This is a genomic window from Loktanella sp. F6476L (assembly GCF_023015725.1).
Lineage (GTDB): Bacteria > Pseudomonadota > Alphaproteobacteria > Rhodobacterales > Rhodobacteraceae > Yoonia.
Window position 1 is genome coordinate 1 of record NZ_JALKAR010000011.1, and the last position, 115,343, is coordinate 115,343.

A 115,343-nucleotide genomic window follows, 5' to 3' on the forward strand; every position below is an offset into this window, starting at 1 on the left:
ACGCAACACCGCGCAAGTGCCTCGGCTATCAAACGCCTTCAGAAGTGTTCCGCGCAAAACTGATGGAAGGAGAGCCATGATCCAGATAAACTGAACAGAGAGAAATCGCGCTTCAGCGTGAGTTCACCCGGGGCGCACACGATCGCTCGGGCAGGTCTGAAAGTGCGCAGACCTGCACCTTAACCTTATGTCAGGAATTGATCGACAACCTGCGCCTGTTGCTTGAGGCCGTCTGGGTCAAGGCTTGTCTTAAGCTTGGTGAAGGTTTCAGCCCATTCGGATGTACGGACGCGGATTGGTGGCTGCTGTGCGTCCATCACTTGCATAACGACCGCGGCGACTTCATCGGCGGTTTGATAGATGCCTGTGTCCTGACGGTTTTGCGCACCTGCGACGTATTTCTGAAGGATTGGAAGATATTCGTCCTCTAACATGCCGCCAGTCTGCGCCATCTGTTCCATCACGGAATTGGCGAATTCCGAAGTGATACCGCCCGGTTCGACAGCCGTGAAATGGATGCCGAAGGACGGCGTGATATAGCTGGCCATCGATTCCGTTAGGCCTTCAACTGCAAATTTCGCGCCGCAATAGATTTCGTTAAACGGTTGGCCGACCAATCCGCCGACAGAACTGATGTTGATGACATGACCGGCACGGGCCTTGCGCATAAAGGGCATGACGGCCTTCGTGCAGCGTGCAACGCCCATATAGTTGACGTCCAAGATCTTTTGAATGTCGGCTTCTTCGGCCTGTTCCAGGCTGCGGGCGTAACCCATGCCTGCGTTGTTAATCAGCACATCAATGCGGCCCTGTTCTGCAATGACCGTTTCGACTGCAGCGTTGATCGAGGAGGTGTCTAGTACATCCAGTTGTAATACGCGGAGCGACACGCCAGCCGCTTCCGCCGATGTATCAAGAGCAGTGCGTTTTCCGGTGTTGCGCATCGTCGCATAGACTGTGTGGCCTGCTTGCGCGGCCTGAACAGCGGTGGCAATGCCAAGCCCCGTAGAGGTGCCCGTAATAAGAACAATTTTTGACATGACTTGATCCTTTCGATCAGTTTTTCGCGATAGATAGCCAGACCCGATCAAAGGTCTGGACAATCAGATTTTCAGGGATGGGTTCGCCCGACAGGACCGCGCGTCGCGCAAGCTGCATGGCCGGTGCCACCAGCAAAAGCGAAAGCAGGCCGGTATCAAGATCGACCAAAGTGCCGTCGTCGACCCCGCGTTTGAGACGTGCGGCGATATCTTTGGCAAAACCGTCAACGGTGGCTTGTTCATCGGGCGATAGAATTTTGGCGGCGTTGGCGTATTCGAGGAACAAGAAATCTTGTGGACGTTCACGTACAAAACGGAACATAGCGAACCACATGTTCCGCACGCGTTGTGTGCTATCTGTTGCGTTTCCGTCTTCTGTAATGGCGCTGTGAAACTCCGCCTTAAGTTCCATATAGACTTGGCGCAGCATGTCGTCCTTGTTTTCAAAATGAACGTAAACAGTACCTGCGGAAATTTTGGCACGCTTGACGATGCCTGCGACGTTCACCGCAGCGATCCCTTTTTCAACCACTTCCGCGACAAGTGCGTCGCGAATTTTTGTTCTGGTTACTGGCTTGGTAGGTTTTGGCATGGATCACCCTTTCATGCCTTCAATTAAGATAATGAATATTCATTATCAAGTGGGGTGAACGATTTTTACGGCTTTCTTTTGGTTGAGAAGGACAGCGTGTCGGTTCCCATCAAACGTCACCGGCAACTGCCAATATCTTTTTGCAAAGGCCCTGACCGGACAAAATTATGCCAATATTTATGGATATACGGCGCACAGCGTAAATTGTTGCGCACTGCGTCGTTATTCAGAGTTGAGCAAGGGTTAATAGAAATGAAGAAGATCTCGGCATTCGCCATCCTACCGTTTTTATTGATCAATTCCGGCGCCCAAGCCGATCAGAACGTCCCCACCCCAGAACTACATCGCTTAGGCATGACCCTTTACACCGAAAATTGTGCGATCTGTCATGGTGCAACGGGCGCTGGCGATGGTGTTATTTCTGCCCAATTTGCGCCTGCTCCGCGTGATTTCACAGGCGGTGTTTTCAAATTTGGCACGACCGGCTTAGGTGAATTTCCGGCACGCGCAGACATAACAAAAATCATTGAAACGGGGATCGAAGGGTCATTCGGTCGGACTATGCCGGCCTTTACCGATTTCACACTCAGTGAACGGCTGGCTCTGGCCGAAGTTATCCGTCAATTCGCTGACATAACAGCATATGGCGAACCGCTAGAAGACATCGTCGTCCCTGCTAGTTTTGATATCGATCGCGGTATGGAACTGTACGAAAGTCTTGATTGTTCAAGTTGCCATGGCGCTGCGGGTCAAGGCGACGGCGTTCTTTCCGCACCGCTAAAGGACATGAGCGGCGCAAGCATTTCACCTGCAGACCTGACGGTGGGTACGTTCAAAGGGGGGCGTGATCCAAAAGACGTGTTTATGCGCCTTTACCGCGGGATTCCGGGCACACCCATGCCATCATTCGGTCAGAATGTTAACGTAGACGATCTCTGGAACCTAACAGGTGCTGTCATTGCCCTGAGTGAAAATTAATAACTATTTTTGAGGTTAGTGTGATGGAAATGAATAGACGATCGCTCATCAAGGGCGGCGCTTCTACACTTTTTGCAGCCGGTCTTGGCACGGGAATCTATGCCGCTACCCCCGCATACAATGAAACTGGTACACCGCAATCTGCGGGTCGGGTCTCTGGTCAGCTGAAATATGCAGGCAACGGCGAATTTGTCCCGAGTTTTCCTGTGATCAAAGATCACGATATTTGCGGCGTCGATGATCGCGAACCGAAAGCTTTGCGTGTTTCGGATGACGGCGAGCTTGGCGATTGTGTTGTCGAAATCAAAGGCGTCACCGCAGGCAAAAACTGGGACCCGATTTTCAATCACGGAAAGATCTACCAGATTGACTGTAGCTTCCAGCCGTATGTGCAGATTATCCGCAGCAGCGCCTACGTCGATGTCCACAACTTCGATCCGATCCTGCACAACATCCACGCATACGAAGTGTTCAACGGGACACGTCGGTCCATGTTCAACTTCGCGCAGCCAGAGGCCGGTTTGGTGGATCGCGTCGATCTGAACCTGCGGCGTGGTAATCTGATGATGATCGATTGCAACGCACACAACTGGATGGCGGCGTGGGTCTACACATCGACCAGCCCGTATTTGTCTGTGACCAGTGTCGATGGTCGGTTCGATATTCCTGATATCCCGCCGGGCCAATACGTCCTGTCAATTTGGCACCCTCTGTTGGGTGAAAAGACTGCGAACCTGAGCGTCGCCGCGAATGCGGATTTGAAGCTCGATCTCGTTCTCACTTAAGTGGAGTAAAGTAGATGTTAACACGTATCCTGACATTAGTAGCGCTGACCGCAGCATCTTCCGCAGCTGCCGAAGCAGACCGCATCCTGAAACTGCCGCCGTTGCCAGTCAGTGCAACACCGGAAAAAGACGAGGCCATGGTTGAACTTGGCCGCTTGTTGTTCTTCGATCCACGCCTGTCCGGCGACAGTTCGACGTCCTGCGCAAGCTGTCACGCCCCGGAATACGGTTACGGCGATGGTGCCGAACTTAGCCGTGGCTATCCGGGCACGAAACATTGGCGCAACGCCCAAACATTGGTGAATTCGGCTTATCTGACGAACGGCCTGCATTGGGACGGTTCAGTTGGGTCGTTGTTGCACCAAGTTCCGGGCGCGATGGGAACGGCTTTTGCCGCCAATATCGACGTCACGATGGCTGAAGAGCGGATGAAGCAAATTCCGGAATACCGGAACCGCTTTCTTGAAATTTGGGGCGAAGACCCAACCATCGATCAAATCACCCAAGCGATTGCAGCTTATGAACATTCCTTGGTTTCTGCGGACAGCCCATTCGACCGTTTTGCAGCCGGCGACGTGTTTGGGTTTAGCCCTGAAGCTGCGCGTGGTCAGGTGATTTTCGCGGGCAAAGGGAATTGCGTCTCCTGCCACAATGGCGCTTTGGCCACTGACGAAGATTTCCACAACACAAGTGTGCCGCGTAATCCGGAATTCTTGGAAGACCCGCTTGTTCAGGTGACATTCCGGTCCGCGATGCGTGGTTTTGGCGTGGCGAAAGAAGTCTATGAAGGCCTTGATCGTGACCCTGGTCTATATGCGGTGACCCAAAACGACGAAGACATGGGCAAATTCCGCACACCGCCGTTGCGGTATCTGACCTTTACCGCCCCTTACATGCATAACGGCATTTTCTACACGCTGGACGAAGTCGTGAACTTCTACGACGCAGGCGGCACCGAAGATGTCTTTGGCACGAAATCTGCGATGATCGAACCGCTTGGTCTGACTGATCAGGAAAAATCCGATCTGGTTGCGTTTCTTGAAAGCCTCTCTGGTACAGAGATCGTCGAAACATACCCTGATCTGCCCGATTACGAAACGGTCGAGGTTGCAGTGAAGACATCAGCGGGTGCCGGTGATTTTGCCGCAAACGCATCGACAGCAACGCCGGCGGCGGTTGCAGAAACACCAGCTGAAAGCAGTTTCTCTTCCACCAGCGCCGGACTTGTCATCGGCATGTCCAGCGGAACCGCGCCAACTGCGGAGCCGTCATCCGGTCGCCGCGAAGTGATCGTTCAGGTCGGTGATAACCTTGGCATTATTGCGCAGCGTGAATATGGCGATGTGCTGCGGTACCAAGATATCTATGAGGCGAACAAAGACCTTATCAGCGATCCGTCGAATTTGGCGGTTGGCACAGTACTGGTCATCCCTGAACTATAATTCTGGGCTGTCTTGGGACGCGAACAAAGTTGCGAAATCGATTGATCGCGCGACCCCACAAATGCGTAAGAACGTAACTTTGGGACACCTCGAACGGGTGGCCCAAATTGCGTTGTGCAGGCGTTTGTCATCAGAGCGGCGGTTCCCAAGACCGGGCGATATTAGGATTGCTGCGCCGTTCTGAATGTCCGTGGCGAAAGCCCGGCTTGGCTTTCGAAGGCGCGTGTGAAAGCACTGCGCGATGCGAAGCCCACCATTTCTGCGATACGCTTCACCGGCAGATCTGTGTCACGCAGTAGGACGCCAGCACGGCGCATACGCAGTTCGCGTAGTAGCTCCATCGGTCCTGATCCGTATGCAGCGGCAAAGCGTTTGGCAAAGGCAGATCGGCTCATCCGGACGCTGTCAGCAAGGCTTTCGACGGTGTGCGGATCGCCCGGCGCATCCAACATCAGCCGTAGCGCATTCCAGACCGACGGATCGGCAAGCGCTGCCATCCATTGAAATGCGGCATCCTGTGATGACAGGCGTTCGCGCAGCATCGCGATCATACATTGCATCAGCAAAGCTTTGATCATCGCGCGGCTTCCCAACCCCGGATGGGACAGTTCGTGCAACAACATCTGCAAAGTAGGCCGCATGCGGTGGGACGACGACACATGTTCCACCAATGGTTCTTTGATCAGGTCGATGATGTCGGTGACACCGCGCAACCCGACGCCAACATGGGCGCAAAGCGCGGTCATCTGCCCCGCTTGTGTTTCGCAAGTTCCCGCCATCAGACGCGACAGGTTCATCTCGGCAGGTTTGCAATCGGGGATAGGGTCCCCGCCGGTGCCAAAGTTGTTCAGGGTATGCTTCTGCAGTGCCGGAATAAAGACAAGCGAACCACGCGCGACTTTCAATGGGGGACGCGATTTGAACGTGATCTCCCCATCACCGGACAAAATATAATGCAGTGTCGCCGATGCATCGCGCCCCAGCCCAAGGCTGCACGCCCCGCTAAGTTCGCACAGGGCAAATGGATCGGTCTTAATCTCAAGTTCATCGAATATGTGATCGTATCTCATGCCCAGATTCTTAACCGCATTCTGGACGAAAGGGCACCCAATTCGAAGCAAGGGTACATTTCGAAGACGTAAAGGCACATGGGGGGCCATAGCTTCATGTAACACAAGCACTGAAAGGAACAGACTATGTGCCAATGCGATGATCCAAACCACAACCACGGCCGGATGACACGTCGGGCTGCCCTGCGCGGTGGCGTTGCAAGCTCCGTTGCCGCAGCAGCCGCGGTCGCCACAACAACTGCAGCCCAAGCGCAATCTTCCAGCCCCTACGCCCCGCCTGCCGAACCTGCGCTGCCGCCGTCGACTATGAAACTGGACCTTAGCCGTACTGCCCTTGTCGTCACAGACCCACAGGTCGATTTCTTGCATCCAGAAGGTGTGACTTGGGGCGTGATCGGTGCCAGCGTTGAAGAACACAACACGGTCAACAACATCGAAACGCTTTTCAAATCCGCTAAGGCCGCTGATCTGACAGTCGCGGTATCCCCTCACTACTACTATCCAACCGATCACGGCTGGAAATTTGAAGGCGCGCTGGAAAAGCTGATGCATAACATTGGCATGTTTGACCGTCCTGGTCCGCTGAACCTTGACGGGTTCGAAGGGTCAGGCGCCGATTGGATGCCGCAGTACAAGCAGTACATTAACGACGGCAAAACTATCGTGACATCGCCGCACAAGGTTTACGGCAACGACACGAATGATCTGTCACTTCAGTTGCGCAAACAAGGCGTCGATCAGGTTATCTTGGCGGGTATGTCCGCGAACCTGTGCACGGAATCGCACATGCGTGAGCTGCTTGAGGACGGTTTTGAAGTGGCAGTTGTCCGTGATGCGACCGCTGCTGCCATGCTGCCCGAAGGTGATGGATACCTCGCCGCACTGATCAACTTCCGCTACATGGCCAACGCTGTTTGGTCCACGGAAGAAGCCGTCGCGCAAATCAAAGCTGCGTCCTAAGCCCCACGTTTGGGCCGCCTGACACATGTCGGGTGGCCCAGATAGGAGAAAAAACAACACCCAACAGGAGTAATTCCCATGAAATCATTGCCAATTCTGTCTGCCCTGATTGTCATGGCAGCAAGCACAGTTATCGCCGATGACGCCGTGACGTCTGCCGTTCTACAAGAAGAAAACAAAGTCTTTGAAAACGTGATGGGCCCGATCAATTTTGCAGACGCCTATGGTGACCGCGCGACTGGGCCGCATGGCACCTTTGGCCAATTCCCTGCGAACTTTGAAACACCTGAACACACACATTCGCACAGCTACCGCGCAATTGTTTTGAAGGGCCAGATGACCAATCCGTTCGACGGCGAAGAAAATGCGCCTATTATGGGTCCGGGATCGTACTGGGCCGTGCGCGCAGGTGAAACGCATTCCACAGCATGTGTTTCTGACACGCCTTGCGAATTCTTCATGTATTCCGACAGCGAATTTGACTTTACACCGACGGAATAAGCGGCATGGCTCGCAAGGGGCGCGTCATTCCTTGCGAGCTATTTCAGTGAACAGATGATTACAGGCGTTGGGTCAAAATGCGCACTGCACTGTCAAATAGTGCGGGGTTTTCTTCCACCCTCGCCGCAAGTTGTGCGCCTTCCAGAAGCGGTAGCGCTGCCGCCGCTTCGACAGCCGGATCGGTGACACGCGCGATACTTCCGTCGATCTGTCCTGCTGCGAAAACGGTTTCTGTCCAAGCAATGATCATTTCGCGAAAGCGGCCGATTTGGGCGATCACCTCTGCAGGCAGGCTTTCGCGACTGGTTGAGAACGACACACACAAACACAGGCTTTTGCCGCCATCCAGCGCCGTTCTGTAGCGATCGATTAGCGCTGTAAGCCGCGCGCCGCCCGTTCCCTGGCTCACATCAATGTCTTCGCACACGGCTTTCAGGTCGTTGTAGTACCGTTCCATCAAAGCGACGGACAGCGCAGCCTTGGTCGGGAAATGATGGTGGATACTGGCTTTGCGAATGCCGACATCCTGCGCCAAATCGGCATAACTGAACCCGTCAAAGCCGCGCGTGCGCGCAGCCCGTTCCGCAGAATCCAGCAAAGCGGTTTTTGTATCAGTTGGCATTTGTATCACGCGTATCGTTGACCTTGAGCCTTGCTAATACGTTTTCCGCCGCTTCTAAAGCACCTTCGATATAGCCGCCAAACTGGGGGGCAACTTCTGTTCCGCCAAAGTGCAATGTATCATCCCAAAGCCCGACCATCGCGCGCGTTAACCCGTAGGTCGGATGCGCATGAAGCGGGGCTTGGTCAGCTGCGGTCGACGTCTGCGGATCAAACGCCCAATCTTTAACGTATAGCTTGGCGGGGTCCGTGGCTTGTGGCCCGAACAACCGACCCAGTTGCGCAAGCAAATGTTGCCGCAACATTTGCTCATCAGCGCGCCCCTGCGGCGGCACCCCGATAAAGCCGAACAACGCGTAAGGTCCACCGTCCGCAGGGGACGCATCATGGACTTCGACCATCGGACCGGTTCTGCTCATCGCGTCGCCGGATAGGCCGCCGTTGTGCCAGAACGGGGTGTCGTAGACCGCGACCGCCTTGGCCTGCCCCGCCATCCACGTCGCGATGGACCGCATTGACGTAATCGTTTGATCCGGTAGCGCTGGGGTAAATTTGATCTCCGCTGCGACCCGTGGGGGCAAGGCCAAAACGACACGGTCCGCGCGGATGGTATCGCCATTGGTTAACACCGCAACGACCCCTGCTGCGTTCTTATCCAAAGACACCACTTGGGCATTCAATTGCTTTCGCGCATCCGGCAAACGGTCCGCTAATGTCTGCGTCAACGCAGCCAGTCCACCTTTCAAGCGCCAGGACCCCTGCATCGATGCAAAGCCGCGTCCGCGTTCAACGTTCCCGCGTTCATCTTCGAACGTCAGAATTCCGTCAGAAAACTGGTCAAATTTTTCCAGACCTAACCGTTGGATCAAGGCAGCAATCCGTGGCTGGCCGGGCCAAAACCATGCGGGCCCCATGTCAAAGTACCCTACCCCATGATGTTCCGTCATGATGCGTCCGCCAAATCGGTCGCGCGCCTCTAGCAAAATGTAATCCTGCCCTGCGGTTTCCAGCATGTCGGCCAACGCAAGGCCAGACAGCCCGCCGCCGATGATCATAGTTGTCATGGGCTAGAATCCTTCGCTTGCTGGACGAAGATCCAGTTCGTGCGTCCACGTCGATTTCGGCTGGTGGGCCAATTGCCAATAGGTTTCGGCGATGTCTTCGGGTTTCATCATCTTCGCAGGGTCAAGGCTGTGCAGGTCGCGCGACCGCGGTGTGTCGATGATCCCGTCTAGGATGGCATGACAGACATGTACGCCTGCGGGTTGATATTCACGCGCCAACGATTGGGTCAATCCGCGCAGCGCGAACTTGGCGCTCGCGAAAGCCGAAAACTTTGCACCGCCGCGCAGTGACGCCGTTGCACCGGAAACGATAAACGTCCCGCCCCCACCGCGTACCATCGGTTGCAACGTTGATTGCGCAAGCAAAACAGCCGTTTGCACCATGGATGTCCACGTGCGCTGGTAGTCTGCAAGCGTCGTATCGCCAAACGGCGCAATAACCAGTTCAGCAGTGTTATGGACGACGACGCTAGGTGGGCCATGTTCTGCGATGATCCCTGAAATAACGTCAGGCACGGCTGTATCATCCGCCATATCAAGCGTATGGAACGCGCCAACGGTGGTTCCAGGTTGCGTGCGACCAAGCCCGACAGGTGTGAACCCACCTGCCTCAAAACGCGCGAGAAGGGACTGACCAAGGCCAGCCCCCGCGCCGGCGACAAGCGCCAGTTTTTTCTGCGTAGCCATCAAACAGCCGGTGGCTTTGCATGTGGCAAGTGGCCGGATTTGATCCAAACCTTGGCACCCTCAGCCCCAGCAACCGCAGACAGCGTTTGCCCTTCAGGCAAGCGCAACCATGAACCTTTGCCAAGCGTTTCACCGCCCTCTGTCAGCGATCCTGCGATGACAAGCATCTCAATCCCACCATCATCCGACATGTCGAACGCAGCACCCGCATCGATATGGCTATAGGTCACGGTTTCACGGTCATCGCTGTGCAGCTGGGCCGTGGCGACACCATTAACCGGCGCTGCCAATTCGTCCGCCATATTTTTGCGGAACTGATTGCGGTCTTCCATGTCAAACTGCCAGAGCTTCACAAAGATCGTACACCCCTGCTCTGACCCTGGCGTGTGGGATGTTGTGGGTGGGTTGCGCACATAGGTGCCTTCTGGAAAATCACCGTGTTCATCCTGAAACACACCATCCAGCACGATGAATTCTTCGCCACCCGAATGGGTATGGGCCGAAAATTTGCTTTCCGGCGCATAGCGCACGATTGTTGTCGCACGGGCCACTTCGCCGCCGATGCGATCCAGCATGCGCCGGTCAACGCCGGGCATGGGCGATGCGTTCCACTCAAGCTGATCAGAGTGAACGACCACGCGTTGAGAAAAGTCAGCGTTAAGTTCCATTGTTTTGTCCTTTCGACTTGAGTGGAGGCAGCTTAGCCCGCGATGCTTGGACGCGCAGCAACTTTGGCGCGCCATGCATTGAGATTTGATAGGCTTTGCGGGATTTCTACTTTGGCAAAGTCGGCAAATGCCAAACCTGCGAAAGCAGTGATGTCTGCCATCGAGAATTTATTGCCGGCCAAATACGCATTATCAGCCAAAACTTCGTTCAGGTAGCTCATCGTTTGACCGGCAACTTCCTTTTGTTTGTTGCCCCATTCAGCACATTGGTAGGTTTCCAGATCGGGGCCCAGGCCGGGAGTCGCATGATGGAAATAAGCGCCAACCGCGTTCAGCAGGCCATTTTCAGCACGTAGGTTCATCATCGACACTTGCGCGCGTTCTTTTGGGGTCTCGCCTGTCAAGGATGGTCCTTCAAAATGGCCGTCGATGTATTCGGTGATCGCAGTGCACTGGGAAATATGGCTGCCGTCAGCCAGTTCAAGACAAGGCACGACCGCATCTGGGTTCTTTGCTTTGAACGCATCTGTGCGATGTTCGCCGCCCATGACGTCAACCGCGACGAATTCTACATCGTTTGTTGCACCTTTTTCGGCAAGTGCGATGCGCACACGTGCAGGGTTCGGGAAGCCTTCGGTGTCATAAATCTTCATCGTGGTCGTCTCCATTTCATTTTCAATATACATAAACCTACTAGTAGGTAGGGTATCTGGCAAGATAATTCTCGCCAACATCTAGGCTCTCACGGCTTCGTGAAATATGCCCTGCTACAGACTGAACTGGGATTTGCGCGTTTGCAGCGATTGAAACACTGCAAATGCCTGCAATGACGGGCCCCGTTTAAGGTTGGGCTAACGCCCGAAAGACGGAGTTATGTCACACGTCGCAGCAATGAAAGTGGCAGCATTTTCATCGCCGCGCCCAGAACGCTCCACGGCCAACGCGGGACCGTCACATGGTTGCGCCCAGACTCAACGGCGTCGGCCAGCAGACGCGCACCCTTGGCGCCATCAATGATAAACGGGGTCTTTGATGTATTCTGCCCTTGGGTCATTTCGGATTGAATGTATCCGGGCATAAGGGTCGTTATGTTGATTGGCTTATGTAGCATTTCTAGGCGCAGCCCTTCTGCAAGGTGTGCAAGACCCGCTTTGCTGGTGGCGTAGCTTGTCATCGCGCCACGCATGCCGCGGATCGCGCTCATGGAGGAAATAAAAACCAGATGCCCGGCATTCTGGTCGCGGAAGATTTCCATCGCCGCCTCCGCCTGCGCGAGCGCTGCAATCAGATTGACCTCAAGAGTGGCCCGGTTTTTCGCGAACCCACCTTTGCCAATCGGCGCACCTTCTCCGATACCGGCATTGACGATCACCTTGTCCAGCCGCCCGAACTTTTCGCGAAATTGACGGAAGGTTTGAAAAACCGCTGCATGGTCAGTCACATCGAGTGCTGCTAGTTCAACGCGGGTTCCCGACAATTCGCTTTTCAATGCTTCAAGCGCGTCTAATCTGCGCGCGCAAAGCGCCAGATCATAGCCCCGCTTTGCGAATTCACGGGCCATGCCTGCGCCCAGCCCTGAACTTGCGCCAGTGATCAGAATGACGCCTTTAGCGGAATGTGATGAGGTCGGCATCAATTGCTCCCAGATGTTGCTGTTCGTTAAGACTGATCAGGCGCGTATGGCCGGGCCGCACAGACAGGGTCGTGACACCGCAATTGACAAGCACATGTTCCACGGCGCGTGTTGCTTGCTCAGTCAGGCCCAACACATCCTGCACAATCGCCGCAATTGGACCGCCAGAGGTCACGGCATAGGCGGTGTCATCCTTGCCCAGTTCGGCCACCAAAGTCGTTATGGCATCGCGCACGCGTTTGCGAAAAGCGCTGCGGCTTTCGACATAATCACCGTCATGCGCGCCGTCCGCCCAACGGGTTGTCGCCTTGTCATAAACGTCTTGAAAGGCCCGTTTCGGATTGGGCGCGTCTGCAAAGGCAGCGCGTAAGGCAGCAGGGCTGTTCAATTCGGGCCGATAGGCCGCAAGAACATCAAGATAGTCAAATTCGTTCCATCCGGCGTCCGTGTTAGCGGGGCCAAATGGCGCGGCAGTTTCGCGATGCCGTTGCATTGTTCCGCTAACCAGTCGATCCGGCCGCGATACAGCCTTCGCCAAATGTCTGGCCTGATCGTGACCCTTTGCGCTAAGGGCGTCGTAGTTGTCCGCGCCAAATCTGGCTTGTCCGTGGCGTATCAAATGAACACGTGCCATCTTAGCTAGCCTTGCGGATCAATTTGCGACAACGGTGGTGCAGGTAATGCACAAAGACCCAAAAGCGTTTGTATTCCGGGTTCTTCGTCTGGCCTTTGTAATAGCGTGCGTAAATTTGTTGCACGATGCCGGACAAGCGGAACAGCCCGTAGACCTGATAGAATGTGAAACTCTCAGGGCGCAGGTCCATGGCGTCGCAGTAGTAGGCAATCACTTCATCACGGGTCAGCATGCCCGGCAGGGTCGTTGGTTGCCGCCGCGTTGCACGTGCCAGCCGATCGTCGCCGGCCTCAACCCAGTAGGCCAGCGTGTTGCCAAGATCCATCAGCGGATCGCCGATGGTGGCAAGTTCCCAATCCAGAACGCCGATCACGCGGGTAGGTTCGGACGGGTCAAGGACGACGTTGTCAAAGCGGAAATCGTTATGTGTCAGGCAAAGGTGTTCGTTCTCGGGCACATTTGCCTCTAACCACCGCATGATGCCTTCGCCGCGCGGAACGTTCCATGTGCGGGCGTCGCGATACCGTTTGGACCAACCCGCAATCTGGCGCTGCGTGTATCCAGCACCGGCTGCCAGCGTATCCAGACCTGCGGCAACGTGATCGACCTTGTGCAATGCGATCAACGTATCCAACACATTGGTGCACAGAGTGCGCACCTCATCAGGTGAAAGGGACACATCGCGCGGCAGGTTCTTGCGTGGGATGATCCCGTTCAGACGCTCCATCACGTAAAACTCGTCGCCAATGATAGCCGAATCTTCGCAATAGGCATGCATAGTGGGGACGTATGAAAAAACCGGCTGTAGCGCCTGTTGCAAGCGGAATTCACGGCCCATGTCATGGGCACCTTTGGCTTTGGTGCCCATCGGCGGACGGCGCAGGATCAAATCATCGTTGTCGTACTTCAGGCGGTACGTCCAATTCGAAGCGCCGCCTGTGTATTGGGTGACCTCAGGACGTCCCTGCAGATGTGGCAAATTTTGCGACATCCAAGGACCTAGCAGATCGAGGTCCAGTTCTTCGCCATCTCGAATGGCACCCGCTTGATCAATGCTCATGTCGATTGTCCTTTCGTGATACGGGCCATGCGCGCATCCAGTTTGGCAACCTCCTTGCGCAACCCGCCCAGATAGCGGGAAAACGGCAGCCAGTTTTTCATCCGCAGCGCCTTACGCGTGCGTTTATCGATAAAGATGCGCGGTTCGCCGCGTTCCATTCCTTCAAGGATCGCTGCCGCAACGTCGGCGGGGCTGGTTCTAGACCGTTCAACCAAACGTTCTGTCATTGCGCGGGCTTTGTCGTCACCGGCACGCATGTTCTGCGCGAGGCCGGTCCGAAAGAAGCTTGGGCAGGCGGCATGGGTCGTGATCCCATCTTGTTCAAGCTCAAGCATAAGCGTTTCCGACAAAGCCAGGACCGCCGCCTTGGTGGCGTTGTATGCCCCTGCGCCAGGGAGGTGCAGGAAGGAAGCCATAGACGCGATGTTCAGGATTGTGCCCTGCGTTTCGGCCAAGAGCGGCGCGAAGGTTTTGCACCCGCGCACGGTACCTAACAGGTTGATCTCAACGATCCACTGCCAGTCAGCCACAGGCGTGTCTGTCAGTGTTCCCATTTGTGCGACGCCAGCGTTGTTGATCAACAGATCCGCCCCGCCCCATTCCGTCTTCATCCAACGGGCGGCAGCCTGCAAATCTGTTTCCAATCGCACGTCGCACTTGATGAAATGTCCGCCGATTTCTTTTGCGGTGGCTACTCCGGCTACGGCGTCGATATCGCCAATACAGACTTTTGCACCGCTGGCGGCCAGTTGACGCGCAAATTCACGCCCCAGACCCGCGCTGCCCCCCGTTATGAAAACACGACGCGCACTCATGCGTTTTTCCCACGATATTTGGCCAGCTCCTGACGCGCGACCATGGCGCGGTGGACTTCGTCTGGCCCATCGGCGTAACGCAACGCACGCGCCATCAACCACAAATCGGCAAGCGGCGTTTCATGGGTCAGACCTTGGCCGCCATGTATCTGCATTGCCTTATCAACAACGTCCTGAAGCATGTTCGGCGCAACAACCTTAATTGCCGAAATCTCGCTCATCGCGGCCTTAGCGCCAACAGTGTCAATCTTCCACGCCGCATAAAGCGTCAGCAGACGGGCCTGATCTATGGCCACCCGCGCATCCGCGACCTGTCCGCGATTGCCTTCCAGCGCGATCAAGGGTTTTCCAAAAGCCTCGCGTTGACCCCCACGGGTAATCATCAGCTCTAAAGCGCGCTCCGCAGCACCGATGGCGCGCATACAATGATGAATGCGACCCGGTCCCAGACGGCCCTGCGCGATGGCAAAACCTTTACCGAGGCCCAGGATAAGGTTCTCTTTCGGGACGCGGACGTTGTCGAAATTGACCTCGCCATGTCCGGCGGGCGGATCATATTCACCCATAGTCGGCAGCATCCGTTCGATCGTGACACCCGGTGTATCAAGCGGCACCAACACCATTGAATGGCGGGCATGGGGGTCGCCGTCTGGATCCGATATCCCCATAAAAATCGCAAGTTTTGCATTTGGATGGCCAATACCCGTGGACCACCATTTGCGACCGTTCAATACCAGTTCATCGCCATCTTCCGTGATCGACGCACTGATATTGCGGGCATCAGATGACGCTACATTCGGTTCGGTCATGCAAAACACAGACCGAATTTCGCCCGCGAGAAGCGGCGTCAGCCATTCCTGCTTTTGGGTGTCTGACCCGAAAAGCCAAAGCACTTCCATGTTTCCGGTGTCTGGGGCGCTGCAATTGAAAATTTCGGCGCTGAATGGATAACGGCCCATCGTTTCGGCCAATGGCGCGTATTCTAGGGTGCTAAGCCCCAAGGCCAATTTGTCGTCAGGCAGAAAGAGGTTCCATAGCCCCGCGTCGCGTGCCTTGGCTTTCCAGTCTTCCATCCTTGGAACAACTTGCCACGTTTTCCAATCAGACCCAGAATTCAGGTTACGTAGTTGGGCGCGGTAGTCGGCCTCATGCGGGATGACTTCAACGCGCATGAAGTCTTGCAGTCTGTCTTGCAAGTCTTGGCACCGTGCGCTTGGCTGAAAATCCATCGTCATCTCCTACTGTTGTCTGGTCATTGGTCCGACAAAACGTAACCTTACGTTGGATTTGAAGGTAAATGGCTTTCGCCGCAAGAAAAACAGAATATAATTCCGTTTTACGTTACGGCTTTTGTTAAATGGCAAAGGTCCAAGGGAGAGGATGCTATGCACATCGTATTTTTCGGCGCGGGCGCCATTGGCTGCCACACTGGTGCGGCTTGGTTGTCATCGGTTGTTGCGGCGGGTGGGCGTATCACGCTAATCGGACGTCCTTCACGGCTTTCTGCCCTGCGCGATCACGCGCTCAACCTGTCAGGCGGGCCTAGCGTCAACATCGCCCCCGGTGCGCTTCACATCACAGATGATCCGCGCATCCTTTTCGAGGCTGACTTGATCGTATTGACGCATAAAGCTGGCGCGCTGCCCGACGCGATTGATGCAATCCGCGCACATAGCGCTGAAAAGACGCCAATCCTGTCATTACTGAACGGCGTCGCACCTGTCCGCTTGCTGCGCCAATCCCTGCCCGAACGGGATTGTCTCGCGGGCATGGTGCCTTACAATGTCGTCTGGCAAAGCAGCACCCATTTGCATCGCACAGGCGCTGGCAACATTGCCTTGCAACGCCATCCGGCGACCGAATGGTTGGCTGCGGCAGGCATAGAAGTCGACCTGCATCCAGACTTGACGCCCATCCAATATGGGAAACTGTTGTTGAACCTCGCCAATCCGATCAATGCGCTCGCGGGCATCCCGCTTTGCGACATGCTGCTTGATCGCGGCTATCGTTTGGTACTGTCCGCTGTTATCGCAGAGGCATTGAACGTCTACGATCAAGCAGGCATCGGTTGGACCCAAGTAGGCCCGAATAACCCGCGACTTGCCTTACGTATGCTGCGCGCGCCGACATGGCTGTTTCGGCTTGTGGTGCTCCGCAAACAACGTCTGGACCGATCTACCATGACGTCAATGGCCAGCGATTTACAGGCGGGACGTTTGACAGAAATTGACATACTTTCGGGTGAGATTGCCGAAGTGGGACAACAACACGGAATTCCGACACCGATCAACAGTGCGCTGGTACGACTTGTGAAATCAGTCGAAACGGGTGACAGCGTCGGGCCAGTTGCGTCGCAGCGGTTGTTACGAGAGGTTGGATTATGAGCGAACTGTCCTTTAGCCCGTTACGAAGCCGTGACACCCCAAAGCAAGAACGCGCGATACGCCGTGTTCACGACATTCTGCGTGCAACGGCTGACTATCTTGCGACAGATAAACTGCAAGATTTGTCCACGACGGTCATCGCAAAACGCGCTGGTATCCCTGTCAGTTCGATCTATCGCTATTTCCCGACCCTCGATGATCTGTTGCGCGAACTTTACCTACAATCGGCAAATGAGCTGCGCGAAGCGCTTTTTGCGATCTTTGCAGATGAACAGACCTATCCGGGTTGGCGGGACAGGCTGGGCGCCATTTTGTCCAAGCAACGCAAATACATCGCGCGGCACCCCTACTACCGGCCTTTGCTGATGCGGTTCATGGCAAATCGAGAAACCGTGGCCGTCGAAGACGACGACCACGAAGAGCTAGTCGTGTTTTTGCGCGCCCGTTGGGCACAAGGTGGTGACGGATTTCACGGCGGCGACCCTGCCGTTGTGGCAAACACGACCGTGCAGATTGCACTTGCCATGGAGGACTTGATCGCGACCCAACCGGACCGCGATACATCCCGCCCCTATTCAGCAGAGCTTTCGACCCTGCTGGAAGCGTATCTTGCGCATTACCTGACTGACGACTAGGCGATTGTGTCCGCGCGGCCCGCCTGCCGTCCAGAGAAGATACAGCCGCCCAAGAACGTTCCTTCAAGCGCGTTGTAACCGTGATAACCGCCGCCGCCGAACCCCGCGACTTCGCCCGCAGCAAACAGACCCGGAATGGCAGCACCCGACGCGTCCAACATCTGACTGTTCAGGTCAGTTTGCAGCCCGCCAAGCGTTTTGCGCGTGATGATGTTCAACTTCACACCGATCAATGGACCATTCGCCGGATCAAGGATCTTATGCGGCTTTGCGGTACGCTGATAGCGGTCGCCTTTGTAATTGCGCGCCGCATGGATCGCCATCATCTGCACGTCTTTTGTGAACGGGTTATCCACCTGCGCATCACGTGCGCGAATTTCGGCTTCAATCTTATCCACCGACAGCAAATCGTCCGTCGTCAGACCGTTCATCTTTGCAATCAATTCTCGCAGCGTGTTGGCCACAACAAAGTTTTCGCCATGTTCTTTGAACGCTTCGACAGCAGGTGTCGCGGCTTTGTTAAGGATGCGCTGCTTCAGGACCTCTTTCCACGATTTGTCACGGAAGTCAGGGTTCTGTTCCGACCCCGAAAGGGCGAATTCCTTTTTCACGATCTTCTGTGTCGTGATGAACCATGAATAGTCGAAACCGGTATCTTGGATCATCTTCAAGGTGCCAAGGCTATCAAAGCCGGGCAATCCGGGTGGCGGGAAGCGGTTGCCGTTTGCGTCAAACCACATCGACGATGGCCCCGGCAGAATGCGAATGCCGTGGTTCGGCCAGATCGGGTCCCAGTTCTTGACGCCTTCGGTGTAGTGCCACATCCGGTCCGCGTTGATCAGATGACCACCGGCCGCCTGACTGATAGCAACCATACGTCCATCAACGTGCGCGGGGACACCAGCCACCATTTCCTTCGGCGGCTGTCCCAACCGATCGACCGGCCAGCTTTTGCGCACCAGATCGAAATCGCCGCCGATCCCGCCAGACGTCACAATCACCGAAGCGGCACGTAGTTCGAAATCACCCACGATATCGCGATTGGTCTTTTGACCACGTTCAGCAGTGTCAGCGGCTAGAATTTCACCTGCGACACCTTTGGCGGCACCGTTTTCCATGATGATATTGGAACAGCGGTGCCGGAACTTCAGCGTGATACGCCCCGCTTTTTCATGTTCGCGGACGCGTCTTTCAAACGGTTCTTGCGCGCCCGGCCCGACACCCCACGTCAGGTGAAACCGCGGAACCGAATTGCCGTGACCAGACCCAAAGCCGCCGCCGCGTTCAGCCCAACCCACAATCGGGAACCACCGCATGCCCTGTTCATACAGCCAAGGCCGCATTTCGCCCGCGGCAAAGTCGACATAGGCCTCGGCCCATCTGCGGGGCCACAGGTCTTCTGGGCGATCAAACTGCGCGCTGCCCATCCAGTCTTGCATCGCCAATTCGCGCGAGTCGCGCACGCCCATCCGGCGTTGCTCTGGCGTGTCGATCAAACACAAACCGCCAAGCGACCAAAAGGCCTGACCACCAAGGAAACCTTCGGGTTCTTGGTCAATGATCGTAACGGACTTGCCGCGATCCGCCAGTTCTGCGGCTGCGACCAAACCGGCCAACCCACCGCCTACAACGATGACATCAGAAGTTTCCAACGTATTTCTCCTGCTTATTTCAAGCGACGATAGACAAAAATGACGGGGACCAAGATCACATACATCAAGATGCTATAGACAGCAGATGGTAGCGAATACGGGCCAAAGCCCTCTGCGCCGCCCACGATGATCGCAGCAATCGCAATGCCCAAGGTGCCGTTCTGAATGCCGGTCTCGATCGAGACTGTTTTACTTTCATTCAGGCTCCGGCCCAGCAAACGGGGCACAAAGAAACCGATCGTGGTCAAAACCACCACCAGCGCCAACGATGCTGGCCCAAGCGCTGGCAGGTTCGCGACGAAAGCATCCCAGTTTGCTGCTAAAGCTGCGGCAATGATGATGATGAACAGCACCGTTGCAATCCGTGTCAGCGTTGGCTCAACCCGCGTCATCGCATCAGGTGCCAAGCGACGCACCCCAAGGGCCAAAAGGATCGGCACAACAGTCAGCAAAAACATCGTGAAGGCCGTTGAAGCAATGTCGAGGTCCGGCGCATCTGCCCCCAGAAACGTCATCAGTGCAAAGCTAAGGATGATAGGCACCGTCACCACGCTCGCTAGGCTAATCACGGCGGTCAAAGACACAGATAAGGCCACATCGCCCTTCGCCAGACGCGAGATGATGTTGCTGGTGACGCCACCGGGGCAAGCGGCAAGGATCATGAACCCGACGGCCAATTCACCGGAAATCCCAAAGGCAGTCACGACAAAATATGCGGCGACGGGCAGCAGAACGATTTGATGTACGGCACCGATCAAGAACGCGACAGGTCTTTGCCCGACACGCAAGAAATCCGCACCTGTTAGCCCCACCCCCAGTGAAAACATGATAAAGGCCAGCCCTAGCGGCAGCACCACTGATATTAATATGTCCACGTTTGCACCTCCCAATGCGACTCGCTTTCTGAATCGGAATATTATTCTGTTTTTCCCGATTGAAGCCGTTTCGACAACGATTTCTTGCAGGGTAGCGTGTATTACGTCGCGTTCATTGTCTAATGTAATCCCTGTTTGACGGGTCATCCTTGCGTTCGTCACATCAAGTTCGGCAGCCGCGCAGTATGCCGTCCGGCAAACAAATCACCATTGCGGGTTTCCGCAATTTTCTTGCGGGCATCGCAGATACCACCCCGAACGGCACCGTTTATGACCATTTTACAGTGGTCAAGAACCACCAATCGACCAAAAGACAGCGACCCACATGGGAACGCAATTCCAAGAACGAACAACCTGTCAGGACACGCGATTGCAGCCCTAAAAGGTTTTCGAACGGAAGACGTCGAGGCGATTGGCAAGGTCATCTTGGCGGAGGAGTGGAAATGGAAATTCAATGGGTCGCCCTTGATTGGGGAACGACTAATCTGAGCGCTTATGCGATTGGCGCGGACGGCACGCTTGTGGATCAGCTCCACAACAGCATGGGAATGTCCCAACTTATACCAAGTGAATTCGAGCCAACTTTACTGGACGTGATTGACCGCTGGCTGCGGGCGGATCGGGTCACGCCTGTTTTGGCTTGCGGTATGGTCGGTGCAAAGGAAGGCTGGCGGGACGCAGGATATTCCGAAGCCCCGTGTCTGCCAGTGGATGGAAAAACAACCGTTCAGGTTCCAACTGATGATCCGCGTTTGGCTGTGCGCATCGTGCCAGGCGTCTGCCAGCGCAAACCAGAGGATGTCATGCGGGGCGAGGAAACGCAGATCGCAGGATACCTTGCGAAAAATCCGAACTTTGATGGTGGCTTTTGTTTGCCGGGAACCCATTCGAAATGGGCGCGCGTCGCGAATGGAAAAATCTACAACTTCACGACCTTCATGACCGGCGAGTTGTTCAGCTTGCTCACGAAGCAATCAGTGCTGCGCTTTAGTACGACAAGTCCAGCGTGGGATGAAAATGCGTTTCTCGAAGGCGTCCAAGAAGCGATGTCATGCCCAGATAAACTAACCGCCAATCTATTCACTGCGCGGCCCAGAACGCTATTGAACGGAACACCGAATGAAGTGCTCAAATCGCATCTTTCCGGTTTGTTGGTTGGCGCTGAAATTGCGGCCGTCCGCGAGATGTGGCGCGCCCGCGATATCGTCATAATCGGAGATCGCGAAAACGCGCGGCTGTATCAGGCAGCTTTGGGAACGGTCGATATCAACCCGCTGATCTATGATGGTACGCAGGCCATAATCGACGGTTTGCGCCCTTTAGCCCGTGCTTTTGCGCAAGCCCCTGAACCTGCTTGATGCCGAAAGCTGGCCGTAAATGAAGAGGTTAAGTTGATAAAAAAGTCGGAGTATGATCAACTGAATACATCCAAAGAGGGGGTGTATGCTCTTATGCCAAACGCAGCAGAAGCTTTGGATTGTTATCTGTCGATTGCACAAGCGATTGCTGGTCCGACAGATTATGAACTGGTTCTCGAGAATTTTGCAAATCGTCTGCGTGCATTGATTGCACACGATCATCTCGACATTGTGCTTCTGCATCCGACAGGGACCCAGATTTGTTACGAAGCCCGCATGCACACGTCATGGAGCCACACGCAAAACCCCGCAAATCCGACTGAAGAAAGCCCGATCCGCGACGTCCTGCGCGGCGATGTCGCGCATATTCTTACGGACGACGCTTGGACCGATCCCGTCTTCCATTTTGAAGGGTCGGACAGCAAACCAATTTTCGAGGCCAACCTGCGAAGTCGTATTGTCGTGCCGCTACGGGTGCAGGGCGAATTGATCGGTTCGCTTGCGATCTCGAGCCACAAAAAGAACTTTTACAGCGAAGATTTGATCGTCCTCGCGCAAGGTGCCGCCGATCTGGTATCTGCCTATCTGTTTGCATTGGAGCGGGGCAAAGAAGCGAAAGATTCCGCAATCACTGAGCTTGAGGCAACAGCACGCGAACGCACGCTGCGCATCGGCGCCTTGCGTCTTACCGAAGGGATGGAACGCGAACGGCAGCGGCTTGGAATGGATCTTCACGACCAAACGCTGGCGGATTTATCGCGCATTCGTCGTCGTATGTCGCGGGTAGAGGGCGGATCAAAAGCCGCAATGAACGAAATCACGGCCATTCTGGATGAACTAGACCACTGTCTGGACGAGGTCCGCGGCATCGTAGAGGACATGAAACCCGGTGTTCTGCAGCTTTTCGGTTTTGCAGAAGCCGTTGATGCGCATTTGCAGCGATGCCTTAAGAACATGCAGCGTCGGATCGAAATGCATGTCGATGATACGTCGAACGGTAAGATGGACGAACTGCAAGACACTGTGCGTACGGCCGTATATCGCATTGTCCAAGAAGCAGTGAACAACGCCCTAAAGCACGGCGAATGCAGCCGAATTGACGTGCGGATTGCGCAATCCGACACCAATGTGACAGTAACAATCGACGACAATGGTACGGGTATTCAGGACGCTGATTTGCAGTCCCGCAGCGGTATAAGCAACATCAAGACGCGTACGGATCTTATATCTGCGAAGGTAGTTTTCGAACGTTTGAATGGCCAAGTTGGAACACGGGTCATGATTGTGGTTCCAATGAATGCGGGACAGGTCGAAAGTGACAATTCATAACTCTGTGAAGCGAGAAGCTGCATGCGCCTACTGATTGCCGAAGACGACAAACTGCACCGGACATTTCTGGAACGGTTGACGCGTGATACATTCCCCGAAATGCAAGAACTGACGCTCACAAGCGACGGGGCAGCGGCGATTGAGGCCTTCAAGTCTGCCGAATACGATTGCGTCCTGTTGGACCTGCAGATGCCTAAAGTCACCGGTGTAGACGTTGCCAAAGCCATCTGGGCCAAAGCCCCCACCACCAAGATTTTGTTTTGGTCCAACTACACGGAAGAAGCGTATATTCGCGGTATCACAAAGATTGTGCCCGACGCCGCAGTATACGGGTACATTCTGAAATCCGCCCCTGACGAACAGCTGAAACTGGCCCTGCAAGGCGTCTTTATTGCGGAACAATGCGTCATCGACCGCGAAGTGCGCGGCGTGCAGCAAAGGGCAGACAACCGATTATCCGGGTTGAGCGAACTTGAATTTGAGGCGCTCGTTGATCTTTGCCTTGGGCTTACCGACAAAGCGATGGCAGCACGGCGGAATGTTTCGCTACGCGGTGTGCAAAGCAGATTGCAAAGCCTCTATCAAAAGCTCGGGCTGGATAAGGACGATATTCCAACAGGGGAATGGGGGTCTAGTTTCAATTCCCGCACGCGAGCGATTTCACTTGCGTTAACGCAGGGCATTTTGAACGCTGACGCGCTACGCCGTGAAGAGGAAAAACTGCAAGCGTGGATTTCGCCTTCCTCTCACTAACACACCCAATCGAAAATCTGCGGGTTCCCGCATAGATGTTGCGTGTCTTTACGCAGACCGAAGATGTCATCTCTTCTAATCATTTCTCTAGGAAACTGGCTGTCTTGGATGTGATCCGAGTCGGAACATAAGGGGAGAGGCAATATGCCGTTTGTAAATATCCGCATTGTAAAACAAGTTATAGAAAAGGATCCGGATGGCATTAAGGCTAAAGTGCAGGCCGACGTCACCGCGTCTTTGGCAGAGGCCGCCTGTATCCCCGCCGAAAATGTCTGGGTCACCTTTGACGAGATCGACGAGAAGGATTGGTTTTCTGGTGGCGTGCGGGTCAAAGAACTGAGGGCAAACTCATGACGGTTGAAGTTCGTACCGAAGGCATGCACGACATTATCGATGCCGCCGCGACCCTTGAAAAAGTAGCTGGTGATTTCCTGTTCACCGAAGGTCCAATTTGGCATCCGGTCGAGAAACACCTGACATTTTCCGACATCCCCGGAAACGAAATGTTCCGACTTGGGGCAGATGGCAAGGTTCAGTCGTTTCGCAAACCAAGCAACATGGGCAACGGCAATACCTATGATGCGCAGGGCCGTTTGCTGACCTGTCAGCATGCAAACAGTGCCGTGACCCGTACCGAAGCGGACGGTTCTATCACAACTCTTGCCACACACTTTGATGGCAAAGAGCTGAACAGCCCGAATGACATCGTAGTTCGCAATGGCGGGTTGATCTATTTCACCGACCCCACCTACGGGCGACTTGATTACTTTGGCGTTGAACGTGAACTCGAAATGGGCGCGCAGGGCGTTTACTGCGTCACGCCAGACGGGAAGACGATCAAGCGCCTTGCTGATGATTTTGCTCAGCCAAATGGTCTGTGTTTCTCGCTTGATCACACGGTGCTTTACGTCAACGACACAGAACACAAACACATCCGGAAATTCGAGATTGCCGAAGACGGCTCTGCTACAGGCGGTGATGTTTGGGTCGACGTGACTGTGGGCGAAGGCGAAGGTCATCCCGACGGCATGAAGATCGACAGCAAAGGGAACGTCTATTGCACAGGCCCCGGTGGGATTCACGTGATCACGCCGGCAGGTGAAACATTGGGCGTTATCCGTACAGCCGAATTTACGGCGAACTTTGCATGGGGCGGCGCGGATCTGAATGATCTCTACATCACCTCATCCACATCGCTGTATCGCGTCCGTGTCAAAACGCCCGGCCTTCCATTGTTTTGATGCGGTTTGGCTGGTTGGCCAGTTCAATCAGCCAAAGTCAGAACTGGTTCGGTAGAGGCAAGGGCGAATGCGTAGCAAGTTAATCGGTAAAATCGAACCCCTGCCGAACCGGTGCTGATGATCCCGTTTTCACAAGTAAAAAAGTCGTTCCACTATAGGAGAAAGCAATGGCACATGTGATGCCCGACCTATTCAAGATTGATGTAACCGGACACGCGGTGACGCATGCGCGCACTGAAATGATCGCCCGTGGCAAAGTGGTCACAACGGACGAACCGCCAGAACGTGGCGGAACTGATTTATTCGCGACACCGCTGGAGACGATGCTGTCGTCCTTTATCGGCTGTTCAAATGTCATCGCGAATTATGTCGCTGGTCTTCTCAAGATGGATGTCCGCGGAATGGAATTTGACGTTTGCGGTCATTTTGACACCCGCGGGGTGTTTGGTAAGGCGGAGATTGGAACGCCGTTTCCGGTGATCGAACTGAAAGTCATCCTGGATACCGACGCAGATGACGCGCAGATCGCAAAGCTGGCGCAAATCGTAGGTGAAAAATGCCCGGTATCGGTTCTACTGCGCCGTGCAGGCTGCGAGATTCAAGAAAGCTGGGTCAGAAAGTGAACATGACTGTGGGGCATGATTAGCGTGACGTTCACGCGGTTTTGCGGAGGTGCACCGCGATGTTGCGGGTTTCCGCAAAGTCACCGCGTGATCCCCCGTGCCGATCAAGTCGAAGCAAAGTTAAGAAACTGTTAAGCGACACAACCAAATCCACTAACCTTAGCATTCAGAATGCTGATGACGTGAAATGGGGTCGCTTTCAGGGGAGGACGCTCTGCATTTGCAAGAGCACAGAACTAAAAGTGGGAGAGAGAAAAATGAAGATAGTCAAATCGTTATGCACAAGCGCCGTAGTTGCGGTCGCAATGCTCGCGGCGCCAACCGTGTCGATGGCAGAGGATATCAACCTTAAGTACCATGCGTTTACAGGTGAAGGTCCATCAAACTTGGCCGTTCGCTGGTGGATGGATGAAGTTGAAGCCCGCACCGACGGCAGCGTAGATTTCACACGTATTTTTGGTGGCGCGCTTGGTAAACTTTCGGGCCAGCCCGAGAATATCAAAGTAGGTGCATTTGACATGGGGGAATTTTCCCCTGTCTACAACCCGGGTCTTTTCCCACTCGCCAACGTGACATCCCTGCCCTTCATGAGTGATGATCCACTGGCACACGCACGTGCTGGCCACGAACTTTTCCAGTCTGAAACTGTCGAAGCTGAATTTACAGCGATGAACCAGAAGTACCTGTTTCCGGGTCTTTGGACATCTATTCAGCTGCTGTCGCACGACCCAATTCGCACGATCGAAGATCTGCAAGCTGCCAAAATTCGTGCACACGGTGGCGCTGCCGAAATTCTGAAAGAACTGGACATCACCGTTTACGGCATCCCTTGGGGTGAACTGCCAGCCGCTGCCGAACGCGGCGTTGTTACAGCCGCGATCATCGGTTCACCAGCGGATGCTTATGCCTTTGGTTTTGGCGAAATCTTTAGCTACTGGGATGACGAAGACTGGTTCTTCTTCCCGCTGCCGGTCACCATTAACTTGGACACATGGAACGCACTTCCAGCTGATGTTCAGGCGGTTATTGAAGAGCTGAACGAAGAAATGGTGGATCAAGCCCGCAGCCTTCTGGAAGTCGCGGAAACTGAATCCCATGCCCGATTGAGCGAACAAACAGAAATCGTGAAATTGGACGACGCTGAACGCGCTAAGATGCTGGAAGTACGCGACGCTGCTTGGCAAAGCTGGGTTGATGCGCGCGAAGAAGAAGGCCTTCCTGGACAAGCTGTCCTCGATGAATTCCTTGCGCTTCTTGAAAAGCACGGCGGCTAACCCCTCCCTAGGATGGTCGGGCAATGTGTCCGGCTATCGCCTGCGCCGTCCAAACCACTAAGACGGGACATGGGCGGCGCAACCATATTAAACCACCACTGAATAATGCATGTTGCTCAAAGTTTTGCGCTGGTCGCAAAGTGAAACGCTTGTTCAAGTTTCCGAATTTTGAGGGAAGGATGTCGCAATGACGAGTTTAACCAGCCGCGCCCTAGGGGTGCAGAAAAAGCTGGAGGAAATCGCTTGCTATGCGTCGGCTTTGGCTGTCGCGACAATGATGACGATCACCGTCCTCGAAGTCGCAGCAAGAGCGTTATTTTCCATAAGCTTACCGGGTGCCTATGAATACGTCAGCTTGATGTTCGTATATCTGATCTATCTGGGTCTGGGATATTCCCAACGTCGCGACGCACATATCACGGTTGGAATTCTCTACGATTTCCTACCCCGCTCAGCACGAAAAGCTGCTGAAGCGGTCTATCTTCTCGGAGCGTTTTTGTTTTTTACCATGCTGACGTGGACCAGCGCTGAATCAGCGTGGAGCAACTACGTTATGGGCGACACAATCCTAGGCATCGTAGAGGTAAAAACCTGGTGGGCACGCGCAGGTATTCCGATTGGATTGGCCCTGTTTTCGCTGCGCTTTTTAACGCAATTGATCAACTTGATTGTCAAAAATGAACTGCTGGAAGAAACCGCGGCCATTGAATTTCCGCACCGAAACTCTGAAGAAGATGAGAATAAGTCATGATTGAGTCACTTCAATTACCGGTCGTGATCGGGATGGTTGCGGTATTGATGATAATGCGCGTCCCCGTCGGGATTTCCCTGCTTTTGTCTGGTGCTGCAGGATTTGCGTTCATTCGTGGCACCACAATCACCTTTGACGCCATCGGCGGGCGGTTGTTTGACATTGGATCGGGGTACGCGTTGAGCGCGGTTCCTTTGTTCCTTCTGATGGGGCATGTAGCGGCCAAGGCCGGTATTACGCAGGATATCTATCGCGCAACGCGTGCTTGGCTTGGGCACCTGAAGGGGAGCGTCGTGATTGCAACGACGGTTGCCGCAGTCGCCTTTGCCGCCTGCTCCGGGTCTACCACATCTTCAACAGCGGTTTTCGGGCGTGTTGCTATTCCTGAAATGCTGCGCCTGAAAGTGAACCGTAAATTGGCCGCTGGATGTGTCGCAACGGTTGGCACACTTGCGGGGATGATCCCGCCGAGCATCAATTTGATCGTCTACGGCATCGTCGCGCGTGAATCTATTCCCAAGCTGCTGATTGCGGGGATCATCCCCGGATTGCTAACGGCCTTTGCCTACCTCGTGATGATCTACATCCGCGTCAGCCGTAATCCCGAAATGGCACCAGCGCTGCCGAAAGCAGGTATCGAGGAACGTTTGCAGTCCCTGAAAGGCGTTTGGAGCTTCATCGCGCTTGGCGGTATTGTGATCGGCGGCATCTACGCAGGGATCATCACCCCAACAGAAGCAGGCGCAATCGGTGCTATCGGATCTTTCCTGATCGCACTGATCCGCAAGCGGCTGTCATTCCCTGTTTTGAAAGAAGTTTTCCTTGATACGGCGCAAACCACATCAGTGATTTTCATCATTCTCGTTGGTGCTCTGATTTTCTCGTCTTACCTTGCGGTCAGCGGTGCATCAGGTGCGGTGTCCGAATATATTGTCGGTCTTGATATGTCGATGATGGGCATTGTTTGCATCTACGTGCTGCTCTTGCTCGTGTTGGGATGCATGGTTGATCCAGTGTCCGTCATGTTCCTTACAGTCCCGATCTTCGTGCCCCCACTGATCGAACTGGGTGCCCATCCGATTTGGCTGGCCATTGTCGTGGTGAAAACGCTTGAAATTGGCTTAATCACACCACCCGTCGGCCTAAACGCATTTGTCCTTAAAGGTGTCGCGCCGTCTTTCTCGCTGAAAGAAATCTTCGGCGGCATCTGGTGGTTCCTACAGGTTGAGGTGATCACCCTGATTATGATCATGTTCGTCCCGGCTATTGCCACTTTCTTGCCGGAACTGGCCTATGCGAAGTGAGGACGTGAAATCGACAGCGCGCTGCTGAGATCGGTGTCCTCAGCAGTGCCTGGGTATAGATCTGAGTAGAACTGTCGTTTGATACGAGCGCCGGTTCCAAGCCGGAAACTGAACCGCGACCGATGGCGAAGGCCATAAAGCGTCTGCGATGGGTGCCGACCTTCGACCTGAAAATAATTTGCGCCCCGATCACGGGGTGCAAATGGTCAGTCTAAACATTTGTTCGGCTTAGCGCCCCATCCAGCCGCCATCGACCGTTAGAATTTCGCCACTCACGTAGTCAGATGCAGGCGACGACAAGAACACAATCGGCCCGGCAAAGTCTTCCGGTGTCCCCCAGCGTCCTTGCGGAATACGGCCCAGAATTGCGTCATAGCGTTCTTTGTCATTGCGCAAGGCTTCGGTGTTATCGGTTGCAATGTATCCGGGAGCGATTGCGTTGACGTTGACACCCTGCCCCGCCCATTCGTTCGCCAACGCTTTGGTTAATTGTCCGATCCCGCCTTTGGAGGCAGCATATCCCGGCACCGTGATGCCGCCTTGGAAGGTCAGCAATGATGCGGTGAAGATAATTTTACCTCGCGCCCCGCCATTTGCAGCACGCGCGATCATACCACGGCCAATTTCGCGGCTCAGGACAAATTGCGCAGACAGATTGACCTCAATCACCTCATCCCACCATTCGTCAGGGTGTTCAGCGGCAGGTTTGCGTTTGATCGTGCCTGCGTTGTTCACCAAGATGTCAGGCTCGATGCCGTCTGCTTCAAGCTGTTTCACAAATTCAGTAAGGGCACCGCGATCAGAAAAATCGCACGTATATGCGCGGAACGAACGACCTAAATCCTGAACCGCTTTTTCAACATCGCTTCCCTGCTTTTCTAACGTGGCAGACACACCAACGATGTCCGCGCCTGCGGCTGCCAGGGCCTCAGCCATGCCGCGTCCGATGCCGCGTTTACACCCTGTGACGAGAGCAGTTTTACCGGTGAGATCAAATTGGGCCAGCATGTTTACGCTCCTACCTTGACAAGGCTTTTCATTGCAGTCGCGCTGCCATCAAGCGCTTCAAACGCCGCCTGAATATCAGAGAGCGGGCTGATATTCGTAATGACCGTTTCGGCGTCCACACCGCCGCTGGCAATAATTTCAATCGCCTTTTCGTAGTCCACGGGTTCATAAACGCGCGCGCCAAGCAGCTCTAGTTCGCGCCAGAAGAACTGGAACATATCAATTTGCGGTTTGGTGGCGTGAATTGCGACCATGACAATCCGTGCACGGCTAGCAGCAACCGCTGTCATTGCATCAACACCCGGCTGCGTGCCTGACACTTCAAATACAACATCCGCGCCTTTGCCACCGGTGCGGGACATGACCGCTTCAACCAGATCAGCGTCTTTCGGGTTCACCGTCGCGAAGCCAAGCTTTTCCGCAATAGCCAACCGGTTTGGGTTCACTTCTGAAATCACCACATTACCGCCAGCATCCCGTGCCGCCATCGCGACCAAAACACCAATCGGGCCACCACCGATCACGACGACATCTTCACCCTCTTTCAGCGCTGAACGCCGCACGTCATGACAAGCGACCGCAACAGGTTCGATCAGTGCTGCATGGTCCAACCGCAGATCGGCTGGCAACGCGTGCAAAGTATGCGCTGGAACGTTCCAGATTTCTTGCATCGCACCATCGGTATCGAGGCCAAGAAACTTTAGCTTATGGCAGATATGTTCATGGCCAGCGGCACAAGCAGGACATTCGCCGCAATGGTCCAAGGGCCGCACCACGACGTTCTCGCCCACGTTGAAACCGGATACACCTTCGCCGATGCTTTCGACCACACCAGACATTTCATGCCCGACAATGCGGTTCAGACCGACACGCGCATCCATGTTGCCATGGAAAACATGCATATCCGTGCCGCAGATCCCACAATACGCGATCCGCACGGCTACTTCACCAGCTTTGGGTGCTGATACAGTCGTCTTTTCGACTTTGAATGACTTGTCGCCCCGATAGAAGGCCGCGTTAATCTCAAGAGTGCTCATCATGCATTTCCTTATGCGCTTGCGTGAGTTTGTCCCAATCGAAAGACACGCCAATACCGGCATCGTTTGGCGCGACGGCAAGGTGGTTTTCTACGACCAGTGGGCGATGTGTATATGTATCGATAGGGAAAGAATGGATTTCGATCCACCCCGGGTTTTGTTGGGCAGACACCAAGCTGACGTGCAATTCTTGCATGCCGTGGCTGCACACCGGCATGCCATTTTTCGTCGCCAACGCGGCCGCCTGAAGCCATCCGGTGATGCCCCCGCAATTGGAAGCATCGGGCTGAATATAGCTTAGTTTGGCGTCCGCCATGGCATATTCAAATTCATGGATCGTATGCAGGTTTTCACCCATCGCCAGCGGCATGCCAGTGGCGTCGGCAATTTTTGCATATCCGTGGTAATCGTCGGGGATGATTGGTTCTTCGAACCACGTAATATCGTATGGTGCGAAGGCACGCGCAGCTTCAATGGCCTGTTCGACGGTCATGGAATAATTCGCATCGACCATAAAGGTCACGTCAGGCCCGATGGTTTCGCGAACGGCCTTGATGCGTGCAACATCTTCGGCGAGCGTTGGTTGTCCGATCTTGATTTTTACGCCGTTAAATCCCTGCGCAAGATATCCGCGCACATTATCCAGCAACTTGGGCAACGGAAAATTCAGGTCGATCCCGCCTGCATATGCGCGGCACCGATCACCCGCACCGCCAGCCATTTTCCAAAGCGGCTGGCCAGTCTGTTTTCCGCGTAAATCCCACAGCGCAATGTCCACGGCAGAAATTGCAAAGGATGCGATGCCGCCACGCGCAACGTAATGAACATGCCATTGCATCGCATCATAAAGCGATTCAACGTCCCCTGCGTCACGGCCAACCAAAAACGGAGCGAGGTCATATTCAATCATCGCCGCAATCGCGCGACCGCCCTTGCCACCGGTATATGTGTAACCCGTGCCCTCTGTTCCGTCGGCAAGACGCACGGTGGCGGTTACCAACTCAAAATGTGTATGATCGCCGTGTTTGGCGTCCGTTAGGACTTCAGCCAAAGGGACATCAAAGGATCGAACTGTGACATTTTGAATAGGATTCTTGGGGTTTGACATATGTGGCGCCCTTATCAGTTGTATTTTGGTCCGACCAAAGTTTATTATAACTTGCTGATACGGCCCCAATTGTCAATAATATTAAGAATATTCAATTTTTAGTCATACAAAAGATGCTGAACTAAAGGATACAGAAATGACTGGAAGAGCTGCAGATCAGGTTGTTCAGGCAATGTCGCAAAGGATTAGGGACGGATCAATTGCAAATGGTCAACCGATTCCTGCTGAACGTGACTTAATGGCAGAATTCAACATCAGTCGCACAGTCGCACGAGAAGCCGTCGGAATTCTGTCGAGTCAGGGCCTAGTTGTCGCAAAACCGCGCCACCGTCCCGTCGTCCGCAAACCCGGCTACGATGCCGCTATGGACGCCGCCAGTTCGATTGTTGGCAACCTGTTGTTGCAGCCAAGCGGTGTTCGGAACCTGTTCGATACGCGTATTCTCGTGGAAGGATCACTGGTCCGCAATGCCGCCGAACACGCTGGAAAACAGGATATTGCCGACCTGAAAGCAGCTTTAGCAGCAAACGAAGCCGCCATTGACGACAGTGATCTGTTTTACCAAACCGACATGCAATTCCATCAGGTCTTTTATCAGATTTCGGGCAATCCGGTTTGGCCTTCAGTTCACCGTGCCTATTCGACGTGGCTCGAACCGCACTGGCGGCAAATGCCCCGCCTGCCAGACCGCAACAAGGCGAACTTCACCGCACATTCTGCCATTTTGGAAGCAATCCTTTTGCGTGATCCGGACGCCGCAGAAAAACAGCTAAAGACACACTTGGCAGAGGCTTGGGAACAAGTGCGTCTGACCTTTGGAGACATCTAAATGAAAACGAAACGGCCGATCCATCGGATTGCCTGTGTCGGCGAAGTTATGGTCGAGCTGCGTGCGCGACCTGACGGCACAGCCCATATTGGCGTCGCAGGTGACACCTATAACACGGCCGTTTATCTCGCGCGTGCCTTGCGTGATACCGATGCGAAGGTCGCTTATGTGACGTCCATCGGAACTGATCCCTATTCTGACCGTATTCTGGATGCCATTCGCAACCACGGTCTTGATGCAACGCTCGTGGAACGACGTGCGGGCCTAATGCCTGGGCTTTACGCGATTGATACCGACGACGTGGGCGAACGGAGCTTCAGCTACTGGCGATCTGCCTCTGCCGCACGGCAATTATTTTCTGATGACAGCACACTTTCACTGCACGACCTAGACACGTTCGATCTGGTTTTGTTGACCGGCATTTCCCTTGCAATTCTGCCGCTAGCCGTACGGTCAAAGGTCCTTGATTGGGCGGACGCATTCAGCAAAGCGGGCGGCACAATCGCCTACGACAGCAACCACCGGCCGGCCCTTTGGGAAAGCAGCGATATCGCGCGTCAGGTCAATGCCGCTATGTGGCGTCTGGCTGACATTGCGCTTCCGTCTGCGGACGACGAACAGGCGCTTTTTGGCGATTGCGACAACGCTGCAGTGGCCGCCAGACTTCAGGAATGGGGCGTCAGGAATGGTGCAATGAAGCGCGGCGCAGAAGGGCCGCTTGATCTGTCGGGTGCCTGTGATTTCAAACCATCTGCCGAACCGATCAAGGTTGTGGATACCACCGCAGCTGGGGACAGCTTTAATGCCGGATATCTCGCGTCAATTGCGCGAGGAGACTCTCAACTTAATGCGATGAAAGCCGGTCATGTGCTCGCCGGACGCGTAATTGCATCGCCCGGCGCCATTATTCAGGAATGATCAAGACCTAAGGTTCAGTAGGCCATGTAAACTGTGCGTTTTTGCATGTAGCCTTCGAACCCGTGTACGCCATCTTCGCCGCCAAGACCGCTTAACTTGTGGCCATTGTGGTATCCGTTCACCAAACCGGTAATGCCCGAATTCAAGAATATCGTTCCGGTTTCGAGACGCTTGATCGCGTCCATGTAAACGGACGGGCTTTGGGTCCACAAATATGCCGACAACCCGTCAGGGCGGGCGTTCGCAATGCTAAGCGCCTCTTCGTAGTCTTTGACGCGTACAATCGGCATCACAGGGCCAAAAATCTCTTCAACAACTGCGGCGGTGTTCGCCGTCGCATCCACCAGAACCGTTGGTTCGTACCAGTTACCCGATGCGAATGCAGCGCCATCAGGACGTTTCCCGCCAGCCGCGACCTTCGCGCCGCCAGCGACGGAATCAGCTACAATTTGTTCGACACGCGCCAAAGCGTCCGGCGTTGTTACAGGACCCATCCCGCCGTTGGTTTTCGGGTCACCGACTTTGACGGCTTTGACCTTTTCCAACACTTTGGCGGTAAATTCATCTGCGATGGATTCTTCGACCAACACACCTTCGTTGCAGATACAAACCTGCCCTGCATTCGCAAAACGGGCAACGACGGCTGCCTCTGCTGCGGCTTCGATGTCCGCATCTTTCAGAACAATAAACGGTGCTGAACCACCCAGTTCTAGCGACAAGGCGGTCAAGTTTTTTGACGCCGCTTCCATGATCATTTGGCCTGCACGGATTGAACCGGTCACCGTAATCATTCGCACTGTGGGGCTTTCGACCAATGGCGCGCCAACGTCTTTGCCGGTGCCTGTAACCATGTTGATTACACCTGCAGGCAGGCCCGCTTCTTTGCAAATTCGGCAAAACACCGACGCCGTGACAGGTGTGGCCTCGTGGGGTTTGATGATCATCGTGTTGCCAGCCACCAGCGCAGGCCCGGCCTTCCGACCAATCAAGGCAAGCGGATAATTATAGGCACACAACCCAAGCGTCACGCCGTACGGCACACGGTAGATGTAAAGCTGTTCGTTCGGACGATCAGATGGCAAAATTTCGCCCTGGATACGACGCGCGGATTCAGCAGCGTAAGTCATATAACGGATCGTATCCGTTACTTCGCCAGCGGCTTCTGCACGGCTTTTGCCCTGTTCGAGCACAAGCAGTTCTTCCAGAAGATCACGTTCACGCTCAATTCCATCTGCGATCCGGTAGATGTGTTCCGCACGGGTTTGCGCTGGCAGCATCTGCCAATCTTTTTGGGCACGCGCAGAGGTTTCGATGGCGCGGGCAACATCGTCCGGCGTACAGGCTGGAACTTCGGCCCATTGACCGCCGGTCGCCGGATCAACGACAGGCATTTTCGCACCATTTGATGCATCAACGAACGCATTATCGATGAAGGCTTGGTAGTAAGTCATAGTAGTCCTTTCACGCATGCTCTGTAGCGGGCAAATTCGCGCCCGACATATCTGCAAGCATCTTGTCTTTATCAAAATTCGGATGGGAGTATTCGGCAACGGATCGGCCATGGTACATGGTGATCACGCGATCAGCGAGCATGATGACCTCGTCGATCTCGTAACTTAGGATCAAAACACTAACGCCTCGCGTCGCGAGATCCTCGATGATGCGGTAAATGTCGGCCTTGGCATGTACGTCGATGCCGCGCGTTGGTTCCAACAGGATCAACAGTTCAAGATCGTCATCAAGCCACCGCGAAAAACAGATCTTTTGTTTATTACCACCTGATAGGAAACGGATTTCTTGATCCGGCGAAGATGTTTTAGTCGTTGTTTCGCGGATCGCCTTATCAACCAGCGTACCGATCTGGTTTGCGTTGATCAGCCCTGCGCGTGTCGCCTTTTCCAAAAACGGTAACGCAATATTATCGCGCACAGAAAGCGCTGCCATGATCCCGTTTTTATCGCGGTTTTCGGTGACCATACCCATGCCATCGCGGACAGCAGCGGCGGGTCCGCGTCCCGGTTGCAATGGTTCGCCACGGTAAGAAATGGTGCCACTATAACCGACCGTCAGCCCAAAGATCGCTTTGGCCAGTTCCGGCGCACCGCAGCCGCGCAAACCCGTCAGGACCAGAATTTCGCCACGACGCAGGGAAAACGAAACATCGTCGTATACTTGCGGTAATTTCAGGTCGCGAACGTCCAGCAGAACATCGTCGCTGATCGTTTTCACAGGCTTCACGAAATCATCAAGTTCGGTCCCTGTCATGGTCTGAATGACGGCATCTTCGGTGGTTTGCGACGTGCGTTCAGACAATACGATTTTGCCGTCACGCATCACCGTGACTTCTTCGGCAATGCCAAAAATTTCGGGCATGTGATGCGAGATATAGATGATCGCGACGCCTTCGTCTTTCATGCGTCGGATGAATCCGAATAAGCGTTCTTTGTCTTCTTCGGACAGGGCGGACGTGGGTTCGTCCATCACAATCAACCAACTGTTCGACATCAAAGCGCGGATGATTTCGACAATCTGTTTCTCACCCGAATTCAAGTCTCGCACAGGGCGCGACGGATCCAGATCCAGCCCGAAACGATCAAGTTGTGCCGTAACCAGTCGCGCCATCTCGCGTTTATTCAAGAACGGCGTCCGTCCAATGAACAATTCGCGTCCCAAAAAGATGTTGTCCGCCACCGTCAATTCGTTAATCAACGAATATTCCTGATGGATCATAGCCACACCGTGCTTTGTCGCATCAATGGGTGCCGCGATATCGATTTCTTCGCCATTCATTTCGATCACGCCTTGATCGCGTTGAATGACACCGCCCAACACCTTCATCAGCGTTGATTTCCCCGCACCGTTCAAACCAACCAATGCATGGACTTCGCCAGCAACACAGGAGAAATCGACGTTATCTAGGGCACGGGTCGCAAAAAAGCTTTTCCCGATCCCCTTCATATCAATGCGATTGGTCATGCTGATTTCCCCCGTTGTGTCCAACTGTCAAGAAGAACAACGCCTAAAAGGATCATGCCTTTGATCAGGCTTTGCAGGTACGGATTGGTACCAGTCAGAACCAAGCCGTTGATAATGATGCCATAAAGCAGAACGCCAAGGATCGTGCCCAATAGCCGCCCGCGCCCGCCAAACAGAGACGTGCCGCCTAGGATAACCGCCGTAATCGCGTCGAATTCAAGGTAAAGACCGGACCACGGTTGGCCCGACGACACACGACCGACCGTGACGATCGCTGATAAACCGGCAAGCGCACCGGATAACGCATAGATCCAGACGACCGACCGTTCCGGCCTGCGCCCTAGGACAAAGGCCGTGTTGAAATTTGCGCCGGCTGCATAGACATTGCTGCCGAATGGCGTCCGGTACAGCAAAATGCTGAGTGCGATAAAGACGCAGGCCACAAACGGGATCACGACAGGCATGTTGCCCCAGCTTGTCCCGCCCAGCCACAAAAAGGTTGGGTCTGATACATTGATGGACGTTGCATCATAGATCACCAGCGCAAGACCGCGCGCCAATGCAAAGGTGGCCAATGTCACCATAAATGCAGACAATTTCAGACGGCCAATGAAAACGCCGTTGATGGCCCCGATGGCCATGCCCGCAATGATTGCGGTCGCAAAGCCAAGTGGCGCACTGCCCGTGGTCGTCAGGGTGATAACACCCACACCACCTGCAAAGGCGACGTTTGATCCAACACTTAGATCAATTCCGCCGGTCAGCATGACAAATGTCATGCCCATCGACACAAGAAACAGCACTGCAATCGACCGCAACAAAATGCCGATGTTCACCAACGAATAGAAATTTTCATTGGCAAAGCTAAAGCCCAACGATGCAATGACGATCAATCCGGCAAGAACAAGGTAGCGCAACATCAGTCCGCTGATTGCTTTCTTGGCGGTGGTCGGGTTGGCGGCTGCGGTGGTTGACATGAAACGACCCTTCTTCAAATGTGCCGCCGGCAAGGGAGATTGCCGGCGGCGATGTCTTAGTTACTGAACAGAGTCAGGGCCGAATTCGAGGTAACCGTTCGCGGCGACCTCTAAAGCCTGGTCCACATGGTAAACTGTGACATCTTCCGGGAACCCGTTTTCAAGCGCTTTGGCGTGGTTTGCTTCGCTCAAAACCAGCGGTGTGAAAAAGTCGTACACCTGTTCCAGCTCTTCGCCTTGGCTGATCCGGTAGGCCATCTGCACGAAGTTCCACCCTTCACGAGTGCCCGACAACAGGATGTCAGCCATAACCTGGCCGCCTTCCATTTGCTGCATGATCGGAATGTCCCCGTCATAGCCGAAGAACTGCATGTCGGATCTGCCAGAGTTAGCGGCAATCGCGATTGATGGATACATGTAGCCGTCAGTCACGCCAGAGATGGCGTCAAGATCAGGGAATTGCGTTAGCCAGTTTTCGGCCAATGTCTGCGCCTTAACAGTGTCCCAATCTGCAGGCTGTTCTGCGACGACTTCGATGTTGTCACACGCTGAAATGCCTTCAAGGATACCAGCATGGCGGGCTTCACCGGATGGATTACCTGCCTGCCCCAGCATGATCGCAACCTGATAGGGTTCGCCGCCTGACAATGCGCACATCGCAAGACCTTGGTTCCGGCCATTGGCGACATCGCCCAGCGTAAAGCTATAATCAGCGCTTTCCATTGGCGAATGGACCGCGACCCAAGTGATCCCTGCCTCTTGGGCTTGGGCAACCAGCGGTTCAAACGCATCAACGTTGATGGCGTTCACAAACATCACGTCAGGGTTTTCGTTGATCGTAACCTCTGTCTGCTGGATCATCTTTTCGAGGCTACCCTCGGCAGACAACCAACGTCCGGTGATTGCAATATCGGGAAATGCTTCATCATAAGCTGCAATTGCGTCTTCAAACCCGGAAAGCCACGCGACGTGGTACGGGGCCACGTGGCCATCGTTGATAAAGACGATATCCAGCTCGTGGCCGTCGGCCAAAGCCGTGCTTCCCATCGCTGCGCCAAGCGCGAGTCCTAATTTTGTTGCTGACTTAATTGTCATTGGTTCTATCCTCCATTTGTGAACCGTGAATTGGCTTTTGGAAGCCAGTTTTTCGTTCTAATGCGCTTCGGATTGACGTGATTGCCAAAGCAACCAGTTCACCCCAAGCGCTGTCAAAATCACAACGCCCTTGAAAACCTGATGCCAAACGTCCTCCACGTTCAGCAGGTTCAGCGCATTGTTGACGATGCCGATGAATGCGATGCCCCACAGGGCGCCACCGATAGTACCGCGCCCGCCTTGGATCAGCGTGCCCCCGATAATGATGGCCGCGATGGCATCCAAAAGCAGGCCATTGCCATCAAGTCCCGGTTGCACAAACCCCATACGCGTGGACAGCATGATCCCTGCAAATCCACTACACAGACCCGAGAACATAAAGATACCGATCTTCACGCGATCAACGTTGATACCAGCAAGTTTGGCGTTCTCTTCACTGTTACCGATTGCAATAATCGCAGCACCGATACGCGTGTGATTGTAGACAACGTAAGCCGCGGCACACAGCGCGATCAGAAACAAGAACGACAGATAAATGCCGAAAATCTTCTGCGATCCGGCGAATTGGAAAAAGCCACCCATCAAGAAAATCTGCTGCCCGCGCGGGATCACCAAACCGGACAGACCTTGCGCCATAAACAAAGCAGACAGCGTGACGATAAATGCGGGAAGCTTTAGCTTGGCGACCAAAACACCAATCAGGGCCCCCATCGTCAGTGACGCCGCAACCACCGCCAGCAGCCCAATGCCGACACCGCCGGTTAGCCCGAAAAACACCCCCAACAAGACCGCAAAGAAAACGGACGCCATGCCCATCGACAGATCAATGTTGCCGGACACGATTACAAAGAACTGCCCAAGCGCGATCAAGCCAATCGGCACAACCTGACGCGAGATCGCAGACATGTTGTCCACGCTTAGAAACCGTGGGCTGACGAGGTAGAAAACGACACAGCAAACCAACGTAACAACAATGATATTGCGCTCACGTAGTATTTTCCCGGCGTCCATGGCATTCTCTCCCCTGTTTGGTCCGACCAAACTGACCTAGTTCTGCTCTAAATTACGTAGATTCGTCAAGTGTTAATGATTTCCAATAAGTTTTGTCTGACGAAACTAGATATTCCCGAGTATCAAATCGGCACACCGATCACCCAAGACCATCGCTGGCGCATTTGTATTTCCAGCCGGAATGTCAGGAACTGCAGACATGTCGCAGACGCGTAGACCTTCAACGCCACGCACCCGCATACGCGCATCCAAAACCGCCATTGCGTCGCCATCTGCGCCCATGCGCGCCGTCCCGACGGGATGGTAGTTTGTTTTCACGACCTTGCGGCAATGGGCCGCCAACCCATCGTCGGACATATCCAGCGGTGCAACTACTTCTTTGATCCGGCTGGCCAAAGGTTCGGTGTCCATCGTGCGACGGAAATATCTTAGCCCCGCGATCATTGCGTCCATGTCCGCCTTTTCCTTCAGAAAATTCGGGGAAATCAGTGGCATGGCCGACGGATCAGCAGACGCAAGGCGGACTTCGCCTGTCGATTCCGGTTTCAGCAGAACCATCTGGATCGACACCCCATGCCCGTCCCCGATCCGTTTGAGCCAAGCGTCGTCTAGATACATGACTGGAATGCAATAAGCCTCATGCGTGGGTGGCGCGTCCGGCGTGGTGGGATTGACGAAACACGCAGCTTCCAAGCCGGTCGTTGTGATGCGCCCGCGCCCGAACAGTTTGAATTCCAACCCGTTGCGCAGCATGTTCCAGCCACGATCCTGCCCGTAGTAGCCGTAAGGGCCGTTGGCCCGCGCGACCACGGATACATCAGGATGGTCCTTCAGATTCTGGCCAACACCTTGCAAATCTTCGACCACGTCGATCCCATGATCGGCAAGGTGATCCGCCGGTCCGAGACCGGACAGCATCAAAAGCTTCGGGGTCATAAATGCGCCAGCAGACAGAACGATTTCACCATTTGTGCGCACTTCGTGCACGCCTGACTTGTCGCGATAGACCACGCCGACAGCGCGCCCTTTTTCGATGATAATGCGCTGTACTTCGGCGTTAAGCCGGATCGTCAGGTTGGGGTCGTTTTTAAGCGGATCAAGGAAAGCATAAGCCGCAGATACACGTTGCCCCTTATCGTAAGTGAACTGAAAAAATCCCGCGCCGCGCTGAGAGGTGCCATTGAAATCAGGATTAAATGGCTCGCCCTGCGCCTGCAAAGCCTGAACAAACCATCGGGCCAGATCGTCGATGTGACCAGGATCCGACACGACGAGCTTGCCATCTGACCCATGCAGTTCGTTGTTAAACGTTCGATTGCCTTCAAGGCGTTTGAAATGCGGCAGTACATCATCCCAGCCCCAGCCAATGGCATCGTTATTGCCGCGCAGCGTTTCGTCCCAAGCGTCGTAGTCGGACGGGCGACCACGCACATAGGCCTGTCCGTTCACACTGGACCCGCCGCCCAGCACATTGCCTTGCGGAATCTCCGCCCTGCGGCCATCCAAATGCGGCTGCGGTTCCGATAAATGGGTCTTAAAAAACTTGGACCCGTTCTTGAGGAGTTTGAAAACCCCCGGCGGCATATCAAGCAACGGATGTCGATGATGATGACCGGCCTCAAGCAGCAAGACGCGTCCGCCACCTTCTTCGACCAGACGGGATGTCGCGACACTGCCAGCAGAGCCGCCTCCGATGACGATGTGGTCAAAAGTGTCGCTCATCTTATCCCCCTTCAAAATTCGCCCGTGTTAAACGTCAGTCCCCAAAACAATGATCTTTCCAAACGCGTCCCCGCTTGCCATCAGCTGTAGGGCGTCACCCGTCTGGGCCAGTGGAAAAGCCTGCGCTGTCAGCACGTCGAAATTGATGCGACCTGCTTCGATCAACTGCACGGCCTCTTCAAATTCGCTGTTGAATTGGAAGGAGCCGAAAACTTCGATTTCCTTGAGCATAATCTGGTTCAGATTTACCTTGGCTTCGCGCAACTGAATGTTGCTCAAGATCGAAACACGACCCTTCTGACGTACCGCCATCAGGGCTGTGTTGAATGCGGGAATTGCACCGCTGGCCTCAACCACAACGTCGAATTGGCGGTCCAGCGCGGCCTCTTCAAACTCGCCAATCACGAGCCCCTCATCGGCGCCAGCCTTGCGTGCAACATCAACAGCGCCCGCACGCAGGTCGATTGCCGTCACCTGCGCCCCGCGTGCAGCAGCGCCCGCAATTGCCAAAAGCCCCATAGGCCCGCAGCCGGTTACGAGAACCTTTTGTCCTTTTGAAACGCCGCCCTTATTCAAGGCATGCAAAGCGCAAGCCATCGGTTCCGCGAAGGTCAAATGGCGAGGATCAACATGTTTCGCGACAGGCCGACAACACCGCGCCGGATGATCGATAACTTCGCGAAAAAAGCCATCCAGATGTGGAACAGTTGTGGCGGAGCCCGGAAATTTCTTAGCGGCGCAAAGGTTTTCCTCGCCGCGCAAGCAGGCCGCGCAGGTCTGGCAATTCATAATCGGGTTCAGGGCAACCAATTGCCCGACCTCGAATTCACTTCCGTTTGGGTCGGCCACATAGGCGCAAGCCTCGTGACCTAGTGTAACAGGATTTTGCAGCACAAACCCAGCGTTCGAGAACTGTGAATAGTAGTGCAGATCGGTACCACACAGGCTTGCCACAGCAAGACGCAGCCGCACATGTCCCTCGGGGACCGATGTTTGAGGTGATTGATCTGCGATTTGAATGTCGCGCGCAGCGCACAGTTTGGTTTCGATTGCCATGATTAGAACCCCACCGCATAACCGCCATCAACAGGCAGATTGGCACCGTTGACGTAAGCAGCTTGATCCGAGGCCAGATAGAACACCGTGTTCGCCACATCTTGGGGCGTGCCAAATTGGCCACCCGGAATGCGACCTTCGATTTTATCGCGACGTGCAGGATCTTTCGCCAAAATGGCACGGGTCATATCGGTATCAATGAAGCCCGGGCTGACCGCGTTGCAACGAATGCCAAATTGCGCGGCGTCGACGGCGACAGAACGGGTCAAACCAACGACTGCAGTCTTTGCGGTGACATATGCGGCGGCGGACGGCAGCGCCATGATGCCCCCCATCGACGCGATATTCACAATCGCGCCGCCAGTTTCACGGTGAAGGGCCACGTATTGGCTACAACTTGCAAACATGGCGCGCACATTGACGTCTAGAACAACATCTAATTCATCGGCAGACACATCCCAGACAGGTTTCTTCAGATGCACGCCTGCGTTATTGACTAGCGCGCTGATCGGCCCCGCCTTGGCGTGGATTTCGGCCAAATATGCAGCGCCGCGATCTGCCGCGATATCACATTCAACGAAATGCGCATGCGGTCCCAATTGGTCAATATCAGCGCGGCTACGGGCAACGACGAAGACCTCGTAACCGGCGTCGACAAAACGCTGGCTTTGGCACAGACCAAGGCCTTTGTTGCCTCCTGTGATGACGGCGACTGACATTCAGATTGCTCCCTTTCGGTGATGGCGGTACAATGTATTCAGCATGTCGAGGAATGTCTCGACCGGAATCTGTTCGCGGAAAAAGTCGGGCATGATCGCACAGACATCATCGACGAAGCCAAGAAACCAAACATCGCGCGGACGGGTCCAGGCGTTGTCGATCGTGCGAAACCCTTTATCGAAGAACGGTGCGACATCTGGGTTCTTCGCCTGCGCACGCCACGTCCGTCGGTTCGCTGGCTGTCCGTTGTTGGCAAGGTAGATGCCCGACTGCACAGGTTCGGATGTGATCCATTGTGCGAACGCAATCGCAGCGTCAGGTGTCTGTGTCTTGGCCGAAACCCCGATCCCTGCGCCGCCAAGGATGGCACGCGGGACGTCAAAACCTTCGCAGAGCGGTAGGTCAAAATAATGCAGCCGATGATCGCGAAACCCTGCGCGCGCGTAATTCACGTAACCAAACAGGCAGGGCGAACAGGCAAATTCGTTGGTGGTCGACAGTGTTTCGAGCACCCGGATCGGGTTCATATCGACTTGTTCGTCAGGACCAAGATCATACAGCGCCCGCAAAATGTGAAGGGCGTAATGCCCGTTCTGATCGGTGACAAAGGCGTCGGGCGATCGCGGCAAATCGTCTTCACCACGACCCGCAACAATCGTCATGAACATATCAAATGCGTCTACCGACAGTAATGGCGTTAACGCGTTGTAGCGACTGGCATCCGGCGCAGTGAATGCATCCCAATGGGTCGGCAATGGTGAGCCCAAATCCGGACGATGAACGGCCATCTGACACGCCGCGTCGAGCGCATAAGCCCAGCATCTGTCGTTCCAAAGGTAGCTTTCCTCGGATCCGCCAAGCGATGTTTGACGGTTGGGTTGATATGGAAGCGGTAGCAAGGCACCGGTTTCCGCAATCTGCCCGACATGCGGATGGTCTAGCACAATAAAGTCGTAATTTTCGGCCAAATCCAGAATTGGCGCATCGGCGAACGCTTGTAGTGAACGCTTGTCCCATTCGACCTTAATGCCGGTCTCTGCCTCGTAAGATTTAGACGCCGCAACAACGCAGTCGTATCCACGGGGGTGGTCCCACGTCATGCCCTTTAATGCTGCAGCCAATTCTCAGCCCCCCAGTTGATAGGGCAATATGGGCAGCAGATTAATCTCTTTGCAAGTATAAAAGTTATTTTCATTTTTGAAAATGAAGTGCTAGATCAGGTTAGGCCCGCAAAAATCCGCCGGCATTACGGCGAAGGAGACATTCGTGACGACGTCAGACGCATCATCTGAAACGCAAGAAAACCCTCGGGATGGCAGCGTGAGAATTGAACAAACCGGCGCGATCGCAGAAATGATCATCGACCGCCCGAACAAGCACAACGCGCTCACGCCCGACATGTATCGCGACATCGCCAGCTGCTGCGAACACGTGAATAAGACCGATAGTATTCACGTTGTCATCATACGCGGCGCAGGTGATCGGGCCTTTTGCGCTGGTTCGGATATCAAAGCGCTTGATGGCTATGCGGATTTCTGGGCGTGGCGAAATCGCGAAGATTACATTCCACCGATCTTGTCACTGCGCAAACCCGCTATTGCTGCCGTCAAAGGCTGGTCGTTAGGCGGCGGCCTAGAAATAGCGCTTGCTTGCGATTTACGTGTCGTTGCAAAAAGCGCCGTCTTTTCCGCACCAGAGGTCGCGCTTGGATGGAATGGCGCAGGTGGTGCCGCGCAACATTTGACCCGTTTGTGTGGATACGGCCAAGCCATGCGTCTGCTATTATCCGGAGAACGGTTTGATGCCACCGAAGCCCACCGCATTGGTATGGTCGAATATCTTGTCGATGATGGCGACGAACTGGCACGCGCCAGGGAAATTGCACAGTCAATTGCGGCACATAGTTCGGTCGCTACCCAAGCTGTCAAAGCTGCTGTACGGTCCGCTCTGGACGTGACCGTCGCGCAGGGCTTGAAGTACGAAAACGAACTGATGTCGCTGTGTTTTGCAAAGGTCGCGAAAGACAAAGATCGCTAATCGCGACGCGCACATAGGATAGCCAGCCAAATGCCAAAAAAGACCGGAACAAATGACGACAGCAAGGCTGGGAAATCGGCGGTACCTGCCGTCGCAAAGGCGTTTGATATCATCGAATTGCTTGCCGATGTCGAAGACGGTCTGACAATGAACGAAATGGTCGCTGCACTTGGCCGAACTATGGGCGAAATCTACCGCATCGTTGTCTATCTGACCGAACGGGAATTTTTGTCGCAAAACGCCGAGACCGGTAAATACGCGATGACGTTGAAACTGTTCGAACTGTCCCACCGTCACGACCCGACGGATCGGTTGATATCACAGGCGGTTCCGATCCTCGAACGGATCGCGGCACGCACGGAACAATCGTGCCATCTAGGCGTGTTGAACCGCGACAATGTGATGGTCTTAACGTCTGCACCTAGCCCGCGACCAGCTGGATATGCTGTGCGCACCGGTGCGCTATTCCCTGTCGAACGAACGAGTTCGGGCCATGTGATCCTCGCGTTTTCATCGCAACAAACGCAAGATCGGTATATCAGCCGGCTCCCCGATACACAGCAACCCGAGGCGGTCAAACGGCTCGCTCTTATTCGCGACAACGGCTTCGAAGATACGGCAAGCACGATGATCCACGGTGTGCGCAATCTTTGCGTGCCAGTGTTTGATGTCCGCGGCATTGCGGCCGCGATTACCACAGGTTTTATCGCCCAAAATGACCCGATTGCGACTGCTGCTGAAACGCTGGACGCATTGCTATCCGCAGCCAATGATCTGTCCCGCCGCCTTGGATACCAGATTGCCGACAACACCAAATTCTCGCCCTAACTAGGATTAGAAAAGCCATTATCATGCCTGAAAACAGCTCTTCATTGCCACTGAACGGACTTCGCGTTCTGGACTTCGCACAATTTCTGGCAGGGCCCGTCGCAGCCATGCGTCTGTCGGATCTTGGGGCTGAGGTGATTAAGATCGAACGACCACAGGGCGGTGATTTGTGTCGTTCGATGGTGGTGAATGATCAACGTCTTGATGGCGATAGCCTCGTTTTTCATACATTTAATCGCGGCAAGAAAAGTGTAGCTGCTGATCTGAAACAATCTGCCGATCTCGAAAAGGTGCGCGCGCTTATTGCGACGGCTGATGTGATGATCCACAATTTCCGCCCCGGCGTGATGGACCGGATCGGGTTGGGTTATGACGCGGTACGGGAATTGAACCCGCGTCTCGTTTATGGGGCCGTATCGGGCTATGGCACCAAAGGCCCTTGGCGCGACAAGCCGGGACAAGATTTGTTGGTTCAGTCCCTGTCAGGCATTTCATTGTTAAACGGGAACGCCGATGATGGGCCGACCCCAACGGGATTCGCGATGCTGGATGTCGCGACAGCTGGCAATTTGGTGCAAGGCATCCTCGCGAGCCTTGTCCGACGCGGCGTAACTGGTCATGGCGGGTTGGTTGAGGTGGACCTGATGTCATCGGCGATTGATCTTACCTTTGAACAATTCACCTGCTTTTTGAATGATAATGAACAGCAGCCGCGCCGACATAAGACAGGCAACGCGAACCCGTATCAACCTGCGCCCTACGGGGTTTATCAAGCGTCTGACGGCTGGTTTGCATTCGCAATGACACCGCTTGAAAAAGTCGCAGACCTACTTGGGTCCGCAGAAATCGGTGCTTTCTCGCAGGCAGAGGCATTTTCAAAGCTTGATGAAATCAAAGCGATCGTCGCGAAAATCCTTGTCACCAAACCGGTCCAACATTGGTTAGACATTCTAGAACCTGCAGGCGTTTGGTGTGCGCCGGTTTATGATTGGCGAACCTTTGTTAAATCAGACGGATTTGCGGCCCTCGATCCGGTCCAGACGATGCGCACCACACACGGCACGGAGGCCCGCACGACGCGCTGTCCGATCCGGCTGGATGGTATGGCTCTCCAGAATTCTGCTGCTGCGCCGGAATTAGGTGCTGACACAGCCACGGTTTTTGACAGCCTGCAAATGTCGCGGCCCTAAAAAATGCAGTGGCCGCTGGAAGGACTGCTTGTCGTAGACTTTAGCCAGTTTCTGGCTGGCCCTTACGCGTCGCTTCGCCTGCAAGATATGGGCGCGCGCGTGATTAAAATCGAAAATCCCGACGGTGGTGATTTATGTCGGCGGCATTACTTGTCGGAAACGCGCATTGGAACGGATTCGACCCTGTTTCACGCGATCAACCGTGGCAAAGAAAGCGTGACGCTTGATCTGAAATCGCCGTCCGGTTTAGCAAATGCGCTGAAACTAGTGGCAAAGGCTGACGTTGTTATTCAGAATTTCAGACCCAATGTCATTGAACGGTTAGGTCTGGGATACGACACTGTTCGTAAGGTCAATCCAAAGGTCGTCTATGGATCAGTCACGGGCTACGGGGCGGACGGCGATTGGGCCGATAAACCGGGTCAGGACCTTCTTGCGCAGGCACGGTCCGGTATCATGTGGCTAAGCGGAAATGCGACCGCAGGTCCCGTTCCTATTGGCCTACCGCTTGCCGATATCAGTACAGGCGCGAATTTGACGACTGCCATTCTAGGTGCGCTGTTGCGTCAGGCACGGACCGGCCAAGGTGCGCATGTCGAAACCAGCTTATTGGAATCGCTGACGGATATGCAGTTCGAACTGCTAACCACTTACTTGAACAATGGTGGCGACCTGCCGCAACGGCTGGATCACGGGTCCGCCCATCGGTACCTTGGTGCGCCGTACGGCGTATTTGAAACGCAAGACGGGCATCTTGCGCTCGCTATGACGCGGTTAGACGTTCTTGCAGATGCACTGGAACTGCCCGAAATCGCGACTATCGGCACGGCCCCAAATGCGGGTTTTACGCATCGCACAAAGATCCATAACCTCATCGCTGATCGCCTACGGACCCAAGATGCAGCATGGCTTGAGACGCATCTTGGTGGCCACGATATATGGTGCGCAAAAGTCCTGACATGGGACGACATGTTTACCAGCGGATCGTTTCAGGCGCTCGACATGCTACGGGCGATCGATACCCAAGACGCCAAGTCCGCCCAGTTTGTGAAAGCGCCTTTTCGCATGGACGGCGCGCGCCCAGAACTGAACCGCGCTGGCCCTACTCTGAACGAGCACAACGCGTCGATCCGAGAAGAATTCGACCTCGAAGATTAGGTCAGCCAGCAATCAACTTTGCCCGTCGGTTTTCTAGCGCCGCGCGTTGGCGTACCGCTGAATACCGATCAATTGCCACCGCAGCCAGCAAAACGGAGCCGCGCACGATGTCGTAGATGTAAGGCGACGCATTCATCAGGTTCAACCCGTTGTCGATCAGAACCAGAAAGATCGCTCCGATCACTGATCCAACTACCGTACCGGACCCGCCGGTCAGTTTCGTCCCGCCAAGGATCACAGCGGCAATCACGGTAAATTCAATCCCGATCCCTATACCCGATTGCAAGCCGCCAACGCGGGCCAGCAGGACCAGTCCCGCAATGCCGGTGACAAACCCGCTGAAGGCATAGATGGCGATGGTTACACGACCCACAGGCAGATTGGTTTCCTTCGCTGACCGTTCGGAATTACCAATCGCGCGCGCATAAACCCCAAGACGAGTATGGGCCAAAACGTAGACCCCCAAGATCAAAACGACGATGAGGATCAAAATCGGAACAGGAATTCCCCACAGCCGCCCGTTCCCCAAAAATCCCATTTCGCGCGGAACCGGAATGTTCTGTGCCCCGGTCAAATGGATCGCCGCACCGCGGTAAATCGAATAGGTGGCAAGGGTTGTGATCAGTGGCGAAACCGCGAATCTGATAACAAGAAGCCCGTTCAGGGCGCCCAGTGAGGTAGCGCAAATTATCGTCACGACAAATGCAAAAAGGTAGCTTTCGGTGCTCATCATCAGCTGCGCAAAAAGGGCCGATGTGACAAACAGAATTGCACCCACAGAAATATCGATCCCCGCCGTCAGGATGATAAAGGTCATGCCAATTGCCATGATCGACGTCACGCTTGCTTGCACAAGAATGGCTTGGAAATTCGAGAGCGTCAGAAAGACAGGCGACACGGCAGACAGAATGCCACCAAGCACAATTGTCGCCACCGCGATTGCGATCCATTTTTGACGCGAAACCACGTCGCGCAAACCATCAAGCTGCATCACTGGTCCCTTCTGTTGAACTGGCGGCAAGCGAAATGATCTTGACTGAATCGTAATCATGGCGTTGGAATTCGCCAACAATACGGCCCTTGCGCATAACCGCCAATCGGTGCGTTACGTGCAGCAATTCAGGCAGATCAGACGAAACAATAATCACAGCTTTGCCTGCTTTGGCCAATTCAACGATAGCTTCATGGATGTCGAATTTTGCGCCGATATCCACGCCTTTGGTCGGTTCGTCAAAAATCAGTATGTCCGGCGTTGTCGCCAACCACCGCCCCAGCATAACCTTTTGCTGGTTACCCCCTGACAGGTCGCTGACGTTGTTTTCGATGTGCGGGATGGCGATGTTCATGTCTTTGACAATGCTTCGCGCCTTCGTCTTTTCACCACCAAACCCAAAGCCGCCTATGACGCGCTGGACAAATTTGCTGATCGACGCGGCGGACAGGTTTTCGCGCACTGGCCGGTTCAGAAACAGCCCGTTGGTTCGCCTGTCTTCGGTCACGTAGCAAAGGCCCTGCGCCATCATATCCTTCACACGACGCGGTACGCTGGCACCGTTGATCCGCACGTCACCCGACGCCGGGCGCAAACCAAAAATCGCTTCTGCGACTTCCGTTCGTCCAGCGCCCATCAAGCCCGCAATCCCTAATATTTCGCCTGCATTCACTGACAAATTGATGTCACTGAAATCGGCAGAGGACAGCCCGATAACCTCTAAAGCAGGAACTTGCGACGGCTCTGTCAGAACAACCCGCGCATCAGCCATCGTGCGCCCAACCATCATTTCCTCAAGCGATCGTTGGTTCACATCTGCGAGACGCCCCTGCCCCACCTGTTGCCCGTCACGCAAAACGACAAAGCTGTCACAGACGCGGTAAATCTCTTCCATGAAATGGGAAATAAAGACGATGGAAAGACCGCCTTCCTTCAGCTTATCAATGATCGCAAATAGCTTTTCACGTTCGATAGCAGTCAGCGACGTTGTTGGTTCATCGAGAATGAGAACCTTATTGGCATGCAGCAAAGCCTTCGCAATCTCGACGACCTGTTGTTTCCCTGCGCCTAGCGTTTCAACAAGCGCATGCGGGTCAATTTCGATGCCGAGAAATTCAATCTGTTTGCGTGCTGTGTCTTGGGTCGCGTTCCAGTCAATGCGGCCGGACTGCCCGGGTAGATCCGCGATGCTGATATTCTCTGCAACGGTCAGAGACCCGAACAGCGATAATTCCTGATGGACCGCTGAAATGCCGTGATCAGCGCCAATCACCTTTGGGACAGCTTGCCCATCGACTACGATCTCGCCGCTTGTCGGCGTCAGTAGACCGCATAGCATATTCTTGGTTGTCGATTTCCCCGCACCGTTTTCGCCCACAAGCGCCAGCGCCTCACCGGGGACAAGGTCGAACGAAACATTAGACACCACAGTTTTGCCAGCAAAGGCTTTGCTGAGGTCACGAACCGAAACGACAGGATTGGTGGACGTTGTCATGCCTCGCTCCGCTTACCAAATCGCATCGCCATCCATGTGCCGACAAAAATCAAAACACCTTGGATCATCAATTGATCGTAAAACGGGATACCAATCAGGTTCAGCCCGTTCGTCAGGATCGCAAGGATCGCAACCCCCAAGACTGTGCGGCCAACGGACCCTTCCCCGCCAGCCATGCCAGTGCCGCCAAGCACAACTGCCCCAATGATAATCAGCAGCAATGTGTCCCCGACGCCCGGAATGGCGTTGCCGAGATTTGCGATTGAGATAAAGCCTGCGATCCCGCCCATCGCGCCCGAAAACAGGTAGACGCTGAACGTCACGAAAGACACGTTGATGCCGCTAAAACGTGCGGCTTCTGCGTTGGATCCGACAAGCATCACATGACGACCCCACGTAGTGCGAGCCATCGTGACAAGGGCCACTGCAACAACGATCAGCGCGACAACAGTCAAGGCGGGTATCCCGAACCAGACCATAAATCCAAAGTCTAACATCCAATACGGTGTGCCTTTGACAGCGATCCCTGCGCTCAAAACAAACGCGATGCCGCGCGCAATCAATTGCGTGGCCATCGTCGTGATAAACGGGGTTAGCTGAAAATACCCGATCAAAATGCCATTAAGGGCACCGAACACCAAACCGGCTGCGACGCCTGTGACGGCGCCTAGCGCAACGCTTCCCGTGGCACCCATCACCAGTCCGGACATGACAGCGCTGGCGCTGATCACTGTCGAAATCGACAGATCAATACCGCCCGCCAGAAACACAACGGTCATCCCCACAGCTGCGATCAAGACGACAGCATTTGCGCCAAGCATCGCTTCAATGTTTCCTGCCGATGCGAAATACGGTGACAGCAGAGAAAATCCTACCGCCAGCGCGCAGACGATCACTACCGCAGGGTAGGTTCTGATTAAAGAAATCACGGGTTTCATACGTACGGTCTTCCAATGAACAGCGATGACGCGCCGCACGGATGCGGCGCGTCATCAGTTCGTCTGTGCGATTACTTCGGGGCGCCCCAGATCTTCGCTGCATTCGCTTCCGCATCGGCAGCAGTGTAAAGGTTACCACCCACGTAGTTCGTGCGATCAACCGTTTCGCCATCAAGAATGCGTGCAACAAGATCGACCGCCGTGCGACCCGTCGCGTCAGTCCCCATCACAACAAATGCGTCAGCCGTACCGGACAGTACCGCGTCATATCCGTCGCGCGACCCGTTCACACCGGTGATGATCACGTGGCCATCTTCGCCTGACGGCACCAAGCGATCCAGATCGGTCAGAACTGTTTCTACTGCCGGAATATGGGTGTCAGTCGCCGCGAAAACCGCCGCGATGTCGGGCGTTGCTTGAAACGCGTTCTGCGTTCCTGACAACGCACGATCCGATGCCCAATCTGTTGGAACTTCGATAATGTTGACGTTTTCAAGACTTGCGATGCCTTCACGGAAGCCAAGCGAACGGTCGATACCATTCTGATCATTCAACGCGCCAATCAGTTCGACGATGTTGATCTGGCCTTCATAGCTCGCCAGCGCCTCGGCGGTGTATTCGCCGGCAAGACGGCCATCGACCAAAGAGTCAGGTCCAACAAAGGACTGAACAACAGCGCTATTGGGCAGATCACGGTCATAGGCCACAACAGGAATGCCAGCACGTTTCGCGGCAATCAAGGCACGTTCAATCGTGTTCTGATCAACGGCACAAACAAGAATTGCGTCAACACCCTGCGCAATCAAAGATTGAATTTGCGCGTTTTGCTGTTGCGCGTCGCCGTCCGCAACCACTTCAACAACTTCAAATCCGCGATCCGCTGCACCGGCATGAATGCCGTTATTCACTGCGACACGACTTTCAAACAGCTGGTCGACAGAAAGGCCGATGGTGATGTCCTCAGCGGCCGCTTGAGTCGCCGCAACAACTGCGACAGTTGCAAATGCACCAAATAGTTTTTTCATCCGATTATCCTCCAAAATTCTTCCGGAATATATCCAATCTGCCTCTCCCATGGGCAGTTTGGTCCGTCCAAACAAATGATCCCATCGGATCGCATTAAGCAAGTTCTTTCTAGAGGTAGGGCTGAAATTATTGAGACTCGCTCAGCATCACCCGCGATTTCCTGTCCCAACTGAAATGCCCCAACCCAGAAGGTAGAGGAGATATCGCTAGGCTTTGCACTTTGTTAAAGAACGAAAAATAGACGCGGCGCCCGTTCACTGGATCGCTTCATTCGACCTGTGGTCGCACGAGTACGAAACGACGCTATTGTTCAGAAAGCGGCTTCAGGACTCCCTGAGATCCGAGCGCACCGCTTCATTGTTTGACACTTTGGTCCAACCAGAATCAGGAGCTTACCAATTCGTTAACGAACCATCAGGGCGACGCAGCATAGGCGCGTTCCAAAACTTGAACGACAGTTCTTTGGCGTGGTCTTCATTTACATCGACCCCCAATCCAGCGGCCTGAGGAAGATCAAAGTGGATGCCGTTGCGTTCGTGCTGTGTAGGGAACAAATCGCGGGCATCATCGACCACGTAAACACCATCGGATCCGACCCGCACCTCGAGCCACGCAAAGTTGGGAACCGCAACCGCAAGATGAACGCTAGCCGCTGTGCAAATTGGACCAAGCGGATTGTGCGGCATCAAGTCGACATAATGCGCCTCACTCATCGCAGCGACCTTTACTGCTTCGGTCAAGCCGCCGACATTACAGACATCAACCCGATTGAACTGGTGGATGTCGCGTTCGATGTAGGGGCGAAAATCCCATTTGCTGGAAAATTCTTCGCCGATTGCGAACGGAATGTCGGTCATGCGACGCAAGGCTTCGTAGGCTTCTGGGGTTTCATCCCGAATGGGTTCTTCGATGAAATCAAGCGTGCCCGAAGGCATGCGCTGGCAAAACGACGCAGCCTCGGCAACGGACAAACGGTGATGCCAATCAATACCAATCGCCATCCCCTCGCCCAGTTCTTGTCGCACCTCGCGACACATGGCGGCAGTCCGACCGATGTGCGCCCGCGGATCAAACACCTGAAAATCGCTCAGGTCCGGAAAGACGCGAATACAATCCCAACCTTGAGACGCAAGCGACTTTGCCTGTTCAATTGTAGTATCGAACTGCGTGGACGCGGTGCTGGCAAATGTTGGAACCTTGTTGCGATGCTGCCCACCCAAAAGCTGATAAACAGGGACATCCAGCGCTTTGCCTTTTATGTCATGCAATGCGATGTCGATCGCGGAAATGGCCGCTTGCAAAACCCGCCCGCCTTCAAAGTATTGACTGCGGTACAACCGCTGCCAAAGCGCACCGATATCGAATGCGTCCTCGCCTTTCAAAATCTCGGCAAAGTGTTCAAGCGCTCCAATGACCGCTTTTTCGCGCCCCGAAAGACCGCTTTCGCCCCAACCGAAGATACCGCTATCCGTTTCGACCTTTACGATCAGTTGGTTTCGTCCTCCCACCCAAACGGCATAGGGGATGATCGCCGTGATGCGCGGGCGCGACGTAAGCCGCGATATCGTTGCAGGGTTCGGCGCGGCACTTGAAAGGGTCATACTCGGTGTACTCCTGTTGGTCGAAACGGCTTAGTTATTCTCACGACAGTCCACCCAATCTGGCTGACATGCCTTGATCCGCCACTATTTCGGATCCGTTGATCGCCGACGATGCATCCGACAGAAGGAAAGCAGCGACTTTGCCGATCTCATCCACCGAATTCACCCGTGCCGTTGCGTGCCATGAATTGAAAGTATCCATCAGGCCGTCCTCGCTTGCCGCGATCGCGGTGACCGCTTCGGTCATTGTCAGTCCGGGCGCCAATGCATTTACACGGATGTTCTTGGGTCCGAGGCTCCATGCGAGCGCGCGGGTCATTGCGACGATTGCGCCCTTGGTGCCTGCATATGCTTCGTAGTCTTGCGCGCTGGCCTTGGCATGGTTTGATGCGATATTGACGATAGCCCCGTTACCAGATGACGCCAGTTTTGACGTCAGCAGTTTCGTCAGCACCAACAGCGATCGCTGATTGATCGTCCAGAGCTGGTCCATTTCGTCCAGATCAAGCTGCGCCAGCGGTTTTTGAACCGTGATGCCCGCGTTATTCACCAATCCGTCACAGCGCGGCAAATCATCTGCTACACGCGCCAATGCATCGGCATCACTAACGTCAACAAGAACAAATTGACCGCTCGCGGCTTCAACCGTTTCTTTGGCATCAGGGTTGACGTCAAAGACAGTGACATTTGCACCTGCCGCTACGCATTGCCGCAAAATACCAAGACCAATTCCCGATCCACCGCCGGTCACGACAATAGATTTGCCCGTCAGATCAATCATTTCACAGCCCCCGCCGTTACGCCGGCCACAATCCGGCGTTGGAAAATGACGAAGAGAACAAGCAACGGCAGCGACCCAAGAACTGCGGCTGGAAACAGCTGTTCGGGCTGGACATTCAGGTTGCCCAAGAACCGGTAAACACTAATCATGACGGTAAATTTTTCTGGCGATGTCAGCAAAAGCAACGGGTAGGTAAAGTCGTTCCACACCATGAGCATGACAAACAATGACAGCGTCGCCGTTGCAGGCCCAAGCAAGGGGCGAATGATGTACCAGTAGATTTGCCAATCATTGCAGTTGTCTAGGCGCGCGGCCTCTTCCAACTCTTTCGGGATGGCACCGATGAAGCTGGTATAGAAAAACACGGACAGCGGTAGATTCAGCGCGGTGAACGCCAGAACGATACCAACATAACTGTCGAGCAGCCCAATATTGCGGAAAATAACGTAGATCGGTGTGATCGTCACAAATGGCGGCGTCGCCAAGCCGAGCGCGACCAGCAACAATATCAAACGTGTGAAACCGTTCGTGCGTCGCGCCAGCGGATAGGCCGCCATAGACCCCAGAAAAGCAACCAGAACAGTGACCGCAAGCGTGATGCTGATCGAATTTGCGACGGACCGCAGATAAGGCATGCTCGACAGAACATTGGCATAATTGCCCAGATATAGCGTTTCGGGAAGACCAAGCGGCTTTTCGATAATCTCCGTCGCAGTTCGGAAGGACATCGCGATCATGTAGATCACTGGCAAAAGCATTCCGACAACCGTGACCACCACTGCGGATTGGGCGATCCATGAACAAAAACGACGAAAAGTCATGCGTTTTGCTCCTGACGCCGAAGGTAGGCATTTTGGATCATCGCCACCGCAACCACGATAAACAACATGATGATCGACAAAGAGGACGCAAAGCCGAATTTGTAGGATCCGAACAGGTTATTCACGATTTCCAAGCTCAGCGTATTCGTCGCGCGATCAGGACCACCGCGCGTCATAATGAATGGCAACTCGAACGTCTTGAGCGTGCCAACAGTGGACAAGATGATGTTGACCGTGAAACTGGATGCCAACAACGGCAGCTCCAGATGGCGGAAGCGTTGCCATGACGATGCACCGTCTAACCGGCCTGCTTCCTCAATGTCTTGCGGGATACTCGCGAAACCGACGAGGAAAATCGCAGTTGTGTAGCCAACAAACATCCAGACATGAGTAAAGGCGATGGCATACAATGCGGTATTGGGATCACCCAACCAACCGCGCGTCAGGCCCTCAAGGCCAACGGCAGTCAACAGGGCGTTCAACCCACCAGAATACGGGGAATAGATGAACTGCCAGACATACCCAACGATCACGAATGACATCATCGCAGGCGTAAACAAAACAGCGCGGCAGAAATTACGAATTGCGGGCATGCGGTGCAGCAACGCTGCAAACATGAGACCTAACAGCGTTTGCGCAGCGACAACGATGAAAGTGAACTTTAACGTGGTCCAGACCGCGTTCAAATAACGTGACCGATTTAGGAACCTTTCGTAATTGTCCAAACCGATGAATTCCGACGCACCGACGCCCTTAAAGTCGGTAAAGCTCATCTGAACTGTCAACGCGATGGGGTAGACGAAAAAGCAAACGATCACCAACAGTGCTGGCGCCGTGAACCAAAACATACTGACTGATCGTTTCATTGATGGCTTCCCTTACGCGGTCGTAGGTGGTGCGCCCTAAGGCGCACCGCGTCAAAATTACAGGCTGTCTTCGACGGCCTCGTCCCAACGCTCCAAGACGTTTTCGTTCGACTTGTCGGTATCCAGCAAGAACCCGGTCAGACTATCCCAGATTTCGCCTTCCAACGCCTTTGGCCAATCGAGCACGGCGAACGGGTACATAATAACGCCACCATCGACACGCGCCTGATCGTAGGCCGAGGCCAGATCAGGCAGACCGCTCGCACCGCCCTGAAACGGGCTATAGGCACTTTCCGCGTCAAGCATGATTTGCAGGTTTTCAGGATCAGAGAAGAATGCAATGAACCGCGCGGCTTCTTCTGCGTGCTCTGTTTGGGCGCTCATTGACCAACCGATCCCGAACAGATCAAGCGCTACACCACTGTCCTTGCCAGACGGGATTGGTGCAAAACTGTAATCAAGCCCTTCGACACTTGAGAAATCGGCGATGTTCCACGCGCCTTGCGGCATCATCGCAAAGTTGCCAGCCTTGAATTCTGTCAAAGCCGTTGACCATGGATCAAGACCCGCCTGCCCGTCCGGATCGACGCATTTGTTGTCAATCAAGCCACGCACAACGTCCAATGAGGCGTTGAAGCTCTCTGATTCAACGAAGCTCGCCTCGCCCATGCCCAATGCCGCGGCATCGTCTGTTTGCTCTAACCCATTTGAGATCACAAAAAGTGGTGCTGAAAATCCGCCGGTAAAGATAAGCGGCCGGATGCCCGCGGCATCAAGCGCCTGACAAGCCGCATGTAGTTCATCAATCGTCGTCGGCGCGTTTTCAATGCCTGCCTGTGCAAGCAACCCGTTGTTCACGAAATTACCCATACCGATCACTTCGAGAGGCATGATATAAACGGCATCTCCCGTCGTCACGGATGGCACCAATGATGGTTCCAACCGACCGTACCACTCTGAATCAGTGCCGAGATCTGCAAGCAATCCTGCATCACCCCAGATCGACACCAAAGGCATGTCCGTCATCATCACGTCAGGCGCGTTATTTCCTTGCAGACGCGGTGGCAGCACAACATCTGTATCCAGACGGCTGATATACGAAAATTCAACTTTGATATCCGGATTGGCGGCCTCAAAGGCCGACACCAGCTCTGCGATACCAGCGGGTTCAGCTTCGTTGCCCTTCCAGCCCGTAACATCAAGTACGACTTGTTGTGCGTTTGCGGTTTGCGCTGCTACGGTCAGGGCCGCAATTGCCGCGCAGGTCATCGAACGGAATAGGGTCATCAAACTTTCCTCCACCATAATTTGATATACTATTTTCATGACTTTGTAATACTTAAGGCCAGCAATCAACCAAAATTACGGCACCCTATGCCAATAATTTTGAAAATCCGTGCGATTTCAAATATATTTTGTGGCAGTTCATATTCCGATAAAGTATATAATGACTAAGAAACTCTCCCCGAAAGCAGCTATCATGACCAAAACGAGTGACAGCAGTTCGATATACTCACGCATTCTTGCTGATATCGGCACTGGCCATTTTCCGGGAGGAACGCGTCTGAAGGTGCAAGATCTTGCCAGTCGTTATGGGACGTCCATCATCCCGGTGCGCGAAGCACTGCGCTTGTTGCAGGGCGAAGGCATCGTCACGATTGCCCAGAATAAAGGGGCCACGGTTTCCAGTTTTGACGCGGATTCGCTTCGCGACATTTTTGAAATCCTCCAATTGATGGAACCCTACTTTGTCGAAACATTCGCAAGAAGCTGCACGGAAGCGGACCTTTTAGAGCTGGAAAGCCTGCAAACCCAACTTGAGTCGGTGCCGGTCGAAGATAAATCTACATTCACCGGTTTGGATTTGCAGTTTCACGAATTCATCGCGCGCAAACATTACAACGGGCGCGCCTTTGGCATTTGGCGGCTGCAACGCCGCATTCTGAACGCGCTTGCTATGAGCGTGCCGATTTCGCGCGCGCGCCACATCGAAATTTTGCAAGAACATCGCGATCTTATCACGGCCTTTCGCGAAAACGACATGAAGCGTGCAGTGGAATGCATCAAAGACCATGTGCGCGGCGCCGGCGATCAGATGTATCTACAGCTGAAGACAAATCGCTTGCGCGACTAACGTCATCTGATCCCCTGCCCTATATTTCGCCCGCGAAATGGCAAAGGACGTCGGCGCCTGCGATTTTGCGCGCTGTCGGCGCAGTCGTATGGCACAATTCCTGCGCATGTGGACAACGTGACGCGAACTTGCACCCCGTACCGGTCTTCCCTTCTTCCGCCAAAGCAACTGGCGTCTTGCGGGTCTTCGTACGTGCGCGCGGATCAGGAACCGGCACTGCCGCAAGCAACGCGCGGGTATAAGGATGTCTAGGCGTCTCAAAAAGTTCTTTGGTGGTGGCGAGTTCCACAATTTGCCCCAGATACATCACAGCAATCCGGTCGCAAATATGCTCAACAACGGCGAGATCATGCGCGATGAAAATATACGTCAGGTCATGCATTTCCTGCAAATCCTGCATAAGGTTCAATGTCTGCGCCTGAATAGAAACATCCAGCGCTGATACAGCTTCATCAGCAATAACGACTTCGGGATTTGTCGCGAGCGCACGTGCAATTCCCAACCGCTGTCGTTGACCACCCGAAAACGCGTTCGGATACCGCAGCAGAAATTCAGGACGCAAGCCAACTTGCTCGAGCAGTTCCGATACGCGATCGGCCAATCGCTTTCCGCGCAGCCCTTCGGATTGCTGCAGACACTGGCCAACGATGTCTATCACGCGCAAACGTGGGTTCAACGACGACTGCGGGTCTTGAAAAACCATGCGCATGTCCCGCCAAATATCCGTCAGCGACTTGCGATCACAGGACACAAGTTCCACGCTAGGTTTGTCTTTGCGGTTGAACGCAATTGTGCCGCCCGATGGTTGCAGAATCCGCATAACACAGCGCCCAAGCGTGGTTTTGCCCGATCCGCTTTCGCCAACAATCCCGAAGGTTTCACCACGGACGACGTCGAACGATACATCGTCAACGGCACGCACAACATCGGTGGATTTCCCAAAGAACCCTCCCCCGATCGGGAAGTGCATCTGCAGGTTCTCAACTTTGATGATCGTCTCAGACATCTGCACGCGCCTCTGAATGAAGGAAACAAGCCACCTTGCCATTGTCCTTTGGTGTCAATGCAGGCGTCGCAACATCGCATGTGCCAGCCATATAATGATCGCAACGGGTTCGAAACGAACACCCGGACGGACAGGCAAGCGGATGCGGCACCATACCCCTGATCGCAGGAAGCCGATCTTGTTTGGCACCGCCGATCCGTGGGACCGATTTCAGCAAGGCCTGCGTATAAGGGTGCTGAGGGTTGTCAAAAATCGAATAGACATCGCCAAATTCAACCACTTTGCCCATGTACATCACAGCAACGTCTTCGGCGACTTCGGCAACGACGCCTAAATCATGCGTAATCAGCATGACGCCCATTTCCAGTTCGTCTTTCAGCTCTGCGATCAAATCTAGAACCTGTGCCTGCGTTGTGACATCCAATGCTGTTGTCGGTTCATCGGCGATCAGCAGTTTCGGCTGGCAGGACAGGGCCATCGCGATCATTGCACGCTGCCGCATGCCACCTGACAGCTCAAACGGGTAGGATTCGAACCGTTCCGCTGGTTTGGGAATACCAACGCGGGCGAGCTGTTCGATCGCCTCTTCTTTCGCTTCGACCTTTGTCATTTTGCGATGCAGATGCAGTGTTTCGGTGATTTGCTTGCCAATCTTCGTGATCGGGCCCAGCGACGACATGGGCTCCTGAAAGATCATCGCAATGTCTTGCCCGCGAATACGCCGCAGTTGCTTGGACCCTGCGCGCGCTGTGGCAAGATCAAGCGTTTCACCTTCGGTGTTGCGGTATGTGATTGACCCGGCAACGATTCTTCCGGGGTTATCAACGATCCGCAAAATAGACCGCGCCATAATGGATTTGCCGCTACCGCTTTCGCCGAGAATACAAAGCGTGCGATTGCGATGAACATCAAGATTCACACCGTCCACGGCTTTGATCACGCCATCATCGGTGAAGAAATGGGTCTTGAGTCCCCGAATTTCGATCATTGGGTCTGTATCAATGGGCATGTGGGTCTGCGGCATCACGAAGGCCGTCTCCTAGGAAATTAAGCGCAAGGACAGCAATCACGATCATGCTTCCGGGGGCGATCAGCAACCAAGGCGCTTCGACCATGGTGCGAATGTTCTGGGCTTCTTTCAACAGCGTACCCCAACTGATAATGGGCGGCTGCAGCCCGATCCCCAAGAACGACAACGACGTTTCAGCAAGGATCATCAATGGCACCGCCAACGTGAGCGACGCGATGATGTGGCTAGAAAAGCTGGGCACCATATGACGGCGGATCACAGCCCAATCGCTAAGCCCGTCAAGCCGTGCTGCTGTGATAAAATCTTCATTGCGCAGCGACAGGAATTTGCCGCGCACCTCGCGCGCCAGTGATGTCCAGCCGATCATCGAAACAATCAGCATGACAACAAAATATGTGCGAAGCGGTGGCCATCCCAATGGAATTGCCGCTGCAAGGCCCATCCAAAGTGGGATCGTCGGAATTGACCGTAAAAATTCGATCAACCGCTGGATAACGTTATCGACCCAACCACCGTAGTAGCCAGAGATGCCGCCAAGCGACACGCCGATGACAAGCGAAATGAGAACACCCACCAATCCGATGGACATCGACACTCGCGTTCCCATCACAATCCGGCTCAGAATGTCGCGACCAAGGCGGTCTGAGCCAAGCAGGTAAAATGTATCGCTAGGGTCAATCGGGCCGAAGAAATGGCGATCCGTCGGGATGAATCCCAACAGGTCGTATTCAAATCCGGTCACAAAGAATCCCAACGGGATGATTTCATCGGGATCGTCTGCGTAAGATCGGCGCATCGTAGCCTGATCAATCTGCATCTTTCGCGCTTTTGCATGCAACTGAAAGTCGCGTCCGCCATCAGGTGTTTCGACGAACAGGTGTATCCCCTGCGGAGGCGCAAAAATGCCGCGTCTGTTTGTTTCGTCTGGCGCTTGGGGGGCGATGAATTCACCAAAAATCGCCATGAGATAGATAAACCCCGTCAGCCAAAGGCTGAAATACGCGACCTTATGGCGGCGAAACTTGCGCCACATCAGCGCCCTTGGGCTTAGCAGTAAAGGTGCGGCAACAGTGTCGGTCTGTGTTTCGGTCATTGGTAACGGATCCTTGGGTCAATCCATGCCAGAAGAACATCGGAAATCAGTGTGCCTATCACGGTCAACATGCTGACGATCAGGATCAGCGATCCGGCAAGATACATGTCCTGCACCAGCAAGGCGCGCAGCAATAGGGGGCCGGTTGTGGGTAGGTTCATCACCACCGCGACGATAATTTCGCCCGACACAAGGGTCGGCAAAATCCAACCGATCGTAGAAACAAACGGGTTCAGCGCGACACGCACCGGATAACGCATCAGCAATTGGAATTCGGACATGCCTTTCGCGCGGGCCGTCACGACGTAGGGACGGTAAAGTTCGTCCAACAGATTTGCACGCATAATGCGGATCAACGCTGCGGCGCCGGATGTGCCGACGACAACAATCGGCATCCAAATGTGTTTTATGAGATCAACAAATTTGTCCCAACTCCAAGGCTGATCCAGGTACTCTGGACTGACCAGACCACCGACAGATTGGCCGAAATACTTGAACGACACATACATCATCACCAGCGCCAGCAAGAAATTCGGGACCGCAAGGCCCACAAAACCAAAGAACGTGGCCGTGTAATCGCCAACAGAATACTTGCGCACGGCCGAATAGATGCCAATCGGCAGCGCGGTGATCCAAATGAACAAAAGGGTCAGGATCGAAATGCCGAACGTCCAGCCCAAGCGATCCCAGATCAGGTCGTTCACAGGCACGTTTTTCTCGAACGAAATGCCGAAATTGAAGTGAAACAAAATACCCTTCATCCACTTCAGGTACTGCACGTACATAGGTTGCCCGAGACCATATTGGTCACGCAGGGACTGCATGGTCCCCTCGTCCAAGCCACCACTGTCGTTCAGCTCTGCGGCAAGCGTATCAAGGTAATCCCCCGGCGGAAGTTGGATGATCGCAAAGGTAACGACAGAAACTAAAAAGACGGTCGGTATCATGTAAACGATACGTCGAAAAAGAAATCCGAGCATGACGTGTCCTCTAGGCGATGCGTCGCGTGTCTTGAAAATCGTAGCAGAGCTTAGCCCGGGAGGACCATGGACAAAGCTCTGCTACCTTTCAGCATCCGGCTACAAAATGCAGCCGAACGCGGGCTACTTTTCAGCGGAGATTATCGCCGCCCTCAAAGTAAAACTGTGCCGTATAGGGCGCCGGAGTCCAAAGCTGTCCGGCAATCGGCATCGGGTCAGGATAGTTGCGCAAATTCTCGCGTGCGATCCCATAGGCCCCATCACTTTGCATCAGGCCGATCGTCAAAAGCTGGCCAGCAGCTTGATCAATCAGGCTTTTCAGCGCGGTTTCTTGGACTGCAGGGTCAGCAGACCCAGTGACACCTTCATATGCTTCGAACAAAGCTTTGATATTGGCTGGTGGTTCAGTACCCGTTGTCGGATCAACACCCCATGCAGCCCATTCAGGTGCCCAATATACCGCCTGACCACGTGGCAGGTAGCAATCTGGGTTTGTATAGGCGTCGTTCAGACCGCCCGGACAGTTCCAGATATAGCCGTCATGTTCAGCGTTGGATGCCACTTCTTGCAGACGTGACCGATCACTTGCACGAACCTGAATATCCAAACCAACGTCCGCTGCGTAACCGGACACCAGTTCCATAACGTCAGGATATTGGAACCCGAACACATCAGCGACAAGGAATACCAAAGTCAGACGTTCACCATCGGGTCCCAACCGGAACCCGTCATCGTCTTTTCGATCCAGACCCATACCGTCAAGCAATGCGTTTGCTGCATCAGGATCAAAGTCCGTATATTGTGTGGACCATTCTTCGTTATAAAGCGGCGACAATGGATGCGGTGATGTTTGAACCGCATTGCCGACGCCCAGATAGACCAGATCAATGATCTCCTGACGGTCAATCGAATGGCTCAATGCCTGACGGAATTCGAACGTGTTTACGATTTCGTTCTTAACCGGATCAGGGTTGTTCAGGTTCAACATCAAGGCAGCTTGCGATGCGGTGATATCGCCAACCTGATAGAAACCGTACTGACCTCGGTCCTTATTATCAGTCAGCGCTGCAAGGTTGGCAGGGCGACCAATGTGACGCGCCATATAGTCGATTTCGCCGTTAAACGCCTTTAGTAGGATCGATTCAGGGTCTTCGACCTGATCCCACGTCACGCGATCAATATAAGGGAGCTGATTCCCCTCGCCGTCAACCTTCCAGTAGTACGGGTTACGCTCCGCGACCATACGGTCGGTTGAACCGTAGGCCTCGACGATGTGCCACGGGTGTAGCGTCGGACGGTCAGCGTTCTGCCAGAAGATCGGAGTATGCATCGGACCGGCACGCAGGTTGAACAATGACACCCAATCAGCCGCAGCAGGTTCAGCATCAACAAGCGCCTGAATGTCGGAATTGTAATCCGCATGGAACTGTTCAAGGTAGTGGCGCGGATAGTTCACGGTGTAATAGCCGAACCCGTATGCGAGGTTCTGCAAGAACAATCCATTGGCCTCACCGAATTTGAACTCGACAGTATTTTCGTCGATCTTTGTGACTTCGACGGGGCCGCTAGCGCCTGTATACATCGGGTGTTTCGATGGCGTCAGCCGCTCATCGGAAAACACTTCGTACCAGAACATGATGTCATCCACGGTGAATGGTTCACCGTCAGACCACTTCATGCCATCGCGCAGATTGAACGTGAACGTCGTCGCATCTTCGGAAACCGTGTAGCTTTCGGCGATATTCGTTTCGACCGTTGACCAATCGGCGCTCCAGCGTACCAGGTTTTCGTTACTGATAAGGCGGACCATGTTGTGCTGGTCGCCCCCGCCAAGAATAGCGCGGCGCAACGTCCCGCCATATTCACCAATACTGTCGAGCGTTTCTTGGACCATTGGGCTGGCTGGCAACCGGTCCTCGATCGCGGGCAATGCACCCGATGCGACCAAATCAGCGAGACCTGGCGCCTCTTGATAGTCTTGTGCAATCGCGGGCAGCGCGCCCGCAACAGCCAAGCATAGCGCAGCGGAACCGCTCGCTAGCGCTCGCTTTAGTGTAACCTGAGTCCTCATGTCTTATCCTCCATTAGTATAAGTGACAGCATTATGAATGATGCCAGCGCGACCTCCCCGTCGCTTTAATTATACTATCGATATAATATAATATATTAACCGTAGTTCTTTCCCTATCCAAAATGCAAGAATTAATTTACCACCTATTCAAGACGGCACCGTCACGTCCTGAGGCCACTGGTCAGTGTATGCTGTCATTCATGGTGTGAAACTGGTCGAACTTTCCGTCCGCCTCTTGCCTGAAAGAGGAATCAGTTGCGCGCGCCACAAAGTTTGCGCTATAGAAACGCTAAACAACAAGATGACGCTGCAAAGCGTTACCAAATCAGCGGTGGACAACCATGCCTGAGCGACAGGGGCGTATCGAAATTAATACCCGCATTCGTGAGAATGCGGAACACCTCGCTGCGGCGCTTGAAGACCATATGCACAAGGTCTTTGCTCCAGATGCACGCAAGGAATTGCGCCTGTTTACTGCGGGTGAAACAGCAGATCTTCTTGGTATCTCAACCAGTTTCCTACGCAAGCTACATTTCGAAGAAAAACTACCCGAAGTAGAGTCTACTGCAGGCGGAAGACGGCTTTATCACGCGTCTGACGTCCAAGCGATTCGCGACATATTAGAGTCTAATGCTAAGACAAAAGGCACCTATCTGCGTGGACGGCGCGGTGATGATCCGGTTCAGGTCTTATCGTTCCTCAACTTCAAAGGTGGATCGGGTAAAACCACGAGTGCTGTGCACACGTCCCAATGGCTCGCCCTGCGGGGCTACAAGGTCTTGGTGGTCGATATTGATCCGCAGGCATCGCTCACAACGCTTTTCGGATACCGGCCAGAGGTCGACTTTCTCGAAAGCGGAACGATTTACGACGCGATCCGCTATGATGACCCCCTGCCCTTGTCAGACGTTATCCAAAAGACGTTTTTCACGGGTATCGATCTCGCTCCCGGCGGGTTGCTTTTGCAGGAATTCGAACATGAAACACCGCAAGCCTTGCGTACAAATGTACAGCCACCGTTCTTTACACGGCTGGCAACCGTCCTTCAGACTGTAGAACAAGACTACGATGTCATCATCTTCGATTGCCCGCCGCAGTTAGGATACCTGACGATGTCCGCGCTTTGTGCGTCGACAGGCGTTCTGATTACGATTGTGCCGAATATGCTCGACGTGGCGTCAATGTCCCAGTTCCTACAAATGAGCGCGGATTTACTTGATGTCGTCTCTGACGCGGGCGCAGACATGCAGTTCGATTTCATGCGGTTTCTGATCAATCGCCACGAACCGAACGATGGTCCGCAGCAACAGGTCGTCGCGTTCCTGCGACAGCTGTTCGGTGACGACGTCATGGTCGCCCCGATGTTGAAATCCACAGCGATTTCAGATGCAGGCCTGACCCAACAAACCATTTTCGAAGTGGAACGCAGCCAATTTCACCGCAACACCTACGACCGTGCGGTGGATTCACTCAATCTTGTTTGCCAAGAGGTCGAACAGTTGCTGCAAACCGCATGGAGACGATAGATGGCACGCAAAGGCATTCTGAGCAGTAACATTCCGACGGGTACCCGTTCCAAACCGGCGGCACGGCCCCCTGCCCCATCGCGCGGCACCGTTGGTGCCTTGCAATCGTCACTGAGCAAGCTGCAGGAAAACGCGGTCCAAGAAATCAGTGCCGACCTGATCGAAGATGCCGGTGTTGAAGACCGACTAGGTTTTAGCGGCGAGGCCCACAAGCAACTCAAGGACAGTCTGGAAACCTACGGACAGCAGGTGCCTGTGCTCTTGCGCCCGCATTCCACAAAGAACGGCCACTATGAAATCGTTTATGGTCGCAGGCGTCTCAAAGCGTTGAAAGATCTTGGACTGCCCGTGAAAGCAATGGTGCGTCAGCTTGATGACCACGCTTTGATCATGGCGCAGGGTCAAGAAAACACCGCGCGGCAGGATCTGAGTTTTATCGAAAAGGCATCATTTGCAGCCCAGCTGCAGGACATGAAATATGACCGGCAGACAATTGCTGCGGCGCTTTCGATTGATCTGCCGATGGTATCGCGCATGTTGAAAATCGGCACGGCCTTCACCCTACCCTTTTTGCGTAACATTGGATCCGCCCCAGGCATTGGGCGCGACCGCTGGGCGACTTTGGCCAAGGCGATGGAAGCAGACGGTGCATCGAACCGCGTGGACGCTTTCATGCGCACGCCCGACTTTGCGACCTTGTCATCAAATGACCGTTTTGAGGCCGCGCTGAAACGTGCTGCAGCCCCAAAGCCTGCAAAGGCGCTCACCAAGCCTCGCACGCTGCGCACCGCAGATGGCAAAGCTCTTGCCGATATTAAACAGACCACGCGGGGCGTCACGTTGAACATCCCATCGCGCACGGCTGACGGCTTTGACACGTGGTTCAACGCCAACGCCGATGCAGTGCTGCAAGACCTTCACGACCAATGGACCAAATCCACTGACGCGGAGTAATGAAACAAAAACAGGAGAGGCACGAGCAGACCGACAATAAAAGAAAAGCCCCCCAGGATTGATCCCGGAAGGCCATTCTCGATCTTCGCACTTTTGAGATAGCCCCGAACCGCGCATCCTGTCAACGCCGCATCACTGTGCGGCGACGGGTAAATATTGTCTTTCGTGAAATTATTATGAAACATGAACGCCAAATGCAGTTTGGGCGATCGACACCTGCTGTCCAATCGTCCGATGTGACCCTTGTTGATAAGTGGCAAGTGCTGCAAGATTTAACGGATTGCGCGGAAACGCTGGAATTGAACCACCGCACATTAAGCGTACTACGCGCACTACTGACATTTCACCGCGATCGCGACATCGACCCGGAGCCACTGAGCACTGTAGTTTTCCCATCCAACAAAACATTGTCCCATCGCCTGAATGGCATGCCGGAAAGCACCTTACGGCGACATCTGTGCAAGCTTGTGGCAGCTGGCGTTGTCATCCGGCACGACAGCGCCAATCGCAAACGGTTCAAGCGCAGGGCAGGGGTAGCCTACGGATTCGACCTTGCACCCTTGGCACAGAATGCAGCTTACATTGCATCTATCGCGGATCAGGCGTGTGAAAAACGTGACCGGCTGGCAAATTTGCGTGACCACATCGCACAGCTGCGCGAAACGTTTCTAAGCAACAATGGGCCATGTGAAATCACAGAAGAGGCCCGCGTCATTCTACGCCGCAAACCTGACGAAGCTGTTTTGAATGCTCTGAAGGCACGTCTTGAAGGTCAGATAGAGACGGTCACCACAGCGAAAATGAACGGTCATGACAACCAAAATGAGCGGCACATACAATCTGAATCTTTAATATGCTCTGATCAGGTTGTGGAAAAAAAAGAACACAATAGCACAACAAGCGACAGAGCTTTGGTGCGACTGTTAGAGCAATGCAAAGAATACAAGCTCTACTTTCCCGATCCTGTGCGACACTGGAACGATGCATTCAAGATTGCTAGCCAACTCACGGGGATGATGGGCATCGATCAAGCGGTGTTCTTACAAGCTGTATCCAAGATAGGTAAGAAGAAAAGCGTCATCGCGATCTTTCAGACATTGGACCGCCTGCCTACGATTGACAATCCGGGTGGATATTTGAGGCGTTTGATCCAAAATACGCAGCCTAACCCTGAAACCGCCCTCTAATGGCCGTTGTTGTCACCTGACAATCGTAAAAAATACGTTATATCAACGTGTTAACGCTTATGATTGCCCGAATTGTTCAAAAATCCCTGAAAATAGGGCCGTTTCAAGTAGGGCAGGGGGGATCCGCGCACCTTAGCCTTTCACAGCACCCGCTGTCAGTCCTGATTGGAACTGACGTGTCATCAGCAGATAGGCAATCACAACTGGCAAGGTTGAAACCACCACGGAACTAAATACGAGGCCCCATTCAGTGGAATATGCTCCGATGAAGGAAACGATACCAACCGGCATTGTCTGGACCTCTGGTTTGAAGGCGAGGATGAGTGGGATGAAAAATTCGTTCCACATCCAAACGCCATTGAGGATGGCGACCGATATCAAACCGGGCTTCATCAATGGCACTACGATGCGCCAAAAAATTTGCCATTCGGTTGCACCGTCCATCCGGGCGGCGCTGATCAGATCACGGGGCAGGGCGGCTGCGATCGGAGTCAACACAAGCACCCCAAGCGGCAAACCCATGGCCACATAAGGCACGATCAACGCGAATAGCGTACCAAAAAGCCCTACAGCCTTCAGCACGATAAAGAGCGGCAGAATGATTGCATGAACTGGCACCAGAAGCCCTGCTACAAACAGCGTATACAGCCCCATCGCCAACTTCTTTTCTTTGCGGCTCAACCCGTAAGCAATCATTGTCGCCAGTACGGTGCTGATCAAGACCGCCAAGGTGGTAACGATGATGGTGTTGGGCAAGGTCAACGACAGTGATGCATCTGTCCATGCTCGACTGTAGTTTTCGATCTTCCATTCTTTAGGTAGACCAAACGGGTTAATGAAGAATTCCGGAACCGATTTGAACGACGCGATGACCATGAACAAGATCGGTCCCAGCACCCAGATAGAAGCAATGACCAAAACGGCTGTTCGGGCTGTCTTGCCCATGAACAGACCAAAGTTACTTTGACTACGTTGAAGTTGCGCGCTCATGTTTCGATCTCCCGGCCGCGTAGCATGCGGATTAATCCCCAACAGATGCCTGCCATGATGGCCATCATCAAAAGTGCCATCGCAACCCCGAAGGCAAACCGGATATCAGCGCTTGAGAATGACGACCCGCCAAAAGCTGTCCGGTAAATCAAGGTGCCGAGAACATCGGTGCTAAAGTTTGGTGCCCCAAGCGGTCCAGCGATCACATAGACCACGTCAAATGTTCGAAACGTGCCAATAAACGTCAGAACCGTCAGCGCCGTAAAGGCAGGGGACAGCTGTGGGAACACGACTCGCCAGAAAACTTGGCGACTGTTCGCGCCGTCCATTTCTGCAGCCTGCTTCAACTCTTTAGGGACGTTTTGCAGGCCGGACAGGTAGATGATGATCGACCAGCCCATCGAATTCCAGGCGGTGACAAAGATGATGACGGCCAGCGCAGTGCTGGGGTTCGACATCCACTGACCTTGCAGGAAACCAAGCCCGACAGCCTTCAGAAGCGGATTGATCAGCCCGATGTTGGGTGACAGCATCAACGTCCAAACGAAACCGGTCGCAACAAGCGACATGATCACCGGTAAGAACAGCACCGTCCTGTAAAACTGCATGAACCGCGGATTTTCGTTCAGTAGAACCGCGAGGTACAGCCCGACTGTGTGTTGAAAAACAAGGATAGCGGCAAAGATAATCGCGTTGTGGAATGCGGCGCGATAGAACGGCCAATAGGTCAGGATCTCTGCGTAGTTTGAGAGGCCAATGAACGACAGATCATTGCCCAATCCTGACCAATTGGTCATCGAGATGCCAAATGCGATTGCCAATGGCACTAGCATGACAGCGAGGAACGCAATGAACCCGGGCAGTACGAACCACAGGTGCCCGTAGGTAAGCGAAAATTGTGACGGTGGTTTGGGGGCTGCTGAGCGTTGCATCGTGGACCTCATCGGCAAGAATGTGTGGGGGCGGCAGAACCGCCCCACACGGGGAATTATTCGGTTGAGAGAACGACCGCGCCTTGTACGGCAGCGGCGAAATCTTCCGGCGTCATTTCGCCCAAGAACAACGCAGCAGTGTTCTGTTGCGCGACGGCCCAAACGTTGCTTGTTTCCGGCAATTCGTAGAACACCCGCATGTCATTGCTGGCAGCGGCATCAGCGAATTCTTCGAGGATACGGTTTTCAGACGGCACAACATTTTTGTTTGTGGTCATCATGATCGTATCAACAACCAACTGTTGGGCGTCGTTCCCGAGCATCCATTGCAAAAACGTCTTGGCGGCTTCTTCATGTTCCGTCTCAGAATTGATCAGGTAGATGTATTCCAGACCGGTCACCGTCGCAGGAGCATTGTCACCTACACCGGGGAAGGGAACAACTCCAAGGTCAACGTCCGGATTGATCTCAACATAACCCGCATAGTCACCGGACCCACCTGGCATCATTGCACCTTGGCCGAGTGCGGCAAGGGCTTTGCCCTCGACGTAAGGCGTGGTCAGTGCGCCCGGCTGCATGCATTCGCCAACGTCTTGCAAGAATCGCGCCGCTTCGATCAAATCAGGGTCTGTGAACTTACGCTCACCCCGGCGCAGTTCTGCAAAACCGTCTACACCCAGTACGGACGCTGTCATCATCATATACATGAAGGAAGGCACAATCCCGTCAGATGCAGGGACGATCAGAGGGGTGATACCCTGATCCTTCAAGGATGCGCACATCGCAAGGAATTCAGCTTGGCTGGATGGTGGCGTCAGCCCAAGATCGTCAAAGATATTGCGGTGGTAATACAGCCCAACGGAATAGGAGCCGAGGATAGGCACACCATAGACAGACCCGTCTTGATCAATGGCCTCAGCCGCCGCATCGCGCAGGCTGGACAGGTCCAGTTCGCCCGTCAGGTCCATGGCATAGCCAGCCTCGGCTGCTGCAAGCGTTTCAGGGCCCGCAGGTAGGCCGAACAGGTCAGGAGCTTCGCCCGCAGCAAGCGCCGTGTTCAGGCGCGCCGAATAGTTGGTGCCTGCGATCTCTTCTAGTTCGATGGTGATGTTGGGGTGGCTTTCCTCGAACAGGTCCAGAATGGCTTGGGTCCGGTCTTTCCATTCAGGATGCTGGTGCCACATCGTCAATGTGATGTCTTCGGCAAAGGCGGGCATGACCGCGCCTAGGGTCATCGCACTGGCCAAAAGCCCTGTGATCATTGGACGTTTCATTTGTCTTCCTCCCGGTTTGATAACGTGGCCTCCCGCCACGTTTTGAAATTCGCTGGTTAGCTGCGCATGGCTTGGCCTGTTTTGGCGTCAAAGACATGCAGCCGCGCACAATCAACGGCGATGGTGACGGTGTCACCGGCCTTGGCTGTTGATTGGGATGAGAACCGGCAGATGCAGCTGGATTTTTCGGTCGCATCAAGTGCGATGGTTTCAAGGTCGTCGTCTTCCCCGACAGTGACCGCCGCCGCCAACAAGCTGACATGGGCCATGTGGTCAGAACCCAACGATTCCAACAGGGCCACAGGTGCTGTCAGGCATTGATTGGTGGGGTGGTCGGGCTTGAGACTTGCATCTTCGAGGTCCTCGGGACGCATGCCGATGATGATATCTTGTCCAATGTTGTCTTTGATCAGATCGTATTTGTCCTGCACTTCTTGCGCGATGGCTAAGGCTTGACCGCCGATATGCACCATGAGCCCAGTGTCGCTCCCCACCAGCTTCGCGTGGAATAGGTTCATTGCTGGTGATCCGATAAACGAGGCCACAAAGGTGTTCGCAGGGTCGTGGTACATCACGTCAGGTGTGGCGACCTGCTGCAACACGCCTCCGCGCATTAAAGCGACGCGGTCGCCCATGGTCATCGCTTCGACCTGATCGTGGGTGACGTAAATGGTCGTGACTTTCAGTTCGCGCTGGATTTGGGCAACTTCGGCGCGCATTTTGACGCGCAATTTGGCATCAAGGTTCGATAGCGGCTCATCCATTAAGAACACCGAAGGCCGGCGGATGATCGCACGGCCCATCGCCACCCTTTGACGTTGACCCCCGGATAAAAGGCCCGGTTTGCGGGTCAGGTAGGTTTCAAGCTGTAAGGTCTTGGCGACCTCGGACACCCGTTGCGCAATTTCCTCCTTGGGCACTTTGGCGATCTGAAGCGGGAAGGCGATATTGTCGAAAACCGTCATGTGCGGATAAAGCGCGTAGGATTGGAACACCATCGCGATATCGCGGTCGCGGGACGCAAAATCGTTGACCATTTGGTCACCGATCCACACTGAGCCGCCGCTGATATCTTCCAATCCGCCGATCATCTTGAGCGCGGTGGATTTCCCGCACCCTGACGGACCAACCAGCACTAAAAACTCACCATCTGCGATGTCGAGCGACAGTTCATCCAACGCGGGTTTATCTGTGCCATCATAAGATTTGCAGAGCTTTTCTAGAACTACCTTCGCCATCGTTGTCCTCATCGCAGGGTAGGGCAAGGCGCGCGAATTGGGCCAAGGGCTACCGATTTTGTGGCCCTAAGATGCACATAGTATTTCTTTAATCAACAATTAATCTATCTTAATCACATTATAATATATGATATTGGTTTCTCCCAAGAGCATTTCCTGCAAAATACTCTTTCATGAGAACAACAATGCATTGGAAAAGGACTGCAGGAAAACCACTGAGTTCGAAGATCACGACTTGGGAAAGGGGTGTCATGGCCCTGCGCGATGCCACCCAGACCTAAGGTATCAATATGAGAGAGATATAGGGAAACGTCAGCAATACAGTGAGGCGGATTAAATCTGCCAGCCAAAACGGCAATACGCCGCGAAAGATCGTTCGAATTGAAATATCTGACACTACAGATTTCAGGACAAACACATTCAATCCGATGGGCGGCGATATCAGGCTGATCTCTGTTACGACAACGACGATGATCCCAAACCAGATCGCGACCATTTCAGGGTCAGACAGGATGCCCGTCCCGAAATCAAGGGACGTCACTAGTGGGAAAAAGATTGGCACGGTGAGCAGGATCATCGAAAGGCTTTCCAGCACCGCACCCAGCACCAGATACATCAAGATGATAAAGAACATAACGGTCCAAGGACCAACATCCATTGCGGTGACCCATGACAAGATCGCGTCAGGCAAACCTGCAAAGCTGATGAAGTTCGAAAAGATTTCGGCGCCGATGACCAGAGCGAAAATCATCGCAGTCGTTTTGATCGTGTCTTCGCCTGCTGAGTATAGCTTCGCGAATGTCATGCCGCCCATCGCCACGGCGATGATTAGGGATGTCAGTGCGCCAATGGCTGCGGCTTCCGACGCCGTGAAAAAGCCCCCGTAGATTCCAACCATGATCACGATGAAAAGCCCCAACACCGACATAACGCCCCAGAAATCGCGGCTGGTCATTGGGTGCTGTTCAGTTTCTTGCGGTGCGAGCTCCGGTTTCAACCGGACCACCACGGCCACCGCCAACAGGTAAAAGCTAACGCCAACCAAGCCAGGCAATACGCCTGCGATAAAGAGTTTGCCGATGTCGGCCTCGGTGATCAGGCCGTAGATGATCAAGATAACGGATGGAGGTATCAGAATACCCAATGTGCCGCCAGCCGCGATCGAACCGCTCGCTAATGCATCATCATAGCCAACGCGGCGCATAGACGGCAAAGCTACCTTTGACATAGTCGCAGCGGTTGCCAGTGACGATCCGCAAACCGCGCTAAAACCGCCACAAGCCACGATTGTTGCCATCGATAGCCCACCCTTAAGCCGATAAAGGGCGCGGTGCGCTGTGGAAAACAGCGCACCGGACACGCCAGACACCGTTAGCAGGTTCCCCATCAACACAAACAACGGGATAACCGCCAATGTGAAAGAAAGAACCGTGTCAAAAGATGTATTACCCAACAGGGTAAAGCTGGCTTTCCAACTGCGGAGTAGCGCAAAGCCAACGGTGCCAACGATAATCATTGAGATTGCAATCGGCACACGAACGAGCACCAGCGCAAAGAGGGTGACAAAGCCTAGCAGAGCTTCCAGCATTTTATGTGGTTCCTAGTTTTGGTGCTTTTGAAATAGCGCAGCGATCACACTGATTCCGGCACCAAGGGCCACGATATAGGCGACATGTGCGACAGGTATTTCGAGCGAATTTGTGACTTGCCCATAGGACATCAGCTTGCCTGCATGATGCCATACTTCCCAAGAAATATAGCCAAATGTGACAGCGCAAACCAATCGCACAAAGATATCGAAAGATCGCCGTACGACAGAGTTTTTCGGCAACGGCAGCAGTTCCACTGCGATATGGCTACCGGTAAATGTGGCGACAGGCATTGCCAAATAAACGAGCGTCGCCAGTGCGATTTGGACCAGTTCAAACGCGCCGGGTAATGGGCTGTTGAATACGTAACGCGCGACAACATCCACACTTGTGAGCATCATCATGCTAAACAGGATGATGACGGCGCAAAACGTGAGCGCATTCTGGATGACCAGCCAGACGGTTACCGCCCGGCTAGTCGTTGTTTTTGGGTTAGACACTTGCAAGGTTACTGCCCTGTTGCGCTACGCATAGCGGCAAGTGCGGCGGCACCGTCAAAACCAGTGGCTTCAACTTCGGCCACCCAGTCTGCTTCGTAGCCATCGGCAAGGTCTTTGATCGCATCAACAACGGCTGCTGGCGCGTCATAGACGACGACGTCAGTAGTATCGACGAAGGCTGCCCCTTCGGTGTCAGCTAGATCCCAGCGTTCACCCGCCAAACGCGCGAACGTTTCGCCAGATACGGCTTCGATTGCGGCTTTGTCTTCGCCAGAAATGCCATCCCAAACGTCTTCATTCATGACGAGGAACCAGCTGGTGTTGTATATACCGCCGGGAATACGCATGGAATGCGTTATATGATCAGTTAGGTTAAACGCCTTGAGCGCCTCAATCGGAAACGTCACACCGTCGATAACGCCTGTGGACAGCTTTTCGTAAACATCGCCCGGGCCCATAAATTGCGTGGTGATACCCAAATCAGCGGCAAGGTCAGCGATATACCCACCAGGCGTGCGCACCTTTAGACCAGTGAAATCATCGATCGTTTCAATCTGACGTTGGTTATTGTGAAAATAGCCGGGGCCGTGCACGAACAAACCCAACAGCTTGGTTCCTACATGTTCTGACTGCGCATCTAGATCACCTGCATAGGTGTTCCAATATGCCACTGAAGTGTCTTCCGCCGTATCGCCGATAAAAGAGAATTCGCCGAGACGTGATCGCAAGAAACGGTCATCTTGTGTGAACGAATGCAGCCCATACGTAATGTCAGCAACACCATCAGCGGCGAGGTCATAATGCGCTGGCGGTGGCCCAAGCGCCTTGGCTAGCATGCGCACGGTGACACGCCCTTCGGTTACTTCAGCAACTGAATTGGCCCACGGCTGCATGATGCCTTCAACAATCGGATGTTGTGGTGGTAGCCATGATGACATGACTAGCTCTTCGGCCTGTGCTGCCCCCGCGATTGCGAGGCTACTTGCGATAGCGATACCGCTTACGAATGACTTTGTCGCCTTCAGAAATGACATGGCGGGTTCCTCCCATATTGATTCTTAGGTCCTCCCGACCTCTCAGCAATAATCGTATCACTTGCAACTAAGTCAATTAAAAGTTTCATTTGTTACTAAATATTCACTTGATCGAAGCATCCGCAGGTCGCTAAGCCGACTAGGTACAAAACGAGACAAACATGATGGCTAGAGATTTCCGAAACTTCGAACTCAGCGAGTTTTTTCCTTATCAAGTAAGGGTGTTCTATGCTCACGTGTCATCTTCAATTGCTGCCGTTTACCAAGCGCAATACGATGTCTCGCCGGCTGAATGGCGTTGCTTGGCGATCCTCAGTGCGGACAGTTGCTTGACGGCTGCGGAAATAGTTTTGCGCTCAAGTATGGATAAGGTCACGGTCAGCCGCGCGATCTCGAAGTTGCGACAGCGGAAATGGGTCGCCGAACGTTCAAACCGTAAAGACAAGCGCAGCAAACTGGTGTCGCTGACGGCCGATGGGCAAGGTATTCTAGCAGATCTTATGCCAAAAGTGATGATGGTCGAAAAGGCGTTGTTGAACGATATCGATCCTGATGATCTTGCTACATTCTACAAAGTCGTCGCCCAAGTCAGCGAGAATTCCGCGGCCCTGAAGTCTCACGATGCACGTCGAATGCAAAAGGCAACTGGGTAGGCCACCTGAAATGTGGCCTAGGTTTCAAGATGTGATTTGATCTTCGCAATCATGGGCAAGCTAGTGAGAGACTCGCCCCCGCGATCAACGTTGTAGAGCTGCGACATCAAACAAATGTCCCGCATAGCGGACCTTCGGTACAGATGCGGTACAGGCTGGTTCGAGTGTCTCTACACTTGATTGCCCGCGCGGACAGGTTTGCATGCGCTAAAGAAGATCTCATCAAACCTCATCAACTGCAGTATTTCTACCGCTCACACTTTGTGCGGACATTTTTTGTTACAAGTGTAAATAATCGGAAAAGATTTTTGCGTATGCTGTTGGTTTCGTTCGCACGCTTCATGTTTCGCGGTAGTTTACAGGGTGAGCTTTTTGCCCTGATTTATAAGGTTGTAACGAAATGGGTCGAAAACACGAATTCGCACGCTTCTGGTTTTTCTGGCTTCTGTGCCAATGAGGCAAAAGTTTGCGTTCAATTCGGCCCTCTCACGATTCCGAAATCAACGGAATTGCCGGATTTCTGTCTTTTTGAAGCCATAGTTGTCCCGCAGAAGTTGCATTACGACCTGTAACCTAATGAGAACGGTGACTAAAATGGCTCATGCGTTGAGTGCATCTATTCCGAACCAAGTGAAGCTTGTTGTTTGGGATCTAGACGAAACTCTTTGGAATGGTACGCTTTCGGAGGAAGGTATTTCAACCGTCGAGGCGCATTTGCAGATGGTCCGTGACCTCGTCGATCGCGGGATTATGTGTTCAATCTGTTCCAAGAACGATTTCGAAGATGCAAAGGCTGCGTTGGTAGATCTCGACATTTGGGATTATTTTGTTTTCCCACACATCGCATGGTCGCCGAAGGGCCAAGCGATCAAAGCCATGATTGCTGCGATGGGGTTGCGCGACGAAAACGTGCTCTTTCTCGATGATAATCACCTCAATTTAGAAGAAGCACAGTTCTTTAATCCGAACGTGATGGTCTTTGATGCCAATCAGGACATCCTGCCGTTAATGGATTTGCCTACACTGGCAGGCAAGGATGACAAGTCGCACAGCCGTCTTAAGCAATACAAAGTGATGGAAGAAAAGCAGGTCGAACAGGCTGAAACGGGTTTGTCGAATATCGACTTCCTTCGGCAGTCCGACATCAGGGTCAAGGTGATCACAGACGTCGAAGACCAGATGGACCGTGTCTATGAAATCCTGAACCGCACGAACCAGCTTAACTACACCAAAAAACGTGCGAACACCCCAGCTGAAAAGGCGCAGTTGCAAACGTTGCTAAACACTGCGGGCGTCCACGCGGGCCTGATCGAAGTGCAGGATCGTTATGGGGACTATGGCGTCGTGGGATTCTTTTGCGTCAGTGCCAAGTATTCTGGCAATGTCGTGCATCATCTCGCATTTTCATGCCGCACGTTAAACATGGGGGTCGAACAATGGGTTTGGCAGTTCCTTAACGAACCGGATTTCAGGACCGTTGGCGGAGTTGCCAACCCGATTGACGCACATGAAAATGTGGACTGGATCCAGGACGTCAAGGATTTCGATGCCCCCGAGACGGCAAGACAGCAGCAACATCTGTGTCTGGTCGGCGGGTGTGACTTGCTACAGGTGTCATTCTACTGTGGGACGGACCGTGATGAATTCGTCAACAAGCCGGACGACAACGGTATGTTGGTTCGTTTTGACGATGTCGGGTTCTTTCTGAATCAGCGTGATCCCGTTTTGAATCGTCTATTCACGCAGAAAAATTTTATCGGCTATGGTTCCGATGACATGGTGGCGCTGGACGAGTCTTTAGCGTCATCCGATCTGATCTTGCTGTCGATGTATTTCTCTTTCGCCAACGATTTGTTGTTCCAATACCGTGGGAAAGAACCAGGCAGCGAATTTCTTGGCAGCGTTCCACCCCGCAGATTTCAACAGCTGATGCGCGATCAAAAAACAGCGATGCGCTTTGCCAAATCAATGCAGCACCGCCCTTATGACATTCATGATCGTCTTGATCTGACACACCGATGCTTTCAGGTCGCGGATGTGCTGCGCCGGGCTGATGCGCCGATCTTTATTATCGGGACGACCGTCCGTCACGGACCTCAAGCAGAACGTAATCCGAAACCGCGCATTGCCTTTAATGACATGTGTAGAAAGTTCTGCGCAGAAACCCACAACGCACACTTCATCGATATCGACACATTGTTAACACCGGCCGAGTTCACAGACAGTGACCACTATAGCCGGACCGGGTACTTTAAAATTGCCGACTTCGTGAATTCGCACACAATGATGAAAATTGCGGCCTGACCCGCAGTGGTTGCTGATTTTGCGCGTTGAATAAGAGATACGCGAACAACCTGTTCGACCGATGCAGATCACGCAACTCGGCGCTTTTCGAAATTCGTGAATCTGTCACAGCACTGTCAGCAAGTTGATACGCGCGCACCCCTAGTCTTGGATATCCAAATCATCAAGGAGCAGATATCCATGCCACGTATATCCTTTACACGCCGCCAAACGCTTCTGGGCACTGCCGCGTTGTCCGCTGCATTCGCCGTGCCTTCACTCTCGCGGGCGCAATCACGCCCTTTAATCACCCACGGCATTATGTCGGGCGATGTCGCCCATGACGGTGCCGTTATCTGGAGCCGCGCTGACCGCGAGGCAAAGATGCTTGTCGAATGGGCAACCACCGAAAGCATGTCAGACGCGCGTGCGGTGCCAGCCTTGGCCGTAGGCACGCCAACAGATTACACCGGAAAGCTGGCGTTAACTGGCCTGCCAAGCGATCAGGACATTTTCTACCGCGTTACAATGTCTGACTTGGCCGATGGCACGCTTTCAGAACCCGTTACAGGCACGTTCCGCACCGCCCCGATGGGCAGCCGCGATGTCAGCTTTGTTTGGTCAGGCGACACCGCCGGGCAGGGGTGGGGGATCGACGAAGATCGCGGCGGCATGACCACCTACGCCACGATGCAAGGCCATAGGCCCGACTTTTTCCTGCATTCAGGCGACACCGTTTATGCTGACGGACCACTTCAGGAAGAGGTCGATTTGGATGATGGCACGGTTTGGAAGAACGTCGTCACACCGGCCAAAACCAAAGTTGCAGAAACACTAGACGAATTCCGCGGTCAGCATTTGTACAACTACATGGATAAGAACGTGCAGGCGTTTAATGCCGCCGTGCCAATGATCTCGCAGTGGGATGATCATGAGGTCACAAATAACTGGTACCCCAACGAAGTGCTGGCTAGTGACGATCGCTATACCGAGAAATCAATGCAGGTTCTTGCGGCTCGTGCGGCACATGCATTCCACGAGATGATGCCAACGCGGCAGGTTCTGTCGGAACCTAATCGGGTCTATCGCAAAGTGTCTTACGGCCCGTTGCTGGATATCTTTGTGATCGACATGCGCACATATCGTGGCGATAACACTGCCAATACCGAAACCGAAGGCACTCCGTTCCTTGGCGCTGAACAGCTGGCGTGGTTAAAGCGCGAGATGGTCAATTCGACCGCCACGTGGAAGGTCATCGCGTCTGATATGCCCATTGGCATGATGGTGCGCGACGGGGATACCAACATGGAAAACGGGGCGAACGGCGACGGACCGGTTCTTGGGCGTGAAAAAGACATCGCCGCAGTGTTGTCGTTCATCAAAACCGCTGACATCGCCAACACCGTCTGGCTGACAGCAGATGTGCACTATACCGCCGCACATCACTATTCTCCTGACCGCGCCGTATTCCAGGATTTTGATCCGTTCTGGGAATTTGTTTCTGGCCCATTGCATGCCGGTACTTTCGGGCCCTCGACCTATGACAATACGTTTGGTCCTGAAGTCCGCTTTGCAAAGCATCCCGAAGAAGGCCAAGCCAACCTTCCGCCCAGCGACGGCCTGCAATTCTTCGGCAAGGTCGACATCGCGGCTGACACGGGTGTCATGACTGTCCGGCTGATGGATAGCGCAGATGTCGAACTTTGGTCAGTGGAACTCGAACCTAAATCGGTGACTTGATTTCATAGAACTGAGGTGGCCCGTCGCGGGCCGCCTCTTTCTCAGGCTCAGAAAACTTGGAACTAATCTGACGGGTTTTGCCTGACTTCCGTCCTAAATGCGCCCTACTTGCGGGCAACTATCAAACTCAACGCTGACCAATGTGTGAATCAGTGAAGGAGATGAGTTTGATGTTGCAGTGGAAAAGTCTTGGATTCGCAATGACCCTTCTTGCGGGCTGTGGTGGTGCCGGATTATCGGTCACATCCGGCCCCTCTGATATCGCGTCGACCGCCTATGGTCCGAATGAAGTCGGAATCGTAGGGCCCGCAACATCTATAGAGGATTCTAGCTTTGCCGAGTTGCTGAATGGCATGCGGATCGCATCGGACCTCGCACCTGTCACCTATGACGCACGTCTTGATGCCGCCGCGCAAAAGCACGCGCAGGACATGGCAGACAACAACTACTTTTCGCATACGTCCTTAGATGGCAGCACCGTCATCGATCGCATTCGCGCGGAAGGATATGACGCCCGTGGCTGGGGGGAAAACATCGCGGGACGTCAACAGGATCAAGAAACAGCGTTCGACGGTTGGATGAATTCGCCGACGCATTACGACCTGATGGTCGCCGACGGTCTCGATGATTTCGCCCTTGGTGTCGCCGGTGTTGGATCGCGCACAAGGTGGGTGCTGTTGATGGCCGTTGAGCGGTGATCTGCCGTGCCGATTTGTACAAACGCCGGAATGCTTTAAATTTGTCATAGCCAGACGCCCATAGGAGGTTCTTTGATGCATCGCTCTATTATCGCCATCTTCGGATTGGTTGCCTTAGCGGCCTGTCAATCGACCACTTCGGGCGCCAAAGGCATTGTGGCTGATCTAGGTGTCGCAGAAGTTCCTGTAGCGAGCCCCTTAATGGATACGGCCCCGACAACGGCCATTGCGGACGTTGATTTTGGCGAACTCTTGAATGGTCTCAGGATTGATAACGGCCTGACTATGGTGACCTATGACGCGCGTCTCGATGCTGCCGCACAAAAACACGCGCAAGATATGCTCGACAACAACTACTTTTCGCACCTCTCGCAGGATGGTCGGACACCTTCGCAACGGATCGCCGCCGAAGGGTATGTCGCGGCCTATGCAGGCGAAAACATCGCGACTGGTCAGCAGAACAACGAAGATGTCCTTGATGCATGGTTGCGGTCTACTGATGGCCACAGAGAACTGATGCTGGACGAAAGCCTACCGAACCAAGTTGCAGAGGATTTCGCGCTAGGTGTCGCCGGACAAGGGCGCGATACGCGGTGGGTTCTGCTGATGGCACGTGAACAATAGGCGTTCAGCTTCCCCAGAAGAACTGCGTCAAATGGTAGAAAATCGGTGCGGCAAACACCACGCTGTCCAACTGATCAACAAATCCACCTTGGCCCGGAATAAGGTGTGACCAGTCTTTGACGCCGCGATCCCGTTTGATGGCCGCAAAGACAAGATTGCCGAACATCCCAACCAGTGACGCGATGCCTGCCATGGCCATTGCACCAAACACGCCGAAGGGCGTGATCCAGCTTAGCAAAGCACCAATCAGAACCGCGCTACCAACCCCGCAGGCCAGCCCTTCCCATGTCTTTGGTGATAGACCCGGTGCGATCTTTGTTTTGCCGATTCTGCGGCCAAAGAAGTATTCCAGAAGGTCCCCGAATTGCACCACAAGTACCAAGAAACCGATCAGCAGGACTGATCTGTCGTTCACCCCGTCGAATGAAATGGTCATCAACGCAGGGACATGGCTGAGGCAGAAAACACTGATCATCAGCGCCCATTGGGTTTCTGCGACGCGGATCAGGTAGCGGTTCGCGTCACCGCGTAAGGCTGAAACGATGGGCAGCAGCAAGAACGCGTAGACGGGGATAAAGACGGTAAACAGGCCTTCCCAACCCATCCACACGAACAGGTATTGCAGTGGTAGAACGGCAAAAAATGCCAAGGCCAGTGATTTGTGATCTGCTTGCCGTTTGGCTGTCAGCGTCAGGAATTCGCGCAGGGCTGCGAAGCTCGCGAAGAGAAACAATATGATGACCGCTACGCGCCCCGTGATCAAAGCGAGGCCCACCAATAGGACGATGCCCCACCAGCTATGGACACGTGTCATGTAGGTTTCGAGAACAGGGTTATCTTCGCCCATCCCTTGCCGTGCACGCAGGACTTCGCCTAATGTGGTCAGAGCCAACAAAATGGCCAGAACGCCAAGGAACAGAAGGACAAGGTCAGACGTTGTCGTGGTCATTTCGACCGGTAGGCTTGTCGGGTTCATGACGTCGCCTCCTGATCGTCGGGTTGGTTTGCGTCAGGGCGCAAGTCCGACAATGCTTTGGCGGCGCGGGCCAGAAACGCGTCTTTGCTTTCGCCTTCGTGGACCTTCACAGGGGTTCCAAAGGTCACTGTACAGATCAACGGCAAGGGGATCACTTCGCCTTTCGGCATAATCGTATTCAGGTTCGCGACCCATGTTGGGACAAGATCAACATCAGGACGCGCGACCCCCATGTTGTACAGGCCCGCCTTGAACGGCAGCAGCGGGTCTTCTGTCATGTTCCGATTGCCTTCGGGGAAGATGATCAACGATGACCCTTCGTCCAGTGCTTCTAGAATCTTGTCCATTGGTTTGTCGTTCACTTCAGGACGGCGATCGACCAGCACGCAGTTGAACACCTCTGGCCCAACAAAGGCGCGGATCGGATTCTTGAGCCAATAATCGGCTGCGGCAACCGGACGGACGCTGCGTCGCAATGCAGATGGCAGTACCGCCCAGATCATCGGCATATCGCCGTTGGACGTGTGGTTCGCGTAATAGACCCGTTGGTGCGGAACCGGTTCGATGCCTTGCCAGTCGGCACGCACTGCGGTGATGAAACGGGCAAAAAGCCGTAAAGTGTGGCCGACGATTTTCGCGGCAAGAACGCGTAGAATATTCATTCTGCCACTGTGTCGCGATAAGTCGATCTTGGAAAGAGACTTGTCAGTTTTCGCGCACCTGAACGGGCGCGCCCTGTCACGTCTTGACTGGCGCACCACCCGCGAAAGTATTCACGCCGTGATACCCGATCGGCTCTTCTTGCATTTGCAGATGCAATCCGTCGTCCGTGTACGGATGTGCGCGAGCAAGGTCTTCGTCCACGTCGAAACCAAGTCCGGGGGCGGTCGGGACCGGAATATATCCATTCTCTATTCTGATGCTGTTCTTGATCAGCGCCTTGTGGAACGGCGTTTCAATCGTTTCAGCCATCAGGATATTCGGAATAGAGGCCGCCAATTGCACGTTAGCGGCCCATTCTATGGGGCCTGCATACAGATGCGGCGCGACCTGCGCGTTATAAGTTTCGGCAATCGCTGCGATCTTCTTCGTTTCCCAAATGCCGCCTGACCGTCCCAACGCAGGCTGCAGAATGGACGCACCATTGCGCAAGGCATCCGCGAATTCGATCTTCGTCGACAGACGTTCGCCGACCGCAATGGGGATCGGGACTTGGGCTGCGATTTTGCTCAATTCGGTTGGTGTGTCGGGTGGGATAGGTTCTTCGTACCAAAGCGGGCTGTAGGGTGCGATTGCACTACCAAGCCGGATAGCCCCAGCCGTCGTGAACTGACCATGCGTGCCAAACAGCAGATCGGTTTGATCGCCCACAGCATCACGGATCGTTTTGCAAAACGCGACAGACAGGCTGATGTCGTGCATCGCTGGCATATGTCCTCCACGGATCGTGTAGGGGCCCGCTGGATCAAATTTGACGGCAGTATAGCCCTGCGCGACGGCCTGAACCGCGCTTTCAGCCGCCATATCAGGATCGGACCAAAAGGCGGGCAGGGCATGGCCGGATTGTGGATACAGGTATGTGTAGGCGCGAATACGGTCGTTCATGCGCCCACCGATAAGCGCGTGAACAGGACGGTCGCGATCTTTGCCAAGAATGTCCCAGCAGGCGATCTCTAACCCTGAAAACGCGCCAATAACGGTCAGGTCGGGACGTTGAGTGAACCCCGCCGAATAGGCACGGCGAAACATCAACTCAATGTTCTCCGGATTTTCGCCCGCCATGTGCCGATCAAACACATCGTGGATCACAGCCCGCATTGCATCGGGACCGACGGAGGACGCATAACATTCGCCCCAACCCGTGATGCCGGTGTTCGTGGTCACCTTGACCAATATCCAATACCGCCCGCCCCATCCGGGGGCAGGGGGTGCGGTAATGATCACATCGAGGTCTTGCAGCTTCATGGACGTGGCACCCTTGGTTGTTGCGGACAAATCAAATGCGTCGTTAGTCGAAAACGATCACATTGCGTTTCGCGCTGCCGGTTTTTGTGTCCGCAATGGCTTCGTTGATCTGATCCAGCGACCAACGACCCGAAATCAACTCGTCCAGTTTCAGCCGTCCTTGATCGTACAGATCGGCCATCCAAGGGATGTCGCGCTTGATCACAACGTCGCCCATTTTCGATCCGATAAGGCTTTGCCCGACAGCCGCAAAGTTCGCGGGTTCGTATTGAGAAACGGCCCCCGTTGCGGGCATGCCAACCATGATCACCTTGCCACCATAGGCCAGATAACGAGGCGCCGTATCGTAAACGGGGGCAGCGCCTACCGTCACAAACACAGCGTCCGCGCCGCGCCCCAAGGCTTCTTTGGCAGCTTTCCACGGTTTGTTTTGGGATGCCAAAACACCGTGCGTCGCGCCAAATTCTTTTGCGATGGCGAGTTTTTCTTCGGACACGTCCACAGCCACGATGCGCCGGGCACCAGCGATCCGCGCACCTTGGATCGCGTTCAGCCCAACACCGCCGGCACCGATCACGACGGCGTCTTGGCCTGCTTTGAAATCTGCAGCGTTGACGACGGCCCCGACACCGGTGATCACGCCACATGCCAGCAACGAAGCTGCGTCCATCGGCATGTCAGCCGGAATTTTCACGACCTGACTTTGGTCCACAACGACCTTTTCGGCGAATGCGCCAGATGCCATCGCTTGATGCAACTTGCCCCCGTCCGCCGTTTTCAAAGGCCCGTGGTCCCCGTCGTACGGCGTGCCGCAAATCGTGGGTTTACCGGACGAACAAGACGGGCAGGACCCGCAGGCGCGGATCAACGTCACGACAACAGCATCACCGACGCTCAGACCGGCGACGTTGTCGCCCACGCCGGTGATCAGACCCGCAGCTTCGTGGCCGTAGACCGCTGGCAGCGATCCACCCCATGCGCCTTCGGCAAAGGAAATATCGGAATGGCAAATCGCAACAGCCTTGAGCGTGACTTCGATTTCGCCAGCTTGTGCCGCGCGTAAGTCAACAGTTTCAACGGTAAGCGGGTCGCCGAATGCATGACAGACGGCAGCTTTGATTGCGGGCATATCGGCTCCTTTGCGTTTGATTGCAGCAAAGAATGGGCGCGATTGATAAGCAAGCTTTTTATCGGGTCGTGGGGCGCGAACCGACAAACAGACCGATGCAACCCAAGGTCAAGATTGCGGATAATAAGAACGGTGCGCCGGGCAGGTAAAGTGCAGCATCGTTTCGCGTAAAGTAAAAGAAAGTTTGCGTCATGATCAGTGGTGCCGCGATCGTTGCGACAGCATTGATCGATGCGATTGTGCCCTGCAGTTCGCCCTGTTGATCATCAGCGGCGGTGCGCGACATGATGCCTTGCAACGCCGGTCCGGCGATCGATCCAAATGCGGTCAGCGGTGTCATGGCCAAGGCCACCCATCCGTTCGTGACGAACCCCAAGGCTACAAACGCCAACACGTCGATTAGCAGGCCAAAGATCACCGCATTGCGTTCCCCGATTTTGGCAAGGATCGGACGGATCAACAGGCCTTGGACGACCGCGATACCGATCCCAAAAACGCCCAGTGAAATCCCGATCATGCCGGGTGACCAGCCGAATTGTAGCGCCCCGTAGTAGGCCCAAACGCCCGGATACACGAAGAACGCAATCGCATAGACGAACAGGATCACCATCATCGGGCGCAGACCCGGCAGGTTACCGATGTGTTTGAATGCACCGAACGGGTTTGCCCTGCGCCATGCAAATGGGCGTCTGATCCGATCTGTGACTGTTTCTGGCAGGACGAAGTAACCAAACGTGGCGTTACCTGCGGCCAGCGCTGCTGCCGCCCAGAACGGTGCGCGTGTCCCGTATTGCGCCAAAACGGCCCCGATCAACGGGCCAAGCACAAAGCCAACCCCAAAGGCCGCGCCAATCAGGCCGAAATTTGCGGCTTTTTCTTCTGGCTTGGAAATATCAGCCATATAGGCAGCTGCAGTTGATTGTGTCGCCGCAGTGATCCCGCCAATGATCCGCCCGATGATTAATAACCACATCGTCGTAGCCACCGCCATCAAGACGTAATCGAACGCCATCACGACCAGCGAAATCAACAGAATGGGGCGCCGTCCGTAACGGTCAGACAGGCTGCCGATGACGGGCCCAAAAAAGAACTGCATCACGGCGAAAATCGTCGCAAGAACCCCGCCCCAAACGGCGGCACTGCCAATATCGGTGCCTTCAATCTCGCGGATCAGATCAGGCATCACAGGCATAATCAGCCCGATCCCCATAGAGTCCATCACGACCGATAGCATGATGAAAGTGATCGCAAGGCGCTGGTTCATAAATCGGGCTTTCCGCAGAGAATTACTTTGGGGCGATCAAACGCCCTAAGCCTAACACCATTTGGGGTAACGTCATGGCCTGAACAAGAGGTGCCGTTTCTGGTGACGCTGATTGCAGGGCCGCATTCAGGTGCGGCATCTGATGTTGGATCGCGGCATCTGCCGGTGTTTGGGTCTGCACCGCAGCGGCAGCGTCGCTGATCCAATTCGCGATGGATTGAATGTCTTTCACAGGATCGGTGCTGTGCCCGTCGCGCAAGCCCAACCCGCCAGCAATGCCGTCAGAAATCGCGGCGTCTTGGTGGTAGGCTGAGAACGTTGGCGTTTCGTCTTGGCCCAGTCGCGCCGCAATAATCTTGAACGATTGGCGCAGCCGCAAAGACAGGCCTGTCGCCGCAGTCAACGCAGGATTGCTTTCGAAATGGATCCACTTTGCGTGCTCGGGCGCTTGCATCTCTTTGCCGAACTCGGCGACCAGCGCGGTCACGGGATCGCTTGTTTCTGCCGTCATGGCCGAAAGCGCTGCGGGATCAACCTGCACTTCCATACTGGCGCGCTGGATGGCTTGGGCTGATACGTCAGGGATCTGACTGGCTTTGGCTTGGGTAAGAGCAAGCGTGCCCATGACAAGCAATTTGGCCCGCAATTCAGCGGTATCCGTGAACAGTGGGGACAGTTCAGTGTCGTGAAACACCCCACGCCATGTGGGGCTGTCGTAAAGGCTGGCAGTCATCGTTTAGCTTTCTGCAATGCGGATCAACTCAGCGGCCAATACGGCAGGCGCTGATAGGAATGGGGAATGGGACGTCTGCATTTCGGACACAATGCCGTCTGGCCAATCGGACGTACGGTCGATCTGGTAGGCAGGCGGAATGGCGCGATCATCAAGGCAACGGATGTAGTGGCGATTATGGGTGCGTGTCCCGCCTGCATAGGCCGTCACCTGCGGGGCAATCGGTTGCGGGCACAACTGCGCAATCGCCCAATCCGAAAGGCTGGGATCAACGTCATGGTAGAACTTTTCATGCGCGAGGTCCGGATCAATCGTGACGGTTTTCGCGTCTTCGCTTTTGATCATCGCGTCCGCCAAAGGCTGCGTGTCGGCAAGCAGACGCATGTCGGCGATGGATTTTCCGGCTTCCGGCACATGGGCACACAGATAGATCAGTTTATCAATCATATGCGGGGATTGGTCGGCAGCAACGGTGATCGGGTAACCGGCCATGGAATGACCCACGAGAACCGTTTTGCCATGCATCGCGGCCCTGATCTTGCCTGCGTACATATCAAGCGTGACCAAAGCGGCGGGGGTTTGGTCGTCACCGTGCGACGGCAAATCAATCGCGCGGGCGGTGTGGCCTGCGGCGGTCAAATGCGGGATCACATGATCCCAACACCACGCACCATGGGCAGAGCCGTGTATCAGTAGAAAATCAGTCATTCGTTCATGTGGCCGGTGGCAGCGATGAAATCAATCAGGATTTTAGCGTAAGCCTCTGGTGCTTCAACGCAGGGCAGGTGACCGACGCGCCGCATCAGCTCATACTGCGACCCCGGAATAAGATCGACGGTTTCGCGGACCAGATCAGGCGGGGTGGCCCCGTCTTCGGACCCTGCGATACCAAGCGTCGGTATGCGCAAGCCAGAGGTCGGCGTGTAAAAATCGGTACCAGCAATCGCGGCACAAACGCCCGCGTATCCCGCAGCAGGTGTATCGGTCAGCATTTTACGCGATGCGGGCAGGTCGGGCGACATCAGGTAGTCGCGGCTAAACCAGCGGGCCATTGTGACATCAGCGATTGACCCTAGCCCCTTGTCCATCACCGCATCGATCCGGTCCTGCCACATCGGGCCATTCCCGATTTTCGCAGCCGTATTTGACAAGACCATCGCACGGATCAGATCGGGGCGTTTGACGGCCAGACCCTGTGCAATCATGCCCCCAACCGACAAACCAACGAACAGCGCGTCCTTCACGTCGCAAGCATCACAGACAGCAGCTGCATCGGACACCAGTGCGCCCATCGTGTAAGGTGCGGCTGGCACGTCGCTTTGGCCATGCCCGCGTTTGTCGTAGCGGATGATCCGCAATCCTGCGGGTAAAAGCGGGATGATTCCGTCCCACATATGCAAGGTCGTGCCAAGCGAATTAGCGAAAACAACCGTCGGCGCAGTCGCATCATCCACGCCGTCAATACGCACGTGGAAACCCACACCTTCGCGGTCGACTTTCATTTCACGCATCGTGGGATCCTTCGTTCTGAATGCTTTGAAAAAGAATCAAGCCGCGCAATGAGGTCTCCCTCGCGCGGCTTGCTCCCGTTATCCAGCAACCCTGTAAACAGGGGTGAATAACCCTCCCGAGCGCAGAAGACGAAATTGTCACAGAACTGTCAACTCTTGGGGTGCTTATTTTATTTCCGAAACGCACATTCATTTTTGCTAAAATAACCCATGAGTTGCATCGCGGCAATCGCCGGACATTTCCGCCGATATCTAGGTCTGGCCGTCACGCAACCGCATATGCGCCATGATTTGTCCATGATCAGAGGCAAGTTTGTTATACGGGGCTTCTGGATGGCTACCGTCAGTCAAGTGATCGTTGAAGACGCTAAAATATTCCATGTCTCCAATGCGTTGATCGTAATCTGGTGCAAAATGACGGGACATCAGAATCTGGTCGATGCTCTCGAAAACGCCGCCAAAGGCCGACGTATAGACCATGTCGCGGGCCGATTTTCGCACGAACATTTTCTCTGCTGAATGCAGGCGCACCGCGTTAATCTGTTCTTGAATCGCGTCGTTTTCGTGGTCTTTGTAGCGATCACCTTGGTGTTCCGCGTCGTGCCTGCGCATCCATGCGTAGTTTTTAAACGGCGTTTCACCGGTAATTATTTCGCTACTTACGGCATGTTCGCTGTCGTTAAAGTCGCCCAAAACCATCACGGGGCGACCTTGCGTCAATTCATTAAGAATCGCCCGCCGCAGAATCCATGCTTCCGCCATCCGTCGCAGCCCTGCACGTAGCGATCCAAGAGCACGACCAGCGGGGTCATAGTTCACCAGATCGGCGGCAGGCGGGAAGCCGGCGCCAGCAGGTTTATCCAATTCACCCAGCTTCGATTTCAGATGGCAGTTGAAGACGCTAACCACCTGATCGCCGACGGGAATGCGAACCTTCAGGATCGGACGGGACAGGCGGCTGATCTTATATGACCCGCCATCGCCACCACCCAGATCACTGAACGGGATCTCAATCGGCTCGGGCAATTCCTGCAAAATCTGCGGGGCATCGGCAAAACCGAACCGCGACAGGATCGCGACGCCGGGCCGCCGTTCACCGGGACCGCCGTCGTTCACATTGGGTGCAAAAGCGAGTTCGGCCTGCGCGTAGGGCTTATAGGCCAACTTGCGGAAAATCGCCTTACGCGCGTACCGCTTTGACGGGTCCGGCACAGAGGCTTCGTTCGCTTCGATCCCTGCAGCGTCCGCTTCGGCGATCACCGCTTGCAGTGCGGCTTCGTCAAAGATTTCCTGAAAGCAGACGATATCGGCAGACAGGCTTAGCAGTTGATCCGCAAGCCACGCCTGCTTCCACGCATGTTCTTCGACTGTGTATTTCTCATAGCGGTAGTATTCTTGCTCCGCCCCGATCAGGTTTTTGACATTGAAACTGGCGATTGAAAATTCGGTCATGTCTTGTCCTTAAGTCAGGGTCGCAAGGGCGCGGGCGAACATCGGGGCATCTACATTGCCGCCAGATATCACCGCAATCACTGTGTCGTGGTTCAGCGCGTCGGGATGGAACAGCGCCGCTGCAAGTCCAACAGCACCGCCGGGTTCTGCGACGACCTTCAGCCGTTCAAATGCATGCGCCATGGCTTGCAGCGCTTCATCATCGGTGACGACAATCGCGGGGCCACAAAGTTCCTTGATGATCGGGAACGTCAGATCGCCTGCCTGCTGGGTCATGATCGCATCGCAGATTGATCCTGATTGCGATGGGTTCTTTTCGATCTTGCCTGACGCTTGGGACCGCGCCACATCGTCAAATCCCGCAGGTTCAACGGGGCGCGCCACCATGTCGGGTGCATCAGCAGCCAATGCCATGGCGATCCCGGACGTCAGCCCGCCACCACCGCAGCAAACGGTCACATCGGCATGGGTAATGCCGAGCGCCTTTGCATCCTCGGCAATTTCCAACCCGACAGTGCCTTGGCCTGCGATCACATCGGCATTGTCGAAAGGTTTGATCAACGTCAGACCACGGCTATCGGCGATCTCTGCGCCCAAGGCCTCGCGGTTGGTATTTTCGCGGTCGTATAGAATAACCTCTGCGCCCAGCGCCTTGGTATTTTCGATCTTCAGCGTCGGGGCGTCGTCGGGCATGATAATCACTGCCGTTGTGCCATGCGATGCAGCGGCAAGTGCGACGCCTTGGGCATGGTTTCCGCTGGAAAACGCGATAACGCCCGCTTTGCGGGCATCGTCACCTAGGTTCGATACAGCAGACCACGCGCCGCGAAACTTGAACGATCCAGTGTGTTGCAAGCATTCGGGTTTGATCAGCACACGCCGTCCGGCGATTTCGTCCAGAAACGGCGACGACAAAAGCGGGGTGCGCCGCGCTTGGCCGTCGATCCGTTTGGCAGCAGCGCGGATTGCGTCGATGTTCATTCCATATCCTCAAGCCATTCGTGCAGCGCGTCCAATGCCATTTCTTCGTCTAGGAAGGGCACATGACCACGTCCTTCAATATCAGCGCGGATCATGTCGATCCGACGGTCGAGCATCTTATCCGCTGTCGCCTCTGACAACAGATCAGAATTTTCGCCACGGATTAGGCAAAGTGGCAGACCAAGCATCGCGTCATACAGCGGCCAAAGATCGGGCATCGGCTGGGTACCAGCTTCTAGCACGGCATCGCGCAGTTTCGGGTCATACCGTAGGTCTAGGCCCGTGTCGGTTTCGATGTAGTGGTTTTCAACCTCAGCCAGCCAGCGCGCCATCGGCACGTCGCTAAAGTGGGACCAGGATTTCGCGCGGAACGCGGCGGCCTCTGCGTAGGTCTTTTGCGCAGGGCGGCGGCCGATGTAGTTTTCGATGACATCGAGGCCTGCTTTATCCAGTTCCGGCCCAATGTCGTTCAGCGCTACACCTAACAAGCGGTCCTTCGAAGTGGCCGCGATGAACATTGCAATCAACCCGCCCCGCGATGTCCCCAGAATTGCAGCCTGCTCTAGCCCCAGATGATCAAGCAGCGCCAGCGCATCTTCGGCCTCTTGCGGGATCGTGTATGTTTTGTAATCCGCCCAATCCGATTGCCCGCGTCCGCGGTAATCCATGCGGATCAGACGCACAGGCATCATCGTCGGCAGATGCGGGGCAACATGATCAAAATCGCGCCCGTTGCGGGTCAGTCCCGCAAGGCACAGGATCGGGATACCTTGACCTTCGTCAGTGTAATACAGGCGGGTGCCGTCTTTGGCGTGAAATTCAGGCATATCAGGTTAGGTCCGGAATTGTGGTCAGGTCAGACAGAACATGGTGTGGTTTCGCGTAAAGGCGATCAATTGGTTCGCCCGCGCGGTTCACCCATGCGGTTTGGAACCCGTAGCCCGCAGCACCAGCAGCGTCCCATCCGTTAGACGAGACAAACAAAACCTCATCGCGGGCGCAGCCGTAATGGGCCTCGACAAGGTCATAAACCTTCGCGTGGGGTTTAAAGACGCCGACGCTTTCAACGGTCAGGTTCGCTGTGATGAATTCACCTAATCCGGCTGAATCGACCGCACCCGACAACATGTCGGACGATCCGTTGGATAGGATGCCGGTCTGAATGCCACGGCTGTTCAGCTCTGCCAGCATGTCGGGGACTTCCGCGTAGGCAGGCAGTTCCCAGTATAACGCAAGCAGACGTTCGCGCAGGATCGGATCGTCAAGGCCAGCGGCCTCCATCGCCCAATCCAACCCGTCTTGGGTGACCTGCCAGAAATCGCAGTGCTGATTAGCGACCGCACGCAACCATGTGTATTGCAACTGTTTCAGCCGCCAATCGCGGGCAAGCTGGGGCCAGACGGCGGCCAATGCGTCTTGTCCGGGTTCATCTGCCGCCAAACGCGCAGCGGCGTTCACGTCAAACAAGGTCCCGTAAGCATCAAAGATGCAGGTGGTAATTGGCATTGTATCCCTCCGTCGCGTGTCCCGCCGCACGTTGGCATGCACAGGCGGGAACGAAAAGGGGCAAAGCGGTTTGCGACCTGCGGCGCGTGCCTGTAGGGTCCGGCGACTGAAAATTGAAAGGACGATTATGTCAGAGGCAAAACAGGGCGATACCGTCCAAATCCATTACAAAGGCACATTGGACGACGGGACTGTTTTCGACAGCTCTGAAGGCCGTGATCCGCTGGAATTCGCAGTTGGGTCGGGCATGATTATTCCGGGCTTGGACAAAGCCATTCCGGGCATGAAAGTTGGCGACAAGAAAGTCGTGAATGTGCCTTGTGCGGAAGCCTACGGTGAAGTGAACCTTGAAAACCGGCAGGCTGTGCCGCGCGACCAGTTCCCAGACAACATCCCGATGGAAGTTGGAACACAGTTGCAGATGCAAGGCGAAGGCGGCCAGGTGATGGTCGTGACCATCGTCGAAGTAGCCGACACAGAGGTTACCCTAGATGCAAACCACGCGCTTGCGGGCAAGGACCTGACGTTTGCGATTGAAATGATCGCGATCCAGCCCGCTTAAAATAATGCCCCGCAGGCATGTTGTCTGCGGGGCATTGAAACAAAATAAAGTACTACTCGATAATGTTCACATCGCTAGATTGCGATGGTTAACAATCGGTTAATGTAAGGGTTGCGCGTTTATGCGCGACGTGACTTGCCCAAAATGTTGCTTTTCGGTTTCAGTTCAGCGGTCCGGCCGCGATGATGACATCCCAGACCGTTGCCACGACGGAATGATGACGCCGGACATGCCGACGTCATAATCTTACAGGTTGTCGATCTGCGGCATACCAAGCACGTGATACCCACCATCGACGCGAATAATTTCGCCAGTTGTGCACGCACCCGCGTCCGACGCTAGATAAACAGCTGTTCCACCAACGGCTTCTAGTGTTGCATTAGCGCGCATCGGTGCGTTTTCGCCAGTGTGCTTGTACGTCCGCCGTGCACCACCGATAGCCGCACCAGCAAGCGTTTTCATCGGGCCGGGGCTGATCGCGTTCACGCGGATACCGTCAGGGCCAAGATCATTGGCAAGATACCGGACAGCGCTTTCCAGCGCGGCCTTTGCCACACCCATCACGTTATAGTTCGGGGTCACACGGTTCGCACCTTGGTAAGTCAACGTCATGATCGTGCCGCCGTTTGGCATCAGTTCGTGGGACCGGCGGGCAACGTCAATCAGGGAATAACAAGAAATCTCCATCGACCGACCAAAGTTCTCGCGGGACGTGTTCATGATCCGACCAGTCAATTCGTCTTTGTTTGAGAACGCGATGGCGTGGACGACAAAATCAATCGTGCCCCATTTTTCTTTGATGCCTTCAAATGCGGTGTCCATCGACGCTTCGTCCGTCACATCAACATCGACCATGAAGTCGGACCCGACAGATGCAGCCAGTGGTTCAAGACGTTTGCCGAATGCTTCGCCTTGATACGTGAACGCAAGCTCGGCACCGGCCTCTGCCAACGCCTTGGCAATGCCCCATGCAATAGAGCGTTCATTGGCTACGCCCATTACCAAGCCACGTTTGCCTTGCATCGAAAGTGTCATGTCATGTCCCCTTTGTTGGATTCTCATTGGCGGGTTTGACGGATGAGGTCAAGTTTTAGGGATGTCGCCTGAATTGCAGCAAGAATGGCAGATTCGGCAGTTGTTAGGACCACAAGGAAACAAGGGCGTTATAGGTGCCGCGACAGCTATACGAATGACCTTGCGTAAGTACCTGTTTACGTTGCGAAAAAAGGCGGAATGGTCATTTTTGCGTTGTTTGGGGCAACACTGTGGCTTTGATCAGCACATCTTGCTGCAATTGAGGTGATGAAAACCCCGCCCAGACCGCATTGTCGCCAATTACGAGACAAATTCGATCCATAACACTGCGGTGATTGAATAGGTCGCCTGATGCACTTTGCAAACCGCCCAACGAGGTCGGAACACAAGCAGCAGGCAGCGTATTTGTTGGGATCAATGAAGGGTGAACTAATGATCGGAACGAAATTGAAACTGGGTGTGGCTAGCTCCATTCTTGTGATGGCTGCTGGAGCAGCACAGGCGCAACAGGCGTGTGCATCTTATACTGTCCAGCCGGGCGATTCACTGAGCGGTATCGCGCGGTCTGCCTATGGCGACATCAACTTTCAACAAATTTGGGATGCAAACCGTAGCAAAATCGGTCGGAACCCGAACTCTATTTCCGTAGGGATGCGTTTGGAACTGCCTTGTGCAGATGGCACGCTTGCCTCCGCTGCTGCCGCGGCACCTGCAGAAGACGCTGTTGAAGAAACCGTTGCGGCCCCAGCTGCCGCACCAGCAACAACGCTGAAAATCGGTCTTGTGACTGGCGACGACTACCCACCTTACACGGACGAAGACGCAAACGGCGGTGGTGTTGTGACACAGCTGGTGCGCGAAGCACTTGCAACGGTCGACACAGGCGTCGAAGCCGACATCACATTCATCAACGACTGGGGCTCGCACCTTGACGTGTTGGTACCATCAGGCGCATTCGACGGCACATTCCCGTGGGTCGCACCTGATTGCGAAGCAGGCAGCCTGTCCGAAGACATGCAAGCGCGTTGCGACAACTTCCGCTTTGCTGATCCGGTCTACGAAATCGTAACTGGTTTGATTACATCTGCTGACAGCCCACTGGGTACAACTGAAAATTACGCAGATTTCGAAGGCAAAACGATCTGTATTCCTGAAGGCTATGGCGCATTTGTGATGTCCTCTGGTGGCGTTTCAGATGACGCGGTGACCTATGAAAAGCCAGCAACACCCGAAGCTTGCTTTGAACAGTTGGTCGCAGGATCTGTCGACGCTGTCGAAATGGAACTGCGTCAGGCGGCCGATCTTGTGTCCAAATTGGACATCGAAGACGAAGTTGCTGTGAACAATGCAGTGAACGCAGTCATCGCTTTGACGGTCTTTGTTTCACAAAACAACGAAGACGGTGATGCAATCTTGGAAGCGATCAATACTGGCCTCGAAAACATCCGCGGCAACGGTGTTTGGTTCCAAACCGTACAGTCCGGTTTCCAAGCCTACTACGGCGAGTAATCGGGTTTCATGCAGTCTTGTATGCCCAAAGAAACCGAAACCAAGGACAGCGCATCTGCGCTGTCTGCAAACCGGAATGGAAATATGTGCACTCAAATTAGTCCAAACTCCAAACCTATGGTCGCACGTCTCGGCGGGCTTTCACAGACGATCGCCTTGGCCACTGCTTTGTGTGGTGGCCTCGCGACTGCAGGCTTTGCGCAAACAGAAAATACAGTCACGCTGAAATACCAAGGCGGTGAAGATATCACGGGCGAGTTCCTGGAAGTCGCCAATGGTATGGTCAAAATTGATTCAGCCATCGGCATGATCGCAATTCCGCTGGACGGTCTGTCCTGTGTTGGTGCGGCGTGTCCGGACGGCACCCATATTGAACTGGCGGGTGAACCTGTGACCCTGACGTCCAAAGTCGGTAATGTATCCCTGTCGGGTCACCTGATTGATATCGTCGATGGGCAATACGTCTTGGCGACGAACATCGGTGAAATCAAAATCGACACCGACACAGTCAACTGCGCAGGTGTTGATTGCTTGCCGCAAGAAGGTAACGACGAAGTTGCCTTTGCTTTTGGTGGTAAAGTCACCTTGGTCGGCGGTTCTGCGCGCTTGGAAGGCATCCTGACAGACTTTGTCGATGGTGCCTTTGTGGTCGAAACCGAAAACCTCGGTTTGGTTCGTGTCAGTTCCGACAGCTACACGTGCGAAGGCGAAGGTTGCCCGTAAAAGGTGCGTTCTTCTAACCAAGACCCATAATGCTAAAAGGGGCACATCTTTGCAGATGTGCCCCTTTTGTATGGTGTGATCGTTGGGCTTAGCCCTTGAATTTACTCAGCAGCATCGACCCGTTTGTCCCGCCGAACCCGAATGAATTCGTCATGACCGTGTCCAGCCCTGCGTTCTCGACGACTTCGGTCGCGATTTCCTCGGCTTTCAATGCGGGGTCCAGATGTTCCACGTTGATTGACGGCGCGATGAAATCGTTTTCCAGCATCAACAGGCAGTAAACAGCCTCGGACGCACCAGTGGCCCCTTGGCTATGACCTGTCATGGACTTTGTGGATGACACAGGCGGCGTGCTGCCTTCGCCAAATACACGACGGACTGCTTCGATTTCGCCAACATCACCCACTGGCGTCGATGTGCCGTGCGCGTTGATGTAGCTGACTTTGCGGCCTTCAGGCAAGGTTTTCAGCGCGCCGCGCATCGCGCGTTCGCCGCCTTCACCGGATGGGGCAACCATGTCAGCGCCATCAGATGTGGCTGAGAAACCAGTCACTTCGGCGTAGATTTTTGCACCACGCGCCTGCGCGGCCTCAAGGCTTTCCAACACAACCATCGCGCCACCGCCTGCGATCACGAAACCATCGCGACCAGCGTCAAACGCACGGGACGCTTTTTCAGGTGTGTCGTTATATTTGGACGACATAGCGCCCATCGCGTCGAACAGGCAGGACAATGTCCAATCCAGTTCTTCGCCGCCGCCTGCAAACATCGTGTCTTGTGTACCAAGCGCGATTTGTTGGGCGGCCATGCCGATGCAGTGCAGGGACGTGGAACAGGCAGACGTGATCGAAAAGTTCATGCCTTTAATCTGGAACGCCGTCGCGAGGTTTGCAGATACCGTGGACGACATCGTCTTTGGCACAGCAAATGGCCCGATGCGTTTTGTGGCACCGGTGTTTTCTACAACCTTGTGTGCGGCAAACATCGCAGATGTAGACGGACCACCAGAACCGGCAATCACACCCGTCATCGGGTTCACCACTTGGTCTTCTTCCAGACCGGCATCTTCAATCGCTTGCTTCATCGCAATGTAGGAATACGCCGCACCTGGCCCCATGAACCGCAAAGTGCGTTTGTCCACGTGATCGGCCACGTTCAGCTTCACAGTACCCGCGATCTGGGACCGAAAGCCGTGTTCAACCATATCGGGGCTGGCTTCAATGCCGGATTTCCCAGCTTTCAAAGAGGCCAGAACCTCGTCTGCATTATTTCCGATAGGGGATACGATCCCCAAGCCTGTAACGACGACGCGACGCATGATCAGTCCTTTTTTAAGTCCATGCCTGTTTAGGCGACCCTGACTGAGAGGCGCAAGAAGAAAGGGGCGCCCGTTCAGGTGCATTCGTATCTGTGACATGCTATTTCAGGATGAATTCAATTTGGGCCGGATTGTTGGTCCTTTCGGCAGATGAGGTGACTATGATCGACTGGGCTGGAATATTGCGCGAGCTCATCACGATCTTTGTTGTGATCGACCCTATCGGCAGTGTGCCGGTATTCTTGTTCGCGACAGCGGCGGTTCCGGTCGAATTGCACCGCAGGTTCGCCGCGCGCGCGGTCCTGATCGCGACGCTGGTGCTTTTGGGGTTCCTTGTCGCAGGGCAATATGTGCTCGAATTGCTTGGGCTGCGGTTAGGATCGTTTCAGGTGGCGGGCGGTGTCGTGCTGTTCCTGTTCGCGCTGTCGATGATCTTTGGCGATTCAAAACCAGCCGATGAAATCAATCAGGCCGAACGCGATCACTTGTCCGGTGCGGTCTTTCCGCTTGCGATGCCGTCAATCGCATCACCCGGTGCGATGCTGGGGATCGTGGTCCTGACCGATAATCGTGGGAATACTGTGGCCGAACAAGCCGTTACCGCAGGGCTTCTGATCGCGGTGCTGCTGTTTACACTGCTGTTGCTGTTGGCCGCCGGACAGATTTTCAAAATTATCGGCAACACAGGGGCTAGCGTGATCAGTCGCGTGATGGGGATTATTCTGGCGACTATCGCGGTCGATTCCATCTTCAACGGGTTTGAGGTTCTCGGGATCATCAACGTCACTGGCTAAACAGGCCACAATGTGATGCTATCCTTTTCGTCAAGAATATTGCGATCAGGAACGGGTTATCATGTCAGACAAAGTAGCTTTGGTCACAGGGGCGGCCCGCGGTATCGGGCTTGCCACGACACAGTTGTTTATCGAAATGGGCTGGCGCGTGGCGATGGTGGATCAGGACGCCGACGAACTTGGAACCGTTGCGGCTGGCCTAAATGATGCGTCCCCCTTCGTGTGTGACGTGTCATCGCCTGAAGACGTGGATGCGATGGTATCAGATGTGACCCGCACTTTTGGCCAGATCGACGCGGTGGTGAACAACGCAGGTGTGGCCGATTTTGGCCCGATTGAAGAAACCGACTTCGCACGCTGGCGGCGGGTCATGGACACCAATTTGGACGGTGTGTTCCTCGTGTCGCAGGCGACCATTCCGGCATTGCGCGAAACCAAGGGGGCGCTTCTGAACATCGCGTCCATCTCTGGCCTGCGGGCGTCCACGTTACGTGTGGCCTACGGCACGTCCAAAGCCGCCGTGATCCAACTGACCAAACAGCAAGCAGCGGAATTAGGTGAATACGGTATCCGCGCCAATTGCGTTTGCCCCGGACCAGTGAGGACCAAGCTGGCCATGGCAGTGCATTCGCCCGAAATCATTGCAGCCTACCACGACGCGCTGCCGCTGAACCGCTACGGAACAGAACGCGAAATCGCAGAGGTAGTCACCTTCCTCTGTTCAGAAAAAGCGAGCTTCGTAACAGGCCAGATCGTCGCGGCAGATGGCGGGTTTGAAAGCACAGGGGTCGGGTTGCCTGCGTTGCGGGACTAGCCGCGCGCGGCTTAGTTTTCGCAGGCCATTTTGCGAAATCCGATAACTGCTTCGGAAGGGATTGCATCGGGCGATACGATACCGCCCGTAGCCAGCCATTTCGAATATTGCGGCGTGTCGCAATCGACAGACAGTATCCCGTGAAAGTCGCCAGACTTACCGTCGCCTACGACATAAAGATTTGTGCCAGACCCATTTCGATTTTCGACGGTCTGTGCGTACCAGCCTTGGGAATAGACGCCGCCTAGTTCTTCTTCGAAGACATGCGAAAGCGCGTTCGCGTCGTCCGCTAAGGCGGGGCAAGGTGCAATCGCCGCAAGACCGGCGATTGCGAGATGGTGAAATGTGAAAGGTTTGCGCGCCAACGGCTTTAGCTCTCGCTCAACGCCACTTTCATGTCTTTCACCTGATAGATCACTTCGCCGTCTGCTTCGACGATCCCGTCGGCGACACCCATCGTCAGACGACGCGTCTGGATCGCCTTGGTGAAATCAATTTTGTAGGTCAGCATCTTACGCTCTGGGCGGACCATGCCTGTCAGTTTCACTTCGCCGACGCCCAGCGCATAACCGCGCCCCTGCCAGCCGCGCCAGCCAAGGTTGAAACCGGTCAGCTGCCACAGACCGTCAAGGCCCAAACAGCCTGGCATGATCGGGTTGCCGGGGAAGTGACATTCGAAGAACCACAGGTCTGGATTGATGTCGAACTCAGCGACGATATGACCTTTGCCGTGCGCGCCGCCGTCTGCGGACACTTCGGTGATCCGGTCCATCATCAACATTGGCGGGGCAGGAAGCTGCGCATTGCCGGGACCAAACAGGTCGCCTGCTGCGCATTTCAAAAGGTCTTCTTTGCTAAAACTGCTCGGGAATTGTGACAATGGACTGGCTCTTTTATGGTTAGTTGCTTTGCCTCACCTGTATCATTTGCGGTAACTTAAGGGCAAGTGGTGTGCCCTTTGCCTGTCAGATCAGCCAAAACCGATACAGAAAAAGTGTTTTCATTTGATCCTAGCGGTTTTTTACCCATATTAAGAGAGGCAAGGAGACGACCGTCGATGATCGAGACAGCAACAGACCGCGGCACATCATGGCTGGCAACAGCGGACGTGCGCCCAACACGCCAGCGTGTCACGCTGGCGACATTGCTTGTGGGCGATGGTCAGAACCGGCACGTCACAGCCGAAAGCCTGTTTGATGCGGCGTCCAAGCACGGTGAAAAGGTGTCACTAGCCACGGTTTACAACACGCTGCGTGCGTTTTGTGATGCAGGTCTGATGCGCGAGATTACCGTCGACGGGTCAAAAAGCTATTTCGACACCAACATCAGCGATCACCCCCATTTCTATTGGGAAGACGATCACAAACTGACCGATGCAGCCGCTGAACAGTTGGAAATCGCAAAATTGCCTGACGTTCCGGCTGGCGCTGAAATCGCATCTGTTGATGTCGTGATTCGGCTGCGCCGTACTTAAGGTCAGGTCGGGTTTCGCTGACCTTGATTCAGTAGAAACACGCTGTCAGTCTTATCGGCATTACACACCTGCTATTTCGCAGGAATTTATTTAAGTCGATTTCGGGGGCAGCTTTCATGCCAGAACAACATCGGGCCGATCTGGTTCTGTCATTCACGCGCGTCCGCACGGCGCTGGGTATTCTTGGCATGTGTTTGCCGCTTGTCCTGGTGCTGGGCGGTCTACTTGATCACCCACGTATCGACGCTGAAACGGGCCGGATTGAACCTACGATCAGCGATTTTTACCACACGACCTACCGCGACATTTTCGTGGGGACCTTGTGCGCTATTGGCGTGTTTCTGATTTCCTACCGTGGGTATCGCCGCGAAGCAGGGGAATGGATCGACGATGATTGGTTGGCGACTACCGCAGGGATCGGGGCCTTCGGCGTCGCGTTCTTCCCGAACGAAGGGGGCGGGGTGACAGTGACCAGCATGACCCAGAACATGCTCGGCGCGGAATTCACACCGATTATCCACTATCTGTCCGCGCTCGTTTTCTTTTCCAGTCTGGCTGCGTTCTGCTTCGTGAAATTTGCGCGCACCTGTTCGATGGGCCGTAGACGCGTCTACATCGCGTGCGGCTGGGGTATTGTCGCGGCACTTGTCCTAACGGCGGTTGCAGTCATCTTTAAGCGCTTTGTCGGCGGCGTCGGTCGGGAAATGGTCTTGGACTACAATCTGATCTTCTGGTTCGAAGCGATGGGCATCTGGGCTTTCGGGTTGTCATGGCTCACCAAAAGCAAGGCTGACCTCGCTTTGTTCAAACGCTTTGAAAAACCTTCAGATGACCTACCGTCTCATAGTGGTTTGGACGAAGAACAAATCGGCTAATACGGACAGTGCGACAGCGATTCAGATTCTATTAACCAAGACATAGCTATCTTGGGGTATGACCAGTTTCATTCATCCCGCGCTCGCCACAAATGCCACGTTCTTCACGGTGCGCCTGCACGATCCGCAGTCGCGTCTGCTTGTTGATCAAGTGGATATCTTACGTCAAGCCTTTCGGGTTTGCCGAAAATCGATGCCGTTTCAAATCATGGCTGCCGTGGTTCTACCCGCCCGCCTGCATATGATCTGGAGCTTGCCAGACAAAGACGATGATCATGCCGCACGTTGGCGGATCGTCAAATCCACCTTTTCGCGGCATTGCCCTAAACCGGACACCGCTGATCTATCCCTTGCGATGATCCGCCGTCGGGAAAAAGGCATCTGGCAGCGCAGTTTTTGGCAACACGATATCCGCGATCAATCCGATTACGACCTGCACGAACACCTGATCATCCATGCGCCGGTGTCAGAAGGTCTGGTGTCGCGTCCCGGTGATTGGGCGCTCTCATCGCTCCATACTCGGGGGCAGGGTGTCCGGTTTGCACCGAAGGTCGCGATGCTTGCGACAACAGTCTCAAGGCCAACAGCGGACGCTTTGTTCTAGAACCACTGACCCGGTTCCATCAGCCCAAGGTTCATCAACTGTGTCGATGACCATTCGAAGGGTGTGGATGACCGCCATCTGAAATCCTGAATGGCATCGCGACTGCCGGGGTTCGATTTCAATGCTTTTGCCGTGCGGAACGAACAAATCGTAGCCGTTAGGTTGTTATGCCACGGGCAGGCATAGGTGTTGAATTCCGGTATGTTGAAGGTGTGATCGCCCTGCAGTTCCAAACCGGGGCGGGCGCGGAACAGGCTGACCCGATCGATCCGGCGACGCACCCAAGGCACATGTTCCTCAAACCGCCACCGCAAACCACCAAAGAAATCCAGCTGGCGATCTTCGTATTCCTGACCGTTCCACCGGGCCAGCGCATAATAACCGGACGTGTCCATATACGCGTTTTCCAACGAAACGGCGTTAGGCGATTCCGTCAAATCCCCTGCATACAGATCGACCGTGAAGGTCAGGATCGTCTCGCGCCGTTCTTCGGCGTTAAAGGCCAGCATTTCGCCGACCGTGCGGTCTTCGGAAAACGGGTAGTGCAGATATTCGCCGTTATAACAGTAGTATAACCATTTGCCGGGGGCTGCCGCGATGACGCTATTCACCGCCGTTTCCAGCGCGCCGTCGTCTGACATATCGTGGCCGACCCAGTGGACGCAATCATCTAAGCCCCCCAGCGGCGCGATTTCGTCGCTGGCAAAGACGACAAGTGATTGAAAACCGGCCCGCAGATGGTGGTCAATTGTCGATCTGATTTCGACGTTGTCTTCGACCATGATCAATCCGATAGGCCCCTTGGCAAGTGCGGCTTTGCCGGTGCGCAGGAAACTGGCTAAATCAGGGTACGTCATGTCCGGGTCCATGTATGGATCAACTACTGCTCTTACGTCTCTTTTGCCGTGAAGTTTGCCTGCATTGCAAGCGCGGGCGGTGCAGGGTAGGACAGCGACTGATTTCGCACTCGCTAGGATGTCACAGATGTCAGACCGCACGCCCGCCCCGAAGAAGCTATATATCAAGACGTATGGATGTCAGATGAACGTCTATGACAGCGAACGCATGGCTGAAGCGCTGGGCGGCAAAGGGTATGTCGAAACCAAGTCCCCCGAAGACGCAGACATGATCCTGCTCAACACCTGCCACATCCGCGAAAAGGCGGCTGAAAAGGTGTATTCGGAACTTGGCCGTATGAAAGCGTTGAAAGATGAAAAGCCTGATCTGAAATTTGGCGTAACCGGATGCGTGGCCCAAGCCGAAGGCGAAGAAATCATGCGCCGCCAGCCGATGGTCGATCTGGTCGTGGGGCCACAAAGCTACCATCGGTTGCCTGCAATGGATGAAGCCGTGCAAGCGGGCAAAAAGGCGCTCGATACCGATTTCCCTGATGACGACAAATTCGAGACGCTGACAAAGCGGTCCAAGGCAAAGCGCGGACCAACCGCGTTTTTGACCGTTCAGGAAGGTTGCGACAAATTCTGTGCGTTCTGCGTTGTGCCCTATACGCGCGGTGCCGAGGTGTCGCGCCCTGCGGATCGGATCATTCGTGAAGCCAACGAACTGGTGGAAAGCGGCGTGCGCGAAATCACGTTGCTGGGCCAGAACGTCAACGCATACCACGGCCACGACGGCGGTTTGGCGGGCCTGATCTGGGACTTGGACAAAGTCGACGGATTGGAACGCATCCGCTTTACGACGTCTCACCCGAACGACATGGACGACGCTTTGATCGATGCACACGGCACCTGTTCGAAACTGATGCCGTACCTGCATTTGCCCGTTCAGGCGGGGTCAGACCGCATCTTGAAGGCCATGAACCGCAAACACACAGCCGAAAGCTACATCCGATTGATCGAACGCATCCGCGGCGCGCGCCCGGATCTGTTGCTTTCGGGTGACTTTATCGTCGGCTTTCCGGGCGAGACTGATCAGGATTTTGAAGATACGATGTCTCTGATCTGCGAAGTGCACTACGGGCAGGCTTATTCATTTAAGTACTCGACAAGGCCGGGCACACCAGCGGCAGAAAAGCCTCAGCTGCCAGAAGACGTGATGAATGAACGTTTGCAACGCCTGCAAAGTTTGTTGCGCGAACAACAGGTTGAGACACAGGAAAGCATGGTTGGTCGCGAAGTTTCGGTTCTGTTCGAAAAGGCCGGTCGCGAAGCAGGGCAGATGATCGGGAAATCCGAATACCTTCATGCCGTCTTCGCAGAAGCGCCCATGGACGTGATCGGTCAGGTTCGAAAAGTGAGAATCACCAGATCAGAAAGTAACTCTTTGGGCGGAATTTTGACGGACGCGCCATAATTGGGGCGGCATTTGTTGTTACGTTAACGTTAATGTTGGGTATTAATAGTCACTGTTTCCGACGCGGACACAATATGTGGTTATTAGTTCTTTCAAAGTGACCCAATGCTGGTAGAACTATGGCCAATGTAAGGCGAGTAGACGGTAAATGGTTCCGTCTTTGTTATAGAGACGCAAAACGAGGATATGGTCGTGGCGAAAAAGAATGTCATAAAATCATCGCGTGCGGTGAGTGCAATTGCAACGGCGGCATCCTTGTCGTTGATGATGATTGCGGCTCCCGTATCCGCACAAGAAGTTGTCGCAGAAGCTGCGAACGGGACACGCACAATTGTTGGTGAAGAATACACGCCAACAATCTGGGTTGATCCGGATGGGTGTGAACACTGGGTGTTCGACGACGGCTTCGAAGGCTTCATGTCACCACACCGTAACCGTGACGGCAGCCCAGTTTGCCGCCGCCAAGAAGTCTGCGGTGTTGTGCCATCCGACACATTGTTCGCCAACGACGAGCCTTGGATCCCTGAGGGCCGCAAGGCACAGCTGATGGATTACTTCGCGAACCTCGGCGTTTACGGTGTACTGATCCACGGCCACACCGATGCAAACGCGTCAGACGAATACAACATGCGTCTTTCCCAGCGCCGCGCCGATATGGTTGCAGGCATTGCGCAAGACGCTGGTGTTAACGTTGTTGAATCCCGCGGGTTCGGTGAACGTCGCCCAGCACAGGCAGGTACATCTGCTGCTGCTTACGCCGCGAACCGTCGCGTCGAAATCATTTGTCTGAAGTAAGGAGCAGTATGATGAAAATGGTAAAAGTTTCCGCTCTGCTCGTTGCTAGCTTGTCCTTGTCAGGTTGCGTGGATTTGTTTGCAAGCCAGCTTGAAGGTGGCCAGCGTACAGGTCTGGAACGCACATTCGATGCGGGCCGTGACAGCAAATCCTTGTCCCAGCTTGTTGCTGGTATCTGGGTCGATCCAAACGGCTGTGATCACTGGATCATCGACGATGGCGTCGAAGGTTACCTGTCAGAGCGTCTGACACCAGATGGGCGCCCTGTGTGTTCCGGTGTAGCGCCGCCTGCGACAGCGACTGGTCCGTTCCGTGAAGGTACAGACATTCCTGATCCGCTCTAAATTCGGGCATTTCAGATTTTCCTAAAAGGCCGCGGTTCATTCCGCGGCCTTTTTTCATGTTTTAGGCTCTTGTCGCATGCTGCACTTGCGCCTACCTGCGCATCTTGCAACGATACAAATACGAGTTTCAGAACCGCTTGATCAGGAGAGTTGATTGACCCCTAGCGACCAGACCACGAACGACGATGTTCACACCGGTGATGATGTGTCTGAATCATTGCTCGCATTCCCTGATAATTACCTGCTGATTGATCTGTGTGGTGAATTTGACCGCAATCTCGCGACCCTTGAAGATCGGCTATCGGTTCAGATTATCCGGCGCGGCAACGAACTTGCGGTGATTGGAGAAGAAGAACCGCGCAAGAACGCAATTGATGTGCTGAAATCGCTATACGGGCGGCTTGAGGCGGGTAAATCTTTGGAAGACGGCGACATTGACCGCGAATTGCGGATGGGTCCGGCAGAGGTGCGTGGCGCAGAACCGGGTGATCAGAAAGAACTGTTCAAAGGCGTCAGCGGGGCACGCGTCGAAATCAAGACGCGCAAGAAATTGGTTGAACCGCGTACAGAAGCGCAAAAGGCCTACGTGCGGTCCTTGTTCGACAAAGAACTGGCCTTCGGGATCGGGCCGGCGGGGACGGGTAAAACCTACCTTGCCGTGGCGGTCGCCGTGAACATGTACATCAACGGCGAAGTCGACCGGATCATCCTATCGCGGCCAGCGGTCGAAGCGGGCGAAAAGCTTGGGTATCTACCCGGCGACATGAAAGACAAAGTCGATCCGTACATGCAGCCGCTTTATGATGCGCTGAATGACTTCTTGCCGGGCAAGCAAACGGCAAAACTGATCGAAGAGAAACGGATCGAAATCGCACCTTTGGCGTTCATGCGTGGCCGGACATTGTCGCGGGCGTTTGTTGTGCTGGACGAAGCACAAAACGCGACGCCTATGCAGATGAAGATGTTCCTGACGCGTTTGGGTGAAGGGTCACGGATGGTGATCACTGGTGACCGGACCCAGATCGATTTGCCGCGTGGGGTGACGTCTGGCTTGTGGGATGCGGAACGGTTGTTGAAAACAATCCCGAAGATCAGCTTCAACTACTTCACCTCAAAAGATGTCGTGCGCCACCCGCTGGTCGCAGCGATCATCGAAGCCTACGAAGCAGACGATCCCAAGTGATCCGGTTTTGCCGCGAAAAATCGAGGTACCGCTGTGGCCGTTGATTGCATTGTCGAAGAACCGCGCTGGGTGGATTTTGAAGCTATGGCTGAATTGGCATCGAACGCGGCCTTGTCCCATTTGGGGCTCGATCCGTCTGCCTTCGAAATCAGCCTGCTCGCTTGCGACGACGCACGTATCGCCGTTCTGAACGCAGACTTTCGCGAAAAGGCGAAACCCACGAACGTGCTCAGTTGGCCATCTGACGAACGGGCCGCTGAGGTGCAGGGCGAAATGCCAACGCTGCCGACCCCGGGGCCTGATAGCGAACTGGGTGATATCGCGATTGCCTATGACACCTGCGCGCGCGAGGCCGATGAACAGGAAAAGCCTTTCAAGGACCACGTGACCCATCTGATTGTTCACGGAACCTTACATCTTTTGGGTTTCGATCACGAAAATGAGCCGGATGCCGCCCTTATGGAAGGTTTAGAGACGGAAATCCTTGGCAATTTGGGGTTAGCTGACCCATATAGGGAATAACCCGCGTATTTGGGTGTGTTTAAGGCAAGGATGAATGGGCGACACAACGGACGGCTCCTCTAACGCGGCGCAACGCGCGCTGGGTGAGGAAAGTGAAGAAATGAACCGCGGCTTTATTGGCCGTTTCTTTGATGCCTTTAGTGGTCCGGGCGATACGCCTGCGTCAGACACGGACAAGCCGCATCTGATATATCCACAACCGGCCATGCCTGGGATGCGAAACCTGCGGTCCATGCGGGTCGAAGATGTCGCAATTCCGAAGTCGGACATCGTGGCCGTACCAATCACGCATTCCCAAAGCGATCTGATGGACGTGTTCCGCGAAAGCGGCCTGACACGGTTGCCGGTCTTTGACGGCACCCTTGATACGCCGCTTGGCAACGTGAACATGAAAGACTTCGCACTGGCGTATGGTTTCCAACAGGATGCTGGTGCGTTTGATCTTCGCAAAATCCTGCGGCCATTGTTGTTCGTGCCGCCATCCATGCCGTTGGGCGTGTTGCTGCAGAAGATGCAGCAGGAACGCAAACACATGGCGCTGGTGATTGATGAATACGGCGGGACCGACGGGCTTGTCACAATCGAAGATCTGATCGAACAGGTCGTTGGCGCGATTGAAGACGAACATGACCACGAGGAAGAAAAACAATGGGTGCAGGAAAGCCCCGGTGTTTATTCGGCCCTCGCCAAAACACAGCTTGAACCGTTTGAATCCGAGATCGGGATTGTTCTGACGGCCCACGACGAGATTGACGAAGAAGAAATCGACACGCTCGGCGGGCTGGTCTTTATGTTGTCCGGTCATGTGCCCGCACGCGGTGAAATCGTAAGCCACCCTGACGGGATCGAATTTGAAGTTGTCGATGCAGACCCGCGCCGGATCAAACGGCTGCGCGTGCGGTTGCCTGATGCCGTAGATGGCTAACGCGATGGCGATGCGCTTTGCTGGTCTTGGCTGGCGGTTGCGCGGGCTTTGTCTTGCGTTGCTTGGTGTGTTGATCGGCCTTGGTCACGCGCCCTTTGATCTTTGGTTCATCAGTATCGCCGCACTTGCGGTGGCCTTTATGCTGATGCGTAACGCGCCCGATGTACGGACAGCGCTTTGGCACGGCTGGGCGCTCGGCCTTGGCTATTTCGGCTTTTCACTGCGCTGGATCATTTCGCCGTTCCTCGTTCATGTGGAACGTGACGGATGGATGGCGCCGTTTGCGCTGGTCCTGATGGCTGCGGGCTTTGCCTTGTTCTGGATGCTGGCGGCAGGGCTTAGTCGCAGGTTCTACAATGGCGGCATGATCAGCCTTGGTTTGTTGATCGTCGGGGTCGAAGCCTTGCGGTCGTTGATCCTAACCGGATTTCCGTGGGCGCTACTTGGGCATGTCCTGCTTGAAGTTCCCATGGTGTCCGAACTTGCGGCACTCGGTGGTCCGCATTTGCTATCGCTGACGGTCGTTACGCTTGCGTTGAGTTGCGCGGCCTTTGGGACAGAACGATACGGTGGGAGTTTCTTGGGAATAGGGATCATCGCGATCCTTGTGGTTGGTTTCGGAATCACGCGCTTCAACACCGCCCCGCGCGACAGCACCACTATCGTCCGCCTCATCCAGCCAAACGCCCCGCAAGACGAAAAATGGGACATCGACAAACGCCACGTCTTCTTTGAACGGATGATTGGATACACTGGCGAAGGCGACGTGCCTGATCTGATCGTCTGGCCAGAAAGTTCAATACCGACGCTGCTGAACTACGCGGATAACGAACTCGAAGCGGTCGCAGAAGCGGCGCGCGGTGCACCGTTGATTGTCGGCGTGAACAGGGCCGAAGGCGGGTTGTACCACAACAGTTTCATTCTGCTGGGGCGCGGCGGCGTGATTGACGCATTCTATGACAAACAGCACCTTGTGCCTTTCGGTGAATATGTGCCCGGTGGTGATCTGCTACACGAATTGGGTGTTCAAGGTTTCGGGTCGTCCTACGGCGGTGGGTTCACCCCCGGACAAGGCCGCCGCACGATTGACGTGCCCGGCATCGGACCAATTCGGCCCCTGATTTGCTACGAAGGCATTTTTGCAGAAGAAGTCGGTGGAACGGACGTGCGGCCGCGCGCGCTCGTTCTCATCACCAATGATGCGTGGTTCGGCAAAGACGCAGGGCCTTTCCAACATCTCGCGCAGGCCCGTTTACGTGCGATCGAACAGGGCATCCCGATGATCCGTGTCGCAAACACAGGCGTCAGTGCAATGATTGATCCATACGGTCAGATTACGGCATCAATCCCGATGAATACGAAAGGTTTCCTTGATGTCGCTCTGCCCCATGTCCGCCCGCCGACCCCTTACAGCAGGTATGGCGACTATCCGGTCTTGGTGTTGCTTTTTGCCGCTTTGTGCGCCCTGACTTTGCGTCGCCGACAATTTTAGTTGACCCTAGGGGGGGAGAGGCCTAGGTCCAATGCTAGCCTGCCACAACGGCTTCCTGACGTGGCAGATTGATTTATTGGAGCACTATCTCATGGCCAGACAAGACTATATTTTCACTTCGGAATCCGTTTCCGAAGGGCATCCTGACAAGGTTTGCGACCGTATTTCAGATTCCATTCTGGATGCGTTCCTTGCAGAAGAACCAGAGGCGCGGGTCGCCTGTGAAACATTCGCAACGACAAACCGTGTCGTTGTTGGCGGCGAGGTTGGCCTGTCCGATAAAAGTAAGCTGACAGAATACATGGGTCAGGTTGAAGGCATCGTGCGCGGCGCCATCAAGGACATTGGCTACGAGCAAGACAAATTCCACCACGCAACGTGCAAGGTCACAAACCTTTTGCACGAACAATCCGCGCATATCGCGCAGGGTGTCGATGCGGCTGTGGACAAAGAAGAAGGCGCCGGCGACCAAGGGATCATGTTTGGTTACGCCACAACTGAAACCGAAGAACTGATGCCAGCCCCGATCCAGTATTCCCACGCGATCCTGCGGCGTTTGGCCGAAGTGCGCAAAGATGGCACTGAACCAACATTGCGCCCTGACGCGAAAAGCCAGGTGTCCTTGCGCTACGCTGGCGGCAAGCCGGTTGAAGTCACATCCATCGTTCTGTCCACGCAGCACTCTGACGAAACACAAACAAGCGACGACATTCGTGCGATCGTCGAACCCTACATCCGCGACGTGCTGCCTGACGGTCTGATCACGCCAGAAACCAAATGGTGGGTGAACCCGACAGGGACCTTCGTCATCGGTGGTCCTGACGGCGATGCAGGCCTCACGGGTCGCAAAATCATCGTGGACACATACGGTGGTGCGGCCCCGCATGGTGGCGGCGCGTTTTCCGGTAAAGATCCGACCAAAGTTGACCGCTCTGCGGCCTACGTATCACGCTATCTCGCGAAAAATGTTGTGGCTGCTGGTATGGCTGAAAAATGCACGATCCAGCTATCCTATGCGATTGGTGTGGCCAAGCCGCTGTCGATCTACGCGAATTTGCACGGCACCGGTGAGGTACACGAGACGGAGATCGAAAAAGCGATTGCCGAAGTGATGGACCTGACACCACGCGGCATTCGTGAACACCTGCAACTGAACCGCCCGATCTATGCACGGACAGCGGCCTATGGCCACTTTGGTCGTGCACCTGATGCAGATGGTGGGTTCTCTTGGGAAAAAACCGATCTGGTTGATGCCCTGAAAGCTGCCGTTTAAGCCGCAATTTCACGAGACGAATATCAGGGCAGATTGCGCAAGCGGTCTGCCCTTGTTACATCGCAGCCCATGACACAAGACAAACACCCCTCCGGCGCCCCTTGGCGCAACTTTTATGGTCGCTTCAAAGGCAAAACCATGCGGTCGTCCCAGCAAGAATATCTTGATGAGGATCTCGCCGCATTGTCACCGGGTGCTGTTGACTGGGATGTAAACCCGGACCGGACCCCGATTGATCTGGACTCTTTGTTTGGTGACAAAGAAATCTGGCTCGAAATCGGCTTCGGCGGTGGTGAACATATGGTGCATATGGCCGCAACCTATCCGGACATCGGCTTGATCGGCTGTGAACCGTACCTGAACGGTGTGGCGATGCTGCTGGGTAAAATCCGCAGGGCTGGCGTGTCGAACCTCGCGGTGCATCCGGGTGATGCGCGTGATCTGTTTGACGTGCTCCCGCCGGAATCGATTTCTAAGGTGTTCCTGAACTACCCTGATCCGTGGCCCAAAAAGCGTCACCACCGTCGGCGGTTTGTAACGCAAGAACATCTCGTGCCCTTGCACGGTGTCCTGAAACCCGGTGCAGAATTCCGTGTGGCGACAGACATCAAAGACTACGTGCGTCAGACGATGGAAGAAGTGCCAAAGGCCGGTTTCACATGGACCGCTGAAGGTCCAGAAGACTGGCGCGTCGCTTGGGACGACTGGCATTCCACCCGTTACGAGCAAAAAGCGATCCGCGAAGACCGGACGCCACACTATATGACGTTCTGCCGGAATTGAGGACGGGAGCCTCCGGCGGGGATATTTGAAGCCAAAAGAAATAACGCGTTGTGGACCCAATGGGCGACCTAAGGTAGACGCGTTTGACACATAATACGGAGCGCAGCATGTCTGGCCACGGCACACCCATTCCAATGACTTCCCGCCCTTGTGGGCCTTTGACAGGCGAGGCCAATGTTCCGGGCGACAAGTCGATCTCGCATCGGTCGTTGATCTTGGGCGCATTGTCAGTCGGTGAAACCCGCATCACAGGGTTGCTGGAAGGCGAAGACGTTTTGGATACCGCGAAAGCCATGCGTGCCTTTGGTGCAGAGGTCACAGATCACGGCGGCGGCGAATGGTCCGTTCACGGCGTAGGTGTTGGCGGTTTTGCGGAACCTGAACAGGTGATTGACTGCGGGAATTCCGGCACTGGCGTCCGTTTGATCATGGGCGCGATGGCGACCAGCCCGATCACCGTGACGTTCACGGGCGACGCGTCGCTGAACAGCCGTCCGATGGACCGCGTCACCGATCCGCTGGCCCTGTTTGGCACGCAGACTGTTGGCCGCACCGGTGGCCGCTTGCCGATGACTTTGGTCGGTGCAGCTGATCCATTGCCTGTGCGTTACGTCGTGCCGGTGCCATCCGCTCAAGTGAAATCCGCCGTTCTGCTGGCAGGGCTCAATGCCCCCGGCCAGACTGTCGTGATCGAAAAAGAAGCAACCCGCGATCATACTGAACGGATGCTTGCAGGTTTCGGCGCTGAACTGACTGTTGAAGAAACGGATGAAGGGCGCGTGATCACGCTGACCGGCCAGCCAGAACTGAAACCGCAGGATATCATCGTGCCGCGCGATCCGTCCTCTGCCGCGTTTCCTGTGTGTGCGGCGATCATCACGCCGGGGTCCGACGTGCTTGTCCCGAACATTGGACTGAACCCGACCCGTGCGGGCCTGTTCACCACGTTGCAGGAAATGGGCGCGGACCTGACATATGAGAATATGCGAGAAGAAGGCGGTGAACCCGTTGCTGACCTACGCGCGAAGTTCTCGCCAAACCTCAAAGGGATCGCTGTGCCACCGGCACGTGCGGCCAGCATGATCGACGAATATCCAGTGTTGTCGGTCGTTGCATCCTTCGCGGAAGGTGTGACCGACATGCAGGGCGTCAAAGAATTGCGCGTCAAGGAAAGCGACCGGATCGACGCAATGGCCAAAGGCCTGCGTGCCGCTGGTGTCACCGTCGATGAAGGCGATGACTGGTGGAAGGTCACCGGTCTGGGCCACGGCAACGTGCCGGGCGGTGTCACGGTGGCCAGCGTTCTGGATCACCGGATCGCGATGGCCTTTATGGTCATGGGCATGGCGTCCAACAAACCGATGACCGTAGATGACGGATCGCCAATCGCCACGTCCTTCCCGATTTTTGAAAGCCTGATGGGCGCACTTGGCGCACAGCTGGTTCGGTCGAACGCATGACGTTTACGGTCGCGATTGATGGGCCTGCTGCAGCTGGCAAAGGCACGATTTCCAAGGCGGTTGCAGCCCATTTCGGGTTTGCCCACTTGGACACTGGCCTGTTGTACCGCGCCGTCGGTGTAAAGGTGATCGCAGGACAATCACCGATTGATGCGGCCCAGACGCTTGATCCGTCGGATCTAGAAGACGACAGCCTGCGCACCGCTACTGTCGCACAAGCGGCAAGCGAAGTCGCCGTGATCCCCGAAGTTCGCGCCGCGTTAGTCGATTTTCAACGCACATTCGCCGCCCGCGATGGCGGGGCTGTCTTGGACGGTCGTGATATCGGCACCGTGATTTGCCCTGATGCGGATGTGAAACTGTTCGTCACGGCATCAGCAGCGTGTCGTGCTGAAAGGCGCTATAAAGAATTGGCTGGCAAAGGCCACGATGTGACGCCCGCAGGCGTGCTTGCCGATGTGCAGGAACGCGATAAACGTGACAGCGAACGTGCCGCAGCACCGATGGTCGCGGCTGAGAATGCGACTTTGATCGACACGTCCGATATGTCGGTTGAACAGGCCATTGCGGCCGC

The 115,343-nt window shown here is 54.5% G+C and carries 115 protein-coding genes and 1 riboswitch (1 of these 116 running past the window's edge); of the genes, 50 read left to right on the plus strand and 65 right to left on the minus strand.

The window, feature by feature from the left end; all coding sequences use genetic code 11:
* Nucleotides 1-185: 185 nt before the first annotated feature.
* Both MWU61_RS16500 and MWU61_RS16505 read right to left on the minus strand, forming a co-directional pair.
* A complete protein-coding gene (locus MWU61_RS16500; RefSeq protein ID WP_247129562.1) occupies nt 186-1,040 on the minus strand; it encodes an SDR family oxidoreductase in 855 nt (284 codons plus the stop codon).
* Nucleotides 1,041-1,056: 16 nt separating this feature from the next.
* Complete coding sequence (locus MWU61_RS16505) at nt 1,057-1,632, minus strand: TetR/AcrR family transcriptional regulator (RefSeq protein WP_247129563.1); 576 nt, start codon at nt 1,630-1,632, stop codon at nt 1,057-1,059.
* 54 nt (nt 1,633-1,686) lie between these two features.
* Here MWU61_RS16505 and MWU61_RS16510 point away from each other — a divergent pair, with 54 nt between their 5' ends.
* The 3 genes from MWU61_RS16510 to MWU61_RS16520 are packed head-to-tail and all read left to right on the plus strand — an operon-like array spanning nt 1,687 to nt 4,837.
* Complete coding sequence (locus MWU61_RS16510) at nt 1,687-2,610, plus strand: c-type cytochrome (protein WP_247129564.1); 924 nt, start codon at nt 1,687-1,689, stop codon at nt 2,608-2,610.
* 23 nt (nt 2,611-2,633) lie between these two features.
* Nucleotides 2,634-3,395 (plus strand): carboxypeptidase regulatory-like domain-containing protein, encoded by a 762-nt coding sequence (locus tag MWU61_RS16515; protein WP_247129565.1) that lies wholly within the window; start codon nt 2,634-2,636, stop codon nt 3,393-3,395.
* Nucleotides 3,396-3,409: 14 nt separating this feature from the next.
* Nucleotides 3,410-4,837 carry a cytochrome c peroxidase gene (locus tag MWU61_RS16520; protein ID WP_247129566.1) on the plus strand — a complete coding sequence of 476 codons (1,428 nt, stop codon included), beginning with the start codon at nt 3,410-3,412 and terminating at the stop codon, nt 4,835-4,837.
* Nucleotides 4,838-4,998: 161 nt separating this feature from the next.
* Here the strand turns inward: MWU61_RS16520 and MWU61_RS16525 are convergent, their stop codons facing one another.
* Nucleotides 4,999-5,907 carry an AraC family transcriptional regulator gene (locus tag MWU61_RS16525; protein ID WP_247129567.1) on the minus strand — a complete coding sequence of 303 codons (909 nt, stop codon included), beginning with the start codon at nt 5,905-5,907 and terminating at the stop codon, nt 4,999-5,001.
* A gap of 126 nt (nt 5,908-6,033) precedes the next feature.
* Between MWU61_RS16525 and MWU61_RS16530 the strand changes: the two genes are divergently transcribed.
* The gene (locus MWU61_RS16530; protein WP_247129568.1) at nt 6,034-6,867 is read left to right on the plus strand and encodes a cysteine hydrolase; all 834 of its coding nucleotides are present in this window, start codon (nt 6,034-6,036) and stop codon (nt 6,865-6,867) included.
* Nucleotides 6,868-6,945: 78 nt separating this feature from the next.
* A complete protein-coding gene (locus MWU61_RS16535) occupies nt 6,946-7,368 on the plus strand; it encodes a DUF4437 domain-containing protein (protein WP_247129569.1) in 423 nt (140 codons plus the stop codon).
* A gap of 58 nt (nt 7,369-7,426) precedes the next feature.
* On the opposite strand, the gene MWU61_RS16540 is transcribed toward MWU61_RS16535, so the two are convergent.
* The 10 genes from MWU61_RS16540 to MWU61_RS16585 all read right to left on the minus strand — a co-directional run bounded on the left by MWU61_RS16540 (nt 7,427) and on the right by MWU61_RS16585 (nt 15,779).
* Complete coding sequence (locus MWU61_RS16540; RefSeq protein WP_247129570.1) at nt 7,427-7,990, minus strand: TetR/AcrR family transcriptional regulator; 564 nt, start codon at nt 7,988-7,990, stop codon at nt 7,427-7,429.
* Nucleotides 7,980-9,053 carry an NAD(P)/FAD-dependent oxidoreductase gene (locus tag MWU61_RS16545; protein WP_247129571.1) on the minus strand — a complete coding sequence of 358 codons (1,074 nt, stop codon included), beginning with the start codon at nt 9,051-9,053 and terminating at the stop codon, nt 7,980-7,982. The genes MWU61_RS16540 and MWU61_RS16545 overlap by 11 nt, the downstream gene beginning before the upstream one ends.
* A 3-nt stretch (nt 9,054-9,056) precedes the next feature.
* The gene (locus MWU61_RS16550) at nt 9,057-9,740 is read right to left on the minus strand and encodes an SDR family NAD(P)-dependent oxidoreductase (RefSeq protein WP_247129572.1); all 684 of its coding nucleotides are present in this window, start codon (nt 9,738-9,740) and stop codon (nt 9,057-9,059) included.
* Nucleotides 9,740-10,408 carry a cupin domain-containing protein gene (locus MWU61_RS16555; protein ID WP_247129573.1) on the minus strand — a complete coding sequence of 223 codons (669 nt, stop codon included), beginning with the start codon at nt 10,406-10,408 and terminating at the stop codon, nt 9,740-9,742. The genes MWU61_RS16550 and MWU61_RS16555 overlap by 1 nt, the downstream gene beginning before the upstream one ends.
* Before the next feature lie 32 nt (nt 10,409-10,440).
* Complete coding sequence (locus MWU61_RS16560; RefSeq protein ID WP_247129574.1) at nt 10,441-11,061, minus strand: glutathione S-transferase; 621 nt, start codon at nt 11,059-11,061, stop codon at nt 10,441-10,443.
* A 218-nt stretch (nt 11,062-11,279) separates the two neighbouring features.
* Nucleotides 11,280-12,041, minus strand: a complete 762-nt coding sequence (locus tag MWU61_RS16565; protein ID WP_247129575.1) for an SDR family oxidoreductase — start codon at nt 12,039-12,041, stop codon at nt 11,280-11,282.
* Nucleotides 12,016-12,675 carry a histidine phosphatase family protein gene (locus MWU61_RS16570; protein WP_247129576.1) on the minus strand — a complete coding sequence of 220 codons (660 nt, stop codon included), beginning with the start codon at nt 12,673-12,675 and terminating at the stop codon, nt 12,016-12,018. Before MWU61_RS16570 ends, MWU61_RS16565 begins: the two co-directional genes overlap by 26 nt.
* Before the next feature lies 1 nt (nt 12,676).
* On the minus strand, nt 12,677-13,735 hold the full coding sequence (locus MWU61_RS16575; protein WP_247129577.1) for a phosphotransferase family protein: 1,059 nt from the start codon (nt 13,733-13,735) through the stop codon (nt 12,677-12,679).
* A complete protein-coding gene (locus tag MWU61_RS16580) occupies nt 13,732-14,550 on the minus strand; it encodes an SDR family NAD(P)-dependent oxidoreductase (RefSeq protein ID WP_247129578.1) in 819 nt (272 codons plus the stop codon). Before MWU61_RS16580 ends, MWU61_RS16575 begins: the two co-directional genes overlap by 4 nt.
* Entirely contained in the window at nt 14,547-15,779 is a 1,233-nt protein-coding gene (locus MWU61_RS16585) for an acyl-CoA dehydrogenase family protein (RefSeq protein WP_348645590.1), read from the minus strand. The genes MWU61_RS16580 and MWU61_RS16585 overlap by 4 nt, the downstream gene beginning before the upstream one ends.
* A gap of 156 nt (nt 15,780-15,935) precedes the next feature.
* Here MWU61_RS16585 and MWU61_RS16590 point away from each other — a divergent pair, with 156 nt between their 5' ends.
* Both MWU61_RS16590 and MWU61_RS16595 read left to right on the plus strand, forming a co-directional pair.
* Nucleotides 15,936-16,934 (plus strand): 2-dehydropantoate 2-reductase, encoded by a 999-nt coding sequence (locus MWU61_RS16590; RefSeq protein WP_247129580.1) that lies wholly within the window; start codon nt 15,936-15,938, stop codon nt 16,932-16,934.
* Complete coding sequence (locus MWU61_RS16595; protein ID WP_247129581.1) at nt 16,931-17,569, plus strand: TetR/AcrR family transcriptional regulator; 639 nt, start codon at nt 16,931-16,933, stop codon at nt 17,567-17,569. The genes MWU61_RS16590 and MWU61_RS16595 overlap by 4 nt, the downstream gene beginning before the upstream one ends.
* On the opposite strand, the gene MWU61_RS16600 is transcribed toward MWU61_RS16595, so the two are convergent.
* Together MWU61_RS16600 and MWU61_RS16605 are read right to left on the minus strand one after the other, a co-directional pair.
* The gene (locus MWU61_RS16600) at nt 17,566-19,221 is read right to left on the minus strand and encodes an FAD-binding dehydrogenase (protein ID WP_247129582.1); all 1,656 of its coding nucleotides are present in this window, start codon (nt 19,219-19,221) and stop codon (nt 17,566-17,568) included. The genes MWU61_RS16595 and MWU61_RS16600 overlap by 4 nt on opposite strands.
* A 14-nt stretch (nt 19,222-19,235) precedes the next feature.
* Entirely contained in the window at nt 19,236-20,096 is an 861-nt protein-coding gene (locus MWU61_RS16605; RefSeq protein WP_247129583.1) for a bile acid:sodium symporter family protein, read from the minus strand.
* Between the two features lie 443 nt (nt 20,097-20,539).
* Between MWU61_RS16605 and MWU61_RS16610 the strand changes: the two genes are divergently transcribed.
* The 9 genes from MWU61_RS16610 to MWU61_RS16650 all read left to right on the plus strand — a co-directional run bounded on the left by MWU61_RS16610 (nt 20,540) and on the right by MWU61_RS16650 (nt 28,729).
* On the plus strand, nt 20,540-21,454 hold the full coding sequence (locus MWU61_RS16610) for a 2-dehydro-3-deoxygalactonokinase (protein ID WP_247129584.1): 915 nt from the start codon (nt 20,540-20,542) through the stop codon (nt 21,452-21,454).
* Between the two features lie 93 nt (nt 21,455-21,547).
* Nucleotides 21,548-22,783: a GAF domain-containing sensor histidine kinase gene (locus MWU61_RS16615; RefSeq protein WP_247129585.1), complete on the plus strand. Its 1,236-nt coding sequence runs from the start codon at nt 21,548-21,550 to the stop codon at nt 22,781-22,783.
* 21 nt (nt 22,784-22,804) lie between these two features.
* Complete coding sequence (locus MWU61_RS16620; protein ID WP_247129586.1) at nt 22,805-23,536, plus strand: response regulator transcription factor; 732 nt, start codon at nt 22,805-22,807, stop codon at nt 23,534-23,536.
* A 144-nt stretch (nt 23,537-23,680) separates the two neighbouring features.
* A complete protein-coding gene (locus MWU61_RS16625) occupies nt 23,681-23,890 on the plus strand; it encodes a tautomerase family protein (protein WP_247129587.1) in 210 nt (69 codons plus the stop codon).
* Nucleotides 23,887-24,777, plus strand: coding sequence for an SMP-30/gluconolactonase/LRE family protein (locus MWU61_RS16630; RefSeq protein WP_247129588.1), 891 nt, complete (start codon nt 23,887-23,889; stop codon nt 24,775-24,777). Before MWU61_RS16625 ends, MWU61_RS16630 begins: the two co-directional genes overlap by 4 nt.
* A gap of 167 nt (nt 24,778-24,944) precedes the next feature.
* Nucleotides 24,945-25,400 (plus strand): OsmC family protein, encoded by a 456-nt coding sequence (locus MWU61_RS16635; protein ID WP_247129589.1) that lies wholly within the window; start codon nt 24,945-24,947, stop codon nt 25,398-25,400.
* A gap of 257 nt (nt 25,401-25,657) precedes the next feature.
* Nucleotides 25,658-26,674 carry a TRAP transporter substrate-binding protein DctP gene (dctP, locus tag MWU61_RS16640; protein WP_247129590.1) on the plus strand — a complete coding sequence of 339 codons (1,017 nt, stop codon included), beginning with the start codon at nt 25,658-25,660 and terminating at the stop codon, nt 26,672-26,674.
* A gap of 187 nt (nt 26,675-26,861) precedes the next feature.
* Entirely contained in the window at nt 26,862-27,425 is a 564-nt protein-coding gene (locus MWU61_RS16645) for a TRAP transporter small permease (protein ID WP_247129591.1), read from the plus strand.
* Nucleotides 27,422-28,729, plus strand: coding sequence for a TRAP transporter large permease subunit (locus MWU61_RS16650; RefSeq protein ID WP_247129592.1), 1,308 nt, complete (start codon nt 27,422-27,424; stop codon nt 28,727-28,729). The genes MWU61_RS16645 and MWU61_RS16650 overlap by 4 nt, the downstream gene beginning before the upstream one ends.
* 228 nt (nt 28,730-28,957) lie before the next feature.
* On the opposite strand, the gene MWU61_RS16655 is transcribed toward MWU61_RS16650, so the two are convergent.
* From MWU61_RS16655 to MWU61_RS16665, 3 genes are read right to left on the minus strand one after another with little or no spacing between them, the layout of a single operon-like run.
* The gene (locus MWU61_RS16655) at nt 28,958-29,737 is read right to left on the minus strand and encodes an SDR family oxidoreductase (RefSeq protein ID WP_247129593.1); all 780 of its coding nucleotides are present in this window, start codon (nt 29,735-29,737) and stop codon (nt 28,958-28,960) included.
* Nucleotides 29,738-29,739: 2 nt separating this feature from the next.
* Entirely contained in the window at nt 29,740-30,777 is a 1,038-nt protein-coding gene (locus MWU61_RS16660) for an alcohol dehydrogenase catalytic domain-containing protein (protein WP_247129594.1), read from the minus strand.
* On the minus strand, nt 30,761-31,882 hold the full coding sequence (locus tag MWU61_RS16665; protein WP_247129595.1) for a mandelate racemase/muconate lactonizing enzyme family protein: 1,122 nt from the start codon (nt 31,880-31,882) through the stop codon (nt 30,761-30,763). Before MWU61_RS16665 ends, MWU61_RS16660 begins: the two co-directional genes overlap by 17 nt.
* 136 nt (nt 31,883-32,018) lie before the next feature.
* On the opposite strand from MWU61_RS16665, the gene MWU61_RS16670 reads away from it, so the two are divergent.
* Nucleotides 32,019-32,711: a FadR/GntR family transcriptional regulator gene (locus tag MWU61_RS16670; protein WP_247129596.1), complete on the plus strand. Its 693-nt coding sequence runs from the start codon at nt 32,019-32,021 to the stop codon at nt 32,709-32,711.
* Nucleotides 32,712-33,629 carry a sugar kinase gene (locus MWU61_RS16675; RefSeq protein WP_247129597.1) on the plus strand — a complete coding sequence of 306 codons (918 nt, stop codon included), beginning with the start codon at nt 32,712-32,714 and terminating at the stop codon, nt 33,627-33,629.
* A gap of 14 nt (nt 33,630-33,643) precedes the next feature.
* Here MWU61_RS16675 and MWU61_RS16680 read toward each other — a convergent pair whose 3' ends face one another.
* The 9 genes from MWU61_RS16680 to MWU61_RS16720 form a co-directional block, all read right to left on the minus strand.
* A complete protein-coding gene (locus MWU61_RS16680; RefSeq protein ID WP_247129598.1) occupies nt 33,644-35,080 on the minus strand; it encodes an aldehyde dehydrogenase family protein in 1,437 nt (478 codons plus the stop codon).
* A 10-nt stretch (nt 35,081-35,090) separates the two neighbouring features.
* Complete coding sequence (locus MWU61_RS16685; RefSeq protein WP_247129599.1) at nt 35,091-36,605, minus strand: sugar ABC transporter ATP-binding protein; 1,515 nt, start codon at nt 36,603-36,605, stop codon at nt 35,091-35,093.
* Nucleotides 36,602-37,582, minus strand: coding sequence for an ABC transporter permease (locus MWU61_RS16690; RefSeq protein WP_247129600.1), 981 nt, complete (start codon nt 37,580-37,582; stop codon nt 36,602-36,604). Before MWU61_RS16690 ends, MWU61_RS16685 begins: the two co-directional genes overlap by 4 nt.
* Nucleotides 37,583-37,642: 60 nt before the next feature.
* Nucleotides 37,643-38,677 (minus strand): sugar ABC transporter substrate-binding protein, encoded by a 1,035-nt coding sequence (locus tag MWU61_RS16695; protein WP_247129601.1) that lies wholly within the window; start codon nt 38,675-38,677, stop codon nt 37,643-37,645.
* Nucleotides 38,678-38,734: 57 nt separating this feature from the next.
* Nucleotides 38,735-39,688: an ABC transporter permease gene (locus MWU61_RS16700; protein WP_247129602.1), complete on the minus strand. Its 954-nt coding sequence runs from the start codon at nt 39,686-39,688 to the stop codon at nt 38,735-38,737.
* Between the two features lie 105 nt (nt 39,689-39,793).
* The gene (locus tag MWU61_RS16705; protein ID WP_247129603.1) at nt 39,794-41,410 is read right to left on the minus strand and encodes a GMC family oxidoreductase N-terminal domain-containing protein; all 1,617 of its coding nucleotides are present in this window, start codon (nt 41,408-41,410) and stop codon (nt 39,794-39,796) included.
* 27 nt (nt 41,411-41,437) lie between these two features.
* Nucleotides 41,438-42,466, minus strand: coding sequence for an alcohol dehydrogenase catalytic domain-containing protein (locus tag MWU61_RS16710; protein WP_247129604.1), 1,029 nt, complete (start codon nt 42,464-42,466; stop codon nt 41,438-41,440).
* Between the two features lie 2 nt (nt 42,467-42,468).
* Nucleotides 42,469-43,185: an SDR family oxidoreductase gene (locus MWU61_RS16715; RefSeq protein WP_247129605.1), complete on the minus strand. Its 717-nt coding sequence runs from the start codon at nt 43,183-43,185 to the stop codon at nt 42,469-42,471.
* Nucleotides 43,186-44,307: an extracellular solute-binding protein gene (locus MWU61_RS16720; protein WP_247129606.1), complete on the minus strand. Its 1,122-nt coding sequence runs from the start codon at nt 44,305-44,307 to the stop codon at nt 43,186-43,188.
* Between the two features lie 145 nt (nt 44,308-44,452).
* On the opposite strand from MWU61_RS16720, the gene MWU61_RS16725 reads away from it, so the two are divergent.
* The 4 genes from MWU61_RS16725 to MWU61_RS16740 are packed head-to-tail and all read left to right on the plus strand — an operon-like array spanning nt 44,453 to nt 48,399.
* Entirely contained in the window at nt 44,453-45,223 is a 771-nt protein-coding gene (locus MWU61_RS16725; protein WP_247129607.1) for an enoyl-CoA hydratase/isomerase family protein, read from the plus strand.
* A 30-nt stretch (nt 45,224-45,253) separates the two neighbouring features.
* The gene (locus tag MWU61_RS16730) at nt 45,254-46,051 is read left to right on the plus strand and encodes an IclR family transcriptional regulator (RefSeq protein WP_247129608.1); all 798 of its coding nucleotides are present in this window, start codon (nt 45,254-45,256) and stop codon (nt 46,049-46,051) included.
* Between the two features lie 23 nt (nt 46,052-46,074).
* Entirely contained in the window at nt 46,075-47,241 is a 1,167-nt protein-coding gene (locus tag MWU61_RS16735) for a CoA transferase (RefSeq protein WP_247129609.1), read from the plus strand.
* Nucleotides 47,242-47,244: 3 nt separating this feature from the next.
* A complete protein-coding gene (locus MWU61_RS16740; protein WP_247129610.1) occupies nt 47,245-48,399 on the plus strand; it encodes a CaiB/BaiF CoA-transferase family protein in 1,155 nt (384 codons plus the stop codon).
* A 1-nt stretch (nt 48,400) separates the two neighbouring features.
* On the opposite strand, the gene MWU61_RS16745 is transcribed toward MWU61_RS16740, so the two are convergent.
* The 9 genes from MWU61_RS16745 to MWU61_RS16785 form a co-directional block, all read right to left on the minus strand.
* Entirely contained in the window at nt 48,401-49,390 is a 990-nt protein-coding gene (locus MWU61_RS16745; protein ID WP_247129611.1) for an ABC transporter permease, read from the minus strand.
* Complete coding sequence (locus tag MWU61_RS16750; RefSeq protein WP_247129612.1) at nt 49,380-50,885, minus strand: sugar ABC transporter ATP-binding protein; 1,506 nt, start codon at nt 50,883-50,885, stop codon at nt 49,380-49,382. The genes MWU61_RS16745 and MWU61_RS16750 overlap by 11 nt, the downstream gene beginning before the upstream one ends.
* Complete coding sequence (locus tag MWU61_RS16755) at nt 50,882-51,823, minus strand: ABC transporter permease (RefSeq protein ID WP_247129613.1); 942 nt, start codon at nt 51,821-51,823, stop codon at nt 50,882-50,884. Before MWU61_RS16755 ends, MWU61_RS16750 begins: the two co-directional genes overlap by 4 nt.
* 71 nt (nt 51,824-51,894) lie before the next feature.
* A complete protein-coding gene (locus MWU61_RS16760; RefSeq protein WP_247129614.1) occupies nt 51,895-52,848 on the minus strand; it encodes a sugar ABC transporter substrate-binding protein in 954 nt (317 codons plus the stop codon).
* A gap of 393 nt (nt 52,849-53,241) precedes the next feature.
* Complete coding sequence (locus MWU61_RS16765) at nt 53,242-54,450, minus strand: mandelate racemase/muconate lactonizing enzyme family protein (protein ID WP_247129615.1); 1,209 nt, start codon at nt 54,448-54,450, stop codon at nt 53,242-53,244.
* Between the two features lie 40 nt (nt 54,451-54,490).
* Nucleotides 54,491-55,231, minus strand: coding sequence for an SDR family oxidoreductase (locus MWU61_RS16770; RefSeq protein ID WP_247129616.1), 741 nt, complete (start codon nt 55,229-55,231; stop codon nt 54,491-54,493).
* Nucleotides 55,228-56,052, minus strand: coding sequence for a carbohydrate ABC transporter permease (locus MWU61_RS16775; protein ID WP_247129617.1), 825 nt, complete (start codon nt 56,050-56,052; stop codon nt 55,228-55,230). Before MWU61_RS16775 ends, MWU61_RS16770 begins: the two co-directional genes overlap by 4 nt.
* On the minus strand, nt 56,049-56,918 hold the full coding sequence (locus MWU61_RS16780; RefSeq protein ID WP_247129618.1) for a sugar ABC transporter permease: 870 nt from the start codon (nt 56,916-56,918) through the stop codon (nt 56,049-56,051). The genes MWU61_RS16775 and MWU61_RS16780 overlap by 4 nt, the downstream gene beginning before the upstream one ends.
* Before the next feature lie 57 nt (nt 56,919-56,975).
* On the minus strand, nt 56,976-58,205 hold the full coding sequence (locus MWU61_RS16785; protein ID WP_247129619.1) for an extracellular solute-binding protein: 1,230 nt from the start codon (nt 58,203-58,205) through the stop codon (nt 56,976-56,978).
* A 160-nt stretch (nt 58,206-58,365) separates the two neighbouring features.
* Here MWU61_RS16785 and MWU61_RS16790 point away from each other — a divergent pair, with 160 nt between their 5' ends.
* Complete coding sequence (locus tag MWU61_RS16790) at nt 58,366-59,052, plus strand: GntR family transcriptional regulator (RefSeq protein WP_247129620.1); 687 nt, start codon at nt 58,366-58,368, stop codon at nt 59,050-59,052.
* Between the two features lie 19 nt (nt 59,053-59,071).
* On the opposite strand, the gene MWU61_RS16795 is transcribed toward MWU61_RS16790, so the two are convergent.
* The 5 genes from MWU61_RS16795 to MWU61_RS16815 all read right to left on the minus strand — a co-directional run bounded on the left by MWU61_RS16795 (nt 59,072) and on the right by MWU61_RS16815 (nt 65,232).
* Complete coding sequence (locus tag MWU61_RS16795) at nt 59,072-60,058, minus strand: ABC transporter ATP-binding protein (protein ID WP_247129621.1); 987 nt, start codon at nt 60,056-60,058, stop codon at nt 59,072-59,074.
* On the minus strand, nt 60,051-61,082 hold the full coding sequence (locus MWU61_RS16800; RefSeq protein WP_247129622.1) for an ABC transporter ATP-binding protein: 1,032 nt from the start codon (nt 61,080-61,082) through the stop codon (nt 60,051-60,053). The genes MWU61_RS16795 and MWU61_RS16800 overlap by 8 nt, the downstream gene beginning before the upstream one ends.
* Entirely contained in the window at nt 61,057-62,181 is a 1,125-nt protein-coding gene (locus MWU61_RS16805; RefSeq protein WP_247129623.1) for an ABC transporter permease, read from the minus strand. Before MWU61_RS16805 ends, MWU61_RS16800 begins: the two co-directional genes overlap by 26 nt.
* Complete coding sequence (locus tag MWU61_RS16810) at nt 62,178-63,161, minus strand: ABC transporter permease (protein WP_247129624.1); 984 nt, start codon at nt 63,159-63,161, stop codon at nt 62,178-62,180. The genes MWU61_RS16805 and MWU61_RS16810 overlap by 4 nt, the downstream gene beginning before the upstream one ends.
* A gap of 130 nt (nt 63,162-63,291) precedes the next feature.
* Entirely contained in the window at nt 63,292-65,232 is a 1,941-nt protein-coding gene (locus tag MWU61_RS16815; protein ID WP_247129625.1) for an ABC transporter substrate-binding protein, read from the minus strand.
* 341 nt (nt 65,233-65,573) lie between these two features.
* Between MWU61_RS16815 and repA the strand changes: the two genes are divergently transcribed.
* From repA to repC, 3 genes are all read left to right on the plus strand, one after another.
* The gene (repA, locus tag MWU61_RS16820) at nt 65,574-66,758 is read left to right on the plus strand and encodes a plasmid partitioning protein RepA (protein ID WP_247129626.1); all 1,185 of its coding nucleotides are present in this window, start codon (nt 65,574-65,576) and stop codon (nt 66,756-66,758) included.
* Complete coding sequence (gene repB, locus MWU61_RS16825; protein WP_247129627.1) at nt 66,759-67,712, plus strand: plasmid partitioning protein RepB; 954 nt, start codon at nt 66,759-66,761, stop codon at nt 67,710-67,712.
* A 194-nt stretch (nt 67,713-67,906) separates the two neighbouring features.
* Nucleotides 67,907-68,899 carry a plasmid replication protein RepC gene (repC, locus tag MWU61_RS16830; protein WP_281502230.1) on the plus strand — a complete coding sequence of 331 codons (993 nt, stop codon included), beginning with the start codon at nt 67,907-67,909 and terminating at the stop codon, nt 68,897-68,899.
* A gap of 132 nt (nt 68,900-69,031) precedes the next feature.
* Here repC and MWU61_RS16835 read toward each other — a convergent pair whose 3' ends face one another.
* The 7 genes from MWU61_RS16835 to MWU61_RS16865 form a co-directional block, all read right to left on the minus strand.
* On the minus strand, nt 69,032-69,889 hold the full coding sequence (locus MWU61_RS16835; RefSeq protein WP_247129629.1) for a carbohydrate ABC transporter permease: 858 nt from the start codon (nt 69,887-69,889) through the stop codon (nt 69,032-69,034).
* Nucleotides 69,886-70,821, minus strand: a complete 936-nt coding sequence (locus MWU61_RS16840) for a sugar ABC transporter permease (RefSeq protein ID WP_247129630.1) — start codon at nt 70,819-70,821, stop codon at nt 69,886-69,888. The genes MWU61_RS16835 and MWU61_RS16840 overlap by 4 nt, the downstream gene beginning before the upstream one ends.
* Before the next feature lie 56 nt (nt 70,822-70,877).
* A complete protein-coding gene (locus MWU61_RS16845; protein WP_247129631.1) occupies nt 70,878-72,095 on the minus strand; it encodes an extracellular solute-binding protein in 1,218 nt (405 codons plus the stop codon).
* Nucleotides 72,096-72,151: 56 nt separating this feature from the next.
* Nucleotides 72,152-73,333 (minus strand): sn-glycerol-3-phosphate ABC transporter ATP-binding protein UgpC, encoded by a 1,182-nt coding sequence (gene ugpC, locus MWU61_RS16850; RefSeq protein ID WP_247129632.1) that lies wholly within the window; start codon nt 73,331-73,333, stop codon nt 72,152-72,154.
* Between the two features lie 277 nt (nt 73,334-73,610).
* The gene (locus MWU61_RS16855) at nt 73,611-74,921 is read right to left on the minus strand and encodes a TRAP transporter large permease (protein ID WP_247129633.1); all 1,311 of its coding nucleotides are present in this window, start codon (nt 74,919-74,921) and stop codon (nt 73,611-73,613) included.
* Nucleotides 74,922-74,933: 12 nt separating this feature from the next.
* On the minus strand, nt 74,934-75,326 hold the full coding sequence (locus tag MWU61_RS16860) for a TRAP transporter small permease (protein WP_247129634.1): 393 nt from the start codon (nt 75,324-75,326) through the stop codon (nt 74,934-74,936).
* 104 nt (nt 75,327-75,430) lie between these two features.
* Nucleotides 75,431-76,456 carry a TRAP transporter substrate-binding protein gene (locus tag MWU61_RS16865; protein WP_247129635.1) on the minus strand — a complete coding sequence of 342 codons (1,026 nt, stop codon included), beginning with the start codon at nt 76,454-76,456 and terminating at the stop codon, nt 75,431-75,433.
* 161 nt (nt 76,457-76,617) lie between these two features.
* On the opposite strand from MWU61_RS16865, the gene MWU61_RS16870 reads away from it, so the two are divergent.
* The 5 genes from MWU61_RS16870 (at nt 76,618) to MWU61_RS16890 (ending at nt 82,454) form a co-directional block, all read left to right on the plus strand.
* Entirely contained in the window at nt 76,618-77,109 is a 492-nt protein-coding gene (locus tag MWU61_RS16870) for a MarR family transcriptional regulator (protein ID WP_247129636.1), read from the plus strand.
* Between the two features lie 594 nt (nt 77,110-77,703).
* Entirely contained in the window at nt 77,704-79,413 is a 1,710-nt protein-coding gene (locus MWU61_RS16875) for a hypothetical protein (protein ID WP_247129637.1), read from the plus strand.
* Between the two features lie 180 nt (nt 79,414-79,593).
* Nucleotides 79,594-81,132 carry an alkaline phosphatase D family protein gene (locus MWU61_RS16880; protein ID WP_247129638.1) on the plus strand — a complete coding sequence of 513 codons (1,539 nt, stop codon included), beginning with the start codon at nt 79,594-79,596 and terminating at the stop codon, nt 81,130-81,132.
* A gap of 200 nt (nt 81,133-81,332) precedes the next feature.
* Nucleotides 81,333-81,830: a CAP domain-containing protein gene (locus tag MWU61_RS16885; RefSeq protein ID WP_247129639.1), complete on the plus strand. Its 498-nt coding sequence runs from the start codon at nt 81,333-81,335 to the stop codon at nt 81,828-81,830.
* 75 nt (nt 81,831-81,905) lie between these two features.
* Nucleotides 81,906-82,454 (plus strand): CAP domain-containing protein, encoded by a 549-nt coding sequence (locus MWU61_RS16890; RefSeq protein WP_247129640.1) that lies wholly within the window; start codon nt 81,906-81,908, stop codon nt 82,452-82,454.
* Between the two features lie 4 nt (nt 82,455-82,458).
* Here MWU61_RS16890 and MWU61_RS16895 read toward each other — a convergent pair whose 3' ends face one another.
* The 12 genes from MWU61_RS16895 to MWU61_RS16950 form a co-directional block, all read right to left on the minus strand.
* Nucleotides 82,459-83,403: a phosphatidate cytidylyltransferase gene (locus tag MWU61_RS16895; RefSeq protein WP_247129697.1), complete on the minus strand. Its 945-nt coding sequence runs from the start codon at nt 83,401-83,403 to the stop codon at nt 82,459-82,461.
* A 23-nt stretch (nt 83,404-83,426) separates the two neighbouring features.
* Entirely contained in the window at nt 83,427-84,092 is a 666-nt protein-coding gene (locus MWU61_RS16900; protein WP_247129641.1) for a lysophospholipid acyltransferase family protein, read from the minus strand.
* A 76-nt stretch (nt 84,093-84,168) separates the two neighbouring features.
* On the minus strand, nt 84,169-85,395 hold the full coding sequence (locus MWU61_RS16905; RefSeq protein ID WP_247129642.1) for a mandelate racemase/muconate lactonizing enzyme family protein: 1,227 nt from the start codon (nt 85,393-85,395) through the stop codon (nt 84,169-84,171).
* A gap of 43 nt (nt 85,396-85,438) precedes the next feature.
* A complete protein-coding gene (locus tag MWU61_RS16910; RefSeq protein WP_247129643.1) occupies nt 85,439-86,524 on the minus strand; it encodes a Zn-dependent alcohol dehydrogenase in 1,086 nt (361 codons plus the stop codon).
* A gap of 58 nt (nt 86,525-86,582) precedes the next feature.
* Nucleotides 86,583-87,788, minus strand: coding sequence for a TCR/Tet family MFS transporter (locus MWU61_RS16915; protein ID WP_247129644.1), 1,206 nt, complete (start codon nt 87,786-87,788; stop codon nt 86,583-86,585).
* Between the two features lie 22 nt (nt 87,789-87,810).
* A complete protein-coding gene (locus tag MWU61_RS16920; protein WP_247129645.1) occupies nt 87,811-88,521 on the minus strand; it encodes a hypothetical protein in 711 nt (236 codons plus the stop codon).
* A 3-nt stretch (nt 88,522-88,524) separates the two neighbouring features.
* Entirely contained in the window at nt 88,525-89,229 is a 705-nt protein-coding gene (locus tag MWU61_RS16925) for an alpha/beta fold hydrolase (RefSeq protein WP_247129646.1), read from the minus strand.
* Complete coding sequence (gene pcaD, locus MWU61_RS16930; RefSeq protein WP_247129698.1) at nt 89,226-90,023, minus strand: 3-oxoadipate enol-lactonase; 798 nt, start codon at nt 90,021-90,023, stop codon at nt 89,226-89,228. Before pcaD ends, MWU61_RS16925 begins: the two co-directional genes overlap by 4 nt.
* A 261-nt stretch (nt 90,024-90,284) precedes the next feature.
* Nucleotides 90,285-91,484: an endonuclease/exonuclease/phosphatase family protein gene (locus MWU61_RS16935; RefSeq protein WP_247129647.1), complete on the minus strand. Its 1,200-nt coding sequence runs from the start codon at nt 91,482-91,484 to the stop codon at nt 90,285-90,287.
* A gap of 9 nt (nt 91,485-91,493) precedes the next feature.
* Entirely contained in the window at nt 91,494-92,465 is a 972-nt protein-coding gene (locus tag MWU61_RS16940; RefSeq protein ID WP_247129648.1) for a threonine/serine dehydratase, read from the minus strand.
* A complete protein-coding gene (locus MWU61_RS16945; RefSeq protein WP_247129649.1) occupies nt 92,462-93,292 on the minus strand; it encodes an alpha/beta hydrolase in 831 nt (276 codons plus the stop codon). The genes MWU61_RS16940 and MWU61_RS16945 overlap by 4 nt, the downstream gene beginning before the upstream one ends.
* 1 nt (nt 93,293) lies before the next feature.
* Nucleotides 93,294-93,971, minus strand: a complete 678-nt coding sequence (locus MWU61_RS16950) for a haloacid dehalogenase type II (RefSeq protein ID WP_247129650.1) — start codon at nt 93,969-93,971, stop codon at nt 93,294-93,296.
* Nucleotides 93,972-94,098: 127 nt separating this feature from the next.
* Between MWU61_RS16950 and MWU61_RS16955 the strand changes: the two genes are divergently transcribed.
* Complete coding sequence (locus MWU61_RS16955; RefSeq protein ID WP_247129651.1) at nt 94,099-94,533, plus strand: peptidylprolyl isomerase; 435 nt, start codon at nt 94,099-94,101, stop codon at nt 94,531-94,533.
* A 246-nt stretch (nt 94,534-94,779) separates the two neighbouring features.
* Here MWU61_RS16955 and MWU61_RS16960 read toward each other — a convergent pair whose 3' ends face one another.
* Nucleotides 94,780-95,568 carry an enoyl-ACP reductase gene (locus MWU61_RS16960; protein ID WP_247129652.1) on the minus strand — a complete coding sequence of 263 codons (789 nt, stop codon included), beginning with the start codon at nt 95,566-95,568 and terminating at the stop codon, nt 94,780-94,782.
* Nucleotides 95,569-96,000: 432 nt separating this feature from the next.
* Here MWU61_RS16960 and MWU61_RS16965 point away from each other — a divergent pair, with 432 nt between their 5' ends.
* Both MWU61_RS16965 and MWU61_RS16970 read left to right on the plus strand, forming a co-directional pair.
* Nucleotides 96,001-97,077: a transporter substrate-binding domain-containing protein gene (locus MWU61_RS16965; RefSeq protein WP_247129653.1), complete on the plus strand. Its 1,077-nt coding sequence runs from the start codon at nt 96,001-96,003 to the stop codon at nt 97,075-97,077.
* Between the two features lie 84 nt (nt 97,078-97,161).
* Nucleotides 97,162-97,800, plus strand: a complete 639-nt coding sequence (locus MWU61_RS16970; RefSeq protein WP_247129654.1) for a hypothetical protein — start codon at nt 97,162-97,164, stop codon at nt 97,798-97,800.
* 88 nt (nt 97,801-97,888) lie between these two features.
* On the opposite strand, the gene MWU61_RS16975 is transcribed toward MWU61_RS16970, so the two are convergent.
* Nucleotides 97,889-99,118, minus strand: coding sequence for a beta-ketoacyl synthase N-terminal-like domain-containing protein (locus MWU61_RS16975; RefSeq protein WP_247129655.1), 1,230 nt, complete (start codon nt 99,116-99,118; stop codon nt 97,889-97,891).
* Between the two features lie 161 nt (nt 99,119-99,279).
* Here MWU61_RS16975 and MWU61_RS16980 point away from each other — a divergent pair, with 161 nt between their 5' ends.
* A complete protein-coding gene (locus MWU61_RS16980) occupies nt 99,280-99,912 on the plus strand; it encodes a MarC family protein (RefSeq protein ID WP_247129656.1) in 633 nt (210 codons plus the stop codon).
* A gap of 61 nt (nt 99,913-99,973) precedes the next feature.
* Nucleotides 99,974-100,726 carry an SDR family oxidoreductase gene (locus MWU61_RS16985; RefSeq protein WP_247129657.1) on the plus strand — a complete coding sequence of 251 codons (753 nt, stop codon included), beginning with the start codon at nt 99,974-99,976 and terminating at the stop codon, nt 100,724-100,726.
* Between the two features lie 11 nt (nt 100,727-100,737).
* On the opposite strand, the gene MWU61_RS16990 is transcribed toward MWU61_RS16985, so the two are convergent.
* Together MWU61_RS16990 and fabA are read right to left on the minus strand one after the other, a co-directional pair.
* A complete protein-coding gene (locus tag MWU61_RS16990; RefSeq protein WP_247129658.1) occupies nt 100,738-101,091 on the minus strand; it encodes a hypothetical protein in 354 nt (117 codons plus the stop codon).
* Nucleotides 101,092-101,096: 5 nt separating this feature from the next.
* The gene (fabA, locus tag MWU61_RS16995; protein ID WP_247129659.1) at nt 101,097-101,606 is read right to left on the minus strand and encodes a bifunctional 3-hydroxydecanoyl-ACP dehydratase/trans-2-decenoyl-ACP isomerase; all 510 of its coding nucleotides are present in this window, start codon (nt 101,604-101,606) and stop codon (nt 101,097-101,099) included.
* A gap of 177 nt (nt 101,607-101,783) precedes the next feature.
* On the opposite strand from fabA, the gene irr reads away from it, so the two are divergent.
* The 3 genes from irr (at nt 101,784) to MWU61_RS17010 (ending at nt 103,679) form a co-directional block, all read left to right on the plus strand.
* Nucleotides 101,784-102,200, plus strand: coding sequence for a Fur family transcriptional regulator Irr (irr, locus tag MWU61_RS17000; protein ID WP_247129660.1), 417 nt, complete (start codon nt 101,784-101,786; stop codon nt 102,198-102,200).
* A 116-nt stretch (nt 102,201-102,316) separates the two neighbouring features.
* Nucleotides 102,317-103,075 (plus strand): hypothetical protein, encoded by a 759-nt coding sequence (locus tag MWU61_RS17005; RefSeq protein WP_247129661.1) that lies wholly within the window; start codon nt 102,317-102,319, stop codon nt 103,073-103,075.
* A 58-nt stretch (nt 103,076-103,133) separates the two neighbouring features.
* The gene (locus MWU61_RS17010) at nt 103,134-103,679 is read left to right on the plus strand and encodes a transposase (RefSeq protein WP_247129662.1); all 546 of its coding nucleotides are present in this window, start codon (nt 103,134-103,136) and stop codon (nt 103,677-103,679) included.
* Here MWU61_RS17010 and MWU61_RS17015 read toward each other — a convergent pair.
* On the minus strand, nt 103,676-104,536 hold the full coding sequence (locus tag MWU61_RS17015) for a glycosyltransferase family 2 protein (RefSeq protein WP_247129663.1): 861 nt from the start codon (nt 104,534-104,536) through the stop codon (nt 103,676-103,678). The genes MWU61_RS17010 and MWU61_RS17015 overlap by 4 nt on opposite strands.
* A gap of 127 nt (nt 104,537-104,663) precedes the next feature.
* On the opposite strand from MWU61_RS17015, the gene miaB reads away from it, so the two are divergent.
* The 11 genes from miaB to MWU61_RS17070 form a co-directional block, all read left to right on the plus strand.
* On the plus strand, nt 104,664-105,992 hold the full coding sequence (miaB, locus tag MWU61_RS17020) for a tRNA (N6-isopentenyl adenosine(37)-C2)-methylthiotransferase MiaB (RefSeq protein WP_247129664.1): 1,329 nt from the start codon (nt 104,664-104,666) through the stop codon (nt 105,990-105,992).
* Between the two features lie 186 nt (nt 105,993-106,178).
* Nucleotides 106,179-106,787: an OmpA family protein gene (locus tag MWU61_RS17025; RefSeq protein WP_247129665.1), complete on the plus strand. Its 609-nt coding sequence runs from the start codon at nt 106,179-106,181 to the stop codon at nt 106,785-106,787.
* A gap of 11 nt (nt 106,788-106,798) precedes the next feature.
* On the plus strand, nt 106,799-107,131 hold the full coding sequence (locus MWU61_RS17030) for a hypothetical protein (protein WP_247129699.1): 333 nt from the start codon (nt 106,799-106,801) through the stop codon (nt 107,129-107,131).
* A 154-nt stretch (nt 107,132-107,285) separates the two neighbouring features.
* On the plus strand, nt 107,286-108,314 hold the full coding sequence (locus MWU61_RS17035; protein ID WP_247129666.1) for a PhoH family protein: 1,029 nt from the start codon (nt 107,286-107,288) through the stop codon (nt 108,312-108,314).
* Nucleotides 108,315-108,347: 33 nt separating this feature from the next.
* Nucleotides 108,348-108,836, plus strand: a complete 489-nt coding sequence (gene ybeY / locus MWU61_RS17040; protein WP_247129667.1) for an rRNA maturation RNase YbeY — start codon at nt 108,348-108,350, stop codon at nt 108,834-108,836.
* 34 nt (nt 108,837-108,870) lie between these two features.
* On the plus strand, nt 108,871-109,761 hold the full coding sequence (locus tag MWU61_RS17045) for a hemolysin family protein (RefSeq protein WP_247129668.1): 891 nt from the start codon (nt 108,871-108,873) through the stop codon (nt 109,759-109,761).
* Nucleotides 109,754-111,253, plus strand: coding sequence for an apolipoprotein N-acyltransferase (gene lnt / locus MWU61_RS17050; RefSeq protein WP_247129669.1), 1,500 nt, complete (start codon nt 109,754-109,756; stop codon nt 111,251-111,253). Before MWU61_RS17045 ends, lnt begins: the two co-directional genes overlap by 8 nt.
* 36 nt (nt 111,254-111,289) lie before the next feature.
* A riboswitch (SAM-SAH riboswitch) is annotated at nt 111,290-111,337 on the plus strand.
* Between the two features lie 7 nt (nt 111,338-111,344).
* Nucleotides 111,345-112,526, plus strand: a complete 1,182-nt coding sequence (metK, locus tag MWU61_RS17055) for a methionine adenosyltransferase (RefSeq protein ID WP_247129670.1) — start codon at nt 111,345-111,347, stop codon at nt 112,524-112,526.
* A 69-nt stretch (nt 112,527-112,595) separates the two neighbouring features.
* Entirely contained in the window at nt 112,596-113,309 is a 714-nt protein-coding gene (gene trmB / locus MWU61_RS17060; protein WP_247129671.1) for a tRNA (guanosine(46)-N7)-methyltransferase TrmB, read from the plus strand.
* Nucleotides 113,310-113,416: 107 nt separating this feature from the next.
* Nucleotides 113,417-114,769, plus strand: coding sequence for a 3-phosphoshikimate 1-carboxyvinyltransferase (gene aroA / locus MWU61_RS17065; RefSeq protein WP_247129700.1), 1,353 nt, complete (start codon nt 113,417-113,419; stop codon nt 114,767-114,769).
* On the plus strand, nt 114,766-115,343 hold the 5' portion of the coding sequence (locus MWU61_RS17070; protein WP_247129672.1) for a d(CMP) kinase. 34 nt of this gene lie beyond the right edge of the window; the window shows 578 of its 612 coding nt (coding positions 1-578); it begins with the start codon at nt 114,766-114,768; its stop codon lies off the right edge, out of view. Before aroA ends, MWU61_RS17070 begins: the two co-directional genes overlap by 4 nt.

Coding starts and splice junctions, on each gene's coding strand:
- MWU61_RS16960 (WP_247129652.1), bottom strand. CDS start 95,568: ATGACACTTTCGATGCAAGGCAAACGTGGCTTGGTAATGGGCGTAGCC.
- MWU61_RS16800 (WP_247129622.1), bottom strand. CDS start 61,082: ATGCCGCAGACCCACATGCCCATTGATACAGACCCAATGATCGAAATT.
- irr (WP_247129660.1), top strand. CDS start 101,784: ATGATCGAGACAGCAACAGACCGCGGCACATCATGGCTGGCAACAGCG.
- MWU61_RS16775 (WP_247129617.1), bottom strand. CDS start 56,052: ATGACTTTTCGTCGTTTTTGTTCATGGATCGCCCAATCCGCAGTGGTG.
- MWU61_RS16835 (WP_247129629.1), bottom strand. CDS start 69,889: ATGAGCGCGCAACTTCAACGTAGTCAAAGTAACTTTGGTCTGTTCATG.
- lnt (WP_247129669.1), top strand. CDS start 109,754: ATGGCTAACGCGATGGCGATGCGCTTTGCTGGTCTTGGCTGGCGGTTG.
- MWU61_RS17015 (WP_247129663.1), bottom strand. CDS start 104,536: ATGACGTACCCTGATTTAGCCAGTTTCCTGCGCACCGGCAAAGCCGCA.
- MWU61_RS16785 (WP_247129619.1), bottom strand. CDS start 58,205: ATGACCCTATTCCGTTCGATGACCTGCGCGGCAATTGCGGCCCTGACC.
- MWU61_RS16670 (WP_247129596.1), top strand. CDS start 32,019: ATGACTGGAAGAGCTGCAGATCAGGTTGTTCAGGCAATGTCGCAAAGG.
- MWU61_RS16715 (WP_247129605.1), bottom strand. CDS start 43,185: ATGTCAGTCGCCGTCATCACAGGAGGCAACAAAGGCCTTGGTCTGTGC.
- MWU61_RS16550 (WP_247129572.1), bottom strand. CDS start 9,740: ATGGCTACGCAGAAAAAACTGGCGCTTGTCGCCGGCGCGGGGGCTGGC.
- MWU61_RS16760 (WP_247129614.1), bottom strand. CDS start 52,848: ATGAAAAAACTATTTGGTGCATTTGCAACTGTCGCAGTTGTTGCGGCG.
- MWU61_RS16645 (WP_247129591.1), top strand. CDS start 26,862: ATGACGAGTTTAACCAGCCGCGCCCTAGGGGTGCAGAAAAAGCTGGAG.
- MWU61_RS16700 (WP_247129602.1), bottom strand. CDS start 39,688: ATGGACGCCGGGAAAATACTACGTGAGCGCAATATCATTGTTGTTACG.
- MWU61_RS16555 (WP_247129573.1), bottom strand. CDS start 10,408: ATGGAACTTAACGCTGACTTTTCTCAACGCGTGGTCGTTCACTCTGAT.
- MWU61_RS16735 (WP_247129609.1), top strand. CDS start 46,075: ATGCCTGAAAACAGCTCTTCATTGCCACTGAACGGACTTCGCGTTCTG.
- MWU61_RS16575 (WP_247129577.1), bottom strand. CDS start 13,735: ATGAGCATTGATCAAGCGGGTGCCATTCGAGATGGCGAAGAACTGGAC.
- MWU61_RS16845 (WP_247129631.1), bottom strand. CDS start 72,095: ATGAAACGTCCAATGATCACAGGGCTTTTGGCCAGTGCGATGACCCTA.
- MWU61_RS16925 (WP_247129646.1), bottom strand. CDS start 89,229: ATGACTGATTTTCTACTGATACACGGCTCTGCCCATGGTGCGTGGTGT.
- MWU61_RS16765 (WP_247129615.1), bottom strand. CDS start 54,450: ATGACCCTTTCAAGTGCCGCGCCGAACCCTGCAACGATATCGCGGCTT.
- MWU61_RS16880 (WP_247129638.1), top strand. CDS start 79,594: ATGCCACGTATATCCTTTACACGCCGCCAAACGCTTCTGGGCACTGCC.
- MWU61_RS16755 (WP_247129613.1), bottom strand. CDS start 51,823: ATGAAACCCGTGATTTCTTTAATCAGAACCTACCCTGCGGTAGTGATC.
- MWU61_RS16500 (WP_247129562.1), bottom strand. CDS start 1,040: ATGTCAAAAATTGTTCTTATTACGGGCACCTCTACGGGGCTTGGCATT.
- MWU61_RS16745 (WP_247129611.1), bottom strand. CDS start 49,390: ATGCAGCTTGATGGTTTGCGCGACGTGGTTTCGCGTCAAAAATGGATC.
- MWU61_RS16695 (WP_247129601.1), bottom strand. CDS start 38,677: ATGACAATTAAGTCAGCAACAAAATTAGGACTCGCGCTTGGCGCAGCG.
- repA (WP_247129626.1), top strand. CDS start 65,574: ATGCCTGAGCGACAGGGGCGTATCGAAATTAATACCCGCATTCGTGAG.
- MWU61_RS16935 (WP_247129647.1), bottom strand. CDS start 91,484: ATGACCGAATTTTCAATCGCCAGTTTCAATGTCAAAAACCTGATCGGG.
- MWU61_RS16975 (WP_247129655.1), bottom strand. CDS start 99,118: ATGCGTCGCGTCGTCGTTACAGGCTTGGGGATCGTATCCCCTATCGGA.
- MWU61_RS16680 (WP_247129598.1), bottom strand. CDS start 35,080: ATGACTTACTACCAAGCCTTCATCGATAATGCGTTCGTTGATGCATCA.
- MWU61_RS16980 (WP_247129656.1), top strand. CDS start 99,280: ATGATCGACTGGGCTGGAATATTGCGCGAGCTCATCACGATCTTTGTT.
- MWU61_RS16545 (WP_247129571.1), bottom strand. CDS start 9,053: ATGACAACTATGATCATCGGCGGCGGGCTGTCTGGCCTTGCGTTGGCC.
- repB (WP_247129627.1), top strand. CDS start 66,759: ATGGCACGCAAAGGCATTCTGAGCAGTAACATTCCGACGGGTACCCGT.
- MWU61_RS16580 (WP_247129578.1), bottom strand. CDS start 14,550: ATGAGTGCGCGTCGTGTTTTCATAACGGGGGGCAGCGCGGGTCTGGGG.
- MWU61_RS16650 (WP_247129592.1), top strand. CDS start 27,422: ATGATTGAGTCACTTCAATTACCGGTCGTGATCGGGATGGTTGCGGTA.
- MWU61_RS16875 (WP_247129637.1), top strand. CDS start 77,704: ATGGCTCATGCGTTGAGTGCATCTATTCCGAACCAAGTGAAGCTTGTT.
- MWU61_RS16945 (WP_247129649.1), bottom strand. CDS start 93,292: ATGCCTGAATTTCACGCCAAAGACGGCACCCGCCTGTATTACACTGAC.
- MWU61_RS16955 (WP_247129651.1), top strand. CDS start 94,099: ATGTCAGAGGCAAAACAGGGCGATACCGTCCAAATCCATTACAAAGGC.
- MWU61_RS16705 (WP_247129603.1), bottom strand. CDS start 41,410: ATGAGCGACACTTTTGACCACATCGTCATCGGAGGCGGCTCTGCTGGC.
- MWU61_RS16855 (WP_247129633.1), bottom strand. CDS start 74,921: ATGCTGGAAGCTCTGCTAGGCTTTGTCACCCTCTTTGCGCTGGTGCTC.
- MWU61_RS16860 (WP_247129634.1), bottom strand. CDS start 75,326: ATGATGATGCTCACAAGTGTGGATGTTGTCGCGCGTTACGTATTCAAC.
- MWU61_RS16505 (WP_247129563.1), bottom strand. CDS start 1,632: ATGCCAAAACCTACCAAGCCAGTAACCAGAACAAAAATTCGCGACGCA.
- MWU61_RS16865 (WP_247129635.1), bottom strand. CDS start 76,456: ATGTCATTTCTGAAGGCGACAAAGTCATTCGTAAGCGGTATCGCTATC.
- MWU61_RS16690 (WP_247129600.1), bottom strand. CDS start 37,582: ATGTCAACCACCGCAGCCGCCAACCCGACCACCGCCAAGAAAGCAATC.
- MWU61_RS16840 (WP_247129630.1), bottom strand. CDS start 70,821: ATGCAACGCTCAGCAGCCCCCAAACCACCGTCACAATTTTCGCTTACC.
- MWU61_RS16685 (WP_247129599.1), bottom strand. CDS start 36,605: ATGACCAATCGCATTGATATGAAGGGGATCGGGAAAAGCTTTTTTGCG.
- MWU61_RS16910 (WP_247129643.1), bottom strand. CDS start 86,524: ATGCCCGCAATCAAAGCTGCCGTCTGTCATGCATTCGGCGACCCGCTT.
- MWU61_RS16795 (WP_247129621.1), bottom strand. CDS start 60,058: ATGTCTGAGACGATCATCAAAGTTGAGAACCTGCAGATGCACTTCCCG.
- MWU61_RS16530 (WP_247129568.1), top strand. CDS start 6,034: ATGTGCCAATGCGATGATCCAAACCACAACCACGGCCGGATGACACGT.
- MWU61_RS16815 (WP_247129625.1), bottom strand. CDS start 65,232: ATGAGGACTCAGGTTACACTAAAGCGAGCGCTAGCGAGCGGTTCCGCT.
- MWU61_RS16780 (WP_247129618.1), bottom strand. CDS start 56,918: ATGAAACGATCAGTCAGTATGTTTTGGTTCACGGCGCCAGCACTGTTG.
- MWU61_RS17030 (WP_247129699.1), top strand. CDS start 106,799: ATGAAAATGGTAAAAGTTTCCGCTCTGCTCGTTGCTAGCTTGTCCTTG.
- MWU61_RS16885 (WP_247129639.1), top strand. CDS start 81,333: ATGACCCTTCTTGCGGGCTGTGGTGGTGCCGGATTATCGGTCACATCC.
- MWU61_RS16590 (WP_247129580.1), top strand. CDS start 15,936: ATGCACATCGTATTTTTCGGCGCGGGCGCCATTGGCTGCCACACTGGT.
- MWU61_RS16565 (WP_247129575.1), bottom strand. CDS start 12,041: ATGCCGACCTCATCACATTCCGCTAAAGGCGTCATTCTGATCACTGGC.
- MWU61_RS17045 (WP_247129668.1), top strand. CDS start 108,871: ATGGGCGACACAACGGACGGCTCCTCTAACGCGGCGCAACGCGCGCTG.
- MWU61_RS16810 (WP_247129624.1), bottom strand. CDS start 63,161: ATGCTCGGATTTCTTTTTCGACGTATCGTTTACATGATACCGACCGTC.
- MWU61_RS16520 (WP_247129566.1), top strand. CDS start 3,410: ATGTTAACACGTATCCTGACATTAGTAGCGCTGACCGCAGCATCTTCC.
- MWU61_RS16615 (WP_247129585.1), top strand. CDS start 21,548: ATGCCAAACGCAGCAGAAGCTTTGGATTGTTATCTGTCGATTGCACAA.
- MWU61_RS16625 (WP_247129587.1), top strand. CDS start 23,681: ATGCCGTTTGTAAATATCCGCATTGTAAAACAAGTTATAGAAAAGGAT.
- MWU61_RS16895 (WP_247129697.1), bottom strand. CDS start 83,403: ATGACCACGACAACGTCTGACCTTGTCCTTCTGTTCCTTGGCGTTCTG.
- MWU61_RS16730 (WP_247129608.1), top strand. CDS start 45,254: ATGCCAAAAAAGACCGGAACAAATGACGACAGCAAGGCTGGGAAATCG.
- MWU61_RS16965 (WP_247129653.1), top strand. CDS start 96,001: ATGATCGGAACGAAATTGAAACTGGGTGTGGCTAGCTCCATTCTTGTG.
- MWU61_RS16570 (WP_247129576.1), bottom strand. CDS start 12,675: ATGGCACGTGTTCATTTGATACGCCACGGACAAGCCAGATTTGGCGCG.
- MWU61_RS16710 (WP_247129604.1), bottom strand. CDS start 42,466: ATGGCAATCGAAACCAAACTGTGCGCTGCGCGCGACATTCAAATCGCA.
- MWU61_RS17025 (WP_247129665.1), top strand. CDS start 106,179: ATGGTCGTGGCGAAAAAGAATGTCATAAAATCATCGCGTGCGGTGAGT.
- MWU61_RS16595 (WP_247129581.1), top strand. CDS start 16,931: ATGAGCGAACTGTCCTTTAGCCCGTTACGAAGCCGTGACACCCCAAAG.
- MWU61_RS16515 (WP_247129565.1), top strand. CDS start 2,634: ATGGAAATGAATAGACGATCGCTCATCAAGGGCGGCGCTTCTACACTT.
- MWU61_RS16560 (WP_247129574.1), bottom strand. CDS start 11,061: ATGAAGATTTATGACACCGAAGGCTTCCCGAACCCTGCACGTGTGCGC.
- MWU61_RS16660 (WP_247129594.1), bottom strand. CDS start 30,777: ATGATGAGCACTCTTGAGATTAACGCGGCCTTCTATCGGGGCGACAAG.
- MWU61_RS16630 (WP_247129588.1), top strand. CDS start 23,887: ATGACGGTTGAAGTTCGTACCGAAGGCATGCACGACATTATCGATGCC.
- MWU61_RS17010 (WP_247129662.1), top strand. CDS start 103,134: ATGACCAGTTTCATTCATCCCGCGCTCGCCACAAATGCCACGTTCTTC.
- MWU61_RS16750 (WP_247129612.1), bottom strand. CDS start 50,885: ATGACAACGTCCACCAATCCTGTCGTTTCGGTTCGTGACCTCAGCAAA.
- MWU61_RS16805 (WP_247129623.1), bottom strand. CDS start 62,181: ATGACCGAAACACAGACCGACACTGTTGCCGCACCTTTACTGCTAAGC.
- MWU61_RS16940 (WP_247129648.1), bottom strand. CDS start 92,465: ATGAACATCGACGCAATCCGCGCTGCTGCCAAACGGATCGACGGCCAA.
- MWU61_RS16770 (WP_247129616.1), bottom strand. CDS start 55,231: ATGATTGATCTGACGGGCAAATCTATTGTCGTGACCGGCGGTGGATCG.
- MWU61_RS16675 (WP_247129597.1), top strand. CDS start 32,712: ATGAAAACGAAACGGCCGATCCATCGGATTGCCTGTGTCGGCGAAGTT.
- miaB (WP_247129664.1), top strand. CDS start 104,664: ATGTCAGACCGCACGCCCGCCCCGAAGAAGCTATATATCAAGACGTAT.
- MWU61_RS16905 (WP_247129642.1), bottom strand. CDS start 85,395: ATGAAGCTGCAAGACCTCGATGTGATCATTACCGCACCCCCTGCCCCC.
- repC (WP_281502230.1), top strand. CDS start 67,907: ATGCAGTTTGGGCGATCGACACCTGCTGTCCAATCGTCCGATGTGACC.
- ugpC (WP_247129632.1), bottom strand. CDS start 73,333: ATGGCGAAGGTAGTTCTAGAAAAGCTCTGCAAATCTTATGATGGCACA.
- metK (WP_247129670.1), top strand. CDS start 111,345: ATGGCCAGACAAGACTATATTTTCACTTCGGAATCCGTTTCCGAAGGG.
- pcaD (WP_247129698.1), bottom strand. CDS start 90,023: ATGAAAGTCGACCGCGAAGGTGTGGGTTTCCACGTGCGTATTGACGGC.
- MWU61_RS16790 (WP_247129620.1), top strand. CDS start 58,366: ATGACTAAGAAACTCTCCCCGAAAGCAGCTATCATGACCAAAACGAGT.
- MWU61_RS16740 (WP_247129610.1), top strand. CDS start 47,245: ATGCAGTGGCCGCTGGAAGGACTGCTTGTCGTAGACTTTAGCCAGTTT.
- MWU61_RS16635 (WP_247129589.1), top strand. CDS start 24,945: ATGGCACATGTGATGCCCGACCTATTCAAGATTGATGTAACCGGACAC.
- aroA (WP_247129700.1), top strand. CDS start 113,417: ATGTCTGGCCACGGCACACCCATTCCAATGACTTCCCGCCCTTGTGGG.
- MWU61_RS16525 (WP_247129567.1), bottom strand. CDS start 5,907: ATGAGATACGATCACATATTCGATGAACTTGAGATTAAGACCGATCCA.
- MWU61_RS16535 (WP_247129569.1), top strand. CDS start 6,946: ATGAAATCATTGCCAATTCTGTCTGCCCTGATTGTCATGGCAGCAAGC.
- MWU61_RS16970 (WP_247129654.1), top strand. CDS start 97,162: ATGTGCACTCAAATTAGTCCAAACTCCAAACCTATGGTCGCACGTCTC.
- MWU61_RS16915 (WP_247129644.1), bottom strand. CDS start 87,788: ATGAACCAGCGCCTTGCGATCACTTTCATCATGCTATCGGTCGTGATG.
- MWU61_RS16870 (WP_247129636.1), top strand. CDS start 76,618: ATGATGGCTAGAGATTTCCGAAACTTCGAACTCAGCGAGTTTTTTCCT.
- MWU61_RS16985 (WP_247129657.1), top strand. CDS start 99,974: ATGTCAGACAAAGTAGCTTTGGTCACAGGGGCGGCCCGCGGTATCGGG.
- MWU61_RS16920 (WP_247129645.1), bottom strand. CDS start 88,521: ATGACTGCCAGCCTTTACGACAGCCCCACATGGCGTGGGGTGTTTCAC.
- MWU61_RS16585 (WP_348645590.1), bottom strand. CDS start 15,779: ATGGATTTTCAGCCAAGCGCACGGTGCCAAGACTTGCAAGACAGACTG.
- MWU61_RS16655 (WP_247129593.1), bottom strand. CDS start 29,737: ATGCTGGCCCAATTTGATCTCACCGGTAAAACTGCTCTCGTCACAGGG.
- MWU61_RS16620 (WP_247129586.1), top strand. CDS start 22,805: ATGCGCCTACTGATTGCCGAAGACGACAAACTGCACCGGACATTTCTG.
- MWU61_RS17005 (WP_247129661.1), top strand. CDS start 102,317: ATGCCAGAACAACATCGGGCCGATCTGGTTCTGTCATTCACGCGCGTC.
- MWU61_RS16900 (WP_247129641.1), bottom strand. CDS start 84,092: ATGAATATTCTACGCGTTCTTGCCGCGAAAATCGTCGGCCACACTTTA.
- MWU61_RS16665 (WP_247129595.1), bottom strand. CDS start 31,882: ATGTCAAACCCCAAGAATCCTATTCAAAATGTCACAGTTCGATCCTTT.
- dctP (WP_247129590.1), top strand. CDS start 25,658: ATGAAGATAGTCAAATCGTTATGCACAAGCGCCGTAGTTGCGGTCGCA.
- trmB (WP_247129671.1), top strand. CDS start 112,596: ATGACACAAGACAAACACCCCTCCGGCGCCCCTTGGCGCAACTTTTAT.
- MWU61_RS16540 (WP_247129570.1), bottom strand. CDS start 7,990: ATGCCAACTGATACAAAAACCGCTTTGCTGGATTCTGCGGAACGGGCT.
- MWU61_RS16890 (WP_247129640.1), top strand. CDS start 81,906: ATGCATCGCTCTATTATCGCCATCTTCGGATTGGTTGCCTTAGCGGCC.
- MWU61_RS16950 (WP_247129650.1), bottom strand. CDS start 93,971: ATGCCAATTACCACCTGCATCTTTGATGCTTACGGGACCTTGTTTGAC.
- MWU61_RS16610 (WP_247129584.1), top strand. CDS start 20,540: ATGGAAATTCAATGGGTCGCCCTTGATTGGGGAACGACTAATCTGAGC.